A 115343-nucleotide genomic window follows, 5' to 3' on the forward strand; every position below is an offset into this window, starting at 1 on the left:
ACTGACGCCTATTCAAAGAATTGAAAAGATAGGAGGTTTAAGGGAATTTGATAAATTGGCCATGGAAGATTTGTTTACGACCTATGCCAAGCGTGTTCCCATACACAAACGGGTAAGCAAACAGGAGATAGAACTTTTGCTACAACGGGAGTTAAGAGACCGCGGAGTAGATATAAGCTTTGAGTATGGGGTTTACAGTAAAGGATTGCCCACAAAGCTAAAATCGAGAAAGTTCAAGTATTCGGAATCTAATGTCTATAAATCCCCTTTGTTTACCGATTTTGAAGGGATATCAAATTTTGACCTTTTGGTTTCGTTTCCAGAGAAAAAGCGTTTTTTGGTTCGGTCAATATTAGGATTGGCGTTACTGTCACTTTTGTTTACCTTAATTATTGTAATCGCTTATTCCGGAGCTATTTATCAATTAATTAAACAAAAGCAGATATCCGAAATAAAGTCCGATTTTATCAATAATATGACCCATGAGTTTAAAACGCCCATAGCTACCATAAATTTGGCGGTAGAGGCTATTAGAAACCCAAAGGTTATTGGTGATCAAGAAAAAATATCCCGCTATCTACAAATGATAAGGGATGAAAATAAAAGGATGCATGCACAGGTAGAAAATGTACTGAGGATTTCTAAATTGGAAAAAAATCAATTGGATATTAGTAAGGACAGGGTAGATGTGCACGACATAATAGAAGATGCCATTACGCATGTAGAGTTGATCGTGCAGGATAGGGGCGGATATATAGAAACGCATTTAGATGCAAAACGATCAGAGGTTTTGGCCAATGAGATGCATTTTACCAATGTAATCGTGAATATATTGGACAATGCCATTAAATATTCTATAGATCCTCCAAAAATAGATGTATATACAGAGGTAGCCAAGAATAACATAATCATTAAGGTAAAGGATCAAGGTGCCGGAATGAGCAAAGCGGTATTAAAAAGAGTTTTCGAAAAGTTCTATAGAGAGCATACTGGAGATATTCACAACGTAAAAGGCCATGGATTAGGATTGGCATATGTAAAAAAAATAGTAGATGATCATCAGGGAGAAGTATATGCGGAAAGTGAAAAAGGAAAAGGAAGCACTTTTTACATAAAACTACCTTTAATTTAAAAAAATTATGGAAACAGTTAATAAGAAGATACTTTTAGTAGAAGACGACCCAAATTTTGGTATTGTCCTAAAGGATTATTTGTCTATGAACGACTTTGATGTGACATTGGCAAAAAATGGGATGGAAGGGTTTGAAAAATTCAAGAAAGACAACTATGATATTTGCATTCTTGATGTTATGATGCCTTACAAAGATGGATTTACCCTTGCAAAGGAAATAAGGGAGAAGAACGAGAATGTACCTATTGTTTTCTTGACGGCAAAAACAATGAAAGAGGATGTTCTTAAAGGTTATAAAGCCGGTGCCGATGATTATCTGAACAAGCCTTTTGATTCAGAGGTGCTTTTAATGAAGATCAAAGCGATACTTCAAAGAAAAGCCTCTAGTAGCCTTGCAGACAGTAAGAAATTTGAATTTGAGATAGGAGGTTTTCATTTAAACTCTAAACTTAGATTTTTGAAATATAAAGATGAAGAGGCAATTAAATTATCTCCAAAAGAGAATGAATTGTTGCGTTTGTTGGCGTTGCATGAAAACGATTTGATGCCAAGGGAATTGGCATTGACAAAAATATGGAGAGACGATAATTACTTTACGTCTAGAAGTATGGATGTATATATAGCCAAATTGCGTAAATATTTAAAAAGAGATGAAACCGTCGAAATTTTAAATATTCACGGAGAAGGTTTTCGTTTGGTCGTAAAGACGGACGAAGAACAATAGAAGAAGATAGATTTTAATTAAAGATAATAAAGAGGCCTTTATAGGGCCTCTTTTTGTATTTATAGCTGTTGTATGATTTCTTGTATGGTTTCCTCTGGGGTTAAATCTGCGGAAACTATGATTGCATGCTTGGGTTCTTCTAAAGTATCGAATTGGGATTGTAGCAAGTTTGCCGGCATAAAATGATTTTTTCGCTGTTGAAGCCTACGGTTTATCTGTTCCAAATTGCCTTTTAAATAGATAAACCTACAATGATCAAGACCGTTTTTTAAAAGTTCTCTATAGCTTTTTTTAAGCGCCGAGCATACGATTACGGCTCCTTGGGGTTCATTTGATTTTGCAAGTTCGTTCAATGTTAGTAACCAACCTTTTCTATCATCGTCGTTCAAAGGGGTTCCGCCGGCCATTTTTTCAATATTGGCTTTTGGGTGATAGTCGTCACCATCAAAAAATGGGATAGTTAAAGTTTCTGCCAATAATTTTCCTATGGTAGATTTTCCACTGCCCGATACACCCATTACATATAAAATAGGTTTATTCTTCATCGTTTAATTTTAAAAGAGCTTTGTTAACCATTGTAATCATGTCTTCGTTCTGGTAGTCATGAGCGATCCATAACGTATCCGGTTTTTTCTTAAACCAAGTCAATTGTCTTTTTGCAAACCTCCGGGTGTTTTTTTTAACCTCCGATATGGCAAAATCCAAATCCCAAACACCTGATAAATATTCGAACAATTCTTTGTATCCTACTGTTTGTAGGGCATTTAAGTCCTTGAATTTTAAAAGGGCCTTAGCTTCTTCCAAAAGTCCCGATTGCATCATTATATCTACCCTTTGGTTAATTCGATCATAAATAATACTTCGATCAGCAATTAATCCAACTTGTAAAACCTTAAAATTGCGTTGGTCTTTTGGTTTTTCAAGAAAACCAGAATAAGGTTTGCCGGTACCGATACATATTTCGAGGGCCCTAATTAAACGGTGCGGGTTGTTAATATCTACTTTTTTGTAATAGGTTGGGTCTAGTTTTTGCAGTTTGTGCTGCAAACTTTCTATTCCATTTTTATCAAACTCTTGGTTTAGTTCTTTTCGTACAACCTCATCTACTTTCGGAAACTTGTTTAATCCGCTAGTAACCGCATCTACATACAGGCCACTACCACCGACCATGACCACAATATCTTTTTTCTTGAAAATTTCATCGAGTAGATCCAGGGCGTCTTTTTCGAAATCACCCACAGTGTAGGTGTCGTGTATTCTCTTGTGTTGAATAAAATGATGCTTGGCACTCTTTAATTCGGTATCCGATGGCACGGCGGTACCTATGGACATTTCTTTGTAAAACTGTCTGGAATCTGCCGATATGATTTCGGTATTGAAATGGTTTGCCAAGACAATACCCATTCTGGTCTTGCCTATTGCTGTGGGGCCGACAACGGAAATGAGAACTTTATTCATTTAAAATACTTCCGCAGTTATAACAATATAGGGCATCGTCCCTATGGCCTTCTTTGGCGCAATTAGGACAAGCTTGTGTGTTTACATGAACAAAACTTTCTACCGCATTAGAGCCATCTTTATTGGTTCTTTTTCCAAATTCTACGGTCACAATTCCCGTGGGCACGGCAATAATGCCATAACCCAATAACATTATGATCGTTGCGATAAATTGTCCTTGTGGGGTAATAGGGGCAATGTCCCCATAACCGACCGTTGTAAGGGTCACTATGGTCCAATAAATACTTGTGGGTATACTGGTAAAACCTGCTTGGTCACCTTCTATTATGTACATCAACGTACCTAACATTACCGATACGATCAAGACTGCAAAAAGGAAAACCGTAATTTTTGCCCTACTGGCCTTTAAGGCCCTTTTTAGTTGACTGGCCTCTCCTAAGAATCTAACCAGTTTTAGAATTCTAAATACTCTTAACAGTCTAAAGGCCCTTACGGCCAATAATACCTGTGAACCGGCCAAAATATAGGATAAGTATAAGGGGATAGTGGATAAAAAATCTATAATGCCATAAAAACTGAAAATATATTTCGAGGGTTTTTTTATACAGACAATTCGGGCAATATATTCTATGGTGAAAAATATGGTAACGATCCATTCAAGGGTAAGTAAGAGGTAATGATATTCTATATCTATACTTTTAACGCTCTCTAACATGATCAGTAGAACACTAAAAATGATAATAATGATCAAAATAATATCAAACCATTTACCCATTGGGGTATCTGCTTCATAAATGATTTCATGAAGTCTATTTTTCCAATCGGTCTTTGACTTTTTTGTTTTCAATGTTAAATATTGAGTGGAACCGTTTTCAATACCCTTTTTTTTCTTAGAAAGGACTCTATAATAAAATTGGCATTTAGGGTTCCGTTCATTGGGGTAATCAACGTTTCTAATATATGAATATTATTTATTTGATGGTTAAGGTCGTAGTGGCCAATTCCGACCAATGATCCTTTTTTGATTAGAATGGCGCTGTTTTCCCCCAATTCGCGTCCTTTGTCCACCAAAAGCACATTTTTATTTTTAAGGCTGTATTTGTTCAGGGCTTCCATGACCCGTACGTTGTACTCTTCGGGAGCTTCTTTCTCTATACAGGCCCCGTTGCACTTGCTTTCCTCGTAATTGGCGCAATTTTTTCTTGCTTCGCTAACTCCGTTTACTTTATCACATAGGGTAAATTCCCTTGAAATTTTATGCAAGTGGTTTTTGGCGCTGAACTCACCATTGAACAAACCCCATTTATCATCGCATTTGGATATGGGGGCAACCCTTAGTTCTAAATACCCCGACTCGTTCTTTTTTAGGCAAAGAGTATGTGAAAACATTCTCTTTCGGGGAATCGTATTATATTTTGGTCTGTTTTTTAAAAGTTCTTGGTGTTCTTTTAAAAGGGCTATAAGTTCGCTTCCCGTTTTTTCAAAAGTAACCTTTTTAGTGTCTTTGACCAGTTTTCTGGATCGTTCCCCTGTTTTAGTAAATAATTGGTTAACACGCTTTTTGATGTCGGTACTCTTGCTCAAGTAAATAATGTTACCATCTTTTCCGTGCATATAAAAAACACCGGTTTCATTTGGCATACTTTGCACAATGTCCAATTGTTTTTCAGATAACTCACCGTGCGACTCTTTTCTAATAACATCTTGCAGGATCGTTTTTTCTGAATCTTTCGCAAGAAGCAGTTTAAAAAGCTTTACGGTGGCCAAGGCGTCACCGTTTGCCCTGTGCCGATCGCTGACCGGAATACCCAATGACCGGACCAGTTTACCTAAACTATAAGATTCTGCCTCTGGAAGTAGAACTTTGGACAGGTCTACCGTACAAATTGTTTTGCGCTCATAATTGTACCCCAAACGCCTAAACTCCGTTCTTAAAATACGGTAATCAAACTGGGCATTGTGGGCGACCAGCACCGTGTCTTGTGTTATTTCCACAATACGTTTGGCCACTTCATGAAATTTGGGGGCGGTCCTTAGCATTTTGTTATTGATACCGGTAAGGTTTACTACAAAAGGCTGAATTTCTTTCTCGGGATTTATAAGACTTATAAAAGAATCGACTATTTCATGTCCATCAAATTTATGTATCGCAATCTCTGTGATTCCCTCTTCGTTGAATTTTCCTCCCGTGGTCTCAATATCAAGTATGGCGTACATTTGATTTTCTTCTTTTTGTAATCTTTGTTCCCTTGGGTACCTGTTTTAACTATAGTTTCGAGCACCAAAGATACTACTTCCTATACGGACCATAGTGCTACCTTCTTCAATGGCAATTTTATAATCTCCACTCATACCCATAGATAAAACTTCCATATTTGGTAAATCTTGTTTAAGTCTATCAAATAAGTTTTTCAACGATCTAAACTCTCTGCTAATTTGTTTTTCGTCATCTGTAAAAGTTGCCATTCCCATTAAACCTTCAATTTTTACATTTTCCAGTTGAAGAAAATCAGGATCTTTTGTCAATGCAGTAAGTTCGGTTTCGTCAAATCCGAATTTGGTATCTTCTTCTGCTATATGAACCTGTAGCAGACAGGGGATTTGGCGATCGTGTTTTTTTGCCTGCTTATTAATTTCCTTTAACAGTTTTAAACTGTCCACACCATGGATCAAGGAGACAAACTCGGCCATGTACTTTACTTTGTTTCTTTGAACATGCCCGATCATATGCCAGTGTATGTCTTTGGGCATCTTTTCCCATTTCTGGGTCATTTCCTGTATTTTGTTCTCACCGAATATTCTTTGTCCGGCGTCGTAGGCTTCTTGTATATCGGAAATGGGTTTGGTTTTTGAAACAGCTACCAAGGTTACATGATCCGGCAATTCTTGTTTGATCTGAAGAAGTTTTTTTGCTATCGACATGTTATTTTGAAAATTGTTGAGAAACGGTTTCCGCTTTTTTGTTATTGGAGTAATCGTAAAAGCCTTCTCCCGATTTAACGCCTAGTTTACCTGCCATTACCATATTTGCTAAAAGGGGCGAAGCTGCATATTTTGGATTTTTAAAACCTTCGTGCATCACGTTTAATATAGAAAGGCATACATCTAGGCCAATAAAATCAGCTAACTGTAATGGTCCCATGGGGTGCGCCATGCCGAGTCTCATGACCGTATCTATTTCTTTAACTCCGGCAACACCATGGTGAAGGGTTTCTATGGCTTCGTTGATCATGGGCATTAAAATTCTATTGGCTACAAAACCTGGGTAATCGTTTACCTCTGTAGGTATTTTGCCCAATTTGGCCGACAGTTCCATAATTTTTGAGGTGGTCTCGTCAGAAGTGCTATACCCTCTGATTACCTCTACTAGTTTCATTATGGGTACCGGGTTCATAAAATGCATTCCAATAACCTTTGAAGGTCTGTTTGTTACAGCCGCTATTTGTGTAATTGAAATAGATGATGTGTTGGTGGCAAGAATGGTTTCAGGCTTACAAAAAGAATCTAGCTCTTTAAAAATGCTCAATTTCAATTCAACATTTTCGGTAGCCGCCTCTATGGCCAGATCAACATTGGAAACACCTTCTTTTAAAATGGTAAAAGTGGAGATGTTGGCCAAAGCATTGGTTTTGTCCATTTCATTTATTTTTTCCTTGGCGATCATTCTATCCAAGTTCTTTGAAATGGTGGCAAGACCCTTTTCCAATGCTTCTTGTGAAATATCTATTAAGTTTACCTTAAAACCTTTTTGGGCAAAAACGTGGGCAATGCCATTACCCATGGTTCCTGAGCCTATTATAGCAATGTTCTTCATTTTATTAAAAATAATATATACTTATAGTGATATGTAAATTACACTTGTTGAATCTTTTTATCCTCAAAAGAGTCAATGATCTGCAGGGCAACCTTTAGGGCCTGCGTGCCTTGTTTCAAAGAAACAATGGGGGTGGAATTTGTTGTTATTGCTTTCGCAAAAGACTCTAGTTCGTCTAAAATGGCGTTGTTTTCCTTGATGTCGGGGTTTTCGAAATAGATTTGTTTTTTTACTCCCTCCGCATTTTGTAAGATCATATCAAAATCTCCGGGTTGCTCGGGTGCATCTTTCATTTTTACCACTTCCGCCTTTTTCTCTAGAAAATCGACCGATATATAGGCATCTTTTTGAAAGAATCTTGATTTTCGCATGTTCTTTAAAGAGATTCTGCTGGCCGTTAAGTTGGCCACACAACCATTTTCAAATTCCAATCTGGCATTGGCGATATCTGGAGATTGACTAAGCACAGAAACGCCACTTGCATTGATCTGTTTCACTTCAGAATTTACCACACTCAGTATGGCATCTATATCATGTATCATTAAATCCAATACCACAGGAACATCTGTACCTCTAGGGTTAAATTCCGCTAAACGGTGTGCCTCTATGAACATAGGTTGGTTAATCGCGTTTTTCACGGCAGAAAAAGCAGGGTTAAACCGCTCTACATGTCCTACTTGACCTTTTATATTGAATTTTTTTTCAAGATCAAGTAGTTCTTGAGCTTCTTCTAAGGTATTGGTAATCGGTTTTTCTATAAAAATATGCTTCCCCTGTTCTATAGATTTTTTGGCACATTCGTAATGTGAAAGGGTAGGGGTAACGATATCTATGACATCTACAGCTTCTATTAAGCTGTTCATGTTGTCAAAATAACGATATCCGAATTCGGCCTCGACCTTTTTGCCATTAATGATATCCGCATCATAAAAGCCTATTAAATCATATTTTTCAGATTGATTCAATAAACGTAAATGTATTTTTCCTAAATGTCCGGCACCTAAAACGCCAACTTTGAGCATAATTATCTTTTTATCAAAAATAAGCATACTTTATAAGTTTACCCGAATTGTAAATTCCAATTTTATGATTAAGTTTTTTTGAAGTTTCTTTCATTTAAGGAACTTTCATAACTTTGGGAACCAAACCAAATTAACATTGAAAGATACCTTTAAACATAAGGGAATGCGCAATCAGTTAGCGGAAGTACTGATTGAGAAGGGGATAAAGGACCCAAAAGTTTTGGATGCCATTAGAGATGTGCCCAGACACTTGTTCATGGACAGTAGTTTTGAGGGGCATGCATATCAAGACAAGGCATTTCCTATAGCTGCGGATCAAACTATATCTCAACCCTATACCGTTGCTTTTCAAACAGAGTTATTACAGTTGCAACCAAACCATACCGTTTTGGAAATTGGAACCGGAAGCGGGTATCAAACAGCGGTACTTCTAAAGTGTAGGGCGAGGGTATATACTATTGAACGACAATTAGAGCTGTTTAAGAAAACAAATCTGTTTTTTAAGAAAATGGGATACAGGCCTAAAAAGGTCATTTTTGGAGATGGTTATAAAGGTCTGCCCGAAGATGCCCCGTTTGATCGTATAATTGTCACGGCCGGAGCACCTGAGGTGCCCAAGGCGCTACTTGCCCAACTAAAGGTAGGAGGTAGGCTCGTGATACCTGTAGGCTTTGAAGATCAAATAATGACATTATTTGTTAGGACTTCGGAAAAAGAGTTTCAAAAGACAGAATATGGTTCATTTAGGTTTGTTCCCTTATTGGAAGACAAAAACTAAAGAACATTAATTATTAAAACTCTTTTTAATACGGTCAAGGTTTCTCTTGTTGTCCCTGTCTTTTATAGTTTCTCGCTTATCGTACAGTTTTTTACCCTTTGCCAAGGCTATTTGTAGTTTTGCCAAACCACGGTCATTTATAAACAAGGTGAGTGGAACTATGGTGAGACCAGAGGTCTTAACTTCTTTTTGAAGTTTTTTAAGTTCTCTTTTGTTCAGTAATAGTTTTCGCTCCGCCTTTGGCTTGTGATTAAAATGATAAGCATGGGAGTATTCGTCTATTTGCATGTTTATAACGAAAAGTTCTCCATTTTCGTTAAACTCGCAAAAACTTTCGGAAATAGAAGCCTTTCCGTATCTAATGGATTTTATTTCGGTGCCTGCCAAGACAATACCCGCCGTGTATTTGTCCAACAGCTCGTATTCAAAACGGGCTCTTTTGTTTTTTATGTTGATATTCTTCTGCATCACGTACAAAAATAAGGACAATAAAAGAATACCTTCAAAATTTTAAACGAATTAAAGCACTTATTTTTGTAATGAAGGATAAATATTTACGAATAAAGCTAAATAAAACTTGATGTAATGAATAAACTTCTTTTGTTTTTTGTGTTAGTCTCGTTCGTAGGATGTAAAAATGTAGTAAAAACGCCTACGGCCCAAGAAATTGTAGATAAAAGTATAGCTGTTAGTGGAGGGGAGAACTATGTAAAAAGTAATATTTCTTTTGACTTTAGGGATATTCACTATACTTCTGAAGTAGTAGGGGGGAAGAAGATATTAAAACGTAAAATAATTAATGATTCAGCTACTATTATAGATACCAAATACCCGAACAAATTTGAACGATTGGTAAATGGAAATCTTGAGACATTGTCCGACAGTATGGCCAATGTATATGCCAATTCTGTCAACTCGGTACATTATTTTGCTATGTTGCCTTACGGGTTAAATGACAAAGCGGTGAATAAAAAATACTTGGAGACCGTAAAAATAGATACAGCAAGTTATTATAAAATAGAGGTAACTTTCAGTAAAGAAGGTGGGGGCGACGATTTTGACGATGTATACCTGTATTGGTTCAATACAAAAACCTTTGAACCCGACTACCTTTCGTATGAATTTCACACCAATGGTGGTGGGCAACGTTTTAGGGCTGCCTATAACAAAAGAACCGTTGATGGAATTCGGTTTGTAGATTATAAAAACTACAAACCGATACAGAAAAACGGTTCTATATACGCTATAGACAGTTTATATGTAAATAATGGATTAGAGTTATTATCAGAGATTAAACTTGAAAACGTACAGGTTAATCAGGGCAATTACAATTAAAGATAAGTTTACTGGATGTAGCCGTATTACCTACTAATTGTACTATAAACAAGGTGCCGTTTTCGCTGTCGTCTATATACGGATATTTGTCTTCACCTATTAACTGATTCACAAAATCAGGAATAGTATTGCTATGCCCTACGACCAATACATTTTTGTTTAGGTTGTCTTTTTTAAACTGTTCAATATCAATATCCCTAGGTTCGTAATATTGTACATCTATATTTTTTTTCACCGAAGTTGGGGCAGCAGTCATTGAAGTTCTGTTGTAATCGGTAGAATATATGGCGTCTAAATCTACTTCATTCAAGATCTCGGCCCAGTGCATCGCTCTTCCCAATCCTTGTTGGTTTAATTCTGGATCGGCGTCATCTGGGTATGTTCTGTCTTTTTCTGCATGGCGGATCAAATAGAATGTGGTTACATCAGGGTTTTCGTTAATGGTCTGGTCAGGCTTTTCCTCTTTACAAGAAAGAAAAATGGCTAGTAAACAAATAGAAAGAATCTTTATTGTTTTCATTCGGTTTAAAATATTATTACTATAATAGTAAAACTTAATTTAGGATAAAATAGTACGTTAGTAGTCTATTTTTTGTTTTTTTGCATATGAGAAAAATTTGTGGGGCACTTCTTATTTGTTTTGTAGTTGTTGGTTTAAGGGCTCAAGAACCCGAATTACCCAGTGACTATAGGCAACAGAATATAACGGAGTACAATTCCAGTCTGTTGAATCCTGCCTATGCACTGGATAAAAACAATCCTTCCTCTATTGCGTTTTGGTCCAGATGGCAATGGCAATCCATTGATTTAGACCCTTCTACATTGTTTTTAAACTATTCTTTTAAGATTAATGATGAGTCTGCCGCCGGAGTCGGTTTTTTTCAGCATAACACGGGCTTGTTCCTAAATACCGGTGGAGCTCTAAACTATGCTTATAATATAGAGTTGAACGAAAAAGTGTCTGTAGGTCTGGGGATTAATGTTTTTGGGTATATGCAAGAACTGTCCGATAAACGCTTTTTTACACCAAATCCTATTCAGACAGAATTAACGAACGATTTTGTGTTGCAAGTGGCCCCTGGTATAAATGTTAAGATAGACAGGTTTAGCATCGGACTATCATCCGAGAACCTGTTCGATTATAATTTTACTACTAAAGAAAGAAGCACTAGTTCTGAGGGTAGGGTTTTCTTTACCCTTGCCAGTTATGACATACCTATGTCGGTCTTGGCTTCTGATCCAAACTCGTTCTTGCGCCCTTCGGTATATTTTAAATCGGTGCCTGGATATGATTCCCAATTTGGGGTTTCAACCTTGTTATCCACCAACAAGTTTTGGGCACAACTGGGGTATAACAGTTATTACGGTATTTCCGGTGGTGCCGGCGGAAGGTTTTTTAAGCGTCTTTCAATAGGGGCATTGGTTGAATTTGGCACTAGTACCGATTTAAAAGGGACCGATCCTTCATTTGAATTGGTTACTTCATATAAGTTGGGCAGATTAGGGGCTCCAGAAGAAAAACTACAAGAAGAATTGATAGCGGAGGAAGAAAAGAAGGACGTTGTTGAAAACGAACTTACCAGAATGGAAAAAGTAGCCTTAAGAGAGAAAGAAAAAGAGCAGGAAAGATTGGCTAAAATTAATCAGAAACGGGCAAAAGATTCAATTAGAAAGGCAAATAGACAGGCTGAATTGGCCTTAAAGGAGTCAAAAATAGAAGCTGAACGAAAAAAAGATTCACTTAAAAAGGCACAAGAAGCTGCTGCTTTGGCAAAAGCCGAAACACTGGATAGGCAAAAGAAATTAGATTCTATTAATAAGGCAAAAGAGGCGTCACTGGCCCTTGAACTTCAGAAAAAACAAGATTCCATTGTCAATGCTGAAAAAGCCATGGCCGAAGCCGCTACTAAAAAAGAAGAGCTGGAACGTTTGGCGCGTAAAAAGGAAGTGGTAACACCACAGGCGGGTGAAAAGTATGAAGAAGTGACCAAGCAAGGATCTTTAGAACCCGGTTACTATTTAATAGCCAATGTTTTTGGAACCAAACGTTATTTTGATGCCTTTATGGCCGACCTTAAGAAGAAGGGGCTGAACCCGCAATCTTTTTATAGGGAAACGAATAAATACAATTATGTGTACTTAGGCAGGTACGACTCTATAAATGAGGCAAGAAAAGCAAGGGATTCTAAACTTGGAGGAAAGTATACCGAGAAACTATGGATTTTTAGGGTAGTGGGCGAGTAGTTGCCATAGTTGCTGTAATGGTGTTCAGCACTTTTATATCTTATGAAAGATTATTTGGTTTTTACTTGAATTTATAGTTCTCTTTTGACTAAAATTTCCAAGTAGGTAATGGTATTCAACAAATATTTACGGTCTAAGGTAATGGTAGACATGGCAATGGCCCCTTGAATCATCGTAAATAGTTGTTTTGCAAATTGCAAAGGGGTTACGGGGAGTTTTAGCTCGCCATTATTAAGGCCATTCTCCAATACTAGGGCAATTTTACCTTCAATTTCTTTTATGGTTTCCTTTACTGCTGCAGCAAGGAGCTTGTTGTTGTGCTGGGCATCTACACCTACATTTAAAATAGGGCAACCTCCCATTTTAAGCGTAAAAGCATCATATTTTTTATAAAACTCGGTGAGATTAGACAATTTATCCAATGCAGATCCTGGGGCATTCAGTTCTTCGTCCAATGCTTTTAATAAAATATTTCTGTTGTACTCAAAAGCGGAAAGCGCCAAAGCCTCCTTGTTTTCAAAATTACCATATATAGCGCCTTTGGTGAGTCCTGTAGCTTCGGTAAGATCGCTCATGCTTGTGCCAATATAGCCATGTTTGTTAAATAAAGGTGCGACCGTTTCAATGATATAGGCGGTAGTTCTTTCGGCTTTTGTAGACATGTTGGATGCTTTTGTGCGAAGATAAAAAATCTATACTGTTTGGTATATATAGGTAACAAAAAAAAAGCATCCTGAATTTTTTATTCAGGACGCTTTCATTATCAACATTATTTTAGACCACTAGGTCGTTTTGGTTTCTAAATACCAGTTCGTTATTAAAAGCATCTAAAAGTATAATACTATCTGCTTTTATTTTTCCGCTTAGAAGTTCTTTAGACATATTGTTTAGTACTTCTTTTTGAATGGTTCGCTTAACGGGTCTGGCACCAAATTGTGGTTCGTAACCCCGTTCTGCCAAATAATCTATGGCTTCGTCTGTAGCGTCTAGGGTTATATTTTGCTTGTTCAGCATCTTTTTGAGTCCTTCTAACTGAAGTTTCACTATTTCCCTAATATTTTCCATGTTCAAAGGAGTGAACATAATTATATCGTCTATACGGTTTAGGAATTCTGGACGAATCGTTTTGTTCAGAAGTCCTAGTACTTCTACACGGGCCGCTTCCGCTGCACTATGTAGGTCTGTTGCGTTTTCAAACTTTTCTTGAATAATATGGCTTCCCATATTACTGGTCATGATGATAATCGTGTTTTTGAAGTCTGCGACCCTTCCCTTGTTATCGGTCAATCTTCCCTCATCCAAGACTTGTAGTAAGATATTAAAGGTATCTGGATGCGCTTTTTCGATTTCATCGAGTAAAACAACGGAGTAGGGGCGCCTTCTGACCGCTTCGGTCAACTGGCCACCTTCATCATACCCAACATATCCTGGAGGTGCACCTACCAATCTACTAACAGAGTGTCGTTCTTGGTACTCGCTCATATCTATTCTGGTCATGGCGTTCTCGTCATCGAACAGGTATGCGGCCAAGGTTTTTGCCAGCTCGGTCTTACCAACTCCGGTCGTACCTAGAAACAAGAAAGATCCAATTGGTTTTTTCATGTCCTGTAGGCCGGCCCTACTTCTTCTTATCGCATCAGAAACTGCTTGTATTGCTTCATCTTGGCCAACGACTCTTTTATGCAATACATTCTCTAGGTTAAGTAATTTTTCACGTTCGCTCTGTAGCATCTTTGTTACAGGGATACCTGTCCATTTTGCTACCACTTCGGCAATATCTTCACTGGTTACTTCCTCTTTGATCAAGGTGCCGGCTTTCTGTTGTTCGGCCAGCTCTTGTTGTAATTTGGAGAGCTTTTCTTGTGCCTCTTTTATTTTACCGTACCTTATTTCGGCAACCTTGCCATAATCCCCGTTACGTTCGGCTCGCTCGGCTTCAATTTTATAGTTTTCGATATCCAATTTTGTTTTTTGAATATTGTCCACTACCGATTTTTCAGATTCCCATTTGGCAAAAATTTCATTACGCTCTTCTTTTACGTTGGCCAATTCTAAATTTAGAGCCTTAAGTTTCGATTGGTCGTTCTCTCTCTTAATGGCCTCTATTTCAATCTCTAGCTGCATAATCTTTCTGTCCAATACGTCCAATTCTTCGGGTTTGGAGTTGATTTCCATTCTTAATTTAGAGGCAGCTTCATCCATAAGGTCTATTGCCTTATCGGGCAAAAACCTATTGGTAATATATCTCTGGGAGAGTTCTACCGCAGCAATAACGGCTTCATCCTTGATACGTACCTTGTGGTGGGCTTCATATTTTTCTTTGATACCTCTTAAGATAGAGATAGCGCTCTCAGTATCAGGTTGGTCCACGATAACTTTTTGAAACCTACGTTCCAATGCCTTGTCCTTTTCGAAATATTTCTGGTACTCATCTAAGGTAGTGGCACCAATGGCTCTTAACTCTCCTCTGGCAAGGGCTGGTTTCAGAATGTTTGCGGCATCCATGGCGCCTTGTCCGCCACCAGCACCTACAAGTGTGTGTATCTCATCGATAAACAAGATTATGTTTCCGTCAGCACTGGTAACCTCTTTGATTACTGCTTTTAAGCGTTCCTCAAACTCCCCTTTGTATTTTGCACCGGCTATCAAGGCGCCCATATCTAGAGAGTAAATGGTTTTATCTTTGAGGTTTTCGGGAATATCACCTTGCACTATTCTGTGGGCAAGACCTTCGGCTATGGCAGTTTTACCAACACCGGGTTCACCTACCAACATAGGGTTGTTCTTGGTTCTACGAGATAATATCTGAAGTACCCTTCTAATCTCTTCGTCCCTACCTATAACAGGGTCTAGTTTGCCACTGTCTGCCAATTCATTCAGGTTTTTGGCATATTTGTTCAGTGAGTTATAGGTTTCTTCCGCACTTTGTGATGTTACATTAGAGCCTTTTCTTAATTCGGTAATAGCCGCTGTTAAGTTTTTCTCTGTTACTCCTTGGTCTTTTAATATTTGCGAGATTTTACTTTTTGATTTGAATATGGCCAGTAGCAAGTGTTCTATTGAAACATATTCATCTCCCATTTTTTTGGCAATAATACTAGATTCGTTTACCGTTTTGCCCGCTTCTCTTGACAGCATGATATCTCCCCCTTGTACTTTGGGAAAAGATTCCAATTCCTTTTCAAGAATTTGGGTGATCAGGTTAATATTGATCCCTAATTTTTTAATTATAAATGGAACAACGTTTTCTTCGACTTCTGTAATTGCTTTGAAAATATGTTCGTTTTCGATTTGCTGATGCCCTAAAGATTGGGCGATCACTTGCGCCTGTTGGATGGCTTCTTGTGATTTTATGGTGAAATTGTTAAAGTTCATATATTTTAGTTTTAAATTGAATGTTACTTTTGCAGTGAAAAAGACAACAATCCTACCAATTGAACATAACAGACAAAATGTCGCTTAAGAGCCATATTTTAAAAGACAAAATGGCAGTTGTTGAGTTTTTTTATAACGTAGCTTAAAGTTAGTAAAGAATGGGATTATTTAAGGGGTTATTTGGTAAAGAAAACAATGAAAACAAGTGTAGTGGTAACGAAGTGCCTTGGATACCTCTTGTTTCTATAGCTCAATTGAGTGAAATAGAGGCCAATTCCTCTGATCGTCCCCAAGTTATTTTTAAACACTCTACTACATGTGGGGTAAGTAGAATGGTTTTGAACATATTTAAATCGTCCTATAGCCTGCAACCTTCTCAAATGGACTTATATTTTTTGGATTTACATGCGAACAGGGATGTGTCCAATGCAGTTGCCGAGAAATTTGATGTAGTGCACCAATCTCCACAACTTTTGATAATCAAGAACGGGACGGTTGAGCGTCATGCCTCTCATGGCGCGATCTCTGAAATAAATTTAGAAGATTATTTATCCTAGTTGTTAAGGAATCTGGTGAAAAGTACTTTTTGTCTACTTCTGAAAGCATAAAGGGACTTTGGTGGCTATCGATTATTAGTTATTAACTATCGTTTGATAAAATATTTTGTTGAATATTAGTTTTATCGGTTTTATACTGGTTGCTATTTGTATTTTTGCCGGAGATTTTAATTTTTATAAAATGCAAAGGGATACTCGAATTTTTGATTTAATAGAAGCAGAAAAGCAACGTCAGATAAACGGTATAGAATTAATTGCCTCGGAGAATTTTACAAGTCCTCAGGTGATGGAAGCCGCTGGTTCTGTATTGACCAATAAATATGCGGAAGGGTATCCGGGTAAAAGATATTATGGAGGCTGCGAAGTAGTTGATGAAGTAGAACAATTGGCGATAGATAGGGCTAAAGAATTGTTTGGTGCCGCCTATGCAAATGTACAGCCACACTCTGGCTCACAGGCTAATGCCGCCGTTTACCACGCATGTTTAAAACCTGGGGATACCATTTTAGGTTTTGATCTGTCTCATGGGGGACACCTTACCCATGGTTCTCCGGTCAATTTTTCGGGAAGATTGTACAATCCCGTTTTTTATGGTGTAGACGAAGCTACGGGAACTCTTAATTATGATAAAATTCAGGAAATAGCCACCAAAGAGCGTCCTAAACTAATAATTGCCGGGGCATCGGCATACTCAAGAGATATCGATTTTAAAAAATTCAGGGAAATAGCCGATAGTGTAGATGCGCTGTTGTTGGCTGATATATCGCATCCGGCCGGTTTAATAGCTAAAGGACTTCTTAGTGATCCAATTCCACATTGCCATATTGTTACCACCACCACGCACAAAACATTAAGAGGGCCGAGAGGAGGTCTGATTTTAATGGGTGAAGATTTTGATAATCCGTTCGGAATCAAACTTAAAAATGGTAAACTTAGAAAAATGTCCGCTCTTTTGGACCTTGCTGTTTTTCCTGGTAACCAAGGTGGGCCATTAGAACATATTATTGCAGCTAAAGCTGTAGCGTTCGGTGAAGCCTTAACCGATGAGTTTGGCGAATATATGAAACAGGTTAAGAAAAATGCGGATGCAATGGCAAAGGCATTTGTCTCTAGGGATTATCATATAATTTCAGGAGGTACGGATAATCATATGATGTTGATTGACCTAAGGAATAAAGGTATTACCGGAAAAGATGCTGAAAAGGCATTGGTATTGGCAGACATAACCGCTAATAAGAATATGGTTCCTTTTGATGATAAATCTCCTTTTGTAACATCAGGTATTAGATTTGGTACTGCTGCTATTACTACGCGAGGTTTGTTAGAAGATGATATGGAAACCGTAGTTGATTTAATAGATCAAGTAATCACCAATCCTGAAAACGAACAGGTTATTGCAAAAGTAAAAGAAGAGGTGAACAAGATGATGGGTTCTAGGCCCATTTTTAATGCTACAATTACTCAAGCTTAAAAATAAGGGGAAGAGGCTCGCCTTTCATTATAAATTTGTTTTTGTGTGTTGGGGGGATTGTTGATTAATCGTCCAACACACAAAAGTCTAATTTTGCAGGGATGAATTTGTTGTTTTGAACATCAAATATAAGACCATCTAAATCTGACTCTAGGTAAATACCCCAATATTTATAATAGGTAGTCTGTGTTGTTTCAGATTGAAGATTTTGTGGTATCGTAGAAGAGGCAATAGTTTGAATATTGTCTTCAAATACAGGAATGAATATTTCTTCGGGCTTTTCTGTAAGCCCCATTGACAATGAAACATAACGTTTTCCAATTTCACTAATTATAGTGTCAAAGTTCTCGATGATACTATTGGTGTAAACTTTTTTGATGGTTATAGTAGTATCATTTAAGAATAAGGTCAATTCTTGAATATCTATAGGTATTCTATTCGAATTGGAATTTACCAGATTGGTAAAACTTTTTTTTAAGGGGGAAACATCTATATCGTTTGATCCCCATAGCCCTTTGTTGAAGTGGCCTAAAATTTCCAATAGATTAAAAGAGCACTGCATTTCCAATGCGATGGCTATTTCATCTTCCCTTGGGCTCCAGTTTCTTAATGTCACTTTTGAAAAGAAACTAAGCTCCAATGACTTAATAAATTCTTCTATACCTAAAATTCCAGAATTGGTGTTCAGTTTGGTAATCTGAATTTGCGAATAACTGTGTGAGGGTAAAGGCATTAATTCAATCTTTTTATTTAAAGATAGCCTTAAAGTGTATTCGTTGGACTTAGGAAAACCTTAGAATTTCGGAGGATATTATAATATTTTTTCTATTGGAAAAATAAAATATTGATTTTTAGATATTTAAAAAATCATAAAAAACCTCTTTTTTTTGCTTCTTGAATTAAAGCGAGGTCATTTCCGTTTTTTACACCAAAGATCGCTTTTAATTGTCTTTTTCTGGCTTCGACCGTCGTATTTGCGGCGGCGATCAACGGAGCTATGTCTCTAGTATTGGTTCCTAATGATAGGTAGTATAATATTTTTTGGTCTTGCTCATCAATATTAATGGTACTGGCCATTCTTCTTCTAACGGCACTAAGGGCACTTGCCGTGTAGTATGGAGGTCTATTATAGACCGTTTCAACCATCGCTTTCAACGACATTTCGTCAATTTCGGATTTCACCATGTATCCATCTGGGTTTACGGTCTTGAAAATATTGTTTATTCTATAACTATCGCTGAAAGACGACATAAAAACAACTTTGGAATCTGGCACTAATTCTCTTGCCAATTTTCCGAGATCAACTCCGGTTCTTGGGTCTTTTGCTTCCGCAGGAAATAATTGAATGTCCAATAAAATAATATCGAAAGGAAGTGTTTTTGAAGAGAACTCTATTTTTTCCTTCCCTTTATCGTAACTCTTGGCAATTTCTACTTTAACGTTAAAATTCTCGAAATCAGCATCTTCTAGGATGTATTTGTATCCTAAAGTAGTCATCTCATGATCATCTATTGCCAAAATCCTCACCGTTTTCATTCTATCATTATTTAAGGTTATTAATTAAACGTCCTGAAGTTGGTTCTTAGTATTGCTTTCCGTATAAAATAACGGAATTTCTAAAGTGACCTTGGTTCCTTTGTTCGGTGCGGTATCTATAAACCACTTTCCGTTTAGTTTTTCGATTCTAGAACTTAAGTTTCTCATTCCAATGCCCTTGCGTTCTTTATCGAGGATAAAACCTTTTCCATCATCACCCATTTCAACTGAAAATAACTCTTCGGACCGTTCGAAGTTAACAAAGAAATTAGAACAACCCGAATGTTTAATGGCATTTTGTAATGTTTCTTGGATCATTCTATAGACATTGATCTTTATTTCTCCTTTTAAACTATCAAAATCTTCATCCTCGTCGTAATTAAAGGTCGTGTTTATTTCGGTGTTCTCCTTGGCGGAATTAAGAAGCGATTCTATAGAGTTTACAAAGTTGTTTATCTTTTGATATGCCGAATGGCTTAGTTCGTGAGAAATAGCTCTTACCTCTCCTTCTATTGTTTTAAGGGCCTTAATGGCTTCGGCCCGAGCCTCTATAGCCTCTGGGCCCGTTTTTTTGTTAAGGCCGGTAAGTACCATTCTTGCCCCTAGCATTTTACCTAAAATACCGTCGTGTAATTCTTCTGAAATACGTTTTTGTTCCATTCTCTTTACATCGTCTACCTTTTGCTTCTGGGTAAGCATTAGGTTAAAGATTTCTTGGTTATTTGCGTGCTGTTGTTGTAGAAAAAGTAATTTTTGATTTTTTGCTCGTTGTTGTATGATAACGTACACGGCTAACCCCAATAAGAAAAAGCCAATGGCGATACCTGTCCACATTTGTTTTTGTCGGGCCAGAATTGTTTTTTGTTCTTCCAGTAGTTCGTTTTCTGCGATAAATTCGTCCGTTTCAAAACGGATACGTGCAAATTTATTTCTGGCCTGCCTTTCTTCTTTCTGTAGACTATCGTCTAAGGATATGTACTTTTGAAAATATTTAGAAGCGTTTTTATGGTCTACATTGGCCAAAAAGTCATAAGTGTCCAACAACCGCTCGTTGTTAGAGCTTTCGTTTGCCAGCTTCAGGGCGGTTTTTGCATTGACTATTGCTTTTGCGGTATCCTCTTTATAAAGGTAGTATTCGGCTAAAGTGTAATACGAACCTGCTAAACTTCTGGTTTCGTTTAGGCTGTCTTTTAGGTAAATAGATTCTTGAATGGTTTGATAGACGCCAATAGTATCATCTAATTTAAGTCTACTTAAAGCCAGATTCAGTAAAATTTTTGAGTATAAGCCAGGGTTTTTGTTTTTTAAATCATTCGTTTCTATGGTTTGCTTAAAATATTTGCTGGCTTCCGAATAGTTTCCCATATCCAAATAGGCAATCGCTTTATTGTTCAGATAGCTTGTGGTATATATTTCAGGGTTTTCTGTTTTTTGTAAATAGCTAAATGCTTCATCATAATATTTTAAAGCTCTGCCGTATTCTCCAATAGCTACGGATATAATGGCCAAATTGTTGTAGCATCGATAAAGTTCTTTGTTTTTGTTTAAAGGCTTTAACCTTTCAATAGCGGCTATGGTAGATGCCTCGCTTCCGATATAATCTCTTATGTCCGATTGTTCCACGGCCATGTTAAAGAACATTCTGCCAGAATAATAATAATTACCTTTGGCTTCGTAGATTTTCTGGGCCTCTGAAAAACTGTAATAGGCACTATCCTTTACCAAGTTTTCACGGTAATAAGTACCTCTGTCCCAATGAGCCTCCGCTAAAATAGTAGAGTCTTTGGTTTTTGCGGCAAGTTGAATGGTTTCTTTGTTTATTTCTTTGAATAATTTTTTGTTGTTCGTGTCAAAACTGTAATAAGATAGTTTAGAAAGTAATCGCAATTTTAAACTATCCTCTTCCAAGTTTTTAAGAAGTCCATGAGCTTGTGAAAGTGCCTTTATTCTGCTTTCGTGCGAAATAGACTTGCTGTTGCTGACAACAATTAAACTGTCTACTTCAGTCCTGATCTTATTGGACAATGTAGAATTCTGATGGGTCTGTCCTTGACCGAAATGGAAAAATATAATTACAAGTACGGTAAAAAATAATTTAGGCAATGTATGGTATTTTAATTCGATTTTGTAATTCAATACCTACAAGATAAGAAAATGCCCCGAACTTAAAAGTGCAGGGCATTTAAATTGTCATATATGTTAGTGTTTAGACAATTCCAACTTTTGGAGGGTCTCTTCTATCAGATGGGTTGTCACATTGATCGCAGGCCAATGTGGAGTTTTCATTTTTCATGAATTTGAACTCATCGGCAACATTCTCATTTATATTCATTGCGATTCCGCCAAGTTTTGGAGGGTCTCTTCTATCAGATGGGTTGTCGCATTGGTCGCAGGCCAATGTGGAGTTTTCATTTTTCATGAATTTGAACTCGTCGGCCGCATTGTCACTTATGTTCATTGCGATTCCGCCAAGTTTTGGAGGGTCTCTTCTATCAGATGGGTTATCGCATTGATCACAGGCCAATTTAGTGTTTACATTTTTTATGAATTTGAACTCATCGGCAGTATTTTGAACAACATAAGTTGTTAAACCTAATGCCATTAATGCTACAGCTAAAATACTTGTCAATTTTTTCATTTTAAATAGTTTTTAGTTAGGGAACTGATTATTATACTGCCAAAGTAATAAGCTTAAGCAAGGGATAAAATGAAACTAAAGCACACTTAGTGAATGGTTTAAATCTGTGAGTATTTGACCGAGTTTTACGAGAATTCGTTAATTCAATGAAGAAATGCTGTTTTTGGAGAGTGTTTGTTTAAGTTGGTTTACTCTTTCTTTGTAGGATTTTGAAAAGGGTAGCTTTTTGTCAACTTTTTTTAATGAGCAGATAGATTTTCCGAAATTGATCCTAGAAACGTAATTTGTGTTAACGATGTAGCTTTGATGTATTCTCACGAAATTCTTTGGAAGCTGTTTTTCGAAAGTTTTTAATGTTTTATATGCATTGGCTACAGAACCGTCTTTCATAAAAAACTCTGTGGTATTGTTATCTGCCTGTAGGTAAAGTATGTCTTCCGTGTTTAGGTAATGAAAATCGTTATAGGATTTTAAGCAAATAGTTTGCGGTTCTTTTTCTTTTGGAAATTTTCTTTTGAGCTTTAAAAGCGATTTTCTAACATCAAATTCATTAAATGGTTGTAACCAATAATCGAAAAAACCATTTTTAATGGCATCATAGGCGTGGTTTTTTGTCTTAGAAATACCTATGATCAGTGGTAGGTCTGTAATATATTGGTGTAATTCTATTACTTTCTGAAACAGAAGTTGTGCATTGTGGTCTAAATTAACAAAAACAATATCTGGAGAGAATTTGAGTATAAGGTTGAGGCCATCATCAGGTGTTTCAGAAATACCTGAACAATTAAAATCCCCATATTCGGCCAAAAAAGTGCTCAATTGCAAATTTGACACGGCATCGGGGTCGATGATGGTGTATGAATATTCCAAGTTAAATAGTGTTCTATGGCAATTTACTAATAGACGGCTTACGATATAACTAGGAAAACCTTATAAAAACCGAGGTTTTTGTATTATTCTTTATAAGATACTATTTTTTGAAAGAAAATACTTGCATATTTAAAGGTTATTGACTACTAATGTTTTCCATTGCTTGGTAAGCACCAAGATCTGGTCTAAGGGTTCTGTCCGTTTTAAGAATATCTTCGGGGACCTCTTGGGCGAAATCTGGATTTCCTAGATTTACTACATCAGAATCCAATGCTATTCTAAAGTCATTATATAAAGGGGAGAAAAAAGCTGTTTTTCCATTCAATAGAACATCAATGTAGAAATTTTCATTGTCAAAATCATATAATGGGTTGTTCGGAATCGGGTTTCCGATATCATTGAATTTTATGAAACAGCTCTCAAAACTAAAATTAAATAGGTTCGCCCCATTGGTGTTCAAAGAGATTTCCTTTGACCCATTACCGTCTATAATACAATTTTTAAAGCGCGCGCTTACTAGGTCGTTACCCGATTCTGTATTGGAAAAATTATCGATGCGTAGTGCGGCCGAAGTTCTATATCCTCCGTTCCAATAGTTGGCTATAGAGGTATGTGTAAAATTATAGCTTCCGCCAAGATTGCAGTATAAAGAAGATTTTCCCGCCCCTCCCAACACTGTGTTTTGACCGGTGATATTAGCGGATTTTGCCCAGATGTTGTAATTAGAACTATTATATATCTGTGTGTTTTTAATATCCAAAGAGTTCTCTGATAACTGATCGTTGCCTTCTACATATATTCCAATATTCGCATTTTTTATAGTTAAATGGTCTATGGTGTTGTTTGTGCTACCACTTTCTATCCAAATGCCCCCCCATTGTCCAGGAATATTAGAAAACTCCGGTTCTAAGCGATCACCTTCAAAAATCACCTCTCCCTCAAGTAATTCTTGGTCGTTGCTAAATTCTCCATTTATGGATAAAGAGGCTCCGTTCTTTATTAATATGCCCGAATTTTTGTGAAAATGCACCCTTGCCCCAGCATCGACAATGAGTTTTTTGTTGTTGGGCACAAGGGCGTAACCATAGATAACATAAGGTTTTTCGTTGGTGAAGATAAGTTGGTCATCATTAAGCTCAAATCCTTCTGCGGTTATCTCTTCGCCATCATCGTTATAAGTTAAAACAATAGTTTCTTTATTGCCGTTAGATGTAGTTTTTGGAAAAATAAAAATAGCGTCTTTCACCAATGTAACTAGTTCTACTTGCTGAAGGTTGTTCCCAGAGTCAAACTGTATGGCATCGGTATAAAGTAATGTGTTCTCTATGGAAGGTGCAAGGTCTACCGTAGTTTCAATAAAAATAAAGAGACTATCTTGGGCGTATAATGGTATATTTTGAAAGGTTTTGCCGGCAACACCATCTACGTTTATTCTGTAGTAACTATCGGTGCCGTTTCTTAACTGAATGGAAGGGATGATTACATCGTCTCTAGTATTATTATATACTTTAAGTGTATAGGTACTACTGCCAATAGTGCTAAAAACGGTATCAAGAAAAACCGTATCCTTTGAAAAGCTGAGATGACCGTCGCTAGGTGCATATTCAAAATCTTTCCTACATGAACTGGCCCAAATAATAAAAAGGGCAATTATAAAGAACATGGAAAGCTTTATGCGCACAATTTGGATTTTGAGTCGGTTCAAGAAAAAATTTGCATAACCTCTTCTGAGATTCTCATAGGTTTGTGGGTGTTTTTGTTTAATAAGCACCATTCTGTACTTGATCGTACTAATAACTTTTTTGTTATCTCGTTTACCATTTCCACCACTCTTACAGAGATTGCTCCTTTGCTTTTTTCTATGTGCGTGGAAATTAAAATAGGGTCGTTTTCCACTGCCGGTGCCTTATACTCTATATAATGTGTCATTACCACCCAAACGGCTTTTTCTTGAATGTCTTTAGGGGCCTTGTTTTGCCAATGTTCTTTAGAGATATCTTGTATCCACTGCACATAACGTACATTGTTTACGTGATCTAGGTCATCTAAATCATCTTTGGTAACCTTTATTCTCTTCGTATAGGACGACATATTATTTTTTTTCAATTTGAACCTCAAAAAGTTTGTCCCAATCCTTACCGGTTACAAAAAATGTTTTTCTGGTAGGGTGATAGGCAATACCGTTTAAAACATTATCTGTATCGATCCAATTTTCCGTTTTTGTTACTTTATCGCTCAGACCTCCAAAATTAACCACTCCCTCAATAGCACCGCTTTTTGCATCAATGATCATTACCCCAGGTTTTTGATACACGTTCGCATATATTTTTCCATCCACATACTCTAGCTCATTGGTGTCCGCGAAAAGAGATTTGTTAGAGGCAATTTCAATATGGTCTTCTTCCTCCATGGTGTCTGGATTAAGAATCCATATTTTCTCGGTACCGTCACTTTTATAAAGTTTGGTTCCGTCATTGGTAAGTCCCCAACCTTCTCTACTTTCGCCATATTGGAAGTTGTCCAACTTTTTCATGTCTTTTAGGTCGTAAATGAAACCTACACCACTTCGCCAGGTCAGTTGATATATTTTATCATTTAGTATGGTAATTCCTTCCCCAAAATAAGTTTTGTCCAAATCTACTTGTTGATAGACTTTTCCGGTTTTATAATCAAACTTTCTTAAGAACGAACGACCTTTTTTGCCGGTACCTTCATAAAGGGTGTCGTTATGAAACTCTAACCCTTGGGTGTAGGCGCCAGTATCGTGGGGATATTCGTTAAGTATGGTATAGGTATAAATTTCGGGAGCTTTAGAAGCCAATACTTTTAGCTTTTTTGTTACTTCGACCGTAGTACCTTCATAAGTAATATTTGCTTTCAGTACTTTGTTGCCCAGTTTAGGAACCGAAAAATTGATTTTTCCGTCAGATATAGGCAGTTCTTCACCGTCCATCACGTAGGTTACCTTTTCTATGTCCTTATTCTTAATATTTTTAATGGAAACACCGATGGTGGTACCTTGGTTTATCTTATTTGTGTTGCCCTCCAACACAATACTAAAAAGAGATGATGGTTTTTGGTTGCCACTACCGCAAGAAGCTAGAAATAACAACGATAAGCTAAAAAAAGTTAATTTAAAGGAACTCATTTTTTTACTGTTTTCTATGTTTTAAAGGGGTTACCCGTAATTGAGGCAAGTTAGCCCATAAAATTTAGAATGTAAAAAGGATTGTGAAAGTTTTAAAAGATTGTATATTTGCACCCGGCAAGTCCTACACGACCAGCTCCTGTAGAATCCCCCAGGGTGGGAACGCAGCAAGGGTATATGGTTGTAGCGGTGCGATGTAGGTAGCTTGCCTTTTTTTGTACCCCAAAGTCAACGATTTTATAATTTGCAGGATAAGGTCCATGACTTTGTTTTTATCACTCATACAATTATAATTTCATGCAATCTAAAATAGTTCTTATAACTGGAGGTTCATCGGGCATTGGTAAGGCTATGGGCCAATATCTTACGGCTAAAGGATACGTTGTGTACGGTACAACCCGAAACTTAGAGAAATATCCCGATTTTAATGATTTTGTTCTGCTTCAGATGGATGTTACCGTTCCTGGTACCATTGATAGGGCAGTTAAAGAAATAGTGGATAGGGAAGGCAGGTTGGACGTATTGGTAAATAATGCCGGTGTGGGAATAACCGGACCTTTGGAAGAAACACCTAACGATGAAATTTTAAAAGCTTTTAAAACCAACTTTAACGGACCTTTAAATGTTATAAAAGCGGTCTTGCCTCAAATGCGCAGTCAAAAAAATGGATTGATCATCAATATTACCTCGATAGCCGGGTACATGGGATTACCTTTTAGGGGTGTTTATTCAGCTTCAAAAGGTGCTTTGGAATTGGCAATAGAGAGTTTAAGAATGGAGACCAAAGATTTTGGAATTCATCTTACATGTATTGCACCAGGAGATTTTGCTACCAACATTGCTGCCGGTCGGTATCATGCACCGGTATTGGAAGGTTCTCCATATGAAACTTCATATGGTCGAACATTAAAGGCCATCGATGAAGATGTGGATAATGGGGGAGACCCTATTATGGTTGCGAAAAAGGTATATAGCATAATCAACACTAAAAACCCAAAAATACACTATAAAGTAGGGTCTTTTCTTCAAAAATTTTCAATAGTACTTAAAAGAATCTTGCCCGATAAATGGTATGAAAAATTACTTTTGAACTATAGTGATTCTTAAGAGTTTTCGATTATAATATATTGTCGTAAATATTGGAAAATGCATCTACTATCAATGTGTCTTTTGCGATGATACATTTGTTTAACGGATAAAGGACCAAGGTTTCGGTCAGCTTTTTAAAATCGTCGGATCTGAACTGTGTACTGGGTTCCGTATTCATGCTATTTACAATAGCTTCCCAGTCGTCAGCTTCTGTGCGGATATTGATACCTACGAATTCGAAATTCGGTTTTGTCTTTTTTAATTCGGCAACGCGTTTAAAAATATTGTCGTAATGGGTTTTGTTGGCGGCCGACCAAAAATAAAAAACCACGTTCTTGCCCTTTGCAATTTCTGGAAGTGAAATATCCTTTCCTTCCATAGACGTTACTTTTAAGTGAGGTATAGGGTTTTTTGGCTGAATGTTTCTGATGCCTTGGTAAAGGGTTACAATTTCTTGTATGTGCATATTATTGCCAGAGACCTTTTGAAACTCGTCTATGAATATTTTATTACTGTCGGGAGCATTGTGTTCTTTAAGTAAATAGTTGATGGCTACATTTCTAAATAGGTTGTCCCTTAGTTCTTTTTCGACTACCAAGCTGTCTATGATTTTTAATTTGTGCTGGTTAAAATGAAGTTGATTGGCAATTATACCATTGTTTTTGCCACAAGACTCCGAACAGTTTACATATGACAGGTTGCCAAAGTGCGACTTCATAAAATCGTAGTAAGGCCTAAGGTATATTAAGTGTTTGTTGTTATAATCTATATTCTTTCTGTATGCGTAGAAATCTTTTGAAAGATCATGTAATTTATCTTCCCTTAACTTTCTTCTATGTTTAAAAGGGTAAATTTCTTTGTACCTATAATAGGTGTAATCAATACTTGCCTCGGCAATCTCATATGCCCTTTCCGATAGTCCGAACTCTAATTTAATATCATCTAAAGCTCTGAGCTTATTTTTTCTGAGTGCATCTATTTTATGTGAAAAATCATCGGCTTCCAATTCATAATAGTTCGCCAATATTTCTTTTTCCTCATCTTCGTAGGCCAAAAAATTCTCTAAAAGAAAGTTGTTGATCTCTTCGTTGGTACCAGAAAAAACCAACGATTCATCAAAATATAGGGTGTTTAACCTAACCAGTAAACTATCGCCCTTCTCTAGGTAGATATATTGAAATTCCGGCGCATGGTTAAAATGGTAAAGTCCGTCCTCAATAGAATTTAAGTGAAAGGTAAACCTATTGTTCACATCTAATTTGGCAGAGTCAAGTACATCACCACCTTTGTAAAGAACTACATATTCATCGGTTGGATTCACAATTTCCCCAGCAAAGAAAACGCTATCCGTGTTTTTTTTGGGAGTATTGCAACCGACTAACAAGAAAATAAATGCTAGAGGTAAATATTTATCCATACACAAAAGGGGAATGTTTCATATCCAAAAATAATGAACCCTCTCTTCCATTGCTGTTAATAGGTAGTTAAATCTTAATTCATTGGGACTTAAGGGCAATTAAAAAAGATGTAATCTAAGTTTGTTGGTTTTCGCCTTTAAAATTCTGTATTTTTGCACGAATTTTTAAATAGTGATTTATGTTATCTGTATCTAATTTATCGGTCCAATTTGGAAAGAGGGTTTTGTTTGACGAGGTTAATGTTTCCTTTACCGAAGGTAACTGTTATGGTATTATTGGGGCCAATGGTGCGGGTAAATCTACGTTTCTTAAGGTTTTGTCCGGACAGATAGAGCCTACCTCGGGCCATGTTCATTTAGAGCCGGGGAAAAGAATGTCTATCTTGGAACAAAACCACAATTCTTCAGACGAGTTTACCGTATTGGAGACCGTGGTAAAAGGAAACAAGCCATTATATGAGATCAAGAAAGAAATAGATGCCCTTTATGCCGACTATAGTGATGAAAATGCAGATAGGATAGGGGAGTTGCAGGTTCAGTTCGAGGAAATGAACGGTTGGAACGCCGATAGTGATGCTGCGGCCCTGCTTTCTAACTTAGGAATAGGTGAGGAGCTGCACTATACCTTGATGGCGGATGTAGACTCTAAGTTAAAAGTACGTGTGCTTTTGGCACAAGCCCTATTTGGTAATCCAGATGTATTGGTAATGGATGAGCCTACGAACGACTTGGATTATGAGACTATTAGCTGGTTAGAAAACTTTTTGGCCGATTACGAGAATACGGTAATCGTAGTTTCTCACGATAGGCACTTTTTAGATACGGTATGTACGCATATTGGAGATATAGATTTTGGTAAATTAAACCTCTATTCCGGTAATTATACCTTTTGGTACGAAAGTAGCCAGTTAGCGGCTAGACAAAGGGCCCAGCAAAATAAAAAGGCAGAGGAAAAGGCCAAAGAACTACAAGAATTTATTATGCGTTTTAGTGCCAACGTAGCTAAAAGTAAACAGGCGACTTCTAGAAAGAAAATGTTGTCAAAGTTAAAGGTTGATGATATAAAACCTTCCAGTAGAAGATACCCTGCCATTATCTTTGAAAGAGAGCGCGAGGCCGGTGATCAAATATTGAATGTCGAAAGTCTTAGGGCATCTACCGAAGAAGGGGAGTTATTGTTCGATAATGTAAACATTAACTTGGCCAAAGGAGATAAAATTGCGGTTATATCTAGGGATTCTAGAGCTACAACGGCGTTTTATGAAATTATAAACAGTAATAGAAAGCCAGAGAGCGGTACATTTAATTGGGGGGTAACAACCAATCAATCTTATTTGCCCGCCGATAATTCCAATTTTTTTAAAGAGGATATAAATCTTGTTGATTGGCTTAGGCAATGGGCCAAAACAGAAGAAGAGCGCGAAGAGGTTTATTTAAGGGGCTTTCTTGGTAAAATGCTTTTTAGTGGAGAAGAAGCACTTAAAAAATGTACTGTACTTTCCGGAGGGGAAAAGGTAAGGTGTATGTTAAGTAGAATGATGATGATGAGGGCCAACGTGTTAATGTTGGACGAACCTACCAACCACTTGGACCTAGAAAGTATTACGGCTTTTAACAATTCGCTCAAGAACTTTAAAGGAACCGTGCTTTTTACCACCCATGACCATGAATTTGCACAAACAGTGGCCAATAGAATTATAGAATTGACTCCAAAAGGCAACATTGATCGTTATTCTACGTTTGATGAATACATGTCTGACAAGACTTTAAAGGAGCAGCGCAATAAAATGTATGCTGTTTCGGTTTAAGGAAGTTGAACTATAATTTCTAGATCATGAAGACTTACAATTATGTGGTCGGCGCAATGCTGGCTGTTTTCTTGGTTGCATGTAGTAGTGACTCAACCAATGAGCCTATAGAAGAAAATGAGACCCCTATTTTTGTCGAAGCGGATTATACTGTTTTGCTCGAAAAAAACAGTACTTTAAGTACACAAGGGCTTACCGCAGGTTCAGAGAACCTGGAAATTAATGATAACGATAGTTTTTTTCCTGGTTTTCCCAGTTCCGAAATTTTTTATAATTCAGACAATACCATCAGCTTGTACAATACTACTTCGGGCTGTATAGGAGAGGTTTTATATTATAATTTTGAATCGGAAGATGCTATTGAGTTTGATACTTTCGGGGTTTTAGGAGCCTGTAATGTAGAGGTGACCTCTATAGCCCATACAGACGAATATGTTTTTATTTCCTTTATTAAAGATGAAGAAGGTAAAAGTGATACCTTTTATGTTAGAATAATTGATTTGGATACTGACAATAAAGATTTTGTAGATATTCCTGTGTCTCCAAAACCAATGGCTATGGTGCCTACCAACGATAAATTGTTCGTGCTTACGTTTGATGAGGATATTACCGATGAAAATGGAATATCTGTAATCGATATTGAGGATGAGACTATCGTTTACGAAAAGAATATGGGGTATGATGTGGGGCGTATGTTCAAAAATCTAGATGGAAATATCGTATTGGCGTATCCGGAGCTTCACACCATTGTTGATAGTAGTACGATGACAGAAACATATACAAGGTATGATGCCGATACGGCACCCAATTTTTATATGTCTGAGTTTGTTTCGTTCGGTGAAGACGGAAAATTATATTACCAAATGCAAACGGAAGAAGGTACGGCAACGGAAAGTATTCCTGCAACATATGATTTTTCTGCAAATACGGCGGTACTTTATTATTATGAAAATTTTCTGTCAACGGCGCAACTTAGTGTTGAGTTCGAGATTGCATCTACGACTTCGATAGCCTATGATTATGCCAACGATATTATTCTTGTTGGGTATAAAAAAACGGGTAGTGGTAATACAGGAGGAATCTTAAGAATAACATCGTCTCCAGAATTAACCTTTATCGATAATATAGATTTGGATGGTATTCCAAGGTCTATTTATGTCGAGTAGGCTTACTACGCATTGTAGTATTTACTGTTCCAAATAGCGGGATTAAAGTTTTTTCCTAGGGCAAAACCATAAAAAATAACGATGGATCCAATGCTGTTGAACATAAAGAAATAAAGTATTCCGAACTGCGCAGGTGAACTTGATTTTGAGAATAGCCCCATGGGAATCATTAGGGTTACCAAATAACTGAGTATCAATACTAAAATGATAAGGTTTATCATATTTTTAAAGGGCCACATCATTAGTTTTCGCAAAGGGTGTAGGTCATTTCCCCATTGGTGAATCAAGTAAAAATAACCATTGCCTATTGGGGCAAATAACAAGGGGTCATCTTTGTCCTCTAGTTTAAAGAGTTTTGACGGTGCGATTATTTTGAAACCTTGAATCTCTGTATCATGCTCTTTTTCAAGTTCCCTGATCTTTGAAATGGCTTCTTTTGGAATGGTGCCCTTAAAAAATTTAGAATCCAAAAAACGAAGGCGGTAATCAATACAGACTTTTTTGATTTGCTCTATATGGTAAATGTTCTCGCTTTGTAACAATTCATGGTTAAAGGAATTGGATAAAGTGTTTTTTTGGTCTATAATGTTTGTTTCTATACGATTGTAGTCATCACTAACTCGTTTCAGAATTGTTTTTACTTCTGCAAGTAACCTCTCTTCCGACATTTTAACCCGCAATTTTTCCAAATCTAGTTTTTCTCTAAGGTTTGTTTTCTTTAACATCTCAACTTTTTTTTGTAACCTACTCAAAGTTAGGCAATAACGAATAAGTCCAAAAATTGGGGTGCAGGCCTTGTTTGTTAAATAAATGTTAATTAACAGAGGTAAATAAATTTTTGATTGTGTGTTTCTCTTTTCAGATTGTATATTGTCGATGAAAGTTGACCTTTTGTCGATTACCAATATTTTGCCCCAACTATACCTTGAATATGAAAAATTGGACAGCCCCCGTATGTCTTTGTATGATGCTCTTTTCTCTAGTGAGTATGGCACAAGGCCCATCTCCACAACAAAATTTAAATTTATTATCATCGAATTTACAGGTGGTAGATAATTCGATTCTTTTAAATACGGAACAAACAGAGAGTCATAGCACATTATTGGCGGCTTTACGAGCTTCCGATATGGATTGTATATTAGATTATAAAGGACAGTTTACGGTTTTTGCACCCTCCAATGCGGCATTCGAAAAATTATCTAAGGTTACTATAGACGAGCTTCTTGATCCCAAAAACAAAGAGGAGTTAAAGGCGATAATGTCGTATCATATAATCGCCGGAAAGCTTACGGCCTCCAAGATTTTGAAAGCCATGTGCAGAGGCAATGGAAAAGCGTCGTTTACCACTGTATTGGGAGAAAAGATAACGGCCACAATGAGTGGTATCGACATTATACTAATGGATAATTATGGTAACAAGGCCAAAATAGTATCTGCCGATTCCAATCAAAGCAACGGTGTTGTACATGAAATCGACAGTGTCTTTTTACCGTTTGAGATATAACCGAACTATCTTAATTCGGCATTTAACTCTCTTTCATAATTCTTCTGCAACTTAGACATGATCTTGTCTATTTGTTTATCTGTAAGAGTTGCGTTACTATCTTGAAGCGTAAAAGTTATAGCATATGATTTTTTACCTTCAGGTAAGTTCTTTCCTTCATATACATCGAACAAATTGATGTTTTTAAGTAGTTTTTTCTCTGTTTTGAATCCAATTTCATGTAATTCCTTAAAAGTTACATGTTGATCTAGCAGTAAGGCGAAATCTCTTTTAACTTCAGGGTACTTTGATATTTCCTTAAAAACAATATTTGATTTCTTCAATACATCTAAAATGGTATCCCATTTAAAATCGGCGTAAAAAACATTCTGTTTAATATCAAAATGTTTAAGAATCGATTTTTTGACCATTCCGAAAGACACTAGTTCTTTCTGGCCGGATTTTAGGCTTAATCCCTCCGAAAACAGTTCGCTCTCATCTGGGCAACTTGTGGTATTATTTATGCCTAATCTTATTAGTATGGTTTCCACTATTGATTTTAATTGGAAAAAATCACTTGGTTTCGCCGGAACCGTCCAACTGTTCTCACCAGATTCTCCCGTCAATAAAATACTTAGGTACTTATGTTCGGGCCTTTCAATGTTTTCTTGAGTATAGGTTTTACCAAACTCGAACAATTTTAGGTTTTGTCTCTTTCTGTTTATGTTATAGCTCACCGCTTCCAAGGCAGAGAATATAGATGCTTTTCTAAGTACCGATAGGTCTCCGCTTAGAGGGTTTAGAATGCTCACAGAATCTATGTTTTTTATAGGGCCCTCTAAAAACTCATTATATTCAGGGGAGGTAAGGCTATTGGTCATTATCTCATAAAAACCCTTGGAAGCCAATAGATTTCCAATTGTAAACTGAATTTTGTGGTCTTCATAAATAGTGGTGGACGCTATGGAAGCATTTAATTTTTGGCCGAAATCTATATTATTATATCCGTAAACCCTTAGAATTTCTTCGATTACATCTACCTGGCGTTGAACATCTACCCTGTAAGAGGGCACGCTTAGGCCCATACCTGCCTCTGTTACGTTTTTAACTTTTATGTCTAAAGAGACCAGGATAGATTTAATGGTGTCTTTTGGAATTTCTTGACCAATGAGCTTATTTATTTTTTCAAAAGCCAAGAATACTTCAAAATCCTTTTGTTTGTGAGGGTAGAGGTCTACTATGTCAGATGTGATATCCCCGCCTGCAATCTCTTTGATTAAAAGTGCCGCTCTTTTAAGGGCGTATTCTACATTTTCGATATCTATTCCGCGTTCGAACCTAAATGAGGCATCTGTATTTAGGCCGTGTCTTTTTGCCGATTTTCTAATAGATACGGGGTCAAAGTAGGCACTTTCTAAAAAGATGGAAGTAGTGTTTTCGGTAACTCCAGAATTCAATCCACCGAAAACACCTGCAATACACATTGGTTTCTCGCTATCGCAAATCATCAAATCATCTTCGTGAAGCTCTCTTTCAATTCCGTCAAGCGTTGTAAACTTGGTGCCTTTGGGCATTGTTTTAACCCTGATTTTACCTCCCTTTATCTTGTTGGCGTCAAAAGCGTGCAAAGGTTGCCCAAGCTCATGTAGTACATAATTGGTTGCATCTACTACGTTGTTCTTAGGGGTTAACCCTATTGCTTTTAATCTATTTTTTAACCAATTGGGAGAAGGTTGTACAATTAGGTTGTTAATTGTAACGCCACAATATCTGGGAGCAAGGGCACTATCTTCTACATCGACATCGATTTTAAGGGATCGGTTGTCAACATTGAACTGGCTAACAGGCGGGGTAATCAACTCTTTGTTAATTTCCTTCTGTTTTAGACCGGCCTTTAAATCTCTTGCAACCCCAAAATGGCTCATGGCATCGGCACGGTTTGGAGTTAGTCCAATTTCAAAGACCTCATCCCTTTCTATATCGAAAACCTCTGAAGCCAAAGTTCCGGGAGCCAAATTTTCGTCCAAGACCATAATACCGTCATGGCCTTCACCAAGACCAAGTTCGTCTTCGGCACAGATCATACCTCTACTTTCTTCTCCCCGTATTTTACCTTTTTTAATTTTCCAGGCTTCGCCTTCCTTTGTATAAAGGGTGGTACCTACAGTAGCTACAGGAACTTTTTGTCCTTTTGCCACATTCGGTGCCCCACATACTATCTGTATTGGCTCGTCACCCCCTATATCTACCAAGGTCACTTTTAACCTATCTGCATTTTGATGCTTTTCACAACTTAGTACGTGTCCGACCACAATACCTTCTAAACCACCTTTGACAGATTCATAAGTTTCGATACCTTCTACCTCTAAGCCTAGGTCGGTTAAAAGTTCTCCGGTTTTTTTGGAATCCCAATCAATATTGATAAACTGTTTTAGCCAGTTGTAAGAAATTTTCATTCGTCAGTTTTAAAGCGGGTAAAGATAAAACAATGCCGTAAGACATTCAATAAGCAACGGGTCCGTTTTGCCGTAAAATTTTAATTAATGACTATAAGTGACTATTTTAGTTCGTTTTAATACTGTTGTTTATGAAAAAATATTTTTTCCTCGTTTTTGTATGGTGTGTTTTTGGATGTGTTGAAACGCATAAAAAACAGGAATTAAGTGAAGGTGCTTGGCAGGGTAGGCTCAGTGTTATGGATGGAGAGGTATTGCCTTTTAACTTTAAGGTGTACAAGAATACGGAAGAAAATTATATGCTTGATATCTTTAATGCCGAAGAAGTTATTAAGGTAGACGAAGTGATTTTTGAAAATGATTCCCTTGTAATACAAATGCCTGTTTTTGAAGGGTATATTACCGCTCATTTTTCTTCTGTCCAAATGAAAGGGGCATTTATTATTGAGAGTTTGGAAAGGTCTGTTCCTTTTGAGGCTACATATGGCGAATCTAAAAGATTTATTGGGGTAGAAGGTGCTTCTGTGGATGTTTCTGGGGTGTGGCAGACAGAATTTAGTCCTAATACAGAGGACAATTATATGGGGAAGGGCATTTTTACTCAAAAAGATAATCAGGTAATGGGAACCTTTCGGACAACAACAGGCGATTATCGGTTTTTAGAAGGGGTGTTGGACAATGATTCGTTAAAGTTATCTACGTTTGATGGTGCACACGCCTTTTTGTTCAAGGCCAAGGTGACAGATAGTAGTATGAACGGTACTTTTTATTCAGGAAATCATTTTAAAGAACCCTTTATCGCTGTTAGAAATGAAAATTACGAATTGCCAAGCCCCGATTCCTTAACCTTTTTGAAGGACGGATATGATAAATTCGACTTTACCTTTCCTGATTTGAACGGGAATATGGTCTCTTTAAATAGTCAACAATTTAAAGATAAGGTAGTTGTAGTACAGATTATGGGGTCTTGGTGTCCTAATTGTTTGGATGAGACCAAATTTCTGGTAGATTATTTAAGTAAGAAAAATAGGGAGGACCTTGCTGTGGTGGGCTTGGCCTTTGAATATGCCAAAACGGAAGAATTGGCTCATAAAAGTATAAAAAGACTGGTAGATAGAATAGGGGTGGAATATCCTATTTTATTGGCTCAGTATGGTACGGAAAATAAAGAAAAGGCCCAAGAGAAATTACCAATGTTAAATAGGGTGCTCTCGTACCCAACTACAATCTTTATCGATAAAAAAGGTGTGGTCAGAAAAATCCATACAGGGTTTAACGGTCCTGCGACCGGTGATAAATTTGAGGAATTTAAATCGGAATTTGATAGTTTTCTGCAGCAACTGTTATCAGAAGAATAAGCACTAGATTATAGTAGATTTACCTAAATCTATATTCTCATCGTTCATGTTAAAATGGTCGTCAAGCTCCATAATGTTATCAGCTATAAAATCACCGACGTAATCTGTGCCATATTTACTGCTTCCCATAATATCTGGGGTCACGATGTTTTTCGAGAACGATTTTAATACGGCGGCCACTACGGCATCAGATTCCTCATGTAGCTTAAAGTGCTGTAAAAGCATGGCAACACTTAAAATGGCCGCCACGGGGTTAGCCGTGTTTTTGCCTTTGGCATTTGGGTATGAACCGTGTATTGGCTCGAACATCGCATAATCCGTTCCTACCGATGCCGAAGGCAATAAGCCTATAGATCCGGCAATAACACTACCTTGGTCCGATAAAATATCCCCGAACATATTGTCTGTTAGTATTACATCGAACTGGCTGGGGTTAAGAACCATCTGCACAGCGGCATTATCTACAAAAAGAGCTTCCAAAGTTACTTCGGGATAGCTCTTGGCTATATCGTAAACGACCCTTCTCCATAATCGAGACGTTTGTAATACATTGGCCTTGTCTACCAAGGTTACTTTCTGTTTTCTGTTTTTGGCCGCCTTAAAGGCCAAATGTGCAATTCTGCTTATTTCTTCTTCGTTATACGTACAAATATCCGTAGCGGAATTAGAATTTGGATCATGGTCTTTTTCACCGTAATAAATACCTCCCGAAAGTTCTCGGTAAATAACGAGGTCGGTATTTTTTACTATTTTTTTTGATAGTGGCGATTGTTTAATTAAGGCCGGAAAAACCTTTACGGGTCTTATATTGGCAAAAAGATCTAGTTCTTTCCTAAGCCTAAGCAAGCCTTGTTCTGGCCAAATTTCTGAATTGGGATCGTCATCGTATTTTGGGGAGCCTATGGCACCGAACAAAATAGCGTCCGATTCTTTGCAAATCTTTAAAGTTTTTTCCGGTAACGGGTTTCCTTCCTTTTCTATTGCCGTTGCGCCCACCAGGCCCTTGGCGAACGTAAAGCTGTGCCCGAAGGTTTCTTCTACGGACCTAAGGCATTTTAAGGACTGAGCAACTACTTCAGGGCCAATACCATCCCCCTCTAAAACGGCAATATTTAAATGCATGTTTATTAACTGATGCTTTGAAGGTCAAGATTACTTGCCTTTATGATTTCATGTATGTCTTCGTCTAAAATTTCCTTTTTCCTATCGGCAAACTTCAAAAACTCTTCATAGACACTATCCAATTGGGTTTTGGTAAGTTCGTACCCTACTATTTTCGCACGGTATGCCAATGCGGCCCTTCCACTACGCGCTGTAAGCACTATCGACGATTCCGTAACGCCCACATCTGCAGGGTCTATAATTTCATAGGTTTCACGGTTTTTGATGACCCCGTCTTGGTGAATGCCCGAACTATGGGCGAATGCGTTGGCTCCTATGATTGCTTTATTGGGTTGTACGACCATTCCCATTTTGCTAGAGACCATCTTGCTTGTATCATAAAGCAATTGACTGTTGATCGTAGTATCTAGGTTTAAATCTGGATGTTGTCTCATGATCATTACAACTTCTTCCAAAGAAGTGTTTCCGGCGCGTTCGCCTATACCGTTAATGGTGCACTCTATTTGTCTGGCGCCATTTATAACCCCTGCAATGGAGTTTGCCGTCGCTAGACCGAGGTCATTATGGCAATGGCAAGAAAGTGTAGCCTTGTGTATACCGGTAACGTTTTCTTTTAAATATTTTATTTTGGCTCCATATTCCTCAGGAAGACAATATCCTGTGGTATCCGGAATATTTAGAACGGTGGCACCGGCCTTTACGACCGCTTCACATACCCTTGCTAAAAATTCATTGTCCGTTCTACCAGCGTCTTCGGCATAAAATTCAACATCTTCTACAAATGTTTTGGCATAACTCACAGCTTCTACAGCTCTTTCGATTATGGCTTCTCTATTTGAGTTGAACTTGAATTTTATATGTGAGTCAGAAGTACCTATACCTGTATGTATTCGGGGTATTTTGGCATGCTTCAGGGCTTCTGCCGCAACCTCAATGTCTTTCTTTACCGCTCTGGTAAGCCCACAGACCGTGGCATTCTTTACCAATTTGGCAATGCTTTCCACAGATTTAAAGTCTCCAGGACTAGAAATAGGGAAACCTGCTTCTATGATATTTACACCCAGTTCATCCAATCTCTCGGCAATAACCAGCTTTTGTTCCATGTCCAATTTACAGCCAGGAACCTGTTCTCCATCTCTCAGTGTAGTGTCAAATATTTGTACTATATCTTTGCTCATTATATTTACGTAGTTTTAGCAAGTTAAACGAATATATAACGCTAGTAAGGAAATATGCAAATTTAGTTATAACATTTACAACGTTAATATAGTTTTTGGCTTATTTAATAGATTGATATTGAACAATATAAATACTTTTTTTTACGATGACAAATGCGCATAAAGATGCTTTGTTCGTTCTGGTCAAATCACTTTCGAAATCTGAAAAGCGCCAATTTAAGTTATATGTGGGGCGTTTGGGGGTCAATGCGGATGCGAAATTTTTGGCTCTTTTCAATTTATTGGACAAAATAAAGAGGTATGACGAAAAGATAATTCTTGAAAGTGGTATTGTAAAAAAGGCACAACTTTCAAATTTAAAAGCGCATCTCTACAAGCAAATTTTGGTTAGTCTGCGTCTTAATCCGGTCAATCAAAATGTTAGGATCCAGATTAGGGAGCAATTGGACTTTGCTACCATTCTTTATCAAAAAGGATTGTACAAACAGAGCCTAAAGATTTTGGACAAGGCTAAATCTATGGCAATAGACAACGAAGAAAAGAACATTGCCTACGAAATAGTAGAGTTCGAAAAAATCATAGAGACCCAATATATAACCAGAAGTATTCCCGATCGTGCAAACGAGCTTGCCGTACAGGCAAAAGAGCTTTCTGGTCAAAATGTGATGACCAGTAAGTTGTCTAACCTTTCGATGCAACTATATAGTATGATGTTAAAGGTGGGCTATGTTCGTAGTGATGAAGACCTTCAAAAGGTAAGGGTCTATTTTTCAAAACACTTACCAAAGATCGATATAGAGAAACTTGGGTTTAGGGAAAAACTATGGCTTTATAAAGCTCATTTGTGGTATAGCTTTTTAACACAAGATTTTCTTTCGTGCTATAAATATGCAAGTAAATGGGTAGATCTTTTTTATGAGAACAAGGAAATGATCTATCTAAACCCGGTATTCTTTCTAAAAGGAAACCATTATTTGTTAGAATCTTTATTCTATGTAAAATACAGCTCTTTATTTAAAGAAACACTTCAAAAACTTGAAGTGGTCTTGAAAGAAAAGAATTTTCCAAAAAACGATAATATAAATTCGTTGGCCTTTCTTTATCTCAATGCCAATAAACTGAACCTTCATTTTCTGGAAGGAACTTTTGAAAAAGGTCTTTATCTGGTTAAAATAGTGGAGTATGGCATTAACAAGCACAAAGACCGTATTGATGTTCACCATGTAATGGTTTTGTATTACAAAATTGCTTGTTTGTATTTTGGAATCGGTGATAATAAAACCTGTATTGTCTATCTTAAGAAAATTATAGATAATAAGAATCTTAAAATGAGGGAGGATCTAATGTGTTTTGCCAGGGTATTAAGTTTGGTAGCGCATTATGAAGCGGGTATGGATTATCATTTGGAAGTACAATTAAAAAGTACCTATAAGTTCTTGCTTAAAATGAACGATATGCATGCCGTTCAAAAAGAAATGATCAAGTTCTTAAGGAATTTAGGGGGTATTTATCCGAACGAGCTTAGGGCGGAGTTTAAAAAATTACATACCGAGCTCAAAAAGTATGAAGACCATCCATATGAAAAAAGAGCTTTTCTTTACCTGGACATAATTTCTTGGCTGGAAAGCCATTTAGAGAACAAGCCCGTTTCACAGATAATAAGGGAAAAGGCGTTGGAACAGACCAGATAAGCCATGCCACGTTCTCACCTTACAAATCTGTTGGAAATTAATTTGGCGATGCTTTTGATAAGCACGTCGGGGCCATTGGGCAGATATGTTGATCTTCCTGTTCCCGTAACCATAGGTGTAAGGGGTATACTGGCGTTCAGTATTCTATATCTATATTGTAGATGGAGGGGAATATCCTTAAGAATCCATAAAGCCGATATTTTTATTGTTGTTTTAAGCGGTCTTTTAATGGCGGCCCATTGGCTGTTCTATTTTTATGCATTGCAATGGTCCAGTGTAGCCATTGGAATGCTATCTCTTTTTACCTACCCGGTCATTACCGCTTTTTTAGAGCCGATAGTTCTTAAGACCAAATTTCAAAAGATGCATATTGTTTTGGGAGGATTAGTCTTAGCGGGAGTTTATTTTCTTAGTCCTAATTTTGATATGGCGGATTCAAATACCCTGGCAATTTTCATGGGTTTGATTTCTGCACTGGCATATGCATTGAGAAATTTGATATTAAAATCTAAAATAAAAAGATACCAAGGTTCCACCTTAATGGTATATCAAACGGCCATTATCGGAATAATTTTAATTCCAGTTCTTTTTACAGCGGATTTTGAGGACGTAATAGGGCACTGGCCGGGATTGTTGACTTTGGCAGTGGTGACTACAGCTGCCGGACATACCTTGTTTTTAATGACGTTTAAGAACTTTAGCATTACTACCGTAAGTATTCTGAGCAGTGTACAGCCTGTGTACGGTATTTTGATAGGAGTCTTCTTTTTAAAGGAAATACCCGGGTTAGCCACTATTTTTGGTGGTATTTTGATCCTAAGTTCCGTTGTTATAGAAAGCTTTCGCTCCTCTAAAAAAAAGACAAGAAAAACTATAGGCGGCTAATTGGTATTGGAGTCTTGGGTATACTGGTTAATAAACTCGTTACCTAAGTTTTCAAATTGGTTGTTCTTGGCCATGTCCCGTACTTTCACGGGGTCAAAATTTCCATTAAAATAAAGAAAAGAGCCTGTTTGGCCATTATTGTTGTATATCAAAATTTCTTTTACGGTATTTCTTTTTTCCCTAATCGAAACAACATTTCTTTTTAGTTCATTGTTTTTTCTATAGATCTCTATAAACGAGTTGCCGGTAATACCATTCATTTGTTTATTTAGAAAGTCGGTTTTTGCAGGGGTAGGACTAGAAAATTGCATGTACCTTAAATCTTTTGTGGTGCCGACCAACGATTGCATTTCTGGAGAAATACCACTTATCAGCGTTAACATAAATTGGGGGACACGTATGGCCGTAACCTGATCATCGTTTTTATGTGCATTGTAGAAAGTATCTATAGAATTGTAGCTACCGCAGCTACTTATTAAAATAAAGGCGGCAAGAATTCTTGCTTTTTTTAACATGTTAAGGAGTGTTTAGTATTCTAAAAATACGAAATTAAACACAGGCGTTCCAGACGGGGTCTTTAGGTAATGGAGCTGTTATCGTAATAGGTTCTTTTTTAACGGGGTGTACAAACGATAATTTTCTGGCATGCAGGTGAATACTGCCATCTTTATTACTTCGGTCGAACCCGTATTTTAAATCCCCTTTAATGGGGCATCCTATACCGGATAGTTGTGATCTTATTTGATGGTGTCTTCCTGTTTTTAAATTTACTTCCAGTAAGTAATAGGAATCAAGTTTTTTTAAGACCCTATAGTCCAGAATGGCTTTTTTACTGTCGTTCACCTCTTTAACGTGTGCGTACGATTTATTCTGTTTAGGGTTTCTTTTTAACCAATGAATCAAGGTATCCTCGGTTTTTGGAGGCGTTTTTTTTACAATGGCCCAGTAGGTTTTTTTGGCCTCTTTTTCTGCGAATAGCTTATTTAACCTGGGCAAGACCTTAGAGGTCTTGGCAAAGACCACGAGTCCCGATGTTGGGCGGTCTAATCTATGTACCACTCCCAAATATACATTGCCAGGCTTGTTATACTTTATTTTGAGGTATTGTTTTACGATTTCACTTAAGGGGGTATCTCCGGTCTTGTCTCCTTGTACGATGTCGCCAGGTCTTTTATTTACTACGATAATATGGTTGTCTTCATGTAGGACCTGAAGGTTTTTTACGTTGGAGTGTATGGGTTTGCTATGCGCCATCTGTAGCTATATCGATTGTTTTTTTCTACTAATATTCAATAACAAAATCAATATAACCCCAAATGTTACGGCCATATCGGCTACATTGAATATTCCGGTCTTAAATATACCTGCACGTATTTGAAAGAAATCTGTGACAGATCCGAGTATAATGCGGTCAATTAGGTTGCCGAGGCCTCCACCGATAACAAATGCAAAAGCCAGCACCATCCATTTGTTCAAATTCTTTTTAGTCAATGTTCTATGTAATAAAACCAACAGCACCAATAATGGTAGTCCTTGCAGTAAAATTACTTTAGCCATAGGAGGGAAGTTCTCCCCAAATCCTAGCATAGCTCCTTTGTTCTCGATATTTGTTAAAATAAAATGATCTTGGATCAACGGAATATAATCGTGGCTCTCTACATTGTTCCGAACCACTTTTTTAGATATTTGGTCGCAGCCAATATTCAAGAGTATCAAGGTAATGATCAAAACTCTTTTTAGGATAATGGGCCGCTTTAAATCCATCAAAATCTAATATTGTTCATCATCACTCGGAAAATCCATGCTTTTTACATCCTTAACATAGTTTCCGATAGCATTTCCCATTTCTTCGTACAGGTTCATGTACCTTCTAAGAAATCTAGGGTTGAACTCATGGGTCATACCCAATAGGTCGTGAACTACCAATACTTGCCCGTCCGCATATTTTCCGCCTCCGATCCCAATGGTGGGTATGGTAAGGCTTTCAGATACTTTTTTGGTAAGATTTGCCGGTATTTTTTCAAGAACAATTCCGAAACAGCCTAATTTTTCTAGCATTAGGGCATCTTCCATTAATTTGTTCGCCTCTTCTTCTTCTTTGGCCCTAACGGTATAGGTGCCAAATTTATAGATAGACTGTGGTGTAAGCCCCAAGTGCCCCATAACGGGTATACCGGCTGCGAGAATACGTTTAACCGATTCCTTTATTTCCGTTCCGCCTTCTACCTTTACAGCATGCGCTCCACTTTCTTTCATAATTCTAATTGCGGAACGCAAGGCTTCCTTAGGGTCGCTTTGGTAACTTCCAAACGGAAGGTCTACAACCACCAATGCTCTTTTTACCGCCCTAATTACCGATGATGCGTGATAGATCATTTGATCCAGCGTAATGGGTAGTGTAGTTTCGTGACCGGCCATTACATTACTTGCCGAATCTCCAACTAAAATCACATCCACATTGGCTGCATCCACGATTTTGGCCATGGAGTAATCATAAGCGGTAAGCATGGATATTTTTTCTCCATGACTTTTCATTTCCACCAATGATTTAACGGTTACTCTTTTGTACTCTTTTTTTGCGGTAGACATATGTTATAATTTGATCTTAACAAAAGTAATGAGTTTTGTTGATATAGAACATTTTGGGAGCATTGAACCTATTGCGTTTTTTATGTTTACCTTTAATGTATAACCCGATAACAATTTAGATTTGAAGAACACGGTATTACTTATTTCGTTGATGGCAACCATTGGTTTATTTGGGCAGTCAGAAGAAGAGATAAAGGTGCAAAAAACCATTGATTCTTTTTTTGAGTCTTTTCATGCCCAAGATTCGGTTGGAATGAAAAATGTGGTAACCCCAGAGATTATTTTACAGACCATTGGTCAAGATAAAGAAGGTAAAACAATACTTCGAACGGCAAATTTCGAGAATCTGGTAAAGTCGATTGTAAGTATACCCGATTCCATTTCATTTCAAGAGAAATTAAAGGGGTATTCCATACACCAAGATGGCATTATGGCCCATGCATGGACACCCTACGAGTTCTGGCTAAATGGAGAACTAAGCCATTGCGGTGTTAATTCTTTTCAGTTGCTAAAAGAAAACGGAACATGGAAAATCATATACCTCATAGACACTAGAAAACGAAAAGGGTGTACGAATACATCACAAAATGAGTAGACCAAGATTAACCGGACTAGTCTTGCCATTTTCTAGATGATGAGTTGTCTTGGGTAGGAAAATCGGCCGGAATTTTTTGGGTAACGTTTCCGGTAGCTGCCCACTCCGCACCTCTTTGAAAAGTGGTGATAAAACCAACACATTCCAAAGAATAGTCGAAATGGCCCAAGGTGGTATGAAAAACGTGTCCTTTACCGTAATCTATGGCCATTAACATAGGAACATGTTGCCCCAGCCCTTTAACGGAGGGGTCCCAGGGCGGAGCATTTTTTTCTACATCGGCATACGCGGTAGCCAAAATAGTGGCATTTTCAAACGGTCCGCGCATACGTTCATAAAGTTCATCTTGTGTATGTAGCCACTCATTCGGAATCCCGTTCATGATTGGGTGTTCCGGGGCCCTTGTGGTTAGCGTAAATTCATATTCCGGACCATGTGACCCACATACCCCTTCAGAATCATCGTGTATTAACTCGCCTTTATCGTTATAATATACATAAGGGCCGTTACTGCTATCTCTGCCTCCCCATGCTCCCAATCCTATCATTTTGTTGAACTCTTCCCATTCTCCCCATGCATTGTTGGCGGCATGTACAACTACAAAGCCTCCGCCATTGGAAAGGTATTTTTCAAAGTTTTTTCGGGTATCCTCGGGCCATAGGGCAGATTCGGCACCTAAATTAGATACAATAAGATCGTATTGACTAAAGTCTATAGAAAATGTAGATGTTTTTATGGGCTGGCTAGATGTTTTGTATTTGGTACTGTCCAGAGGATATTTTTCAATGAACATGGTATAAGGTTCAGGCCTTGATTCGTTGTATTTAATACCTAACCAGACCGAATCCATTCTGTGGATATCTACTTTAAAAAGGCCTGTTTCCTCTAAATAACTTTTCATCATCATAGTAGCCTTTGGCCATATGTAATGATTGTTTTGCCCGTCAATGATCAGCGCTTTTAGTTGTTTGGGCTCTTTTGTTTCTATTGCCTGTTCTTTTTTAGCTTTTCCGCATCCGATCGCTATAAGGAGTAGTAGGGCAAAACTTAAATTTCTCATAATCATAGGTTTGTTTGATGGTTTTTTGATCGAAGAAATACATATTGAAGAAAAATCGGTGTTTCAAATATTCTTTGAACGAAATTGTACCATCATAAAAATTGGTGATAATATAATGATCATATTGGCGCTGTGCAAAAGACATTATAAATTAGCGAAAAATAATTTTAAAAAATGATGCTATGAAATTGTTAGGAATCGGATCTAGAATAGAACATCCGGAATATGGTAAAGGTGTGGTAACCAATGTTTCATCTCAATATTATTGGGTGACTTTTATGGATGCAGGACTGGAAACCATTGATATAGATGCTGATTTTGAAGTGATAGAGGCGATAGAGTCCGAGGTGGATTCCGTAAGTTTTTTCGATGTAGAAAGTTCATTGGTTAAAATATTGGAAAAATGGAGCGATACGCATGAAAAAGTGGCGATTTCAGATAAATGGAGAGGGGGTAAGCTCATCTTGGAACCTGGGGATGCCATGGCCAATAAAGAAATGCCCATCGATACCTTTTTTCATAAAATAGTGATGGTAAGAGATCGAATACGTGTAATGGAACAGAAAATAAATTCCAGTAAAAATCTGGATGATCAAGAAAAGGTGGACCTCCAGCAATACATTACCCGCATTTATGGAAGCTTAACAAGTTTTAATGTGCTTTTTAAGAATAAGAGCGATCATTTTGTAGGTACCAAAAGCAAATAGAATTTATTGCTTCTCACGTAAATAAACCTAAGATTTGTTTGGAAGTCGTTTTTTAAACGGCTTCTTTCTTTTCGCTTAAGTATTTCCAATACCGTTTTGGTACGTGTTGGGTATGTAGTTTTTTGTTTATTCTTGATTTAATGTTGGTGCTGTTAAAATAATTGTTCCATAAATCCTGATATTGGTATTCTTCATTGGTAAAGGCATTGCTCTTATTAATGCTGTTTACATGCGCATCTGTCAAATCTAATGAGATCAACTCTACCGTATCTAAATTATAATAAAGCCCATAGCTTCGTTTTACATCATAGATTATCCAGGCCTGGTCGGCATAACGGTTTCTAAAATGTTTAGAGATAAGTGGAATTACGTCATAATCGGGTTCAATATTTGCAAAATAAACATCGTCTTTTGTCTTCTGAAAACGTACAAATGCTTCCATTCTATGTTTTTCCCGACCTACCTTGTGGGCCAATTGGTTTATTTTTAATACATAGTCATCGGAGAAATCGGTTCCCTTGTTTTCTATGGAACCCATGAGTTTCTGAATATAATAATAGAGTAGGGGCTCTATACCTTCTTGTCTGCTCAAAAAAGCAAAATAAATGCTTTTAATAGCCGAACTACTTCTTTTTTTTACGCCGTTCCAAACCCTTTTCGCCTTGTTTATATTGGTGAAAATGGTTTCGGTTTGAGAAAACAGCCCGTTCTGTGCCCGTTGGTTGCACTGAATGTCGGCATGGGACAATTTTTGTTCAAAGCCTACAAAAACTGCGGTCAAAAAACCATTGAAACTTCCGTCGTATATAAGCGATTTTGTTGTGTCCATAAGGTACGGTTTTAACTAAATAATGATAGTTGATTGCTATATTGGTTTCTAAATTTTCCGGTAGAATTTTGTAGTATCATTCCTTTTATACGTTCCGAGTCTAGGTCTCTTCTTTCCCAATACCTAGAGTTGCAGACAATAAAATATTTGGCTCGGTTTAGGGCCACACCCATATTTTTAAGGTGTTCCCAGTTCAATTTTCTGTACTTGCGCCCATTCATTATTTTATGCACAGACCTCATTCCAATACCGGGAATGCGTGCCAACATACGTTTGTCGGCAGTATTGATGTCTACGGGAAAGTGGTGCAGGTTCCTTAAGGCCCAACTCAGTTTAGGGTCTACATCAATATCAAGATTGGGGTGGTGGTCGTTCAATATTTCGTTTACCGAAAAACCATAAAAACGAAGCAACCAATCCGTTTGGTACAACCTATTTTCCCTTAGCATAGGAACCTGTGTGCCTATAGAAGGTAAACGGGCATCTTTCATAACCGGTACATAACCCGAATAATACACCCGTTTCATGTTGAATTTTTTATAGAAGTAAGTCGCGGAATACATGACATCTTTGTCCGATTCGCCCGTGGCCCCTACGATCATTTGTGTGCTTTGCCCTGCAGGCGCATATTTAGGAGTGCTCTTGATCAGTTTTTTTTCGTTCTTATGGCGTATGATCTCATTTCTGACCTTAAGCATGGGCTTGGCAAAATCTTCATGTTTTTTATCAGGTGCCAACAGTTTAAGACCGGAAATTGTGGGGATTTCTATGTTGACCGACAAACGGTCCGCATACAGTCCGGCCTCGTACATTAGTTCATCGCTAGCACCGGGTATGGACTTTAAATGAATGTAACCATTGAAATTTTCTTCTTCACGTAACTTTTTGGCAACTGCGATCAACCGCTCCATGGTATAGTCGGGGTTTTTAAAAATCCCCGAACTCAAAAACAATCCCTCTATATAATTTCTTCTGTAAAAGTTAATGGTAAGGTCCACTACTTCTTGAATCTTGAACGCGGCACGTTTTATATCGTTACTTTTTCTGGTTACACAATAGGCGCAATCAAAAATGCAATGGTTGGTCAAAAGAATCTTTAATAATGAAACACACCTGCCATCTTCGGTATAGGTGTGACATATGCCATTGCTGGCATTTCCAAGGCCTTTGTCCTTGTTCTTACGGTTGCTTCCGCTGCTAGAACACGATACATCGTATTTGGCGGCATCGGCAAGAATGTTCAGTTTTTCTTTTATTCGCTCAAAATTCATAGTAGTTGTAATTATTCCAAAAATATGGATATATTCCTAATTATGGAAATAATCCAAATATTATTTTGGATATAATCCATATTTGTTATATTTGAATATGGAAAATGAGCTTACGTTAAAAAGATTTACGGAAATAAGGAGGGAGTTAGGGTATACCCAAGCTGAATTTGCCGCGCTTATAGGGGTTTCGAACACAACGGCGGATATAGAGCGGGGGCGAACCAAGTTGTCCGGTAAGGTGGTTTCCGAACTACTTCGCCAGTTTAAAATAAATCCTCTATGGTTGTTCGGTGAAAGTGAAAACAAGTATTTGGAAACCTCGCAGACCAGTGTAATTCCGAAAGTAGTTACCGTAGATAGTTCTGAAAACGAGAATATGGTGTTGGTAAATGCGAAAGCGGCGGCGGGGTATCCCCAAAATATTTCCGATACCAGTTGGTACCGACAATTGCCCGCTTTTGACTTGCCCATACCCGAATTTAGAAACGCCACGTACAGGGGGTTTCAGGTAGAAGGGGATAGTATGTTGCCAAATTTGCATCCTGGCGAGTGGGTTTTGGCCAGGGCCATTGAGCATATAGATCATGTAAGCCCAAACAAGATGTATGTTGTGGTGTTGCAAGATTCTGTCATGGTGAAAAAGATTGAAAAAAGACCAAATTCAAATAATATAACCTTGGTTTCGTTGAACGAAACCTATCCGCCATACGATATTAAGCCTTTTCTGATTCAAGAAATATGGGAGGTAAGCAGTAAAATAACCTTTAATGTAGACGCCAGTACCGATAGCGGTCTCTTGCGACAATTACAAGAGTCGATGCAAGAACTTAAAAATCAATTGCAACACGTAAAAAAGGTTTGATCGTTCTGTAGAGCTATGGTTACATAAGTTTCTTTACATAAAGACCACTGTTCTTTAGTGTAAAACCTAAGCTTTTATATAGATTGATGGCTGCCGTTCTATGGTGTCCGCTAAATAAAAGAACATCGTTGAGTTTTCTTTTTTTGGCCTGCTCCAATAATTTTTCCATAAGCTGACGTCCAATACCTTTTCCCCGGTGCTTGTCAGATACAACCACATCTTCTATCATTCCCTTGTGCCCGGATACCACCTTGTAATTTGCCATCATGGCAATACCGATCAGTGAACCGCCATCAAAACAAGTAGCGATATCTATATCGTCTGGGCGTTCGAATATCGTGTTTAATGAAAGCTGCTTTATTTCTCCATTTAGCTGAAGGTACAGTTCTGATAATTGCTTTTGTAGATCATCGGTTACTTCTTGTTCGGACAGGAGCTTGATTTCCATACGTATAGTTTTATTAAAATACCCACCAAGTTATTAAAACGAAATGGAGAATTGTAATTCTAGTGATTGTATCCCCTAACGTCTCCCATAGAAAATTCCAGGGGACCCATAATGTGTGATTTGGGTAAAAAAGCACCACTGTCGGTAACCAACCAATCGTCCCAAGAAGCTTCTACACCTCCAATGGGTATAATTTTTACCCATAGCTTAAAACTTTTTGGAAAACCATTGGGCTGTAATATCCATAAGTAAGAATCGCCGGGTGTGGATCCTCCACTTGTATAGGTTACCAGAAGTCCCTCTAAGCCATTTTCTAGGGGAACTACCCGTCTTTCTACTCCTTCGTCAAAAACCTTGTAGGGCGCTATCAGCCAAAAAGAATCATTGTTGAATTTGTCTATGGCGTCGGCTACCAGTTTCTCATTCTCTTTAGTGTCGAGTCTTGTACCGTTTTTGTATCCTATGCTAGAGTCAGGTGCGATCAAATCCAGATCTACCCTATAATCGTCCCATTGTACCTCGACCGTCCTATTTTTTCGGTCCCATTTATAAAGATGGGCACCATCCCTAAACGACCATTCCAGAAAACGGGTGTTTTCAAATTTGCCATAATTCAGGGAATTCAACATTTTTTCGGCCAAGGCGTCCGCTTCCGGGCCCGATCGTCCCTCTGGCATTGGTTCGTTATATACGGCATAGATAACACCAAAGGCGATGATGGCCAAAACAAGTATGACCCCTAGTATTCTAAGTAATTTTTTTATCATTTTATATAATTGATCTGAGTAGGTATTATGGTACAAAAGTATTAAAAACCTACCGCCATATCATCACCGCGTTTATCTGCCCCGCCTTCCAATCGGCCATCTGGCAGTATTCTAATGGCGTCTACCTTACCGATTATCGGGGTGCGGTCTTCGTTTATGATATAGCCTTTAGATTTCATTTCTTCTTTTAAGGTGTCCGGAAAACCATTTGGTTCAAAAATGACCATGTCGGGTAGCCACTGATGGTGAAAGCGGGGAGCATTGACCGCCTCTTGCATACTCATATTGAACTCGTACGCATTTAAAATTGTTTGGGCCACTGCTGTTATTATCGTAGAGCCTCCAGGTGTACCGACCACCAACCATGGCTTACCTTCTTTTTCTACGATGGTGGGTGTCATACTGCTTAACATACGTTTTTCGGGGGCAATACTGTTTGCTTCGGCACCGATCAACCCAAACATGTTGGGTACTCCGGGTTTTGCACTAAAGTCATCCATTTCATTGTTCAAGAAAAACCCTAGTTCGTCCGAATATAATTTTGAACCGTAGGCACCGTTCAAGGTAGTGGTCACCGAAACAGCATTTCCCTCGGCATCTACGATAGAGTAGTGGGTGGTTTCCATACTTTCTATTATTTCAACATTTCCGCGTTCTACTTCCGAAGATTTGGTTGCCTTGTCAAAAGAAAAATTATCCATTCGATCTCGCAGGTAAGAATCACTGAGCAATACATCTAATGGAATGTCGACAAAATCGGGATCTCCCAAATAATAATTTCTGTCCGCATAGGCTCTACGTGCCGCCTCGGTAAACAATTGGACCGTTTTGGCGGAAATGTGGCCATACGAGGCCAGATCGTAGGGCTCTATCATTTTAAAGATCTGATTCATGGTGACGCCTCCGCTGCTAGGGGGGCTCATAGAAATAATTTTCAGGTCCTTGTAATTAAAGATAATGGGCTGTCTCCATACCGCTTGGTATTTTTCAAGGTCTTCCTCGGTAATATACCCGCCTTTCTCTTGTATGAAAGCCGCTAATTTTTGAGCCGTTTCCCCTTTGTAAAATCCGTCTCTTCCGTGTGCTGCAATTCTTCGCATGGTATTTGCCAAGGCCGGGTACTTTATTACATCCCCTTGTTTGTATTCTTTGGCAAATTTTGTGCTGTCGCCATTTACCTCGATAAATTTTTCTCTTTGGCTTGCCAATCTTCTTTCTTGGTTGGCGGTTACTACCACTCCTTTTTCGGCCAAGGCGATAACAGGTTCAAAAATTTCCTTTAAGGGGAGCGAACCAAATTTTTTATGGACTTCTATGATTCCGGCAACGGTTCCCGGTACACCAACAGCGGTGGCCCCCAAAGTACTTTTGTTCGGAATTACGTTTCCTAAAGAATCTAGGTACATGTCTTTGTGGCCGCTTAAAGGGGCTTTTTCCCTATAGTCCAATCCTCCAACATCACCGTCCGCTTTTCTGTAGACCATAAATCCGCCACCGCCTAAATTACCGGCGAAAGGGTAGGCGACTACCAGGGCCATTTCGGTTGCGACCATGGCATCAAAGGCGTTTCCTCCTTTTTTCATGATTTCCACCCCGATCTTTGAGGCCTCTTCGCGGGCAGATACTACCATGGCCTTATCGGTGACCAGGCCTGTTGGTGCCGGAGGTGATTTTTTACAATGTGTAAAAACTAAAAGCAGTAAAAAGAGGGCGGTAATTTTTTTCATAAAACTGGGTAATTGTTAGGTGTGGTCATTAAAATTATAGGGACTTAAATTTTTGCTTTGAAAATATAATCAATTCTTCAAAAAACATAGTAAACTCTTTTTCGAAATCAGCATAATGCTCTTCTAGGTCCAAAATGGCAAAGTTCATTTTAGATTTGTTTTTCGTTCTTCGGTTCATGCCGTTCAATACCTTCGAAATCCCTTCCATATTGGCATAATTGACTAGCCAGTTGTCAGAAATCATATAAGGCATCATTCTTTTTACGCCATCGGGCAAAATAGCATAGTTTTCTTCTAATTGGTCGTAAAAATTGTCCACGAATATTTCTAGGGGGGTGTCGGAGTACTCGGTCCAGTTTTTGGCCAAATAATGATCGTAAAAGATATCTACGATGACACGGCTGTAATGGCTATAGTTTTTATGAAGCCTTTTGCTGCTTATTTTGGGAATCTTGTGTGAATCTGTGTAGGTGTCTATGTGACGATGCAACGTTATTCCCTTTTGGATCCTTTGCGGTAGATGGTCGTATTTATTACCGCGAATACTGTCTGCTATAAAGTTTCCTATGGTGATGTCCTTATCCCCGAAAGAAAGATATATATGGGCAAGAAAGTTCATTAATCCTGTTTTGTTTATTTAAGGTCGAATTTACGAATTGATAAACACTCAAGTTCACTTAGAACTTTATATTTGCAAAAACTTAATTAGATTTATGACACTTATAAAATCAATTTCAGGAATAAGGGGTACCATTGGAGGTAAACCTGGGGACAACCTAACCCCAATCGATGCCGTTAAATTTGCCGCTTCTTACGGCATATGGTTAAAAGACTATTCGAAAAAAGATAAATTAAAAGTTGTTATAGGTCGCGATGCCCGTTTGTCGGGAGAGATGATTCAAAACTTGGTCGTATCTACCTTGGTAGGCTTGGGCATAGATGTAATAGATTTGGATCTGTCCACTACACCAACGGTAGAGATTGCGGTTCCTTTAGAAAAGGCCGATGGCGGTATTATTCTTACGGCCAGCCATAACCCTAAACAATGGAACGCTTTGAAATTGTTGAACGAAAAGGGAGAATTTTTGGATGCCGCACAAGGTGCCAAAATATTGGAGATAGCCGAAAAAGAGGATTTTGATTTCTCTGAGGTAGATGATCTGGGTGAAATTATCAAGAACGATAGTTATATAGATGTACACATAGATGAAGTGTTGGATCTTTCTTTGGTAGATGCGGAGGTCATTAAAAAGGCCGGTTTTAAAGTGGTCGTAGACGGTGTTAATTCTACCGGAGGTATTGCAATACCAAAATTATTGGAAGAACTAGGGGTGGAAGTGGTTAAGTTGTACTGTGATCCTACGGGGCACTTTCCTCATAATCCCGAACCGTTAAAAGAGCATTTGGCGGATATTTGTGAGTTGGTGGTAAAAGAGAAGGCAGATTTTGGAATCGTAGTGGATCCCGATGTTGATAGGTTAGCTTTTATTAGCAATGACGGGGAAATGTTCGGGGAAGAATATACCTTGGTTGCTTGTGCCGACTATGTTCTAAGCAAGACAAAAGGAAATACCGTTTCTAATTTATCTTCATCCAGGGCATTAAGGGATATCACCGAAAAACACGGTGGCACTTATGAGGCGTCTGCTGTTGGTGAGGTAAATGTGGTAACTAAAATGAAGGCCAACAATGCCGTAATCGGAGGAGAAGGTAATGGAGGGATAATTTATCCTGAAAGCCATTATGGCCGTGATTCGTTGGTAGGTACCGCCTTGTTTTTGATGCTTATGGCAGAAAAAGGAGGGACCGTAGCAGAGCTTAGGGCAAGTTACCCAAGTTACTACATGAGCAAAAATAAGATTCAATTGACTCCTGAATTGGATGTCGATGGCATCTTAAAGGCCATGGCAGAAAAATATAAAAACGAGGAAATCTCTACCATAGACGGTGTAAAAATTGATTTCCCTGAAAACTGGGTGCACCTTAGAAAATCTAATACCGAACCTATTATCAGAATATATACCGAAGCTAAGAGCCAGTCGGAAGCGGATGCCTTGGCAGAAAGGATTATTGATGAAATAAAGGAAGTGGCCGGTATTTAAGACAGAAAATAAACGTTGGATTTTTTCCGCATTTTATATTCCCCCGTATTTATAATATGGGGGAATGTTTTTTATAAGGTGTCTATTCTGGAAATATTCAGGTTTTTGCGAAATGGGCAGGTTTCTTGTTGCGGTGTTTCCATCTTCTATGTGTCCACAGGTAATATTCCGGCCTTTCTTTGATTTGTTGTTCCGTTAGGCGTAAAAACGTATCGGTTATTTCGTTCTCTTGGGTTTCTTTTCCGTTTTCTGTAATAGTGGTGAACTCCGCTTGGTAATACCCTCTTTTCACCTTTGATACTTTTAAGAAGACTACGGCAAGTCCCAATTTTCTGGCCATGGTTTCCGCACCGTTAAAAACCGGTACTTTTATTCCCATAAACTCGGCCCAATATTGTGCCTTATGGGCTTGTGGTGATTGGTCGCTGACCATTCCGTAAACGCTTGGAACCTCTTCTCGCAGGTTTCTTACTACCGTCTTTACCGTTTGCTGTTGGGTGATCAGGGTGGTGTTCCAACGGGCCCTTACCTTTTTTATAAAATTGTCAAAATAGTGGTTGCCGATTTTTTGGTAGACACCGTATCCTTTGGCATTTATATAATTGTTGATACTTACGTTCCATTCCCAATTGGCATAGTGGGCGCATACAATTAAAATGCTACGTTTTTTTTCGAGCTCCCTTAACAGCTCAATATTGGTAACATGGTATTTTTTTTTGACATCCTCCTTGCTCAGGTTCATGGTTTTTACCATTTCTAGAAACATATCGCACATATGTTTATAGAATGCTTTTTCGATCCTGTGTATTTCTTTCTCGTCTTTCTGGGGGAAAACCAGTTTTAAATTGTTAACGACCACTTTTCTCCTATACCGAACAATGTGGTAGACAATAAAAAAAATAATGTCTGAAAATCCGTAGAACAATCGATGTGGTAAAATTGAAATAACCCATAAAAATGGATAGACCAATATAAAAACCAATAGCTGCATGCCTTCTGTTATAATGGGCAAATATAGCTATATTTGAACCCAATAGTAAGGGTTTTTATATGTACAATATGGATTTGGCCACGATCGTGGTAATAGGTGCCAATATTTTGGTATCGCTTAAAGGGTTCAATGATTCGTATTTTTTTGACAGGTACAAATTTAGTATCGGGGCCATTAACAGTGGCCAAAAGGAAAGAATGCTTACCTCGGGTTTTTTGCATGTGGACATCGCCCACTTGTTTTTTAATATGTTCACGTTGTATTTTTTTGCAAACGTTGTCATTAACTGGTTTGGGCAGGCCAAATTTCTTATAATCTATTTCATCAGTTTGTTGGCAGGAAGCTTGTTGGCCCTGTTCTTTCATAAAAAAGAACCATACTATAGTGCGGTAGGGGCCAGTGGTGCCGTAACGGGTATACTGTATGCGGCCATTCTCTTGCAACCCGATATGCGTTTGGTTATTATGTTTATACCGATTCCGCTACCGGCCTACGTCTTGGGCATAGGGTATTTGCTCTATTCTATTTATGGTATGAAAAGTAGATTGGGCAATATTGGGCATACGGCCCATTTTGGAGGGGCCATCGGAGGCTATTTGGCCACCTTGATCTTTATGCCAAGTCTTCTGCAGACAGATACCTTAATGGTTATTTTATTGGCATTGCCGATCGTTCTTCTTTTTGTTTTGGAGAAAATGGGTAAAATATAAAAGGACTATAAGAGAATGGGTTTATCTCTTATTGATGTTAAAAATAAAAAAGCCCGAGCAGTTTCTGCTCGGGCTTTTTTATAGTTCGTTTCAATAAATTAATCCAATAATTCGGATACTTTTTGTTCCAACGCAGGACCTCTTAGGTTCTTGGCAACGATGACACCGTTTTCATCCAACAAAAACGCTGCAGGAATAGCATCTACATTATATAACCTGGCGATGGCATCATCAAAATAGGCAATGTTAGAAATATGGTTCCATTCTAGGCCATCGTCGGCAATAGCCTTTTTCCAAGCATCGGCACTTTTGTCCAAAGAGACACCAATAACATTCAACCCTTTTTCATGGTATTTCTTATAAACCGATACAATGTTGGGATTTTCGGCCCTACAAGGTCTGCACCATGCCGCCCAAAAATCTATCAAGGTTACCTTTCCGAGTACATCGTTCAGGGCAATGGTTTCCCCGTCTGGGTTGGGTCCCGAAAAATTTGGGGCCTTCGCACCGATAGCGGTATTTTTTGCCTGCTCTTCAGATTTTTTAAGTTCTTCCAAGCTTTCGATGATACGCTTGCCCGGTTTAGAATCTTTTACCTCAGGGGTAAAAGTATTGTAAAGCTCTTGTATTTCTTCGCTTCCCAATATTTTTGCAGCGGTAGCCCTTTCTAGCAACAAGGCAGAAATTAAAGCGTTCGGGTTGTTTTTGATATAATCGACTTCAAAATTTTGATATTCCTCTTGTAGCTCTTGCATTTCATCTCTAAGCGCTATCATGGTCTCTTGAGAACCCCCAGAGGTAGATGCATGCTGCATATCTTGCTGAATGGATTGTGCACGTTGCGATATTTCCCTAGACTGCTTCATGTAGTCGGAAAATAGCTCGTTTTGTGTCGTACCTTCTATTTTTGCAAAACCTAAACTGTCTATTTGAGCTTCGAAATCAATATCGCCGTTCTCTAGGATAAGGGCGGCGTACGTGTTGGCTTTGTCTACAAATAAGTAATGTAGTTCTGGTTTTTCCGACACTCCTTTAAAGGTAAACTTACCGCCGGTGACCATAGTTGTGTCCACTTCTACAGGTTGGTTGTCCTCACCGATCTTTTTTAAGAAGACTTGGGTGCCATCTTCTATATCTCCCCTTAAGGAACCGTTTATGGTAAACCCATTAGAGGATTCGTTGCAGCTTAGCATGGTTAGGAAACCCAAAGAAAGTAGTACTATTTTTTTCATGTCAATTTTTTTGTGAATCACAAAGGTAATTATATTCTTTAACAGGATAAAAAAAAGACCCTAAGGCAATTAGCTTAAGGTCTTTTTTAATATTTACTTAAGAATTTTCAAAACAAATAACGGATTCCGAATCCTATATCAAAATCAAAGTTATCCGAAAAACCGCTGTAGCCTAAAACGCCTACTTCGGGCCTAAAGTCCAAAGATAGTAGCAAAGGGATGTCAAAACGGTACTCAACACCTATATCTCCTGCAGCGAGTACAAACAGTCCTTCGTCGTCAGGGTCGGTGGCATATGCAAAGTCTACACTACCAAGACCGCCTCCAACGCCATAATACCAGTTAAAACCACCTTCTATGGGTCTTACCCATTGGTACAGACCAACCAGTTTAAAGGCGTCAAAGTTTCTGCTGTCCCTCCAGCCAAGGTCAAACTCGGCCCTGTTATAACGACCAATGGATTTTTGATAGGATATTTCTGCCCCAAAACCATCGCTGTCCCCCAATCGCAGTCCGAGTGCATGGTCCGAGATTTCTTGGCTATTCATTGAAAATGTGATAAATACAGTTAATACGGATAAATAATTTAAAATTTTCATCTGTTCCTTTTTTAGATTTATAACAAAAAGCAGCATTTTGTAACTTGTTGCTCAAACAATAAAACTTAATTTAGCAACCAAAATTGTGCCAAGTTGGATATTAAATTACTCTCCCGATTAGATAAGGATCTACAGGGAAATTTACGAATCGACGAACTGTCAAGAACCTTATATGCAACAGATGCCTCTGTGTATAGAAAAAAGCCGTTGGCCGTTGCTTTTCCGAAGACCATAGAAGATATAAAAAAACTTATTTCCTTTGCCAACGAGCATAAGGTGGGTCTTATTCCGCGTACGGCAGGTACCTCTTTGGCAGGTCAAGTTGTCGGTGATGGCATTGTGGTGGATGTCTCTAGGTATTTTACAAAAATTCTTGACTTCGACGAGAAGAAGAAACAGATTACGGTACAACCTGGTGTAATTAGAGACGAACTCAATCAATATTTGGCACCGTACGGACTCTTTTTTGGTCCCAATACTTCTACGGCAAACCGTTGTATGATAGGGGGAATGGTGGGTAACAACTCTTCGGGTACCACCTCTATACAATACGGCATTACCAGAGAAAAAATTGTATCGTTAAAAACTGTTCTGTCCGACGGCAATGAGGCAGAGTTCAAGGCGTTGACGACTTCCGAATTCGAGGAAAAGACAAAACTGAATACATTAGAAGGAAGCATATATAAAAAACTATACGAAGAGTTATCGCCCAAAGAAGTACAAGAACGTATTTTTTCAGAGTTTCCAAAACCCGAGATCCATAGAAGAAACACGGGGTATGCCATAGACGAACTTTTAAATACCAATGTTTTTGGCGATACCGATGAAAAAATAAACATCTGTAAGCTGCTCAGCGGTAGTGAGGGTACTTTGGCATTTACAACAGAGGTCACTTTGTCTTTGGAGGACCTTCCCCCAAAACTCTCCGCCATGGTGGTTACACATTATAAGACCCTCGAAGATTGCCTTAGTGATGTCGCACCGGTAATGCAGCACAACCTGCATCTATGTGAGATGATGGACAAGGTGATTTTAGATTGTACAAAGAACAATAGAGAGCAGTTAAAGAATCGATTTTTTGTAGAAGGCGATCCGGCAGCTTTGTTGATGTTAGAGGTAAAGGCCCATACCGAAGAGGATTTGGACAGTCAGTTAAAAGAATTGCAAAGTACCATCGAAACCTCAGGTTTGAGTTATGCCAGCCCTGTACTTTATGGCAACGATGTAAACAAGGCCGTAACCCTTAGAAAGGCCGGATTAGGGCTTTTGGGCAATATGGTAGGCGACCGTAAGGCAGTTGCCTGTATAGAGGACACAGCGGTGGCCGTTAGTGATTTAAAGGCTTTTATCGGTGAGTTTTCGCAAATAATGGCAAATTATAAACAGTCCGCTGTTTATTATGCGCACGCCGGCGCGGGTGAATTGCACCTACGTCCGATCCTAAACCTGAAAAAAGGCGATGATGTTGTTATGTTTAGGGATATTACTACCGATGTCGCTAGATTGACGAAAAAATACAAAGGCTCTTTTAGTGGAGAGCATGGCGATGGTATCGTTAGGGCCGAGTTTATACCTATTATGGTAGGCCAAGAAAATTACGAGCTGTTGAGAAGGGTAAAATCTTATTTTGACCCTAATGGTATCCTTAACCCCGGTAAAATTGTCGATGCCTATCCTATGGATGAGAGTCTTAGGTACGAGGTGGATCGAGAAGAACCCGAAATAGAGACGATGCTCGATTTTTCCGACAGTCAAGGTATACTAAGGGCTGCCGAAAAATGTAATGGTGGGGGTGATTGTAGAAAGACGGAGAAAGCCGTTGGTGCCATGTGCCCGAGCTTTCATGCCACAAGGGACGAAAAACATACGACAAGGGGCAGGGCCAATGCCTTACGTGAGTTTTTAACGGTCTCTGATAAAAAGAACAAGTTCGATCAAAAAGAACTAAAAGAAGTTTTTGACCTTTGCTTAAGTTGCAAGGCCTGTGCCAGCGAGTGTCCCAGTAATGTAGATGTCGCTACCTTAAAAGCAGAATTTTTATACCAATACCAAGAGGCGAACGGCTATCCTTTAAGAGGTAAATTGTTTGCTTACAATACAGGTCTAAATCGTTTGGGCAGTAAATTTTCAGGTATTACCAATACCTTGTATAAGTCCAAATCTTTTGGGGGCGTGCTTAAGAAATTTGCCGGAGTGGCACCCGAAAGAACCTTGCCAAGTGTTTATAGTTTTAATTTCGATAAATACCTACAAAAGGCTAAGAATAAGAACAGTGCAAACAAACAAAAAGTTGTTTTGTATATCGATGAATTTACCAAGTATTTGGATATTTCCGTTGGTAAAGATGCCATCGACCTGTTGACCGGGCTGGGTTTTGATGTAACGCTGTACTATGCGGAAAGCGGTAGAACCTTTTTGTCCAAAGGTTTTTTAAAGCAGGCAAAATCGTTGGTGGAAAAAAATGCCGTGGCCCTGTTGGACTATACCGAGAAAAAATGGCCGGTCTTAGGCTTGGAGCCATCGGCAATATTGTCTTTTAGGGATGAGTACAAACGTATGATCCAAGATGCCGAAGTGGCCGAAAAAATAGCGGCTAATTCATTTTTGGTAGAAGAGTTCCTTTCCTTGAAAATAGAGGAAGGCACATTGGATGCTTCGCTCTTTACCGAAGAGGAAAAAGAGATCAAGATCCACAACCATTGTCATCAAAAGGCATTGAGCAATCAAAAAGTAACGTTTGATGTACTGAACCTGCCAAAGAATTATAAGGTTACCATTATACCTTCTGGTTGCTGTGGTATGGCAGGATCTTTTGGTTATGAAAAAGAGCATTACGAAACCAGTATGAAGGTAGGTGGCCTAAAACTTTTTCCCGCTGTTTCCAAAGCCGGCCCAGATACACTTATCGCTGCCAATGGAACGAGTTGTAGGCATCAGATTTTTGATGGCACCAAAAGAATCGCAGAGCATCCCGTTAGTATTTTAAGAAAGGCCTTGTTGCCGTAGTTCTTAAATTAGGCCTTTTTTATTGTCTTCTTTTTCCGCTTTGTTGGAAATAGAGGCGATGAGCTCGTTGATGTTCATCTGTTTTAAGGCTTCGTCCATAAAAAACGGCGATAGCTTGTCATTTTTATATTGATAGAGCTTCCATCTTTTCAACGAATACTCCAAAGCGGTCAAATTTTCTACCCAATCACCCGAGTTTAGGTAGGTGGTGCTTCCTTTGGGTGTTTCTACATTTTTCTTTTTAGGCTGGTGTATATGGCCGCATACAACATAGTCATAGTGGTTTTCTATGGCCACATCTATTACCGTTTCTTCAAAATTGGAGATATATTTCTCGGACCACTCTTCGTTGTCCTTTATTTTATTGGCCAGTGAGTACTTTTCTTTTTTTAGGTTTTTTAAAAACCAATTGTTGAGTTTGTTGCAATTGATCAAGAGCGAGAAGCCAAAGCTTCCCAATTTGGCCATCCATCGTCCGTTTATCCATGGAATATCAAAAACATCCCCGTGAAAGAACCAGGCTTTTTTACCGTGTAGGTCTAGCACCAGCTTCCTGCAGAACTTGATGTTTCCCAAAGAGATGTTCGCAAGGGTTTTTGGGGCATGGTCGTGGTTTCCCATAATATAGTACACCTCGGTTCCCTTAGATGCCATCGACACGATCTTTTTGATGACATTTAGGTGGGAGGCAGGGAAATAACTTTTTTTAAATTGCCAAATATCCACGATATCACCGTTTAAGATCAGTGTTTTTGGTTGTATACTGCATAAGTAGGCCAGTAATTCGTCAGCATAGCAATCGTAGGTGCCAAGATGCACATCTGATATGAGGGCTATATCTAATTTTCTTTTTTTCAAAGTAGAAGTTTGGGCAAAATTAATTGTAATGATTTATTAATGAGTGTGTTATAGCATCAACATTTGGCAAGCTTAGTGTTAAATAATCATTACGTAGGGCAGCGAACTTTAATTTAACTTTAAGTGATGGGTAAATTTTTCTCTAAAGCATATAAAAATTACCTTTGCGATCAACATTTTGTAAAAATATTATGGCGGGCAATTCCTTTGGTAATTTATTTAAGGTAACTACATTCGGAGAATCACACGGTAGGGCTATTGGAGGTGTTTTAGATGGTTGTCCCGCTGGAATAGCATTGGACCTAAGTTTGATCCAAAAAGATTTGGATCGAAGAAAACCGGGACAGTCGGCCATAGTGACGCAGCGAAAAGAGCCGGACGAGGTAGAAATATACTCGGGAGTGTTCGAGGGGAAGACCACTGGAACCCCTATCGGTTTTGCCATTCATAATACCAATCAAAAATCAAAGGATTACGGACATATAAAAGATTCGTATCGGCCTTCACATGCCGATTATGTGTACGATAAAAAATATGGCTTTCGCGATTACCGGGGTGGTGGACGGAGTTCTGCCCGTGAAACTGCCAGTAGGGTAGTGGCGGGTGCCATCGCCAAGCAATTTTTGCAAGATGTGGAGATAGTGGCATATGTTTCTCAGGTTGGGGATCTACAACTGCAGAAAAGCTATTCGGAACTAGATCTATCGGCTGCCGAAAATAATGCTGTTAGGTGTCCGGATGCGGAAATGGCCGCTAAAATGGAATCGTATATCAAAGAAATCAAGAAACAGGGCGATACCATAGGAGGGGTAATCACCTGTGTGGCCAAAAATGTTCCCATCGGTTGGGGCGAGCCGGCCTTTGATAAGTTACATGCCGAACTGGGCAAGGCAATGCTATCCATAAATGCCGTAAAGGGCTTTGAGTACGGTAGCGGTTTTGCAGGGGTTACCATGAAAGGTAGCGAGCACAACGACCCTTTTAATACCGACGGTACCACAAAAACGAATTATAGCGGCGGTATACAAGGGGGTATCAGCAACGGAATGGATATCTATTTTAATGTGGCCTTTAAACCAGTAGCTACTGTGATACAAGGGTATGAAACCATAGACCGTGAGGGAAATATGGTAAAAACACAAGGCAAAGGTAGACACGATCCCTGTGTGGTGCCAAGGGCGGTACCTATTGTCGAAGCCATGACTGCCTTAGTGTTAGCGGATTACAAATTACTATCCAGAACAAATAGAATTTAATTTTTTTTAGGGGTGGCATGTATGCTCTCAATTTGGTATATTGAGCCAAAAGAACAGTAATATGCGCAAACTAGAACTGCATTGGAAAATTCTAATAGGGATGCTTTTGGGCATTCTTTTTGGTTTTTTAATGACCCAAGTGTCTTGGGGTCGAGATTTTGTAGGGGATTGGATCAAGCCCTTGGGAAGTATCTTCGTAAAACTACTGAAACTGATCGCCATACCATTGATACTAGCTTCGCTGATCAAAGGTATTTCAGATTTAAAGGATATATCCAAATTTCGTAATATAGGTTTGCGTACCATTGCCATATACATTGGTACTACGGTCATTGCCATATCCATAGGACTTATTTTGGTAAATATTTTAAAGCCGGGTGAGGGTATATCGGATGATACGATTACCCAGCTGACCGAAGCTTACTCGAATGATAGCGGGGTGACCTCTAAATTGGAAGAGGCCTCACGACAAAAAGATAGCGGACCGCTTCAGTTTTTAGAGGACATGGTGCCCGATAATGCCTTTAGGGCCTTGGGGGATAATAGTCTAATGCTTCAGGTGATTTTCTTTACCATTTTTATGGGGATATCCATGTTGTTGATCGGGGAGGAAAGAGCCCGGCCCTTGAAAAATTTCTTTGATTCGATGAACGATGTGGTGTTGAAAATGGTGGATCTGATCATGCTTACCGCGCCGGTAGCCGTTTTTGCCCTTTTGGCCAATGTGGTGGTTTCTTCGGGTGATTCGGAGCTGTTGATCGCCCTTTTAAAATATGCAGGGGTCGTAACCATTGGCTTGTTGTTAATGATCGTGTTTTATAGCCTTTTTGTTGCCGTATTTGCGCGGTACAATCCGTGGAAATTCTTAAAAGAAATGAGTCCGGCCCAACTTTTGGCTTTTTCTACCAGTTCCAGTGCCGCAACCTTGCCGGTGACGATGGAGCGTGTAGAGGAGCATATAGGGGTAGATAAGGAGGTATCCAGTTTTGTGCTTCCCGTAGGGGCCACTATAAATATGGACGGTACCAGTCTTTATCAGGGGGTGGCAGCGGTGTTTATTGCGCAGGCCCTAAGTTTCGACTTGCCATTTTCTGCCCAGTTGACCATTGTGTTAACGGCGCTGTTGGCCTCTATCGGGTCTGCGGCCGTACCGGGGGCCGGTATGGTGATGCTGGTGATCGTTTTAGAATCTATAGGTTTTCCACAGGATAAACTGGCTATCGGACTCGCCCTTATTTTCGCGGTAGATAGACCATTGGATATGTTGCGTACCGTGGTAAACGTTACCGGTGACGCCTGTGTGTCTATGATCGTGGCCAAGTCGGTCGGAAAGTTGGGAGAACCCAAAGTGCAGAATTGGGACGACCACTACGACGAGGTAAAATAACGGAAATAACGCCACCCTTTCTTTTGGAGTGGTAACTAATCTAAAAATTTGGACTTCAGTTCGGGAGTTGGCACCATACAGGCCTCCTTTTTGCCGTACCATTTGTAGCGGTTACGGGCAACAAAATCGTATACGATATTTCGAAGACCCGTGGGAATCCACTGTAAAATCGACGATAGGGTCTTGTAGCCCTTCAATTGCTTGCCGATTTCGAGGGCGGCATCCGATTTTACGTAGTAAGCCACCCCGGGTTCTATAAGAATGATGGAATCTACCTGCGAGGTATCAATACCACGTTCCGAAGTTAGCCGTTGGCCCACCTCACTTTGCAAGGCCGCATAGCGGAAGGTATCGTTGGCGTCCCGTTTGATGATAAACTGCACGGCCCCGTTGCATAAGTTGCAGACCCCGTCGAACAAAATGATTTGTTTTGAATTTTCCACACTACAAAGATAGTATGATTAAGAATCATGGCCTAGAAGGAGATGAGGGAGGTTTTGACTATAGGTATGACAAATAATGTATGTGGTAATATTATTGTATTTAATTATTTATTTATCATTTTATAAATCCAAAATAGCATTATTATTACAATAGCCAGCAAGGAAATTGATATTATAGTAAAAGAAGTTTTTATAACGTCAAATTCAAAAAAGTCAATATTTGAGGTGGAAATTATATTATAAACCTCAGGAACTGATAAGTACCAAATTAAAAGACAAAATATAGTAGATAATATTGATTTTGCCATCAATAAATTTTTGTCTTTTTTCCAATTTTTAAGTTTTTTGGGTTGAATATTCGAAGGTCTCTCTTGTTTTAAAAATTCATTCACAGTTTTTCCTATGTGGGAAAAGAGCAATCCTTGAAAAACAAGTAAAATACTAAATGCGGTTAGATGGTCAATCATCAGTTATATCAATTTCAAATTGTTCTCTTAAAAAGTCGTAGGTGTCTTCAGGGCACTCATATATTGCTAAATATCCTCTTTTTTTGGTTAGAGGAAATAGCTGTGCATTTCTTTGGGATAAATATGTGTTTATTTCCTCTTTAATAACTCCAGATGTAATTTCCATTTCATATTTTCCACTATCATGATTAAGTAGAGCGGTACGGATGATCGACTTAATTGTATTTCTAATGAAAAGTGATATTTTAGTTCTGAATCTTGAGTTGGTATTTCTTAACAATGTTCTACTTTGGGATTGAGTAATTTGAAAAATACTAGAAATTTCATGTTCATATGGAACTCTGTTCATAAAGTAGTGGTTTAGTAGAAAGAATAAACGTTCTTGTTGTACTTCATCTGCTCTCGTAGGAAGTCCTTTTTCTTTGAACATTTTCACATATTCTATAAATGAAGCTTTTGCTAGTTTCGATAGGTGTTCTTGTAAATTATCTTCTTCCGATAAACGAAGACATTCTCGAATTACTAACTTATCATCTTCTGTTAATTCATTATCGCTGATGTTAATGGTAATATTCATAGTATTATTTTAATGGTGTCCATGTTGCAAAAGGTCTAATTTTTTCTATAAATTTAAATCTATCCACCAAATTTCTAAGTATTTTCTAATACAGTCAATAGTATAACGTGTTGGTTATCAACTATTTTTTAACAGAATATGGCGTAACCTTTGAAAATATTCCCCCATGGGTATTCTGTGGGAGATTATTATTTTATAGGGCTAGGGGAGGGAGAAACCAAAAAGCGACTTGGCCCTATTCGCGGATACGTTTGCCCCTAGATAATTTGTTATTTGTGTAGTGTTCTGTGTGGTGTTACCTATAGTGGTTATTTCAGTCCGTACAAAGCGGACACCTTTTTAAGGTCCGTTGATGTATTGACTTCATAAAAGTAGTCCAGTTGCCATTTTTGGGTACGTTCCGCCTGCTTGTTGCTTACAACATCCCATTTCGGATATACCCGAAACGCTCTTTTTCCTTCTTTCTCTGGGGTGGACATGATGCCTTTTTCGATCAGTACCGATTTCGGGAAAACAAACTGCCCTAGTCTGTTATCTTGCTGTACGTTAACGACATAAAAGTCTATTTCGTCAGCTGCTTCAAAGGGTGCAATGATTCCTCTTTCATTTCTTTTCCAAAAGGTCACAAACTGTCCCGCTTTTTTGGGTGTGGTTTTAGCCTTTCTACCCAAAATGCTGCGTCCGTTCAATTGATAATGGCAGGCCATGTATTCCTTACTTTCCGCTTCGGTTTCAAAATCGGTCATTGTAAGTGCGCATTTGTCGTATACTGCTGTTTTTATGTGATTGAGAGTACTATCCATGGTGAGCATTGATTTTAGGGGCGCGGGTATCAACTATGAAAGGAACAAATCCGTTTTATAGATACATACTACCGTTGACGAAGTTCGGGTATTTTTCTAGGAAGCCAATAAAAGAAAACCTTATTTGTGGGGAGCTGTTTAACAATGCCCACGATAATCTTAATAACATACTAATCGGTATGTTTTTGTTGTTTAATCGCCAATCGTATTGTTCTTGGCAGTATTTAGTGGGTCTGTGCTAGTATCCATTGGGTGATTTCCGCTAATGCAAGAGGAGAAAAGGTTTGTTCTATGGTGCTGTATTCGTTGGGAGAACCCGTTTCGCATTCTTGAAATAAGTGGTTCAGGTTTTCAAATTCTTTTATACTTACGTTTTTATTGCCTCCTCTTGTCAGGGCATTTTTTATGGCCGTCAAATTCTCGTCGGAAGGCACTTGCAAATCTTTTTCTCCGTTCACGGCCAAAACCGGGCACGTTACTTTCTCTAGTGCGCTTGCCGGATCATATTTTAAAAAATATAGCATCCAAGGGCTTGTAATTTGATCTACCTGCATGGCAACATACGCATCTTCCGCCGTTCTGTTTATAGTTTCCGTACTCTTTTCATTTTTAATGGCTTCGGTAATCATATGTGTCAAATCGGTTTTCAATTGTCCAACATCATCGGCCGTGGTGACCATGGTAAAAAGCGTTGTATTGGTTTCCATCGCTTTTTTAATGTCGGGTTCAGAAACCCCGTTGGCCCTTGCTATACGCTCTTGTTGAAGCAATAACAGTTGGTCGCCCGGTATTCCGGTACCTGCCAACAAGACGATAAAGGCCACGTCTTTTGAGGTAGCGGCCACCATAGGGGCAATAATACCGCCCTCGCTATGCCCAACAAGGCCCATATTGTTTTTATCGATTTCCTTTCTTGTTTTTAAATAGGCAAGGGCACTTTCTACATCGGTGGCAAAATCGGCGGAAGTGGCGGTCTTAAAATCACCGGTAGATTTCCCGACCCCTCTGTCATCATACCGTAATACGGCAATTCCGTTTTTGGTCAAATAATCGGAGATGACCAAAAAGGGCTTGTGCCCGAGTAATTCTTCGTTCCTGTTCTGTGGTCCGCTTCCGGAAATTAAGATCACCGCCGGAAAAACACCTTCTTTTTTGGGCAAGGTCAATGTGCCGGCCAAAGAAATACCTGCTTTTGTGTTTTGAAACGTTACCTCTTCCGAGTGGTAGGGATAAGGCTTTGTAGGTTCTTGGGGCCGCTTTACCATTTCTTTCTCCACTGCCTTTCTTGATAGGTTCAAAGGGTATTCTTGTCCCATTTGTTTAAAGGTGCCGACTATCCCATCTTCTTGTATGGTGCCCTGGTATTCCATTTGGATGTTATCGACCGCAAAGGTAAGGGTCGCGTCCTCGAAGGTGGTGCGGGTGACGGGAATGCCTTTGGCTCCCTGATCGGGACTGTCCATTGTTGAAGTATAGCCATTGTCGGTCTTTGTAACATTGAAAACAAGTCTTAATTCTATGCCCTGTACTTTTAAGACACCGTTCCATTGACCGGTAATGTCTTGGGCGGTTAAAGTGAACGTAGTTAAAAATATGAAAAATAGGGCTATATAGAGATTCATATAAAGTTTTAGTTTAAATATTATCACGCCCAATTTTTGTTGGCATGGGCGATTTGTTGTTTTTAAAATTACTACATTTTAAGCGTAGTGCTTGCGAAAATTCTTTTTATCCGCTTATGAATACATAGGATCCCATATGTACGGTGTTGAGTCCGGTAGTCGTAGCTTCTTGCCGATAACGACCACTCTTTTTATAACCCGTTGAGGAATCTGCTTAGGTCGGTCTCCTTGTCTAGTCCCAATTTCTTCTTTAACCGGTATTTCGATTTTAAGATGCTGTCGGGCAATACGTTCATCGTGGCCGCAATCTCTTTGGTGGTCAGGTTCATGCGTAGAAAGGCGGCCAATCGAATCTCTTTTTCGGAGACATCGGCCGATAGGGTCTTTAATTTTTGGTCAAAGTCGTTGTGCACCTCCGAAAAATAGGTCTTAAAGACCTCCCAGTCCTTGTCAGAGGCATTTTCTTTCTTTAAGAGCATTACGATACGGCGAAACTCCATTTTAAACTTCTCGGGCGAGTTTTTGATGTTCTCCAGATTTTCCATCAACTCTTGTATAAAAGTGTTTTTTTGTACCAGATGCAGGGTCTGGCTAGTAAGTTCCTTCTTTTTATAGGCAATTTCCTGTTTGTAGATCTCTTCCTGCTTTTCGCGGGCGATCCGGTTCTTTTTAATGCGTTGCCGATACCCAAACACCGAAAGCCCAAATAAGGCTAGGGCAGAGGCCATTCCCCCAGCATACAACCCCTTTCTCAAGTTGCTGATTTCCACTTCTTGGTTCAAGATTTTGATTTCCTCTTCCTGCAGTGCGATTTCGGCTTCTTTTTTTTCGGTTTGGTATTTTATCTCCAGTTCATTGATCTTGTCTGCATTCTCTTTGCTGTAGATAGAATCATGTATAACCTGATGTTTTACTCTGTAATCATAAGCTTCGTTATACCTTTTTAGGGCAGCATAGGTGTCGGACAGATTTAAATAATGCTGCTGTAAGCTTATTTTGAAATTGTACGTATTGATTAAAGAACCGGCTTTTTTAAAATGAACAAGGGCCATTTCTGGATTTTTTAATTTCAATTCGGTACGTCCCAAGTTATTATAATTAAAAAGAGTGTTGTTAAAGCTCTTGTTTTCAAGATTGAGTTTGAGAGCTTTGTTGAAAATTTCTTTGGCCCTTTGAAGACTGTCCATTTCAAACAAAGTGGTTCCTATATTGTTGTATGCATTTCCAAGCTGATGGGGCAAACCATTTTTAATATAATATTGGATATTTTCATTGAAATATTCCAAAGATTCGGGATACCGATTAAGCCATTGTAAGGCAAGGCCGATATTGGACTTAATTTTCATAAGGTTCACCGAGTCCTTATTTTCAGCAGCAATTTTTTCGGCTTTTTTGTAATAGGAGAGCGATACATCATAATTTTCAAGAGTGGTATGGTACTGACCCAAGGCAACAAAACCGGCCATTAGCTCTTTCTCGGGCGCATTGTTGCGTTCCTTGATCGCAGTAGATTTAAGTGTTAGTTTTTGGGCCTCTTCAATTTTGCCTTCATAAAATAGAATGTATGCTTCATTGTTCAATATTCGCGCATAACCTAGTGAATCGGACGCTTTAAGGTAGAATTTCTTTGCATTGTCATAGGCAATTCTTGCATCCGTATAATTGCCTTTTAAAAATAAAATAATGCCTTTGTCTTTCTGTGAAACAGCGAAGTATTTTGATTTGTTCAAAATGTTCGCAATTTTTTCTTGTTCGCTTATAAGTCCATGTACCAATAAAGAGTCTGCCCGAACAAACTTCATTATTTCACCACTGATCTTGTCGATTTTTAGACTGTCATGTAGGTTTGAGAATTGATTCAAGATACTATCTAAAGTAGCTTGCTCTTGTGCGGTGCAATTTAAAATGGCAAACAAGAAAAGGAAAAGGAGTTTTTTCATAATGTGTTTAAAAATTGGGTTACATCGGTTTCTTTATCCAGTCCCAATTTTTTTTTGATCGGTATTTGGATTTTAGGATACGGTCGGGTAATACGTTCATCGTAGAGATCCATAGGAAGATGAAGTAAATATTTTTCATAAAATGTTGATTGTTAAAGCAATATACCCATTATTTTCTTTTGTACCGAGCTGTTATCCACCCTGCAATTAGGGCTGTCCATATAAAATCTATGTTTTTTTAATGGAAATATGGTTTTTAAAAACCGGTAAGACGTTGTATTTGTTGGGTTTTATCGATTAAAAGCACCTTTTTAAAAAATGTACTGTCCATGTGTTTTTAGGGCGATGTCCATGGTAGCTGTCCATACTTTGTCCATCCCCGAAAATAGGCTCGGAGGGCATAGCAGTCTAATTTAGAGCTTGTTGAACCTTTAAAACCAAACAATTATGAAAGCAACAATGAAAAGAATAGGCATGCTGCCGTTTGTAGCGCTAACACTAATGGGTTTTGTATTTTTTTCCTGTAGTAAAGATGAAAGCGCAGGAGGCCTTGATTCTGCTAATGGAACAGCTGAAGCAGATATAAATGAAGTGGTGGCCAACCTTTCGTACAATCCCGATGAACTTTTGGGTGTAGTGGACACGGGCAGCTCCAATACGGCCCGAACTCCCGGAGAAACCGTTGATTCTCCTCCCGTTGAAGAAAATAATGTAACCACAAATTGCTCTACCACTGATTACAATCTTAAGACCAATTACGAGGAAATTGCCATTTTAAAACCCAATGCAGGGGTTATTTGGCCAGGAGCTTTGGTCAAGATAGATGCGAACTTAAGAAATGGACTTCCGACCCCCGTAGCACCCGATAGGGCTCCTTTGTCCTTTCGAGTAGACCTGCCCGGAATAGGCGAAAACGGGAATTTTACTGTTGATAATCCGGATTTTAACTCGGTGGACGCAGGAATTGATGTTGCCTTGGAATGGTGGAATGCCAATGCCTATCAAGAAGGTTATGTAAATGAAGCAAGTTCTTTTTCGGATTCCAAGACATCGTACAGCTCCAAACAAGTGAGTATGGACCTTGGCGTAAATATAGAGTGGGCATCTACTGATTTTAGTTCACAGCTCAGTTACGAAAGCACTTCGGTGAATAAAGTGGCCAATATGGTTTACAAACAGGTGTTTTATACCGTTTCCATGGGAACGCCATCCAACCCCTCGGCTGTTTTAGGAGATGATGTTTCCGCCTTGGAGATAGAATCCATGTTCAATTCAAGTGCTCCTCCAGGGTACATTAAATCTGTAAGTTATGGCAGAATCATTATGTTCAGGTTGGAAACTTCCTATCAAGCAACTGGAACCGAATTGGAAGCGGCCTTGGATTATGCTGCGGGCGAATCGAATAATATTTCTGTGGATTCAGAAGTTAAGAGCAAAGAGATCTTAGCGAGTTCCAACATTACCACCATTGTAATAGGAGGGAACGCCGAAGTTGCCTCAGAGGCCGTAAGTGCAAGGAATTTTGGTGACCTATCCCCAATTATAAAAGGGGAAAATGCTGTTTATAGTAGGGATAATCCTGGAGCTCCCATTTCGTATACCGTTCGGTTTTTAAAGGATAATACCCTTGCCAAAATGGGGTATACGGAAGATTATCAAGTGGAAGAATGCATCAGTGAAGGTAAAACCCATAGAACCGTTGATTTTATAAATGATACAGGACGCACCTTCAAATTTGCCATCTCTTACAACAATGCATTGCCGGGATCGGATGGTTCCGTAACAAAAGCCGATCTCGATGATAATCCAAGTTTATGGAAAACAAGCAATGTAAGCGGTTCTATCAAGACCATTCAGCCACCAAACGGGGCTTATGATATTACTATTTGGGTACAGGACGAAGATGGCGCCGATGTATATCAATACGATATTGGTAACAGCACCAGTGATAGTAATAGTTGTCATAGGGCAACCACAGGATTTTTAGGGTGCTGTTTAAAGATAGAACAGGTAGACTGTTTATAGGTCTTTTTATTTCAGGCAGTCGGCCGCTCAAGTGGGGTTCAACCATTTGATGCCGGCTGTTATTATCGTATACGATTTTATGTAACTGACTGAAAATAAATAATTTTAGTTAGGACGGGTAGAGGAGAGGGCATTATTTCTTGGCCTGTACCAATTCTAGTTGGTCTAGGCTTACGTTGGTAGTGAACATGCCGTAATTTACGATGGCCTTGCCCTTTTCAATACTGTCTATACTGCCCACCGCCTTGCCATCTTGCATGCGTACCCGGTCGCCCACTTTAAAGACGGGTCGGGGTTTGTTCTTTTCTTTGATGATGGCCTTTTTCTTTTCTATTTTCTTTTTTTCGCGTATGACCTTTACCTCTTTTTGTACTTCTTGGGCTACCTGTGCCTTTTTGGCGCGTTCCGCTTTCGCTTCTTTGGCGGTTTTCTTTTTACGTTTGCTGTTTTCTGTTTCTACAATGCGTAAAAGCTCGGAGATCAATGGGCGTTTCTTGTTGTTCTGAAAATACTTGTCTGCCGCAATGTTCACCTTGTTGCCCAACTGGATCATGCGCTGATCATGGTCGTATAGCTCTTGGTAGTTCTCTAGTTTGGCCTTGATCTTGGCGTTCAATTTTTCTAAACGGGCGGCCTCTTCCCGTGCTTTGGACTCTTCTTCTTGCAATCTAGAGCCTGTTTGTGCCATTTTACTGCGTTCTTTTTGCAATTTGGCAATGGTGGCATCAAAACGCACCTTGCCGCGCTCGATCTTCTTCTTGGCCTTGTTGATAAGGGAGTAGGGGATGCCGTTCTTTTGGGCCACTTCAAAGGTAAAAGAACTTCCTGCCTGTCCCAAGATCAATTGAAAGGTAGGTTCCAACGTTTTGCTGTCAAAGAGCATATTGGCATTGGTGGCATGTGGTAGTTCGTTGGCCAGTGCCTTTAAATTGGCGTAATGGGTGGTAATGACGCCATAGGAGCCCCTTTCGTAAAATACCTCTAAAAAGGCTTCTGCCAAAGCCCCGCCCAGTTCCGGGTCGCTACCCGTACCAAATTCGTCTATCAAAAATAAAGTGCGGTCGTTACAGCGCTTTAAGAATTGGTTCATATTCTTTAACCGGTAACTGTACGTGCTCAGGTGGTTTTCGATGGACTGGTTATCACCGATGTCGGTCAATATCTTATCAAAAAAGCAAACCTCGCTGCGTTCGTGAACGGGAATCAATAGTCCGCTTTGCAGCATTACCTGCAACAGGCCAATGGTCTTTAGCGTGATACTTTTTCCCCCGGCATTGGGTCCCGAGATAACGATAATGCGGTTTTCGTTGTGTAGTTCTATTGTCTGCGGGTATGTTTTCTCTCCCTTTCTTTTGTTGCTTAAAAATAGCAAAGGGTGGTAAGCATCTCGCAGATAAAGGCGCTGTTCTGGGTTTAATTTAGGCTTTAAGGCGTTAATATCTTGTGCGTATCTGGCTTTTGCGGCCGTAACGTCTATTTGGCTTAAATAAGACTGATAATCGCTTAGAAGAGCTCTAAATGGCCTGATTTGATCCGTTAGTTGGTTTAAGATTCGCTGTATTTCCTCTTTCTCTTCAAATTCGAGATTATTCAGCTCCCTACTGTATTTTAACGCGGCTTCCGGTTCTATGTAAACAATACTTCCGGTCTTGGAGGTGCCCATTACCGCTCCCTTTATTTTTTTTCGGTACATGGCCTTTACCGCCAACACCCTTCTGTTTTCCACTACAGACTCCCTAATGTCGTCCAGATAGTCCGAAGATTGGTAGCTGGCCAGTGCCGCACCGAAGCTCTGGCTTATCTTGCCCCGTACCTGGTTCATTTGACGGCGGATGTTGAACAGGCTGTCGGAAGCATTGTCCTTGACCTCCCCAAAACGGTCGATCACATTATTGATCAATACGGGGATTTCCTTGTTCAGTTCCAGCTCCAGCGCAAATTCATGCAGCAAAGGGTAGTATTCCTTGAATTTTTTAAAGAATTTCTGATGGGTGGCCACCGTATCACAAATACTGGCGATGCGTTTAAAGCCTTGAAGCTCTAATGTGGTGTTTTCTATTTTTAACAACTTCAGTTCTCCGCTGATACTGTCGAAAACATGGCCGGGGATTTTATTGTCGCTGATCAACGATGAAAGATATTCCGACGTTTTGCCCAGTGACAGCTCCATTTCTTCTTTATCGGGCAAGGGCATTATTTCCAACGCAGCCTGTTTTCCCAGATCTGTTTTGCATCTATCGGCTACCTGTTGTAAAACGGTAGGGAATTCTAAATCTTGAAGTGTTTTGGAATGTATCTTGGCCACAATATTATTTAATGGGAGGCAAAGGTAGTTATTGGGATCGAAAAGTAAAATTTACGGATGGCCGTAATCCCTTTTTGTTTCTTTGATCATAAAGAACCGGGTGTACTTTACGTGGTAAAATGCATAAGTTTGTCAAAAAATTATAAAAATGCCCGTTGATATTCACCCTAGTTGGAAAGATAGATTACGACCAGAGTTTGAGAAGTCTTATTTTGTTGGACTTACGGAGTTTGTTAAAAATGAATACGCCCAACATACCTGTTATCCAAAAGGGAGCGATATCTTTTCGGCGTTTGACCATTGTCCGTTCGATAACACCAAAGTGGTCATCATTGGCCAAGACCCTTATCACGGTCCTGATCAGGCGAACGGACTCTGTTTTTCGGTAAAGGACGGCATTCCCCATCCGCCATCGTTGATCAATATCTTTAAAGAGATAGAGACCGATATAGGGGTGCCCTACCCAAAGAGCGGCAACTTGGAAAGATGGGCCGATCAAGGGGTATTGTTGTTGAACGCCACGCTTACGGTACGTGCACACCAGGCTGGAAGTCACCAAAAAAAAGGTTGGGAGACCTTTACCGATGCCGTGATAAAAACAATTTCGAACGAAAAGAAAGGGGTTGTATTCTTGTTATGGGGCGGTTTTGCCAAGAAGAAAGCGGCCTTGATAGACAAGAACAAGCACCATATACTAACCTCGGGACACCCATCTCCCTTAAGTGCCAATAGGGGCTATTGGTTCGGTAACAAGCATTTTAGCAAGGCCAACGAAATTTTGGTCCGTAATGGCGAATCTCCCATTAATTGGTGAGATCTATGTCTGCAATAGCATGGGTACTTGCCTTTTGCGGTTTTGGGGGTAATGGTTGTATAAAAGGTTTTACCCGCATATACTCTCGCCATCTATACTGTTCCAGTACTTGCCCCATTTCAGTGGTCTCTTTGCTAGAGAGGTTTTTGAGCAAGGTGTATTTGGCGGCTTCAGAAAGGCTGTCATCTTCTTCAATGGCCTTTTTTTTCACCAAATAGCGCGCAACGGTTTGCCTGAATTCCAACGCTTGGTCGGTACCCATCACCAAATAAGGCTGGTACTCGGCCGTAATATCAATGGCCTTGGAGCGTATTTTGTAATCGATCTTAAGCGCGTACAAGGTCTGTGCGCTGGTAGTGGAAAATATACAGGTAAATATGAGAAATAAAAATACTTTAAAAAATGGTATCTGTTTGAAATTCATGTTTTTAAAATCTTTTTATTAAACAATAAGATTATATGCAAAACATCACTCTAAATTAAAAAATGAAAGCCTTATTTGTCAAGTGTAATTTTCTTAAAAAATCTTAAGAAATTATTTTGGGGCCCACGCAGTTGATGCAATCGACGATTGGTTCGGTCATTTACCGAGACCTGGACAAATTAAATTATAGAGTGTCTAATCTTTTTTTTTAATCACTGTTGGTCTTGCATTCCTGCTTATTTACAGGGGTATGGCTGGGTATGTGTGATTATTTTTCAGGAAGGATAAAAAAAAATGATATGCAGGGCAATAAATGGGTTGGTAGGGTAGTTTTCTAGTTAGTGTTTTCGTTACAATTAGTAAGAAAATACTGAAACTAACAATAAAGTAAAAACTACTAACATGAAAAAATTTGATCACTTAAGCTCTATCTTGTTGATAGACGATGATGAAGCAAGTAACTTTCTTCACTCCATTTTTATTAATAAACTAGGTTTGGACATCGAGATAAACTCGGCTCTTAACGGACAAGAGGGGGTAGATTTTATTCTAGATAAAGGTCTTGAAAAACTGTCGTTGCCCTGTATGGTAATGTTGGATTTGCGTATGCCGGTAAAAGACGGTTGGGAGTTTATGAAAATGTACGAGGAGCAAGTGCCTCAAAAACTAAAAGATCAAATAGTTGTTGTTTTGGTTACCATAAGCGATAACCAAGAAGACAAAGATAAGGCCATTGCCAATCCATATATTGTAGATTTTGCGCAAAAACCACTATCTGACAGCACTTTCAGAAAATTGATCAACAAGCATTTTGCTTTAGAATTGGTTTAAGACCGCATTCATTGGAAAAGAAAAACATCTGGAGCTAGCCTTTTTTCTATAAGGTTCAGTTTTAGAAGCGTTTCCTGTACTTTTTCCAACGTTTCGACCGGAAGCTGTTTTTGGCTCCATGTGGTCAGGCACATCCATTCTTGAATATCCTCGAGTTTTTGTTGGTACCTATTGGCCAACGTTTTATCTATGCTAGGTATGTTCTTGAACTCGGTGGTGTACAAATTAATTACTTCTACAATATGCCGTACAAGGTTTTTATGGGTCTCTAGAAACGTATTGGTGCCCACGAGCATAAAGCATGGCCAAGGGGTAGGGCAATCTCCCAGTCTTCTAAAAACGCCTTTGTCCACTATTGGTTTGGTGGTAAAATGCTCCCACATAAAATAGTCCGCATCACCATTTGTCAATCCTTTTACGGCACCGTCCAAATTATTAATGACCTCAAATTGCAATTCATTGGGGTTCCACCCTTTGTTCTGAGCTTGTACAAAGGCCATTAAGTGACTTCCACTACCATATCGGCTAATAGCCACCTTCTTGTTTTCTAGGTCGTCCAATGTCTTAAAATCGCTATAGGCGGATACATGTACGCCCCATAAGAGGGGAGAGGCAATGTACTCTTGAACTATTTTGGTCGCATTTCCTTCCGTGATGCTCTTTACGATGCCCTCTGTTAGTATAATGGCAAGGTCCGTTTCTTCGTCCTCCAACATTTGGCACATTTTTCCGGTGCCTTCCGGAATATCCGTCCACTGTAGGTCGATACCCCTTTGTTCAAAAGCGCCTTCCTCGATGGCCAAGTGCCAAGGAAGGTTAAAGTGTTCGGGGACACCGATAATTTTTACCGATTTCAATTGGATGTAAGTTTTTGAAGTGTGAATTTAATAAGTTCTTCTACCGGTTCAGAAGGGTTTTCCGAAAACGTGCCTGCCACCCTGTTTGCCAATATACAATTAAGCGATATTGCTTGGTGGCCCAAGAGTTTAGAGAGGGCGTATATGCCCGATGTCTCCATTTCCAAATTGGTTATTTGGTGTTTGTTGTGTTCGAAACTGGACAGTACATTGGTAAAATCGGGGATGGAGGGGGAGAGTCGTAAGCTTCTTCCCTGAGGCCCGTAAAAGCCTGTATTAGTGGCTGTGAATCCTAATCGTATACGATTATCGTCAAACTTTTTTGCCAATTCCTCGTCAAAATCTATGATATAGGGCCTTGCTTTTTTTGAAGACCATTGCGAATGGGCGATAAATGCATCTTCCATTTCTTGGTATTGATCGTAATCGCTTTCGTAGAAATGTAGCAGCCCGTCAAAACCCATGGCATATTTACTTAAAACCCAAGAATTGATAGGAATATCAGCTTGTATGGCTCCAGAGGTTCCTATACGGACAATCTGTAATCGTATACGATTTTTTTTAAGGGTTTTGCTTGCGAAATCGATGTTTACAAGAGCGTCCAGTTCGTTGAGTACAATATCTATATTGTCTGTTCCGATACCTGTAGAGATTACACTGATGCGTTTTCCGTTCAATTGGCCCGTGTGCGTCAAAAATTCACGTTTTCCTTTTTTCAATTCGATGGAATCGAAGTGTTTGGAGACTTCTTTTACGCGCTCGGGATCGCCTACCGTGATCACGGTATGTGCAATGTCTTGTGGTAATAAGTTTAAGTGATAAATGCTTCCGTCGGCATTTGTGACAAGCTCAGAAGGCCTTAACGACATGTTACAGCTTTAAAATTCTGTTAGAATCGGTGTTATATAGGAAATTATATTTTAAGGCTCCTCCCAGGTAAACATCATTATCCTGTATGCAAGAATAATAATTGGTTTGCTGTTCCAATATTTGTTTTCCTTTTTTAGATAACCTTACCGGGTTCATCGATGTGAACAATGGTTTTAATCTTTGGAAGGCCCTTTGGTATTGCGTATCGCCAAAACCAAGATTACCCTGGTTTTTTAGAACGGTATTAAGAAAATCGGTTTTAGATTTGGGCTTTTGGTCCAGGCCAACGCGTAAAATATTGTTTTCCATTTCGTTAAGGCCGTTGGCGATACTTGGAAAACGTTTTAGGTGTGTTTTAATGGCGTCTCCCAAATAATCGAAGTGATAGTTTTCGAAATCCGTCAAGTTCTCAAGTCTGATAGGATTATTGCTGCAATATAATTGCCACACATAATCGGCATATTCAATGTCGTCCTGGTTTAAGACGACCCTGTTCTTGTACATGTTAAGAAGTTGCTCGTCGGAAAGTTCGTTTAGACTGTATAATTTGTCGGTGTCGTCCTCTTTTCCACTGCAGACAAGTGATATCTCTGCATATTTACGATGGGTGAGCAGCCAACTGATCACGGCCAACATATTTATTTGGCAAAACAGGTCGTACTCGAACCATAGTACAATATGGTCTTGTTGTTTATGGTTACAAAGAGATCTGTATTCTTTTAAAGTCTTTTCTATAAACCAAGATTTAGAAACCTTGTAGTTCTTATGAAGGAATTCGAACCTGGTTTTCCAAAAAGATTCACTGCCTACATTGGTCAGTGTTTTTCCTTCGCAGAGCATTTCACGCCAAGTAATGACATCGCCCTTTAGGTCAAGCTTATTCAGACGTTCCGTAAAACTGTCTCCATTTGTAATGTGTAGAAGGGAACTCATTTTCCGGTGTTATTTTTTGGTTGAATTGTTAAAAGTAAGGTTAAAAGTAAAAAAACAAAAGAATTTAACATAAAAAGACGCAACCCTAATAAATAACAGTTACGCAGTCAATATTTTAGCCTCCGACACGCTTTACTTTAAAGCCTTTTTCTTTTAAAATAACCATGATTTTATCTCTGTAATCCCCTTGTATTATTATACGGTCGTCTTTAAAACTGCCGCCTACACTTAGTTTTGTCTTAAGTTCTTTGGCCAACTTTTTAAAATCACTATCCGCTCCGGTATAACCCTCTAGAATGGTAATGGGCTTTCCTTTTCGCTTTTCGTATTTACAGATTATGGGGTCGTCTTGTAACCAGATATCGCTTTTTACCTCGATTTCTTGGGGTTCTTCCGGTTCATGATCAGGAAACAGGTTTTTTAATTGGTCTTTTAAGTCCATAATTATTTTTTAATCAACCCAAGTTCTATCAATCTTTGGTGAAGGAATTCTCCGGCCGTAATATCTTCGAATTGTTTAGGGTGTTCTTCATCTATACAGTGTTCTAGGCAATTCAATGGCATTTCGCTGATAGGGTGCATAAAGAACGGCACAGAATACCTAGAGGTACCCCACAATTCTCTCGGTGGGTTTACCACTTGGTGTATGGTAGATAATAATTTATTGTTGGTAAGCCTCGATAGCATATCACCTACATTGATCATTAATTGATCGGGTTTGGCGATGGCGTCTACCCATTCGCCCTTATGGTTCTGTACCTGTAGGCCTTTTCCGTGAGCTCCCATTAAAAGAGTGATCAGGTTAATATCTCCATGGGCCGCAGCCCTTACCGCATTTTTAGGTTCAGATGTAATAGGGGGGTAGTGGATAGGTCTTAGAATACTATTTCCGTTTTTAATGTACTTATCAAAATAGTTTTCTTCAAGCTCTAAGTGTAACGCCAATGCCCGTAGTACGTACTTTGCCGTTTTCTCTAACATTTTATAGGTTTCCTTACCCACTTCATTGAATTTTGGTAGTTCTTCGACAATGACATTGTCCGGATACTCGGCTTCTAGTTTTGGGTCGTCCTCTACATATTGGCCAAAATGCCAAAACTCCTTTAGGTCCCCTTCTTTTCTTCCTTTTGCATGTTCTTTTCCAAAAGAAGTGTACCCACGTTGTCCGCCAATACCCTCAATTTCATACTTATCCTTTATTTCTTGAGGTAGATCAAAGAATTTTTTAATCTCGGCATATAGGTTGTCGACAAGTTCATCTGATAAAAAATGGCCTCCAAGGGCTACGAAGCCTATTTCCTCAAAAGCGGCTCCTATCTCATTTACAAATTTTTGCTTTCGCTTTGGGTCGCCTGAAATAAAATCATTCAAATCAACACTTGGCACTAAACTCATATCTTACTGTTTTATCAATATGAAGTAAAATTACAAATAATTGTGCAGATCTTATACTGTTATGATAACAACAGTGTGCAGGCTTTTTTGTTACATTTATACCTAAATTCTAAAATAAGGAAGCACTGCAGATGAACTTTGATACGTATCAAGTAGATGACCAAATTAAAAAGAGGCTCTACAAGGCTATGTTAAAGCCAAGACTGATAGAAGAAAAAATGTTGATTCTTCTAAGGCAGGGAAAAATATCCAAGTGGTTTAGTGGTATTGGTCAAGAAGCAATTTCTGTAGGTGTCACCAGCGCCCTGAATGATGACGAATATATTTTGCCTATGCACAGGAACCTGGGCGTTTTTACGACCCGTGAGATTCCTTTGTATAGGTTGTTCTCGCAATGGCAGGGAAAAGAAAATGGATTTACCAATGGACGGGACAGAAGTTTTCATTTTGGTACCCAAGACTATAATATTGTTGGTATGATCTCGCATCTAGGCCCTCAATTAGGGGTTGCGGATGGTATTGCCTTGGCACATCTACTTCGAAAAGAACCAAAAGTGACCGCGGTCTTTACAGGCGAAGGGGGTACTAGCGAGGGCGATTTTCACGAAGCTTTGAACGTAGCTGCCGTTTGGAACCTTCCGGTGCTTTTCTGTATAGAGAACAATGGTTATGGGCTTTCTACGCCCGTAAACGAACAGTTTAAATGTGAACATATTGCCGATAAAGGGGTTGGTTACGGTATGGAATCACATATAATAGATGGTAACAATGTTCTTGAGGTGTATTCTAAGGTAGATGAACTATGTAACGATATCAGGAAAAACCCTAGACCCGTTTTGTTAGAGTTTAAGACCTTTCGCATGCGCGGGCACGAAGAAGCCAGCGGAACCAAATATGTTCCGAAAGAGCTTATGGATGAATGGGGCCGTAAAGACCCATTGGATAATTTTTACAATTATTTACTGGAATCAAAATTGATGAACAAGGAGGAAGAGGCTGGTCTTAGGCAGGAAATAATGCAGGAAATAGAAGATCATCTACAACATGCATCCAATGCGCCCAATATTTCATTTGATCAAAGTAAAGAATTAGGTGATGTTTACAAATCATATGATTTTAAGGAAATTAAAGCCGTTGATGACAAAACGAATATACGATTAGTGGACGCCATTTCGGACGGACTAAAAGCTGCGATGGAGAAGTTTGACAACCTTGTGATCATGGGACAAGATGTAGCCGAGTATGGTGGCGTCTTTAAGGTTACGGATGGTTTTGTAGAACTATTTGGAAAGGAACGGGTGCGTAATACCCCTATTTGTGAATCTGCCATTGTTTCTGCGGCTATGGGGCTGTCCATAAACGGAATGAAAGCGGTAATGGAAATGCAGTTTGCCGATTTTGCCAGTACCGGATTTAATCCGATCGTAAACTATTTGGCAAAAACCCATTACCGATGGGGAGAAAAAGCCGATGTGGTTATACGTATGCCCTGTGGTGGCGGGGTGGCCGCCGGACCTTTTCATTCGCAGACCAATGAGGCCTGGTTTACAAAAACACCGGGTTTAAAAGTAGTATACCCTGCATTTCCATCCGATGCAAAGGGATTATTGGCTACGGCCATTGAAGACCCGAATCCCGTACTCTTTTTTGAGCATAAGGCATTGTATAGAAGTGTTTATGAAGAGGTGCCCGTTAATGCTTATAATATACCTTTTGGTAAGGCGAATTTGCTTAAGGAAGGAAACGATATTACCGTGGTAAGCTATGGCGCAGGCGTGCATTGGGCATTGGAGACCTTGAAAAAGCATAGTAATATAAAAGCAGATTTACTCGATTTACGGACCTTACAACCATTGGATATGGAAAGTATTTATAGGTCGGTACAAAAAACGGGTAAGTTGATCATTCTACAAGAAGATAGTCTTTTTGGGGGTATAGCCAGTGACATTTCTGCCTTGGTGACCGAAAATTGTTTTAAGTTTTTGGATGGTCCCATCAAAAGGATAGCCAGTTTGGAGACTCCCATACCTTTTAATTCGGAACTGGAACGGCATTACCTGCCCAAAGAAAGATTTGAATCCGAATTACTGGATCTGGTCGCTTTTTGACATTACCGTCAATAAATTTTCGAATAGGCCCAACCTAATTTTTTTCTTTTTCAGAACTTTGCACGAAACCTGTAAAAGTTACGTTAGTTAAACACGTCCAAAAATGGAATGTGAACGTATATAGGGAAATTAAAAACAATCATTTTTATGAAAAAAGCAGTAGTATTTTTTGGGGCATTGGCAATTATGTTGTCTTCTTGCTCCATATCAAAAGACGCAAGGTCTAAAAGAAATTTACTTAGCGGTACTTGGAGTTTAAACGATGTGTCTTTTGAAAACAACACCGGTAATTTTAAGGCGGTTTTATTTAATGATGTAGAAGATATATGTCTTGAAGGGAGCGAATGGTTCTTTAGGGACAATAACAGTACCGGTAGGTATACGATAGCCCCGTCAACGTTATGCAACGGAGGCGATAGATACATAAGATGGTCTGTAGTGGAACGTGAGGAAAATTACACCGGCCAGTTGCAGTTTAAGTTTATCGATGAAAAGAACAAGGATATTTCAGGAGGACTTGGTTATCGTTTAAATATTGAATCGTTGACCGAAAATGCCATGACGCTTAAGTCCAACGTGTCTGTGGACGGAGAGCCTGTAACCGTTGTTTATAGTTTTACGAAAAAATAATCACCCCCATAATCATTTAAAAAGTAAAAGATGAAATCAAGAATACTGAAGAATACGAGTTATGTATTGGCTCTTGCCTTGGTAATGAGCTGTAGTACTATTAAAAATGCAAATAAAACACAAAAAGGAGCCGCTATCGGAGCTACCGGTGGAGCCGTTATAGGAGGTATCATTGGTAATAATGTTGGCGATGGAAACAATACCGCCTTGGGTGCTATTCTAGGAGCCGTTGTAGGTGGAGCCGCCGGTGGATATATCGGTAATAGAATGGATAGACAGGCAGAAAAAATCGAAGAAGAGATTCCCGGAGCAGAAGTACAAAGAGTGGGCGAGGGGATCAATGTAACCTTTAACGAGGATGCCGGTGTTTATTTTGACACCAATAAATCGGACGTAAAAGGTACCTCTGCCGCTACTTTGAACAAATTGGCGGATATTTTTAAAGAATATCCAAATTCAAATATTTTGGTAGAAGGCCATACCGATAGCGCTGGATCTGACGAATATAATATGACCCTCTCAAAGCAGCGTGCACAATCCGTAACGGATTATTTAATAGCCCAAGGCATTTCTCCGACTAGATTTACTACCAAATGGTATGGAGAAACACAGCCTGTTGGTGATAATTCCACTGCAGAAGGAAAAGCTCAGAACAGAAGGGTAGAATTGGCGATCGTGGCCAGTGAAGAGCTAAAAGAAGAGGCGATACAGAATACAAAAGGATAATAAACATCCCTTGAATACATAAAGAAATCCCCGCATACAGCGGGGATTTTTTTGTCTAATAACGAGATAACAATATACGGTCGGTATTGCGTATTTGTAGTAAATATAGTGTCTATACCTTTTGTTTCGCTGTTGAGATATGGGGCACACTTAAAAACGAATACTGTTGGCGATACGCTTATAGGCATGCCATGGTACCTATGCATACTTATAAATACCTTTCGGTATATTTTGTTGTTAAGGGGTTCCGACAACGATTGTCTATACCAATGCGAACGTTATAGGTTATTCTTTTTCGGGAATGAACAGCGATGCCAAAATACCGGAAATCAACGATACCGAGATTACGGTCAGCGAAACCCATTCGGGTAGTTCTATATAATGGGAAAACAGCATCTTAAGTCCCACAAAAGCCAGAATAACCACAAGGCTATAGTTTATATACCTAAATTTCTCGAGCATTCTAGAAATTAAGAAGTACATAGACCGTAAACCAAGTATGGCCAAAATATTGGAACTAAAGACCAAAAACGGATCTGCCGTAATTGCCAAGATTGCAGGAATACTGTCCAACGCAAAAAGTATGTCCGTCAGCTCTATTACGATCAAGGCCACAAATAGGGGAGTGGCCGCTTTAACACCCATTTTACGAATAAAGAAATCGTGTCCCTGAATACTGGTGGTCACGGGATATACCTTTTTAAGCTGCCTGAACACAAAAGAATCTTTTGGGTTAAAATCGTCGTCATCGCTTTTTAGCATTTTAAACGACGTATAGAGCAAGAATACACCGAATACATAGATTATCCATTCAAATTTGGTAATCAATGCCACTCCGAAAAGAATCATGAGCGCCCTAAAGACGATGGCTCCCAAAATACCCCAGAATAAAACCCTGTGCTGGTAAATAGGGGGTATTCTAAAAGAAGAGAATATTACCGCGATTACAAAAACGTTGTCTACACTTAAAGACAGTTCTATCAAATAACCGGTAATGTATTTAAGTACCGCATTATTAGGTGTTAATCCTGTAGGGTTTTCAACATAGCCATTAGAAAAAAGCCAGTAAATTACACCGCTGAAGGCGAAGGCGATCGAGACCCAAATGATCGTCCATATTCCGGCTTCCTTCGATTTGATAACATGATCGTTCTTATGAAAAACCCCAAGGTCCAGTGCTAGGAAAATGAGAACACAGGCAACAAAAATTATCCAAACTGTCATAAAACTGCTTTTTTATTAAGCCCTCGAAGGTACTAAATTCCGACGTTTTCTTAAATGATTTTAATCAATCTGAACCTATAAACTTTACGAGGATTCCATTCCATCAAATAAATCCGTAGGTTTTTAATATTCAAGATAGGGGCGTACGGTAATCTATATATAATAGGTGTGGAAAATGTGATAGGCGTGTTGGAATTTTAAGAAGGGGAGGACCTATAAAATAGGATAAAAGACATGGTAATATCGACAGAATGCATAGCGCATATAAAAAATGATGGATTTTTAGAAAATTGACTAGTTTTAGAGTAGAACACTATTTACTTACAAATGAAAAATAATTACCAATGGGCTACTATGGCCCTTATGGTTTTGGCATGCGGTATTTTTCGTATGTCGGGGCAAGAGACGGTCAAAAAAGAGATAACGGTAGAAAAGTATACGTTGATGGATAAGTTTGAACCCACCTACGTATTACCGGTAGACCGAAGGATCAAGCTAAAGAAAAATAGGATAACCCACCAAAGGCAGACCAAAAAGATTCTTGATACCCTGGATATTTCCGATAGAAAAAGAAGAAGGTTGATACGGGAGTTAAAAAGAAGTCCTTTTTCAGAAAAGGTACAAGATATAATCACGGCCGAAACCCAATTCGAGGATTCGGCCGATGAATTGCTAGAAAATTAATAAAATTTAATGTGATTGCATTTTAGCTTTTCGTTTTTGAAGCTGTCTATGCAGGTCGTCCACAGATTCGCTGATAGAAGCCTCAAAGCTATTGTTGCTGGCTTCTGCAAACAATCTGGGACCTGGTGCGCTTAGGCGAATATTACAGATCATTCCAGTGTCTGGAGAAGAAGTGTTTTCTGTCTTAAAAAAAACATCTGCCCGTACGATAAAGTCAAATTTATCCAATAATTTTTCCAGTTTCTTGGCGGCCATAATCTCTAAGCGATTACTGGCCTTCACATCGTCATACTCAAAATTGATATTCATAACTTTTATTTCTTTAAGATTAAATTACATAATTCTTCGTACATATCATTTAAAAAATCAATAAAAATGATTTCCCTGTTTTAAACTTGTGTTAAACATTGAAAACCTGATATTTATCAGTTAAAAATGTCATTTATTTTTCTTAATTTATAGGTTGGAACCTGAAAACTATATAGTTATGGAAATTCATGATACACAGTTGGGCAGAATTGACAAAAAAGCTTGTTTTTTATGGATTGATAGAAGCTATAAAGGATTGCAGGCGATAAAACAAAAATTGGATTCCTATTTGTTTGAGCCCACCACATATTCGCAATATGAGGAAAAGGAACAGATTACCGCAAAAATGGAGGCCATAGAGAAGGGGCATCTAGAATTGTTGAAAATTCTAAAAAGCGGTAAAAATATTTTAGAAAACCATTTGGCCAAGGTGAGGTATCAGCTGAAAGAAGCCAAGACTTTGGAAGAAAGCATTAATAGGTACATAACGATGACGCATTCTAAAGTGTAACATTAATAGTTGATTTATGAAGACACTGTGCGGTATTTGTATGTTTCTTTTTCTTGTAGGCTGTTCAAGCAGCTCAAAAGTGGCATACTCGTCATCTGAACTGGCCGATTTTAAGAACTTGATAGAAAGTAGATTCTATTCTTTTGGGGCCCATAGCGCACATCCTATGGTGAGCACTAGTCTAAACGCCATATCCAATGCAGGTATGTTGCCCATGGGGAGTACGGTAAGTAATATTCAATTGACAAAAAAGGGAAATTATCTGAAGATCGAAGGGGATACGGTAGCCGCACATTTATCGTATTACGGTGAACGGCAATCTGGTGGTAGTTATGGAAAAGATGTCGGAATTGAGTTTAAGGGAGTCCCCGAGGACTACGAGGCCATTTTTGATTCGTCGAACAATGAATATACCGTTAGATTTGAGATTTCTGAGAAATCGGAAAATTATAATGTGGTATTGACGGTCTTTCCAAATCGTAACGCCAGGGTTTATATAAACAGCTCACAACGCAATGCGATCAGTTATACGGGCGATATTGAAGCTATCGACACGAACAATCAGGACTTATAAGGTTATAAAGGAGGAAGATTTAGGTTGTGGACAAACTGATGCCAGTGTAGGTATTTAAAAACTCTATTTTACATAATATAAATTATAGTACAAATATATTGTGTACAGTTTCCGTATAGCTGTGCTATTTTATATAATATCAGATATAACTTCGTGTAAGCGAATTATATCGACAGATATTATGTAAAAGGAAACCAACACGCCATTCCTTCAAAGCCATTTTTATAGGAAAGCTAAATAAAATACCAGCCGCATCGTCTCACCGGTAAATCTTTTAGGTTTGTTCAAAATTCCCGTATTCGAGGAAATGTGCGCAAGATTTTTTTCTACGTGATTCTCGTAAGCTTGCCGGAACAGCTAACGGCAGTATTTTGGAAGGTCTGGTAGACCTTTTAAAATATGAGCGAGTTGGCGTGTTGGCAAAGCGAGATAATTTTTTAGCCCTTGCTTACCTCTCGTCTTGTTTGAAGCTTTTCTTTAGGTGCTATTAACATTATGTAAAATACCTCAGAAATTCTGAAGATTGAGAATCTTTAGAATTTTGAGTGAGATGGCGCGCCGGAATTAAATTCTTCGATGTTTAAGTCCAACGCTACGGCTGGCTCACAAAATAAAATCCTCCTCAGGAGAATTCTATTTTATGCCCTCTTTTTTCTTGATACGATAAAGTATACTTTGAGCGACCCTGAAGAGAATTGTAAAGGTCGAAATTCTTCTTCATTAAATCGTTGGTAGAAATCTCTCCATATGTCCAATAAACAGCGTAAAATTTCACTCTTTCCAGTTCCATTTGCACCTATTATAACTGTAAAATACTGTAAAATATGGCCCAACATCATTATCATTACTATCATAAAACTTAAAGTCATTAGATTTAAGTATGTAATGATTTTTAACTTGAAGATTGATTATCCTAAATCCTTTATTTTTCATAGCACTTTAAATTGTCTTCTATATTTATCTTATCATAAACAACAATTATTGCATCAATATTTAATGAATCACGTATATCTTGGTTTGTTATTTCTTGCAAGTTTATATGTAGTATTTAAATTGCCGCATTTCTGATTGCCATTCAGAAGTTGCAGTAAGAATATTACCAATAAGGTCTGAAAATCTCAATGTAACTGGTAACCCATCTCCGTATACACAGGCGTTATAGTTTAGTTTTGTTAACGCCAAAATATCTTTCAAAACGGTTTCAATTTTTGAATTTCCTCTGTTGATTTCTATGTAAAGTGGATTTGCAGTTTCAAGATGATTTGTAGAATTAGTTCTTGGTATATATCCTCTTGTAAATAGGTAGGCTGATTTTTCGTCTATATGCCAAGCCAGCCCCCTCATAATACCATAGTTATTATCTTGTCCTTCCCTATCTGTATCTTTAAAAATTTTAAGCTTTCTCCTTGCATCCGACCTTGTATCTTTAATCAATATACCATTCAAATTTGTTTCAGCTTTCCTTGCTTCTAAAGCATTATTAAATCCTTTCCATTCTTTGTCTTGAAACTTTACTCTTCCATGAATAAATAATTCTTTTGGAAAATATCCTTTTGATTCTTGAAAATCATCTAACGCCATTCCAAGTAGACTTTCTGCACTTTTCTCGTCTAAATGATAACCTTCTGCTCTTTCACTTTTGAATAAACCAATATTCCCCCTAAATATAGAGCCATCACCATCTTCTAAAAACATTTGTGCAGCACTACAAACGGATTGCTTATTAGACTTGTCAGGTAATTGTTTAAATATCAAACCTAGATAGCACACATCTTTTCTAACATCATTTAACACCCATGGTTTGTTACCTAATTTATAATATATGGCTACAGACGTTGTCCATGCTAAATGGGATTTCATATCATCTGAATACTCCTTATTTCTTAATTTATCTCTAAACCTTAGTGTAGGTTCCACAAAAACTTGAATTGGACTTTCAATTTTATTCTTTAATAAAACAGCCTTTAATAGATTGTGAAAATCTGAAGAATCTTCCTTAAGTTTTTCAAGCTCTTTTAAATCTTCATCATAATCAGGATATAAGCTAAACTGACCTTCATTCAACATTGTGATTTTTTTGTCAAGCTTTTTAGAAAGCTCCTCTCCTTTTGCACCATATCTGCATTTTATATATACATTCCTCGGAACAATGACAAACCAAATATCAACCCTCTTGTCATCTTTTTGTTTTGACTCTATTATTTTTTTAGCATAAAAATCAACTAAACTTCTTGTTCTTTTTTTCTTATTTTTTTCCTCTAGAATAGCATTTATCTGAACCTCTAGAAGTTGTTTAGTTAAAATCGGTTCATCATTCCATTCAATACCGTAAATTGCTTCGAAACCAACAAAACTTGGCCTCTGAGCTTCAATTTGAATCTCATTGCCATACATTTTTTTTGATGAAATAATTGGAGATTGAAGTTTAATTACAAAATCTTTATATAATTGAATTCCTTCAGAAGTACCAACAACCCCTGCTTTAATTGATGTTCGTGAAAACTTCTCATTCGGCCCGAATAACATTAAACCATCTCGCGGGTCTTCAGTAGCTTGATTACTGCCAAATGTCAATTTTGGTTCAGGGTAATATTTAAGTTTCTCTATATCCATAATCTGAATTAAATGACATTGTAGCTAAGTTTATAACAAATTTCTCTGTTCCTGAATTAATTATTATCTCTTGATTTTCAATACTTCCTGAGGCTAATGCCATAAAGGCTAAAATTCTATCAAACCAATGTCTATTAAACCATTCAGAGGGAATAGAACGCCTATACTCTAGCTGTTTATCTATATCAAAAAAACCATTTTCATCAGAAGACAAAATATGATGATTAGCAACAAAATGAGGAAATGGATAGAGCTGAAAAACAAAGCTTAAACCAAAGCTCCAGTTAACGGGCTTACTCCCTTTTAGTTTTCTTCTCCCTTTGCGCCCATTTCGAATAAATGAAACAAAGCCACTACTAGACCTTGTGTGTATTGGATAGACTACGCGTTTTTTGTTAGAAATAGGATAAGCCCTGAAGTCTTCATTATGATAAAAATAATTATAGATTGACTTATTCATTAAGCTCGTAAACTTGGGCTCCGTATCTAAAATTTTATCTCCATTATTCAAAACACAAACATCATCTGCTAAAAATTCTTCAACAAGTATAGTTTCTTTAAACTCGGTTCTTGAATACAGACTTGAATCATCAAAAAAACCTAGATAATAATCCCCATTTCTAATAACCGGAAAAGGTATTTCTGCATAAATGGACTTTGGTTCTCCAGTAAACTTATAAATCGAAATCTTTTCAGGTAAAGATGAAAGGAACCAATTTGAACCGTAAGACTCTTCTTGTTTAAGCACTTTACCCCTAATATTCTGGTAATCATGCCATAATGTTAGTACGTTACTTGCTTTCCGATTTTTTGGTATGTTTTGAATTTCAAACTCTTTTAAAAGTTTTTTTAGTCCAGAACCCCAGTTTTTACTAAAGTCAATAGTATCAAGAGGGAGAATGTTAATAGGGAAATCATCATAACTACAATCATCTACTTTTAAAGGAATTATGTAGTTATCAATCTTTTTTGACAATGATTTTGCCAAAGTAACTTCGCTGAATACGCCGCTATTTCTATTTCTAGATTTCTCTATATACGAATTTGAAACGAGAGCAATAAATCTTATTGATTTATCTCTCATGTTAACTTCAATATCATTCCAGAAAGCACTTCCAGACCTTAAGTCTTCTTTGTCCACCCAAACATTATATCCCATTAAACTTAACTTCGAAGAAAGCCAAACAGCTAAGTAATCATCTTGTGGGACAGCGTGGCTAATAAATATTAAATCTTTCAAATTTCAGATAGTTATTCCATGGATAGTCTAAAACCATCCAAATTATTATGTTCAAATGTCTAAGGGAAATTATTGGGATTATAAATTTAACAATCCATTTCTTATTCTTAGATTTATTATATCTTATTTTTCAATATTTTAATAAACACTTTTCTGACAATGAAGCTATTAGAATTCTTGTTTAAATTAGCTACACACACTACTAATCTATGAAGTATAACGATTCCACTCACTCGGCATAGCCCTCCTATTTTTAGCTTTTAGAATAAAAATCATATGAATTTTAATTTTCTTGTCGCAAAACCTAGTATTTAGATTTGATTTAAAATTTCTTTAGTTATTAATTTGAGCCGATGTTTCAAAAATATAAAAGCTATCATTCTCACTAATTTTGGGACTACTAGTCAACTTAATTTTATTTAGCCAACCTAATTCCTCTGGAGTAGCACTTTCAAATGGATTTATCACTAAACTATTCTTTAATGCCGAACCTAAAGCTTTCCTAGTACCTCCTATTCCTTTCTCTAGTACACCAGGAAAATTTTCAATATCAATCTCACCATCTTTATAATTAGTGCTAATATTAATAGTTGTTTGACTTAAATTATCGTTTGGATTTATACTTATTGTTCCATACCCATGTGCATTTCTAATTCTTTTAGTATCCTGTATCCTAGGAATTCCTTCACCAAACAATATCTTTTTCTTTGGTCTATAAAGGGTTACGCTCCCACCGACATTGAAATTAAAAGTGTTGGTCCCCGAAAAATTAAAACTCTTCAAATGAATGTTATTTACTCTAGCATAAATACCTATAGTGCCTACTTTTAAATCAATTTCACCAACTCTTCCATGATCCTTAACCGCAAATTTTCTCAATTGAGCTTCCAATAGGCTATTTACTAGTACTTTAGGAAGCATTATTTTTAGATTCTCAATTTTAACCTCCTCATTTGCTCCACTTAAACCAATTTTTGAGAATGAAACACTTCCACCCTTTAAATATTTCGATATTATTTTTACTTCCTTTGATGTTGTCAGAGTGTCACCATAAACTTCTCCTTCATAGTCTATAGTATTTCCGTTTTCAAAAATTTCCATGTTAATTAAAGCGTCTTCAAGTGATAATGTAACCGTAGTATCTTTTAATGACCGAACAACAGCACTTTTTATTTTTCCCTTCAAGTTAATGGTATCGAAACTTGGTTTCTCGTTTTTGAAAATTTTAATCTTTTCTAATCCACTTAAATCAAATGACAAACCTTGAGGAAATTCAAATTGCTGCGGCCTTTGACTATAGAGGTTGACAGAAGTATATTCAGTCCCGAATTTAAACTCATCTTCAATTGCTACACTAATAGAGTCTATTCTTTTAAACTCAGTTTTGGGAAGAGTTAGTCCCATCCCTCTACTAAAGAACTCATATTTTCCAAACTCTTGAAAATAAAAATCTCGGAATTTAAGTTCAATTGGTTTTTCAGTAGTGAACGTTCTTACAATGCTATCATTACCATCATCAGAATAGGCAATGGACAGATTTTGCAATTCAAATGGTTCTAGAACATAATAATATTCGGACTCCCTAAAATCATAATTATTTTTAAGTTGTCTAAACCTACCTGTAATATCAATTTTACCCTTAACTTTCGAATTACCGCCGATGGAAGAGTAATCATAACTGGATAAATCAAATTTCAGATTTTCAAAAGAACCTTCAGTTATTGCTTCTCCAAGACCATTTAATGTCCCACCTTTTAAATGTATTACAGAACTACCTCCTTGTTCTTTTATAACCTTATAGCCTTTGTCAATTAATTCAACTTGATAGTTTGACATATCAAAAGACCCATCTTTGAGTTCAAAATCAAAATCTCTTGTATGCAAAATGGAATTCCTCAAATTCAGTTCAATTTCACCCAGATTGATTTTATTTAAATTTTCGGTTATTTCAAAATTTTCTAAGCTAATCTTAAATTCGTTTGGAGATTTTATTGTGTACCCATTTTGTACTAGGTTAAGGCTATCAACGTTAAAATTAAAATTTTCAATAACAAAATCTGGTAATTTGCTAATCCGACTACTATATTTAAAATCTTGATTTTTTGATATTAGATAAACATCGGCAGCTGCCAGAATAATATTTATCAAACTCACTCCTGTAAAGTCCAATTCGATTTGCTCTTTAGAATTTTTCTGTATTGATTTAAGCTTCAAAAGACCTTTTTTATTATGCTTAAAGGCAATAGGCTTAGAAGAATTGAATTCTAACGTTTGGAACTCTGGATAAATACTATCCCCAACAATTTTAGGAATAAAAGATGCATTAAAATTAAAATAGGAGCCTTTTGGAAATACTACAGAAATTATGTCCCCAGTAGTAGCATTCTTCAATTTGATTTTGACCTTCTTTTTTAAAGTGTCAATACTACCCCCATTAATAGAAAGGTTTGAAGAATTTAGAAGTAATTGAGTTCCTATGTCGTTATTAAGAGTGCTACTCAATGGAATTTGTTCCTCTATTTTGGAGCTTTTTAACTTTATAATTATACATGAGCTAATTGACAACATTAACAGTACAAATGCAATGTTTCGAAAATGGTTGGGTTTTTTCATTTTGGCTAGTGTTATTATTAAATTGTTTAGACACAAAAATGTGACAGACTTTTTAAACCATTCAAAAGTTTAAATTAAATTCTAAAACTGGTTAATTTAATAAACCGATACAATACCCATTAAAAGGTATTTTTATGGGGGAAGAACTGTAGGAAGTTAATTTTCTGAGGAATTTAAATATATGAAAAATTAACAAGAAACTAATTACGGGTTTACGTAATATGTTAAAAAATGTAGTAAAATACCATTCCATACACATTGCCACTTCACTCCTATCGTCGTTTCGGCAAAGAGTATTCCATTACCTGTGAGAAGAAAGTTTTTAGAAAGAAAAAAATTAAAGAAGAATAGTAACAACTTTGCCGGCACACCATCTCGCGCAAATAATAAAGATTGAGAATCTCTATTATTGTGCTGTAACCAAAGCTCAAGTTATCCCGAACTAAATTCGGGACAGGCTATAACGCGGAACAATGTTGTATTATGGCGAATTGCTATTGGGCTCTCTTCCGTTGTTTCATTGTAAATCGCCTATTTGTTTTTAGTTGATTTACTTGGTTTTAAAGAAGGTTTATTGCCAGGTGTATTCTTATTGTCTCTTCTTCTTTTGTCAAGTGTACCATCTTTCTTTTTTGGCTTAGGTCCGGGTTTAATAGCTTCGATTTTCATTTGACGTAGATTTTAATTTATTACTATTTCCTTCTAAAAATAATTTAACCTAAGGATATTATTTTACGGGATCCTGTAATTAATGAAAAAGAACTGGTTTATAATCCTACAATCAATAATACAACCTAAAGTCTAACAATTTGCAGACATTATAATGCCTTTGGTGCAGCTCTTCTACAACATCGAACATATTATCATCTTCTTTAAATAAGTTAAAGAAGGCCTTATCGAGATTTGCGCTACTTATTCCATTATAGGCGTTGCCGTAGCCAGAAACGGCTTTTGCGTTGGTAATATCCAAGAAATACTGGGCTTCCTCCTCGTCTAGATCTAGCACTTTTGTATTGGAAAAATGCAGGATCTTAACTTTTAGCCTTCCCTCGAAAATTTCCGCAATTTCTTGTAAACTATAGTAGTAGTCGTTTAAGCAGATGCTATTTGCTTCACCGGTCATTACCAGGTAGATGATTTCATAGTCCTTAAAATTATGATCATCCAAGACCAATGTGTTTAGGCTATCTTCCAGTCCTTCGATAGTATCGCATGTTTTATAGATACTTGCGATGCCATATCCCATGGCCAGTTGTTCCAAATTTGCCTGGGTCTCGGTCATTTGGGGCGTTTCTATGTCAAGAACCCCTTCCAAACAGTAAATGAAATGTTCTTCTTCTGTAAATTGCCCTTGGGGCAGTTGTCGTCTTTTCTCTAGCAAGTCTTTTCAATTAAACATGATAGTACAAAATTAAGCCAACTCTTTTATTCCTATTGGCGTTTTTGTATAAAATAAATGCTCCATCTATTATGAACTCCCCTCCTACCGTCGGCCCATAAACAGTGTGTGTATCGGTGTGATTACCTTTTAGTATCAACTTTTTATTCGCTTTCAAGTAATCCTAAACTATTTTCTATGCCCCAAAAAGAAACGGCAGGCACTATTTGGGTAGTAAACGAGAGTGGGAGGTATTTTGAAAGTATACCAATTGCAGTGAACTTAATAGAACCTAACCGGTGGAAACTAGCCCATCGACCTTAAGAGCATTGGTTCAACGGTCACATCCCCGCACCTTAAAGCCCATTGATTATGGCATAGGCCACCAAACCGCTCGTAGTGCTCATGTTCGCCTTTCGCAAAATATTCTTTCGATGTGTCCGTACGGTCTCTTGACTTATAAAAAGTTCTGCTGCGATTTGCTTGCTATTGAGCCCGCTGATCAGAAGGCGTATGATTTCCTTTTCGCGTAAACTGAACAAGTCTTTTGTTTTGATCAGTTCCGGTCGCTCCGGTCGAATATGGAAGGTTTCATTGGTCTTGCGGTTGCACAGAATAGCCTGGGGAAGCTCGGCCGGAGCAAGAAAGGAAACATCCGTAAAGACATTGACAAAAATATAAGGCACCTCGTTGTCGTCGAATGCTATGGGAATACTTTGATGCTGAATGGTGACGGGGCTGCCGTCCTTTCGTCCGCACCGGTAAAAATAGGTCACATGAACCCATTTTCGTTCATTATGCGGCCTTTCCAATATATATTCCATGGCGAGTTTGATTACCGACATGTTAAACGGTAGGCCTTCGGGAAGCGCGAAGCGGACCATGAACTGGGTGCCAAGTTCGTATATTTCATCGGCGGTATACCCCGTAAGTGTCTCGCAATCCCCTCCTACCCTTTCAACTTTCCAGTCTTCCGTATTGCCGACAAGAACAAAGTATTTGCCAACGCACCATAGCCCTTCTACCAAAGGATGCCCCTTTATCAGGTCTTCGTCCAAACTGCCTTGTTTGCTGTAGTCGTGTTTCCCAAAAGCTTCCTTTAAAAGATCGACCTTTTTAAAATCTAGTGCATTGAACTCCATGTTGAGACGGTTTTTTGACTGTTTCTATGGTAAAATACCGCATTTGCGGTATTTACTCGCCTTAAGGTATCCCATAATTTTAATCCTGAAAAACAAAACCTTACAAATTGTTCCCTCAGTTGTATAACCCTAACAAAATTCAATATGAAACAACATTTTGTGTATCTGTTGGCCTTTACCTTTATTACCTGTCTCATCCTTTCATGCGATAAGGATGATGAAGTCGATAAAGAACCCGTGAACCCCGATACCGAACAAGTTGAACCCAAGGAAGAGGAGGAAGATTCCACTGAAGAGGAAAATGAGGAGGAAAATGAGGAATTGGTGGTTGCAGACCCCAATAGGGCAACCGAAAGTATCATTCTCGACAATATGAAAGTGCACAGTGGCACCCCTCCCCGACCAGGGACCGGTAAAACCGGGGACATGGTCGATATTAAGATGAATAGGGACACCATATTTTGGACAGAGGGAATTACACAGCGCCTAATGATCAAGAGCCCTGAAAACACCGAACTAAAGGGATTTTGGATTTATGTTACCGGCGCCGATTCCTACTTGGAGGCCACGTTCAGGGAAGAGGAATCATCGACAATCCTTGAGGGTGAAGAACCTGAGGACATAGATGTTTTCTACTTTGATTTTGACCCTACGGGATGGGATCTTCCCTTCAACTTTCCCATAGAGTTCATACCCTTTGACCACGACGACAACCCCGTGGATACCAAAGAGGGGCCTGTGGTAGGTGAAGGACCTCATGACCCGTCGCCCAAAACGGGTAGCCTTCCCAAATCTTATTACACAACGGGGGCATGGGATTGGATAGAGAGCAAGGACACAAGCATAGACTTTTATGCCGCTCCGAATTACACTTTTCAAACCGAAGGCACTACTTTCGGGTGTTGCGATGATGGTGTTTCTAGCCAAGACCCCAATTGCAACAACTTCATAGAATTATCTTATACCAACTACTACACGATCAATATGGAATTATTTAATCTGTTCGAAAGTTACACTTTTCAAGGGATTTCGATAGAAACCACACGAAATTTTGACCCGGGTATAAGTGATTTTTGTACGCTTTACGATGGATACAATTATGATGAAAAAAAATCCTATTTCGCAGGAGACTGGGAGGTAAATGCCGATGGCCACTTAGTTCTTACATTTACAAAAAGGGATCCTTTTGTCTATATCGGAAGTCTGTATAAACCCATTAGCGATCATTTTATGGAAGAGGTCAACCTGGGAGGTCCCGATGGCGGTGGCCAACTACGAAGGGTCTATGAAAGACTTACAAACGCTAATTCACCTGAATGGTACGATTGATCTCCGAATATGAATAAATACCAAAACAAGTACAACGGCCAATCGGCAGTTGTTGAATTTGAGTTGAACCTTCCTTATGAACTGGTTGCGGGTGAAGACGACGAACTTTCGATTGCTTCGGAGTTTACCGATAGCAGCCTATATAGCCTGAGCACCAGTAGTGCGGGCCGAATGAGCAATGGAAACACATTGATCGGTGAAGGAACGGCAGTTACCATTTGGGAAGTCATTGAGAGTGGCGAGGTATTGTGGAAGTATACCAATTAAAGTGAACTTTGGAGAACCTATCCGGTGTAAATCGGCTCATCGGCCTTGACCGCATTGGGTTTATAGTTAGGATTATTTTATAAATGTGTAAATGAAAAAATAGCGAGGGTCATGCCCTCGCTATTTTTTTTATCCAAATTTCATCCATTTGTATATGATAGGTGTTCACAGTTTTAACCATTATTAAAAAACCAGTTGTAGTTTACGATCAAGTCATTCATATTTGAGATGGTCACGTTAGAAATTGCTGAGGTTCCAGGATTGTTTAAATAGTTAATGTATCCGTTCATAATAGCATTGGCTACTGTATGGTCATATACCAAATTAATTATTTCATCCAGTTCGGCTTCGTCAAATTGATTGTCCCCAATATTTAAATCAGATATTTTGGTGTTTAATGAAATATCAAGATCGTTAAGATTATTGTTTTTAATATAGAGTCTTTCCAAGTCTGGATTACTGGATAATTCTATTTCTGTCAGATTATTGTTTTCCACATAAAGGTCTCTCAACTTTGTATTGGCCGATACATCAAGGGCTGTTAATTCATTCGTGAACAAATCGACACGGACAAGATTTGTATTTTTTGTTAAGTCTATGTTTTGAAGATTATTCGCACCTATGTTGATCTCGGTTAAGGCAACATTTGAAGAAATATCGATTGCTGATATCAAATTGTTCGACACATCAAAATTTTTCAAATTAGAATTACTTGAAATGTCAATTGTCATTAATGTATTGTTTGCAAAATCGAACTGCTCCAAATTTAAGTTATTCGAAAAATCGATACTGCTTAGGTTGTTATCTCTAGCAAACACCTGTTTTAATCTGGAGTTATTGGTCAGGTCTAGCTCAGATATTTGGTTGCTGGAAACCCAAAGGATTTCTAAGGCATTATTTTGTGAAGTGTTCAGGCTTGTCAGTTTACCATTGTATAATTTACATGTTTTTAGCAATGTCAATTTTTCGAGGTCTATGGTCGTAAGATTACTTTTATAATCATCGTCCAGGCTACCTTCAAAATTTATAAGCTCAATGGCCTCAATGGCTCCACTAACTTTTATGGTAAAGACTTCGTTTTGGGAATAGCTGTGGGAGATTGTATTATCAATACCCGAATTAGATATTGTTGATACATATTCATCTATGGTACCGTCTCCCCAGTCTACCAAATATGTAGACCCGGTAATTGATTTTATATCCAGAACTTTTGTTGTAGCACCTTCTGTCTCATCTACGGTTAAACTAAAGAAATCTGTACTTTCAGAAATTGTTAAACTTAAGCCTGTGTACCCAAAATCAACTGAAGCATAACCTGCTGCATTTATACTTTCGGTAACGGTTTCTGTAGTCTCGTCTGACGTTATTACAAAATCAAAAGGTAATGGTTTTGTAGTAAATTGAGCTAAAGTTGAATTTTCTTTCGGAGCTATTGAAATGACAACATCATTCTCATCGGTCACAATAAATTCTACCACGGTATAAGTGTCGGGCTCTAAGGTGATTTCATTAGTTATATAGCTGTTGTCATCTTTTATCAACGCAACCTTTTCTTTTGTAAGAATAGAGTCTCCACTAGAATTATTTATGCTTAAAAGAACAAATGCAGGTTCTAGACTTTTTTGGATTCCTTCGGATTGGTTTTTTGCTGTAATTTGCATTAAGTCAATTCGAAATATTTGTCCTCCTTCTGATTCAACGATAGGGTCATTTTTTGTTGGGTCGTCCGTTACCGTTGGATCATCACTATCTGAGGAACAGGAAATAGTAAAGAAGGACAGTAAAAGAATGAGCCACATTTTTTTCATAGTATTGGTCGGTTTAGGGTAATTATTGTAAAATTCTAAAGTAAAAAAATAAAAAAAAATTATAATAGTCAACATCGATATCACTCTTATAGTCCCCTTCCCTTTCTTTCCTTTTTAATCATTTCTTATTTTTGATATAGCGGTTTTTATGCATTTAGAAGAAGATAATCTCATCATAGATAACCCATAAAAAAAATAGTGGTTTTACACTTTTACGGAGACTTCTGCACCTTTCGTCCAAATTAATTTCTCCTTTTGAGACAATAGAATAGTTTTAAATCCCCGAAACCAAAAAAATATGAAACTAGACCTCGTTATCGTGGATGACTCTTCGCTTTGGTTGTCCTTGGCAGAAAATCTTGCCAAAACCCATCCTTTAATAGGTAACATTACCTCTTTTCTCGATTCTTACGATGCCTGGGTATACATACAAGTATCCAAACCACAGGTGGTAATGTCCGATATTGAAATGCCAGGTATGAACGGATTTTCCTTTCTTGAGATGTTCTCTAACCGAATGTCCTTTATATCCAGTTCTACCAAACAGGGATTTGAAGTCGTTGCCAGAGAACTTGGGTGCGCAGATTTTATCAGAAAGCCCTATACCAAGAGTCAACTTCACCGATCCATAGATTTGGTTCGCAATCAACTACAAGGAAAACCAGCCTCGTTTATGTGAGAATTAAGATTGATTCCATCACTTCCCCCCTAACAGGTTTGCGAAAACCCTAATCCCCCTTTGCTGATTTCTTTAGCTCCATATTTTTGTTGGGAATTCAATTTTTAGATATATTTGTTAACCAAATGGTTAAACTATATAGTTAAAAATGGCTAGAAAGAAGGATGAAAATACTGAAGCATTAATCTTAGAGGCCGCAAAAACAGTCTTTCAGGCCAAGGGAATGGACGGAGCCCGCATGCAGGAAATAGCGGACAAGGCGGGTATAAACAAGGCAATGCTGCATTACTACTACAGAAATAAGAAACTGCTGTTCGAGGCGGTTTTTAACAATGCCTTTTCCTTGTTGGCCCCGCAATTGAAGGCCATACTAAACGATGATTCCCCTATCGAGGAGAAGGTAAGGAACTTTACCTCCGACTATATTTCCTTTATCATCGATTATCCCTATATCCCCAACTTTATCATCCAGGAACTCAATAGAAATCCGGACTTTATCCTCAAACTTAAGGACAATCCGAGCTTTCCCAACATCGATAAATTTAAAAAACAGGTAGATGAGGAGGTCAAACAAGGTATCCTAAGACCGATCCGTGCCGAACAATTGTTTATCAACATCATGGCATTGAACGTTTTTCCCTTCGTGGCCAAACCCTTGCTCAAGGCATTCACCAATACAGGGGAAGAGGCCTACCACCAACTTCTTGAAGTCCGAAAGACCGAGGTGGCGGACTTTATTATTCATTCCATTAAGACTTAGTAAAATGAAACAATTCCTAATCTTCCTCGCAATTTTAATGGCCATCCCTTCGATGGCCCAGAAGCGCATATCGCTTACGGAATGCTACCGATTGGTAAACGACCACTATCCCTTGGCCAAGCAGAAAGATTTGCTCGAGGCGCAAAACACCTTGGAATCGGAGGCGGTCTCCACTTCCCAATTACCGCAAGTCGCCTTCGATGCCTATGCGACCTACCTGTCGGACGTGATCGAGTTTCCCTTGGCCATGTCGGGTATAGAACCCCTTAACAACGACCAATACCGGGCTACGGTTTCCGTCAATCAATTGATTTACAACGGAGGGGCCACGGGGGCTTCGCTCGACCTGAAATCCGCACAGCTAAAGGCAAAACAGAAGGAAGTGGAGGTTAGCCTGTACCAACTGAAAAAACAAATCAACCAGGTCTACTTTTCCGTTTTATTGGCGCAGGAGTCCGAGGCCTTGTTAAGCGCAAAGGAAAAGCAATTACGGGCCAAACTCAAGGAAGTGCAATCGGGAATCAAATACGGTGTGCTGTTACCGGCATCGGACAAGGTGTTGGAGGCCGAACTTTTAAAGATCGGCCAACAGTTTCAAGAGATCGAGAGTGATAAAAGGGCTTTGGTCGAAACACTTTCGAGTCTCATCGGTAAGCCCTTGACCACGGAAACGGTATTTGAAAGGCCCTTCGTACAAACGGACCTGCAAACAGATGTAAATCGGCCGGAACTCGAATGGTTCGAACTTAAAAAGGAGGAAATCGAAGGCTCGGAACACGTGCTGTCGAAACAAAACGCACCCAAACTATTGGGCTTTGCGACCGGAGGTTACGGAAATCCCGGACTGAACATGCTCGATAATTCCTTTCAGGGCTTTTATACGGTGGGAGTCAAATTGAACTGGAAGGTCTTCGATTGGAATGCCAACAAAAAGCAACGCGAGGCCTTGGCGATCAACAAGGATATCATTACGAACGAGAGCGAGGCCTTTCAACTGAATACCAATATCGAACTGAACCGCCAACAAAGGGAAATAGAAAAAATTGAAGGCTTTATAGTGGCGGACCAAGAGATCATAAGGCTCCGAAAGGAAGTGCTGCAATCGGCCGATTCGCAGCTTAAGAACGGGGTAATCACCGCATCGGCCTACATTACGGAGCTCACCAACCTATACGAAGACGAAAACACCTTGATACGGCATAAGATCCAATTGGAACTGGCAAAGGCCAATTACAACGTAATTAAAGGATAAAACAAACAGAAATGAAAAAATTCAATTATATACTCGGCCTGGGCCTTGTGGCCACTACCCTATTCTCCTGTGGCGATTCCAACGGAAAAGCCGACGGCTATGGAAATTTTGAAGCTACCGAGATCACCATTTCGGCCGAGAACAACGGAAAACTGATGGCCTTTGATATTGATGAGGGCGATGTGCTTCAAAAAGGACAATTGATCGGTTATATCGATACCATTCCACTTGCCTTAAAACGCGAGCAATTGGAAGTGTCCAAGGCCGTGATCGCCTCAAAGTCCAAGGGTGTACTCTCGCAAATAGCGGTTTTGCGTTCCCGATTAAAAACGGCCCAGACCAATAAGGCCAGGGTAGAAAACCTGATCAAGGACAATGCGGGTACACAAAAACAGTTGGACGATGTTACCGGGGAAATCGATGTGATCCAAAACCAGATCAGAAGCATCGAGATCCAGAATGCCCCCGTGGTCAACGAACTGAAGTCCATTGACGTGCAGTTAAAGCAAATCGATGACCAAATACGGAAAAGCAAGATCGTCAACCCCGTAAACGGAACGATCTTGGCCAAATACGCCGAACCCAATGAAATTACGGCATTTGGGAAGCCCCTCTATAAGATTGCCGACCTAAGTACCATGCAATTGCGGGTCTATATCAGCGAGCCCCAATTGCAAAGCGTAAAGCTGGGGCAACAAGTGACCGTTAAAATTGATGCCGATGATACGATGAAGTCCTACGACGGCACCATTGCCTGGATCGCCTCGGAAGCGGAATTTACCCCCAAGATCATTCAGACCAAGGAAGAACGCGTGGCCTTGGTATATGCGGTAAAAGTAGACGTTGCCAATGACGGTAGCCTAAAAATAGGCATGCCGGCCGAAATGTGGATATCCGAGGAACAATGAGCATCACTCTTGCCAACATATCAAAATCGTACAAGAGCCTAAAGGCCTTGGAGGCCATTTCCTTTGAGGTGAAGGCGGGCGAGTTGTTCGGACTCATTGGTCCCGACGGGGCCGGAAAGACGACCTTGTTCCGAATTCTGACAACGCTCTTGCTCGCCGATGAAGGCACGGCAAGGGTTACCGGTTTCGATGTGGTTTCCGATTACAAAAAGATCAGGAACAGTGTCGGCTATATGCCGGGGAGGTTTTCGCTCTACCAAGACCTGACGGTCGAGGAAAACTTGACTTTCTTCGCTACCATCTTCGGAACGACCATAGCGGAGAACTACGATCTGATCAAGGAGATCTACGTGCAAATAGAACCCTTTAAAGACCGTAGGGCCGGAAAGCTGTCCGGGGGAATGAAACAGAAATTGGCCCTGTGCTGCGCGCTGATCCACAAACCCGAGGTGCTGTTCTTGGACGAGCCCACTACGGGGGTCGACCCGGTTTCGAGAAAGGAGTTTTGGGAGATGCTCAAACGCTTGCAGCAAAAAGGCATTACCATTCTGGTATCGACCCCGTATATGGACGAAGCGGCCTTGTGCGACCGGATCGCCCTGATCCAAGGCGGGAAGATTTTACAGATCGACACGCCCCAGGCCATTGTAAGGCACTACCCCAAGCCCATATATAACCTTAGGGCGAACAAGACCTATCAACTGATAAAGGCCTTAAAGGCCTATAAAAACAATTACAGTGTCTACCCTTTCGGGGAGTTTGTGCATTATACGGATCAAAGAACCGATTTTGATCCCTCGGAGTTAAAAGCATACCTCGAATCAGAAGGCCTATCGGATGTGGTCATAGAAAAGACCGAGGCCACTATTGAGGACACCTTTATGGAACTGGCAAAATGAAGCGGGAAAAAGTCATACAAGTAGCGGACTTGACCAAGAGGTTCGGCGATTTTGCCGCGGTAGACGCCATTAGTTTTGACGTGTACAGGGGTGAAATATTCGGTTTTCTAGGGGCGAACGGTGCAGGAAAGACCACGGCCATGAAAATGTTGATCGGTATTTCCAATCCCACATCGGGCCAGGCCCAGGTGGCAGGGTTCGACGTGTTTACCCATGCCGAGGACATCAAGAAGAACATCGGCTATATGAGCCAAAAGTTTGCTTTGTACGACGATTTGACGGTTAGGGAGAACATTCGCTTTTTTGGGGGCATTTACGGCTTGTCGAGAGGGCGGATCAAAGAGAAATCGGATGCCCTGATCGAGGAATTGGGGCTGCAGGGAGCCGCCCATAAGTTGGTGGGTGCCCTGCCCTTGGGATGGAAGCAAAAACTATCCTTTTCGGTGGCCTTGATCCACGACCCCAAAATCGTGTTCTTGGATGAACCCACCGGAGGCGTAGATCCCATTACCCGACGTCAGTTTTGGGAAATGATCTACAAGGCGGCCCATCAGGGAACCACCGTTTTTGTAACCACGCATTATATGGATGAAGCCGAATACTGTGATCGGGTGTCGATTATGGTCAATGGCAAAATAGAGGCCTTGGACAGTCCAAAGCTACTAAAGGAGCAGTTTCAGGCGGCCAATATGAACGATGTGTTCTTAAAACTTGCTCGCGGATGAAACGGTTCATAGGCTTTATAAAAAAGGAATTCTACCATATTTTTAGGGACAGACGCTCCCTGTTCATCCTCTTCGGGATGCCCATTGCCCAGATCTTACTGTTCGGTTTTGCCATTACCAATGAGATCAACAATGTCGATATTGCCATTTTGGACTCTTCCAAAGATGATGTTACGGAAGAGATCATCCATAAAATATCCGCTTCAAAATACTTCAGTATCAAACAGTTTATTGAAAAGGAGTCGGATATTAAAGGCATTTTTAAACAGGGCAAGGTAAAGGCCATCTTGAATTTTGAAAAGGACTTTAGCAAGAACCTGGTCAAAGACCACAAGACCACGATACAGATCATAACCGACGCCACCGACCCCAATACGGCAAATACCATTGCCAATTTTGTAAACGCCATTCTTCAGAAATACCAAAAATCCTTGAACGAGGATCTGGTGGTCGCCTATCAAATCGTACCCGAATCGCGAATGGTCTATAATCCGGAATTAAAAAGCGTCTACATGTTCGTGCCCGGGGTAATGACCATTATTTTGATGCTGGTTTCCGCGATGATGACGTCCATTTCCATCACTAGGGAAAAGGAAATGGGCACTATGGAAATCCTCTTGGTCTCCCCTTTAAAACCCATTCAGGTGATTGTGGGAAAGGTGTTTCCCTATATTTTCCTGTCGATAATCAATGCGGTCGTAATCGTGGTATTGAGCATTTTTATTTTTAAAATGCCGGTACAGGGAAGCCTGTTTTTATTGGCATTGGAGAGTATCTTGTTTATTGTATCGGCCTTGGCCTTGGGAATTTTAATCTCTACGATTTCGGCCACGCAGCAAACGGCCATGATGATTTCCTTAATGGGACTCATGCTTCCGGTAATACTGTTATCGGGCTTTATCTTTCCCATTTCCAGTATGCCCGTACCGCTTCAACTGATCAGCAATATCATTCCCGCCAAATGGTTTATTATCATCATTAAGGGCATTATGCTCAAAGGGGTCGGCCTTGAGTTTATATGGAAGGAAACCTTGATCTTATTGGGTATGACCGTCTTCTTCATTGCCCTGAGCGTAAGGAAATATAAAATCAGGCTAGCGTAATGAAGACCATCCTATACATCATACAAAAAGAGTTCAAGCAAATCTTTAGGAATAAGGGGATGCTTCCCATCATTTTTGTCTTGCCCCTGCTCCAACTCATTATTTTATCGAATGCGGCCACATTTGAAGTCCAACACATCAAATTCGGCTATATCGATGGCGACCATAGTGCTACATCCCGGGCCTTGGTCGAAAAGTTCGATGCCTCGTCCTATTTTGAGGTGTGGACCGATTTTCCTTCTGAGGTCCAGGCCAGTGCGGCCATGTTAAGGGGAGAGGTCGATGTTGTGCTAAACATTCCCCCCTATTTTGAACGCGATCTACAAAAGGACAAACACCAAAGCCTAGGGGTAACCATCAATGCCATCGACGGCGCAGCGGCCGGTGTCGAGAACGTCTACGTTACCCAGATCATCCAAGGTTTCAATCAAGGGCTAAGGGTCGATTTACAACAAATTACGGACCAGCAGGTACAGGCCATGGCCATTGAAACCATTCCCTTGTTCTGGTACAACGAGACCTTGAACTACAAAACCTTTATGGTACCGGGCATATTGGTCTTACTGGTCACCATGATTACGCTCTTTCTCTCGGGAATGAACATTGTTAGGGAAAAGGAAATCGGTACATTGGAGCAAATAAATGTAACCCCGATCAAAAAAAGACAGTTTATCATTGGTAAGCTCTTTCCCTTTTGGGTGATAGGCATGGGCTTGTTGACCATTGGGTTGATCATTGCCAAACTCATTTTTGATGTGCCCATTCTAGGTAGTTTGCCCCTTATGTACCTCTATACCTCCATCTATATTTTGGTGGTGCTGGGAATCGGACTGTTCATTTCAAACTTTACCGATACCCAACAACAGGCCATGTTTATCGCTTGGTTTTTTACGGTGATCTTTATTTTGATGAGCGGATTGTTTACGCCCATTGAAAGCATGCCGAAATGGGCACAGGTGCTTACGGAGTTCAATCCCATCAAATACTTTGTGGAAGTTATGCGAATGGTGATGCTGAAGGGCTCGGGATTTATGGATATTCTTCCCCAATTATCAAAAACCCTGCTCTATGCCTTAATCATGAACGGATTGGCCGTTTGGAGCTATAGGAAAACATCGTGAATGGCTAGGCTACAGTACCGTCTCATCGTTCAGCCAACGTTGCAAAAGGCCTTCGTTATGCGAAATGGCAACCAAGTAAAACGTATCGAATTTTTTAAATACCCGCGATTCTTTAAGGGGCTCCATACAGACCGATACCGGGGCCAAATAATTGGAATGGATCAGGAACAACTCCCCTTCCTGTTTTAAGAGGTAGCCTACATGGCCCTCATCAAAACCTATAAAGTAGAGTCCCTCTTGGGTCAGGCGATCGATCTCTTCATGGGCTTCTTCCGGGGTTTCCTGTACGACCTTGTCGATGGCCGAACCACAACTGATCATTTTGGCTTCGTCTATGGGCGATTTTTGGGCCAGTTTATACCGGTTGAGGTTTAGGCCCATATCGCGCAAGGTGGTCGATATAAAATACCCACAGGCGATCTTCCCTTGCTTGGGTACCGCCGTATGGCCGCCAAAACTCCAAGGAGTCCCGTACCAGTGGGGAATGATCTTATCCACCAATTGGTCGGTAAAGGCCGTTTTTATCGTCTCCAGGGAAACAGTACCCGACCGGAACCCTTCTTTCAAACGCAAACGAAGTTGTCCGGTATATATTTTGGTATTGGTATAGGAAGTGGTAATACTATCCGAAGTTATTTTATTGCGCTTTGTAAAACCCTTTGCATCATGGTCGGACCAGGTTGTTTTGCCCACGGGTGTATAGATAGTACCGTCCTCTGTTATGGGAGGTGCCTCCTTGGTAAGTCCGAATGCGAGTAGCAAAGAAAAGAAGAACATATGTACAGGTGTTTTTTATGATTTGGGTGCTATGAGCGTAACGTTTTTATTGGCAGTAAATTACATCAAAAATGTTAATTTTTAATTTCATCACTTGTATAACATCTATATACTAAGGTTTACGGCCCACCATACATCGTAATCCCTTGGTATTAAAGGTCTGTAGCTTTGAAAACCTTGGTCGGCTATTTTTAGTCCCACAATAGCATTATTGTTGGTATCCCGTACATAGTCGATAAAGATAAAAGAATGGCCGTACGGATCTAATTTTTTTACATCGGTGCCTTTTACTACCTGCTCATAATCTTCTTTATACCGCCATACCTGCATGAGTGCCCCGGGTTTTAACTGTCCGCCCCAGATACCGGTGGAATCTATCAAGGTACCCATACCTGCGTAGGCAATGGCGCCGGCGTTGCCCTTGCCCCGATAGGTTTCGGGAAGGCTTTTCCAATCCCTATCGGTATCCGAGGCCGAAGCATAAAGTAGGTCGAATACCTGTTTGGTACTATGTAATTTTGAGGCCATACGTTCCGGTAGGTCTTGATAGGGCGAATGACCATAAACTTGTTTGTAGGCCTTCTCAAAGCGCCCCTTGCTTACCGCAAGGCAATGCCCTCCGGGTTCCTTGTTCGGACTGGCCAGGTAATTTTCAACTATTTTTTGTGCTACAGGGCTGGCACTAGCCAAAAAGGCCTGCCATGCAGCTTCCTTTAAATTTTCGGTAATGTTGTTCGTTTGTAGTAATGAGTCCGGTATCGATGGTGTCGCGGGTGTTTTAATGCTAATGTATTCATGTACGTGAAACCCAAGGTCCTGTAACACTTGCTTGGTGGAATTTTGTTGTGTAGGTGCCGAAATTTCCGTCATCTCCACCGGAATCGGTTCTGCCGCCTTCGGGCGGGTCGTAGCACAGCTCAAGACCAAAAGGCAGGTAAGTGATAAACACATAGGGTAAACACTGAAATTCTTGACCACGATCTTTCTTCGTACGTTCCCATTTTTCATCATTGTGCTCACTTTTCATATCATTGGACCGTTGCAATCGTACCGTTATGTTACAACGTTGTTTTCAATGGTCCGTCAAGACTACAAAGGTACCAAATTTACAGGGGTATCGGTGTGCATAAGCTTGAAATAACTTGCCGTAGTGAACCAAAGTAGTTCTATTTGTTTTATACTTTATACTAGCAATTGATATGGCACATAGTTTATGTTTCTTTAAAGTTTGTATGTTTTTTCTTATTTATCCATCATAATTTATATTATTATTTATTTTTACCGCTGACTATGAAAAACGGTAAGCATTTTATTGCCTTATTTTATATAACCTTGATGCTTTTTTTCAAGGTGGCGGGCTTGCATGCGTTTTTACATCAAATAGATGATACAGATACTCAGCATTGTGAGGTGTGTCATATCACTACAGCGGTTAATTTTACTCCTGTCATAGAAACCAAGCCACTCGTTTTACCACAAACGGATTTCTATGATTTTGAACAAAAAACAGCGACCAACACTCTAGACTTTGTTTTTAAGAACAGGTTTTTAACCGACAATCGATTTACCCGGCCCCCGCCACAATCCTGATCCTTTCTGTTTTATAGAACCGTAATGAGCTATAGGGATACCTATGCCCTATAACCTGCCGTATGCGCTTTGTGCCCTACATTCTTTGTACACCAAAGCCGAGCGGTATTTTTCAAGGTCTTATAAAACAGTAGGCCCCGCCCCTATTGCAAGGTAGTTTCCCAACAGCAAAATACCCTTGTTTGCCATATCGCTTGCGATAGGAAGCCTGCATATAAAAAAATCATAATCAATTTTAATTCATAGAACACTTATGTTAAAAGCATTGAACATAACCAAGTCTTATAATGGAAAAGTTGCGTTAAAGGATGTTTCCTTCGAAGTTTCCAAAGGAGAAATATTCTGTTTATTAGGTCAAAATGGCGCAGGAAAGACCACGACCATCAATATCTTTTTGGGTTTTATACAAAAAGATGGCGGAAAGGCCTTTGTGGCCGATAAGGAAGTGGGCAAGGACGATACCAATCAACTCACGGCCTATATCCCCGAAACGGTACAGCTCTATGGCAACCTGAGCGGTGTTGAAAACCTTGATTTCTTTAGCCGTTTGGCCGGTTTTCGCTATAGCACCGGTGAATTGGAAGCCTTTTTGTCCAAAACGGGATTGCAAGAGGATGCACAGCACAAAAGGCTGTCTTCCTACTCGAAGGGAATGCGCCAGAAAGTGGGGATAGCCGTTGCCCTCGCCAAGAATGCGGAGGTCATTTTTATGGATGAGCCTACCTCTGGTCTTGATCCCAAGGCCACTGCGGAATTTACAGAAATCTGTAAGGAACTTGCCGAAATGGGCAAAGTCATTTTTATGGCCACCCACGATATCTTCAATGCGGTAGAACTGGGCACCACGATCGGAATTATGAAAGAAGGAGTCCTGGCCCAGCAATTAAAGGCCAGTGAAATCGATGCAAACGAATTAAATCAACTATATCTCGAAACCATTTAGAACAGATGAACAACTATATAAAAATTATACTGGCCTTATTGGTCAGCAACGTAACACTTGCCCAAATAACGGTTAATGGTAGGGTGACCGATACGGGCGGAGCACCCGTTTTTGGGGCCACCGTTTCTTTTTCGAATATCAGCTCCAGCAACAAAGGAGGTACCGTTACCGATATGGACGGCAATTTTAGTTTCGAGACTCCCCTAACGGGCAACTATCGAGTTACGGTAAGTTACATTGGCCTAAAAACGCTTCGTTTTCAAAAATCGTTCGACCAAGTTACCGATTACGATTTGGGCACGATCACCCTACAAGAGAATGTAGAGCAATTGCAATCGGTCGAAGTGATCGGCAGGGCCCGAACGGACTACAACAGTGATTATTCGTTTTCGGCAACAAAAGTGGCCATTGCCAATAAAGAATTGCCTCAGGCCATTACTTCGGTAACCAAGGAGTTAATTGCGGACCGCCTTGCCTTTCAAGTACCGGATGCGGTTAAAACGGTAAGTAATGTTTCGGTTACGGGCTTGTACAACCACTATAATATTCGTGGAATTACACAGGCGGATGACGGACAAGTGTTAAATGGAATGCGTACCCGTCAATATTACTTTCTACAACCCATTACCTCGCACCTAGAACGTGTTGAGGTCATAAAAGGCCCCTCATCGGTTACTTTTTCCAGTGCAGATCCCGGAGGTACCGTGAACATGGTTACTAAAAAACCATTGGCGGAAAAGCGCAGTGAAGTATCCTTGACCACGGGTAGTTTTGCAACCATAAGGGCTACGGCCGATTTTACGGGACCGTTGAACGAATCCAAAACCCTTCTATATCGTTTTAATGCCGCTGTACAAGAGGCGGATTCGTTTAGGGACGTGGTAAACAACAATGCCATTTTATTTTCGCCTTCCCTAAGCTATATCCCCAATGAAACCACTTCCCTTAATGTGGAAATGATATACAGCGATGCCGAAGGAAACTTGGATAGAGGGCAGCCCATTTTTGGCGCTATTAATGGGGAATATAATATTGATAGTACGCCAATTACAATGAATGTTGGGGCTTCAAGCGATCATTACAAAAACAAAGAGCTCATTTTTATGGCCAACTTTAGTAAAAAGCTATCCGATAATTTAGGTTTTAATGCACAGTACATGAAACAAACCTGGGATGAGGATTTAGCTGAACATAGAGTGGATGGTACGGCCGTGGATATTGATGGAAATGTGATTCCTACTTTGGCCAGAATGCGATATGATGAAAGACAACAATTTTGGGAAACCGATAACTTTAGTACGTACTTTACATACGACATCAAAACGGAAAAGATTACCAATAAAATATTGGTCGGCTATGATGCCACGCGTTGGGAAAGAAAAATTGGGGCCGGCTTCCTACGTGCCAGAAGGTACCTAACGGTAGACGGGGGTCAGGCCAATTATGACCCTGGTAATCCTGATAATTTTCAGCAAATGGTGGTAGACGGTGTTACTATGCCAGTGCCCGCAGTACCCCATTTTAATTTGGATGACCCTTTCAACGGTGCAAGAAATACAAATGCCTATGACCTGGCGGAATTAAGTATTCCTGCCAACCTGAATACTTCTAATGGGTTCTATATTCAAAACCAGTTTAAAGTAGGTAAATTTTCTGCTTTGGTGAACTTACGATATGAGCGTTTCACCGATATTTTTGATTATGAAGGCGATGAACAGGAGTTTAAAAACGAGGCCATTGTACCTCGATTCGGTGTAACCTATGAAATAACAAATACCGTTAGTGCATATGCCACGTATTTAGAAGGCTTTCAGCCCCACACCAATACGGTTTCATTATCACCATCTGCCGAAGGTTTCTTCTGGTCCACATCACCAAGTAGGTTTGACCCATTGGAAAGCAGCTTGACGGAATTTGGCGCGAAAGGAGAGTTTTTGAACGGTAAAATTTTTGCCAACCTAGCCGTTTTCAATATTACCCAAAAAAATATCCTGCTAGGAGACACCTATGATTTGGACAACCTCACCACCAGGGGCGAGCAAAGAAGTAGAGGTTTTGAAATGGATGTGTCCGGTTACCTATCACCAAACTTTCAACTTACCCTATCCTATGGTTTTGCGGATGCTGAAATTGTGGAAGATGCCATAGAGGAGTTTATTGGCGAACCCATAGGAGGTGCCCCAAAGCACAATGGTACGATTTGGGGACGCTATGATTTTACAAACGAAACGCTAAAAGGTATCGGAATCGGTTTGGGTGCCCAGTTTATGGATGAGCGGTATACGTGGTATAACCCCACGTACGACACCGACAGGCTGCTATTGCCCTCATATACCGTATTTGATGCGGCGGTGTATTACAGACCAAATAACACAGGGATGCAATTAACCCTAAAGCTCAACAATTTACTCGATGAAACGTATTGGCTAGGGGGGCTAAACCCGTCTCGGTTGGGTCCTGGGGCACCAAGAAACGTATTATTGAATGCAACCTATAAATTTTAACCATGAGGAAAAACGTAATTGTTTTATTGGCACGCCAATTATGGCAAAATGCCTTTAGGTCAAAAGTGATGTTGATAGCGTCCGTTTTAATGGTATTTCTATTGCTTTTTTCCGCTTACAGCGGATGGGAGAATTACCACGACCAAAACTACACCCGCGATATCATGCAGCATGAGGTTCAGGAGAGTTGGGAAAACAACCCCGACAAACACCCGCATCGTATGGCACACTATGGTTCCTTCGCCTTTAGGTTAAAGCATGTACTGAGCGTTTTTGACCTGGGTATGGAGAATTTTGTGGGCAATGCCATTTTTTTGGAGGCCCACAAACAGAACACCGTTAACTTTAGCGAAGCCAGTATGTCTACGGGGTTGTTACGGTTTGGTGAAGTCAGCTTGGCCATGTTGCTAAAAGTGATCGTACCGCTGTTGATTTTCTATTTGGGCTTTCATACCATTGCCCAAGAGCGGGAAAATGGCACGTTGAAATTATTGATCGGTCAGGGCATTACCCGAATGGAAATTGTCTTTGGCAAATGGTTGGGACTTTTTGGCCTGTCCTTGGTTTTTCTTGTGGCCGTCTTTCTGGTACTGCTCTTTTTTGTGGTCCTGGAATCGCACGACGGGCTGCACACCGACAGTCTGTTGAGGTACTTGGTGCTTTTGGTTTCCTACCTCTTGTTTTTTGCCATCCTCAGCGCTATTACCATTTTGGTTTCGGCCTATAGTAAAACGGCGAAGGGAGCGTTGGTAAAACTTTTGGGTATTTGGTTGCTGTTCGTAATCATTGTTCCCAAATCGTTACAGGCCATGGGCTACTACCTCTACCCCACCCCGTCTAAAATAGAAATGGAAACGGCCGTAGAACACGACCTGGTGCAGATAGGCGATAGCCATAATCCGGACGACCCCCATTTTAAGGCCTTAAAGGACTCGGTGCTCTTGGCGCACAATGTAGACGATGTGGCGGATCTTCCGTTTAACTATGGCGGATTTGTTATGGCTACGGGCGAGGCTTTGAGTACCGAGGTGTACCACAAGCACCAAAACCAACTTTATGAAGTGTACGGCAAACAAAACAAGTTGGAACGGTATTCGGCCTTTGTAAACCCCTACACGGCCATAAAGAACCTGTCCATGGCCTTTTCAGGAACCGATTTTAGATCCTTTCTTCATTTTAAGGACCAAGCGGAAACCTATCGGTACAAACTGGCACAGGAGATGAACCGGTTGCAGATGGAGCTTATACCCAATAAGGGCAAAGCCGGGCCAAACGTTATTTCCAGCGATTACTGGAAAAATTTTCCGCCCTTCGAATACGATTTTCTCAGTATTGCCCAGGTATTCAAAAATGAATTGACCTCTTTGTTGGCCCTGCTTTTATGGAGCGTATTGGCCGTTGTCGGACTGTTAAGATCATCGTCTAACCTAAAAGCACTCTAGATGTATAGTTTATTGTTTAAATCATTTTTTAGAACAAAGATATTTCTGGTAAGCCTGGTTTTATTATTGACCGTAGGCTTGATCAGTATCCTGATCGGTAAACAGTACTTGGTCAAACAGGAGAACACCCTTATTGCCGCACAGGAGTTTCAGGAAGAAAGCATAAAGAAAAATGTCATGTACCACAATGACGATCTTGGACTGCTCTTGTATTACCTCCGTTTTACCTTGGCAAAGAAACCTTCGAACATTAATGCCGTTTCCATAGGCCAAAGCGATGTAAACCCGCTTTTGCAAGCGGTCACCATCCGTGGTCTCGAAGGACAGAAATACGACACCGATTTTGAAAATCCATCCTTGTTGATGTCGGGTAACCTAGACTTGGGCTTCGTTGTCATTTACCTGTTTCCCTTGGTGTTGATCGCCA

General features: G+C 39.2%; 109 protein-coding genes and 1 other RNA gene (2 of these 110 cut by a window edge). 47 read left to right on the forward strand and 63 right to left on the reverse strand.

All coding sequences use genetic code 11. The features are described 5' to 3' along the window. Together J8L85_RS10750 and J8L85_RS10755 are read left to right on the forward strand one after the other, a co-directional pair. Window positions 1-1132, forward strand: the 3' portion of a protein-coding gene (locus J8L85_RS10750) for a HAMP domain-containing sensor histidine kinase (protein WP_211017122.1). 449 nt of this gene lie to the left of the window's left edge; the window shows 1132 of its 1581 coding nt (coding positions 450-1581); its start codon lies beyond the left edge, outside the window; its stop codon occupies window positions 1130-1132. Between the two features lie 7 nt (window positions 1133-1139). After that, on the forward strand, window positions 1140-1856 hold the full coding sequence (locus tag J8L85_RS10755) for a response regulator transcription factor (protein ID WP_211017124.1): 717 nt from the start codon (window positions 1140-1142) through the stop codon (window positions 1854-1856). A gap of 59 nt (window positions 1857-1915) precedes the next feature. On the opposite strand, the gene J8L85_RS10760 is transcribed toward J8L85_RS10755, so the two are convergent. Genes J8L85_RS10760 through J8L85_RS10790 form a run of 7 tightly spaced genes read right to left on the reverse strand, consistent with a single transcriptional unit; the run spans window position 1916 to window position 8150 of the window. Continuing rightward, a complete protein-coding gene (locus tag J8L85_RS10760) occupies window positions 1916-2401 on the reverse strand; it encodes a gluconokinase (RefSeq protein WP_211017126.1) in 486 nt (161 codons plus the stop codon). Next, the gene (gene miaA, locus J8L85_RS10765; RefSeq protein ID WP_211017128.1) at window positions 2391-3314 is read right to left on the reverse strand and encodes a tRNA (adenosine(37)-N6)-dimethylallyltransferase MiaA; all 924 of its coding nucleotides are present in this window, start codon (window positions 3312-3314) and stop codon (window positions 2391-2393) included. Before miaA ends, J8L85_RS10760 begins: the two co-directional genes overlap by 11 nt. Next, on the reverse strand, window positions 3307-4161 hold the full coding sequence (locus J8L85_RS10770; protein ID WP_247656634.1) for an ion transporter: 855 nt from the start codon (window positions 4159-4161) through the stop codon (window positions 3307-3309). The genes miaA and J8L85_RS10770 overlap by 8 nt, the downstream gene beginning before the upstream one ends. Before the next feature lie 2 nt (window positions 4162-4163). Continuing rightward, window positions 4164-5531, reverse strand: coding sequence for an exonuclease domain-containing protein (locus tag J8L85_RS10775; protein ID WP_211017130.1), 1368 nt, complete (start codon window positions 5529-5531; stop codon window positions 4164-4166). 45 nt (window positions 5532-5576) lie between these two features. After that, entirely contained in the window at window positions 5577-6236 is a 660-nt protein-coding gene (locus J8L85_RS10780) for a YggS family pyridoxal phosphate-dependent enzyme (protein ID WP_211017132.1), read from the reverse strand. A gap of 1 nt (window position 6237) precedes the next feature. Then, entirely contained in the window at window positions 6238-7128 is an 891-nt protein-coding gene (locus J8L85_RS10785; protein ID WP_211017134.1) for a 3-hydroxybutyryl-CoA dehydrogenase, read from the reverse strand. A gap of 38 nt (window positions 7129-7166) precedes the next feature. Further along, window positions 7167-8150 carry a Gfo/Idh/MocA family oxidoreductase gene (locus tag J8L85_RS10790; protein ID WP_211017136.1) on the reverse strand — a complete coding sequence of 328 codons (984 nt, stop codon included), beginning with the start codon at window positions 8148-8150 and terminating at the stop codon, window positions 7167-7169. 136 nt (window positions 8151-8286) lie between these two features. Between J8L85_RS10790 and J8L85_RS10795 the strand changes: the two genes are divergently transcribed. Further along, a complete protein-coding gene (locus J8L85_RS10795) occupies window positions 8287-8928 on the forward strand; it encodes a protein-L-isoaspartate(D-aspartate) O-methyltransferase (RefSeq protein WP_211017138.1) in 642 nt (213 codons plus the stop codon). Window positions 8929-8934: 6 nt separating this feature from the next. Here J8L85_RS10795 and smpB read toward each other — a convergent pair whose 3' ends face one another. Beyond that, the gene (gene smpB / locus J8L85_RS10800; protein WP_211017140.1) at window positions 8935-9396 is read right to left on the reverse strand and encodes an SsrA-binding protein SmpB; all 462 of its coding nucleotides are present in this window, start codon (window positions 9394-9396) and stop codon (window positions 8935-8937) included. 117 nt (window positions 9397-9513) lie between these two features. Here smpB and J8L85_RS10805 point away from each other — a divergent pair, with 117 nt between their 5' ends. Next, entirely contained in the window at window positions 9514-10263 is a 750-nt protein-coding gene (locus J8L85_RS10805; protein ID WP_211017142.1) for a DUF6503 family protein, read from the forward strand. On the opposite strand, the gene J8L85_RS10810 is transcribed toward J8L85_RS10805, so the two are convergent. Further along, window positions 10241-10783, reverse strand: coding sequence for a phosphoglycerate mutase family protein (locus J8L85_RS10810; protein WP_211017144.1), 543 nt, complete (start codon window positions 10781-10783; stop codon window positions 10241-10243). The genes J8L85_RS10805 and J8L85_RS10810 overlap by 23 nt on opposite strands. 86 nt (window positions 10784-10869) lie before the next feature. Here J8L85_RS10810 and J8L85_RS10815 point away from each other — a divergent pair, with 86 nt between their 5' ends. Continuing rightward, the gene (locus J8L85_RS10815; RefSeq protein ID WP_211017146.1) at window positions 10870-12507 is read left to right on the forward strand and encodes a type IX secretion system membrane protein PorP/SprF; all 1638 of its coding nucleotides are present in this window, start codon (window positions 10870-10872) and stop codon (window positions 12505-12507) included. A gap of 71 nt (window positions 12508-12578) precedes the next feature. On the opposite strand, the gene J8L85_RS10820 is transcribed toward J8L85_RS10815, so the two are convergent. After that, window positions 12579-13169 carry a TetR/AcrR family transcriptional regulator gene (locus J8L85_RS10820; RefSeq protein ID WP_211017148.1) on the reverse strand — a complete coding sequence of 197 codons (591 nt, stop codon included), beginning with the start codon at window positions 13167-13169 and terminating at the stop codon, window positions 12579-12581. Between the two features lie 112 nt (window positions 13170-13281). Beyond that, entirely contained in the window at window positions 13282-15882 is a 2601-nt protein-coding gene (clpB, locus tag J8L85_RS10825; RefSeq protein ID WP_211017150.1) for an ATP-dependent chaperone ClpB, read from the reverse strand. 158 nt (window positions 15883-16040) lie between these two features. Here clpB and ytxJ point away from each other — a divergent pair, with 158 nt between their 5' ends. Together ytxJ and glyA are read left to right on the forward strand one after the other, a co-directional pair. Next, on the forward strand, window positions 16041-16439 hold the full coding sequence (gene ytxJ / locus J8L85_RS10830) for a bacillithiol system redox-active protein YtxJ (RefSeq protein WP_211017153.1): 399 nt from the start codon (window positions 16041-16043) through the stop codon (window positions 16437-16439). 181 nt (window positions 16440-16620) lie between these two features. Further along, window positions 16621-17910 (forward strand): serine hydroxymethyltransferase, encoded by a 1290-nt coding sequence (glyA, locus tag J8L85_RS10835; RefSeq protein ID WP_211017155.1) that lies wholly within the window; start codon window positions 16621-16623, stop codon window positions 17908-17910. A gap of 64 nt (window positions 17911-17974) precedes the next feature. Here the strand turns inward: glyA and J8L85_RS10840 are convergent, their stop codons facing one another. From J8L85_RS10840 to J8L85_RS10875, 8 genes are all read right to left on the reverse strand, one after another. Beyond that, on the reverse strand, window positions 17975-18643 hold the full coding sequence (locus J8L85_RS10840; RefSeq protein WP_211017157.1) for a hypothetical protein: 669 nt from the start codon (window positions 18641-18643) through the stop codon (window positions 17975-17977). A 134-nt stretch (window positions 18644-18777) separates the two neighbouring features. Further along, complete coding sequence (locus tag J8L85_RS10845) at window positions 18778-19446, reverse strand: response regulator transcription factor (protein WP_211017159.1); 669 nt, start codon at window positions 19444-19446, stop codon at window positions 18778-18780. 24 nt (window positions 19447-19470) lie between these two features. After that, window positions 19471-21549 carry a tetratricopeptide repeat-containing sensor histidine kinase gene (locus J8L85_RS10850; RefSeq protein ID WP_211017161.1) on the reverse strand — a complete coding sequence of 693 codons (2079 nt, stop codon included), beginning with the start codon at window positions 21547-21549 and terminating at the stop codon, window positions 19471-19473. A 103-nt stretch (window positions 21550-21652) separates the two neighbouring features. Then, a complete protein-coding gene (locus J8L85_RS10855; RefSeq protein WP_211017163.1) occupies window positions 21653-22084 on the reverse strand; it encodes a hypothetical protein in 432 nt (143 codons plus the stop codon). A gap of 138 nt (window positions 22085-22222) precedes the next feature. Beyond that, window positions 22223-22954 carry a LytTR family DNA-binding domain-containing protein gene (locus J8L85_RS10860; protein ID WP_211017165.1) on the reverse strand — a complete coding sequence of 244 codons (732 nt, stop codon included), beginning with the start codon at window positions 22952-22954 and terminating at the stop codon, window positions 22223-22225. Between the two features lie 136 nt (window positions 22955-23090). Beyond that, window positions 23091-24635: a hypothetical protein gene (locus J8L85_RS10865; protein WP_348771752.1), complete on the reverse strand. Its 1545-nt coding sequence runs from the start codon at window positions 24633-24635 to the stop codon at window positions 23091-23093. A 20-nt stretch (window positions 24636-24655) separates the two neighbouring features. Next, on the reverse strand, window positions 24656-25045 hold the full coding sequence (locus J8L85_RS10870) for an acyl-ACP thioesterase domain-containing protein (protein WP_211017167.1): 390 nt from the start codon (window positions 25043-25045) through the stop codon (window positions 24656-24658). 1 nt (window position 25046) lies between these two features. Then, the gene (locus J8L85_RS10875; protein ID WP_211017169.1) at window positions 25047-26102 is read right to left on the reverse strand and encodes a glutaminyl-peptide cyclotransferase; all 1056 of its coding nucleotides are present in this window, start codon (window positions 26100-26102) and stop codon (window positions 25047-25049) included. Window positions 26103-26217: 115 nt separating this feature from the next. On the opposite strand from J8L85_RS10875, the gene ffs reads away from it, so the two are divergent. Together ffs and J8L85_RS10885 are read left to right on the forward strand one after the other, a co-directional pair. Further along, window positions 26218-26316: signal recognition particle sRNA small type (ffs, locus tag J8L85_RS10880), an RNA gene on the forward strand. Between the two features lie 83 nt (window positions 26317-26399). After that, the gene (locus J8L85_RS10885; RefSeq protein ID WP_211017171.1) at window positions 26400-27209 is read left to right on the forward strand and encodes an SDR family oxidoreductase; all 810 of its coding nucleotides are present in this window, start codon (window positions 26400-26402) and stop codon (window positions 27207-27209) included. 10 nt (window positions 27210-27219) lie between these two features. Here the strand turns inward: J8L85_RS10885 and J8L85_RS10890 are convergent, their stop codons facing one another. Continuing rightward, window positions 27220-28608, reverse strand: a complete 1389-nt coding sequence (locus J8L85_RS10890) for a redoxin domain-containing protein (RefSeq protein ID WP_211017173.1) — start codon at window positions 28606-28608, stop codon at window positions 27220-27222. A 179-nt stretch (window positions 28609-28787) separates the two neighbouring features. Here J8L85_RS10890 and J8L85_RS10895 point away from each other — a divergent pair, with 179 nt between their 5' ends. Further along, window positions 28788-30416 carry an ATP-binding cassette domain-containing protein gene (locus J8L85_RS10895; RefSeq protein WP_211017175.1) on the forward strand — a complete coding sequence of 543 codons (1629 nt, stop codon included), beginning with the start codon at window positions 28788-28790 and terminating at the stop codon, window positions 30414-30416. 26 nt (window positions 30417-30442) lie between these two features. Beyond that, on the forward strand, window positions 30443-31582 hold the full coding sequence (locus J8L85_RS10900) for a hypothetical protein (RefSeq protein WP_211017177.1): 1140 nt from the start codon (window positions 30443-30445) through the stop codon (window positions 31580-31582). 5 nt (window positions 31583-31587) lie between these two features. Here the strand turns inward: J8L85_RS10900 and J8L85_RS10905 are convergent, their stop codons facing one another. Further along, window positions 31588-32307 carry a hypothetical protein gene (locus tag J8L85_RS10905; RefSeq protein WP_211017179.1) on the reverse strand — a complete coding sequence of 240 codons (720 nt, stop codon included), beginning with the start codon at window positions 32305-32307 and terminating at the stop codon, window positions 31588-31590. A 206-nt stretch (window positions 32308-32513) separates the two neighbouring features. Here J8L85_RS10905 and J8L85_RS10910 point away from each other — a divergent pair, with 206 nt between their 5' ends. Continuing rightward, window positions 32514-33086, forward strand: a complete 573-nt coding sequence (locus J8L85_RS10910) for a fasciclin domain-containing protein (RefSeq protein ID WP_211017181.1) — start codon at window positions 32514-32516, stop codon at window positions 33084-33086. Window positions 33087-33091: 5 nt separating this feature from the next. Here the strand turns inward: J8L85_RS10910 and pheT are convergent, their stop codons facing one another. After that, window positions 33092-35521, reverse strand: coding sequence for a phenylalanine--tRNA ligase subunit beta (pheT, locus tag J8L85_RS10915; RefSeq protein ID WP_211017183.1), 2430 nt, complete (start codon window positions 35519-35521; stop codon window positions 33092-33094). A 131-nt stretch (window positions 35522-35652) separates the two neighbouring features. Between pheT and J8L85_RS10920 the strand changes: the two genes are divergently transcribed. Then, the gene (locus J8L85_RS10920; protein WP_211017185.1) at window positions 35653-36879 is read left to right on the forward strand and encodes a TlpA disulfide reductase family protein; all 1227 of its coding nucleotides are present in this window, start codon (window positions 35653-35655) and stop codon (window positions 36877-36879) included. Between the two features lie 3 nt (window positions 36880-36882). On the opposite strand, the gene leuB is transcribed toward J8L85_RS10920, so the two are convergent. After that, window positions 36883-38001 (reverse strand): 3-isopropylmalate dehydrogenase, encoded by a 1119-nt coding sequence (gene leuB, locus J8L85_RS10925; RefSeq protein WP_211017187.1) that lies wholly within the window; start codon window positions 37999-38001, stop codon window positions 36883-36885. Window positions 38002-38006: 5 nt separating this feature from the next. Continuing rightward, window positions 38007-39179 (reverse strand): 2-isopropylmalate synthase, encoded by a 1173-nt coding sequence (locus J8L85_RS10930; protein ID WP_211017189.1) that lies wholly within the window; start codon window positions 39177-39179, stop codon window positions 38007-38009. A gap of 146 nt (window positions 39180-39325) precedes the next feature. Between J8L85_RS10930 and J8L85_RS10935 the strand changes: the two genes are divergently transcribed. Next, window positions 39326-40870 carry a hypothetical protein gene (locus J8L85_RS10935; RefSeq protein WP_211017191.1) on the forward strand — a complete coding sequence of 515 codons (1545 nt, stop codon included), beginning with the start codon at window positions 39326-39328 and terminating at the stop codon, window positions 40868-40870. 3 nt (window positions 40871-40873) lie between these two features. Next, on the forward strand, window positions 40874-41755 hold the full coding sequence (locus J8L85_RS10940; protein ID WP_247656635.1) for a DMT family transporter: 882 nt from the start codon (window positions 40874-40876) through the stop codon (window positions 41753-41755). Here J8L85_RS10940 and J8L85_RS10945 read toward each other — a convergent pair. From J8L85_RS10945 to panB, 4 genes are read right to left on the reverse strand one after another with little or no spacing between them, the layout of a single operon-like run. After that, window positions 41752-42270 carry a DUF4252 domain-containing protein gene (locus tag J8L85_RS10945; RefSeq protein ID WP_211017193.1) on the reverse strand — a complete coding sequence of 173 codons (519 nt, stop codon included), beginning with the start codon at window positions 42268-42270 and terminating at the stop codon, window positions 41752-41754. The genes J8L85_RS10940 and J8L85_RS10945 overlap by 4 nt on opposite strands. 34 nt (window positions 42271-42304) lie before the next feature. After that, window positions 42305-43009: an RNA pseudouridine synthase gene (locus J8L85_RS10950; RefSeq protein WP_211017195.1), complete on the reverse strand. Its 705-nt coding sequence runs from the start codon at window positions 43007-43009 to the stop codon at window positions 42305-42307. 6 nt (window positions 43010-43015) lie between these two features. Continuing rightward, complete coding sequence (gene lspA, locus J8L85_RS10955) at window positions 43016-43519, reverse strand: signal peptidase II (RefSeq protein ID WP_211017197.1); 504 nt, start codon at window positions 43517-43519, stop codon at window positions 43016-43018. A 6-nt stretch (window positions 43520-43525) separates the two neighbouring features. Continuing rightward, a complete protein-coding gene (gene panB, locus J8L85_RS10960) occupies window positions 43526-44344 on the reverse strand; it encodes a 3-methyl-2-oxobutanoate hydroxymethyltransferase (RefSeq protein ID WP_211017199.1) in 819 nt (272 codons plus the stop codon). Window positions 44345-44465: 121 nt separating this feature from the next. On the opposite strand from panB, the gene J8L85_RS10965 reads away from it, so the two are divergent. Next, on the forward strand, window positions 44466-44939 hold the full coding sequence (locus J8L85_RS10965) for a nuclear transport factor 2 family protein (RefSeq protein WP_211017201.1): 474 nt from the start codon (window positions 44466-44468) through the stop codon (window positions 44937-44939). 16 nt (window positions 44940-44955) lie between these two features. Here J8L85_RS10965 and J8L85_RS10970 read toward each other — a convergent pair whose 3' ends face one another. Further along, window positions 44956-45999, reverse strand: coding sequence for a ThuA domain-containing protein (locus J8L85_RS10970; protein WP_211017203.1), 1044 nt, complete (start codon window positions 45997-45999; stop codon window positions 44956-44958). Between the two features lie 182 nt (window positions 46000-46181). Here J8L85_RS10970 and J8L85_RS10975 point away from each other — a divergent pair, with 182 nt between their 5' ends. Further along, window positions 46182-46706, forward strand: a complete 525-nt coding sequence (locus J8L85_RS10975) for a hypothetical protein (protein ID WP_211017205.1) — start codon at window positions 46182-46184, stop codon at window positions 46704-46706. 52 nt (window positions 46707-46758) lie between these two features. On the opposite strand, the gene J8L85_RS10980 is transcribed toward J8L85_RS10975, so the two are convergent. Together J8L85_RS10980 and J8L85_RS10985 are read right to left on the reverse strand one after the other, a co-directional pair. Next, a complete protein-coding gene (locus J8L85_RS10980) occupies window positions 46759-47535 on the reverse strand; it encodes a TIGR03915 family putative DNA repair protein (RefSeq protein WP_211017206.1) in 777 nt (258 codons plus the stop codon). A gap of 11 nt (window positions 47536-47546) precedes the next feature. Then, on the reverse strand, window positions 47547-48806 hold the full coding sequence (locus J8L85_RS10985; RefSeq protein ID WP_211017207.1) for a putative DNA modification/repair radical SAM protein: 1260 nt from the start codon (window positions 48804-48806) through the stop codon (window positions 47547-47549). A 97-nt stretch (window positions 48807-48903) separates the two neighbouring features. Here J8L85_RS10985 and J8L85_RS10990 point away from each other — a divergent pair, with 97 nt between their 5' ends. Beyond that, window positions 48904-49668, forward strand: a complete 765-nt coding sequence (locus tag J8L85_RS10990; protein ID WP_211017208.1) for a LexA family transcriptional regulator — start codon at window positions 48904-48906, stop codon at window positions 49666-49668. 19 nt (window positions 49669-49687) lie between these two features. Here J8L85_RS10990 and J8L85_RS10995 read toward each other — a convergent pair whose 3' ends face one another. Genes J8L85_RS10995 through J8L85_RS11010 form a run of 4 tightly spaced genes read right to left on the reverse strand, consistent with a single transcriptional unit; the run spans window position 49688 to window position 53229 of the window. Then, window positions 49688-50116 carry a GNAT family N-acetyltransferase gene (locus J8L85_RS10995; RefSeq protein ID WP_211017209.1) on the reverse strand — a complete coding sequence of 143 codons (429 nt, stop codon included), beginning with the start codon at window positions 50114-50116 and terminating at the stop codon, window positions 49688-49690. A 59-nt stretch (window positions 50117-50175) separates the two neighbouring features. Beyond that, window positions 50176-50883, reverse strand: coding sequence for a hypothetical protein (locus J8L85_RS11000; RefSeq protein WP_211017210.1), 708 nt, complete (start codon window positions 50881-50883; stop codon window positions 50176-50178). Between the two features lie 41 nt (window positions 50884-50924). Beyond that, window positions 50925-52610 (reverse strand): gamma-glutamyltransferase, encoded by a 1686-nt coding sequence (ggt, locus tag J8L85_RS11005; RefSeq protein ID WP_211017211.1) that lies wholly within the window; start codon window positions 52608-52610, stop codon window positions 50925-50927. Window positions 52611-52644: 34 nt separating this feature from the next. Next, window positions 52645-53229: an acyl carrier protein phosphodiesterase gene (locus J8L85_RS11010; RefSeq protein WP_211017212.1), complete on the reverse strand. Its 585-nt coding sequence runs from the start codon at window positions 53227-53229 to the stop codon at window positions 52645-52647. A gap of 94 nt (window positions 53230-53323) precedes the next feature. Between J8L85_RS11010 and glmM the strand changes: the two genes are divergently transcribed. After that, window positions 53324-54712 carry a phosphoglucosamine mutase gene (gene glmM, locus J8L85_RS11015; RefSeq protein WP_211017214.1) on the forward strand — a complete coding sequence of 463 codons (1389 nt, stop codon included), beginning with the start codon at window positions 53324-53326 and terminating at the stop codon, window positions 54710-54712. Between the two features lie 97 nt (window positions 54713-54809). Here the strand turns inward: glmM and J8L85_RS11020 are convergent, their stop codons facing one another. Then, a complete protein-coding gene (locus J8L85_RS11020) occupies window positions 54810-55724 on the reverse strand; it encodes a lysophospholipid acyltransferase family protein (RefSeq protein ID WP_348771753.1) in 915 nt (304 codons plus the stop codon). A 38-nt stretch (window positions 55725-55762) separates the two neighbouring features. Between J8L85_RS11020 and J8L85_RS11025 the strand changes: the two genes are divergently transcribed. Next, window positions 55763-56413: a rhomboid family intramembrane serine protease gene (locus J8L85_RS11025; protein ID WP_211017216.1), complete on the forward strand. Its 651-nt coding sequence runs from the start codon at window positions 55763-55765 to the stop codon at window positions 56411-56413. A gap of 98 nt (window positions 56414-56511) precedes the next feature. Here the strand turns inward: J8L85_RS11025 and J8L85_RS11030 are convergent, their stop codons facing one another. Continuing rightward, window positions 56512-57645, reverse strand: coding sequence for a TlpA disulfide reductase family protein (locus J8L85_RS11030; RefSeq protein WP_211017218.1), 1134 nt, complete (start codon window positions 57643-57645; stop codon window positions 56512-56514). A 107-nt stretch (window positions 57646-57752) separates the two neighbouring features. Further along, complete coding sequence (locus J8L85_RS11035) at window positions 57753-58244, reverse strand: hypothetical protein (RefSeq protein ID WP_211017220.1); 492 nt, start codon at window positions 58242-58244, stop codon at window positions 57753-57755. A 93-nt stretch (window positions 58245-58337) separates the two neighbouring features. Here J8L85_RS11035 and J8L85_RS11040 point away from each other — a divergent pair, with 93 nt between their 5' ends. Then, window positions 58338-61250 (forward strand): FAD-binding and (Fe-S)-binding domain-containing protein, encoded by a 2913-nt coding sequence (locus J8L85_RS11040; RefSeq protein WP_211017222.1) that lies wholly within the window; start codon window positions 58338-58340, stop codon window positions 61248-61250. A 3-nt stretch (window positions 61251-61253) separates the two neighbouring features. On the opposite strand, the gene J8L85_RS11045 is transcribed toward J8L85_RS11040, so the two are convergent. Further along, window positions 61254-62108: a UDP-2,3-diacylglucosamine diphosphatase gene (locus tag J8L85_RS11045; protein ID WP_211017224.1), complete on the reverse strand. Its 855-nt coding sequence runs from the start codon at window positions 62106-62108 to the stop codon at window positions 61254-61256. A gap of 191 nt (window positions 62109-62299) precedes the next feature. Here J8L85_RS11045 and aroC point away from each other — a divergent pair, with 191 nt between their 5' ends. Together aroC and J8L85_RS11055 are read left to right on the forward strand one after the other, a co-directional pair. Continuing rightward, window positions 62300-63364: a chorismate synthase gene (gene aroC, locus J8L85_RS11050; protein WP_211017226.1), complete on the forward strand. Its 1065-nt coding sequence runs from the start codon at window positions 62300-62302 to the stop codon at window positions 63362-63364. Window positions 63365-63425: 61 nt separating this feature from the next. Beyond that, entirely contained in the window at window positions 63426-64751 is a 1326-nt protein-coding gene (locus tag J8L85_RS11055) for a dicarboxylate/amino acid:cation symporter (RefSeq protein WP_211017227.1), read from the forward strand. 35 nt (window positions 64752-64786) lie between these two features. Here the strand turns inward: J8L85_RS11055 and J8L85_RS11060 are convergent, their stop codons facing one another. From J8L85_RS11060 to J8L85_RS11085, 6 genes are all read right to left on the reverse strand, one after another. Beyond that, window positions 64787-65194, reverse strand: coding sequence for a thiol-disulfide oxidoreductase DCC family protein (locus tag J8L85_RS11060; protein ID WP_211017228.1), 408 nt, complete (start codon window positions 65192-65194; stop codon window positions 64787-64789). Between the two features lie 104 nt (window positions 65195-65298). After that, complete coding sequence (locus J8L85_RS11065) at window positions 65299-65661, reverse strand: hypothetical protein (RefSeq protein WP_211017229.1); 363 nt, start codon at window positions 65659-65661, stop codon at window positions 65299-65301. Continuing rightward, window positions 65654-66238 carry a hypothetical protein gene (locus J8L85_RS11070; RefSeq protein WP_211017230.1) on the reverse strand — a complete coding sequence of 195 codons (585 nt, stop codon included), beginning with the start codon at window positions 66236-66238 and terminating at the stop codon, window positions 65654-65656. Before J8L85_RS11070 ends, J8L85_RS11065 begins: the two co-directional genes overlap by 8 nt. 308 nt (window positions 66239-66546) lie before the next feature. Continuing rightward, the gene (locus J8L85_RS11075) at window positions 66547-67041 is read right to left on the reverse strand and encodes a MepB family protein (RefSeq protein ID WP_211017231.1); all 495 of its coding nucleotides are present in this window, start codon (window positions 67039-67041) and stop codon (window positions 66547-66549) included. 224 nt (window positions 67042-67265) lie between these two features. Further along, on the reverse strand, window positions 67266-68663 hold the full coding sequence (locus tag J8L85_RS11080; protein WP_211017232.1) for an alpha/beta hydrolase: 1398 nt from the start codon (window positions 68661-68663) through the stop codon (window positions 67266-67268). Between the two features lie 191 nt (window positions 68664-68854). Next, window positions 68855-70603, reverse strand: coding sequence for a tetratricopeptide repeat protein (locus tag J8L85_RS11085; protein WP_211017234.1), 1749 nt, complete (start codon window positions 70601-70603; stop codon window positions 68855-68857). Window positions 70604-71050: 447 nt separating this feature from the next. Here J8L85_RS11085 and J8L85_RS11090 point away from each other — a divergent pair, with 447 nt between their 5' ends. After that, a complete protein-coding gene (locus J8L85_RS11090) occupies window positions 71051-72628 on the forward strand; it encodes a thiol-activated cytolysin family protein (RefSeq protein WP_211017235.1) in 1578 nt (525 codons plus the stop codon). Between the two features lie 133 nt (window positions 72629-72761). On the opposite strand, the gene J8L85_RS11095 is transcribed toward J8L85_RS11090, so the two are convergent. Continuing rightward, window positions 72762-74933, reverse strand: a complete 2172-nt coding sequence (locus tag J8L85_RS11095) for a DNA mismatch repair protein MutS (protein ID WP_211017237.1) — start codon at window positions 74931-74933, stop codon at window positions 72762-72764. A 148-nt stretch (window positions 74934-75081) separates the two neighbouring features. Between J8L85_RS11095 and J8L85_RS11100 the strand changes: the two genes are divergently transcribed. After that, a complete protein-coding gene (locus J8L85_RS11100) occupies window positions 75082-75747 on the forward strand; it encodes a uracil-DNA glycosylase (protein ID WP_211017240.1) in 666 nt (221 codons plus the stop codon). On the opposite strand, the gene J8L85_RS11105 is transcribed toward J8L85_RS11100, so the two are convergent. Continuing rightward, window positions 75737-76171, reverse strand: coding sequence for a hypothetical protein (locus J8L85_RS11105; RefSeq protein WP_211017241.1), 435 nt, complete (start codon window positions 76169-76171; stop codon window positions 75737-75739). The genes J8L85_RS11100 and J8L85_RS11105 overlap by 11 nt on opposite strands. Window positions 76172-76573: 402 nt before the next feature. On the opposite strand from J8L85_RS11105, the gene J8L85_RS11110 reads away from it, so the two are divergent. Then, window positions 76574-77002, forward strand: coding sequence for a response regulator (locus J8L85_RS11110; RefSeq protein WP_211017244.1), 429 nt, complete (start codon window positions 76574-76576; stop codon window positions 77000-77002). Window positions 77003-77010: 8 nt separating this feature from the next. Here J8L85_RS11110 and J8L85_RS11115 read toward each other — a convergent pair whose 3' ends face one another. From J8L85_RS11115 to J8L85_RS11135, 5 genes are all read right to left on the reverse strand, one after another. Beyond that, window positions 77011-77859 carry a substrate-binding domain-containing protein gene (locus J8L85_RS11115; RefSeq protein WP_211017246.1) on the reverse strand — a complete coding sequence of 283 codons (849 nt, stop codon included), beginning with the start codon at window positions 77857-77859 and terminating at the stop codon, window positions 77011-77013. After that, window positions 77856-78728 carry a nucleoside phosphorylase gene (locus tag J8L85_RS11120; protein WP_211017248.1) on the reverse strand — a complete coding sequence of 291 codons (873 nt, stop codon included), beginning with the start codon at window positions 78726-78728 and terminating at the stop codon, window positions 77856-77858. Before J8L85_RS11120 ends, J8L85_RS11115 begins: the two co-directional genes overlap by 4 nt. A gap of 1 nt (window position 78729) precedes the next feature. After that, window positions 78730-79662 (reverse strand): DUF1835 domain-containing protein, encoded by a 933-nt coding sequence (locus tag J8L85_RS11125; RefSeq protein ID WP_211017250.1) that lies wholly within the window; start codon window positions 79660-79662, stop codon window positions 78730-78732. A gap of 115 nt (window positions 79663-79777) precedes the next feature. Continuing rightward, window positions 79778-80104 (reverse strand): translation initiation factor, encoded by a 327-nt coding sequence (locus J8L85_RS11130; RefSeq protein ID WP_211017251.1) that lies wholly within the window; start codon window positions 80102-80104, stop codon window positions 79778-79780. Between the two features lie 2 nt (window positions 80105-80106). Continuing rightward, window positions 80107-81057: an isopenicillin N synthase family oxygenase gene (locus tag J8L85_RS11135; RefSeq protein WP_211017253.1), complete on the reverse strand. Its 951-nt coding sequence runs from the start codon at window positions 81055-81057 to the stop codon at window positions 80107-80109. A gap of 131 nt (window positions 81058-81188) precedes the next feature. Here J8L85_RS11135 and J8L85_RS11140 point away from each other — a divergent pair, with 131 nt between their 5' ends. The 3 genes from J8L85_RS11140 to J8L85_RS11150 all read left to right on the forward strand — a co-directional run bounded on the left by J8L85_RS11140 (window position 81189) and on the right by J8L85_RS11150 (window position 84521). Next, window positions 81189-83165, forward strand: coding sequence for a dehydrogenase E1 component subunit alpha/beta (locus J8L85_RS11140; protein ID WP_211017255.1), 1977 nt, complete (start codon window positions 81189-81191; stop codon window positions 83163-83165). Window positions 83166-83312: 147 nt separating this feature from the next. Then, window positions 83313-83795 (forward strand): lipocalin family protein, encoded by a 483-nt coding sequence (locus tag J8L85_RS11145; protein WP_211017257.1) that lies wholly within the window; start codon window positions 83313-83315, stop codon window positions 83793-83795. Between the two features lie 30 nt (window positions 83796-83825). Then, window positions 83826-84521 carry an OmpA family protein gene (locus J8L85_RS11150; RefSeq protein ID WP_211017258.1) on the forward strand — a complete coding sequence of 232 codons (696 nt, stop codon included), beginning with the start codon at window positions 83826-83828 and terminating at the stop codon, window positions 84519-84521. Window positions 84522-84806: 285 nt separating this feature from the next. Here J8L85_RS11150 and J8L85_RS11155 read toward each other — a convergent pair whose 3' ends face one another. Continuing rightward, on the reverse strand, window positions 84807-85745 hold the full coding sequence (locus J8L85_RS11155; protein WP_211017259.1) for a TerC family protein: 939 nt from the start codon (window positions 85743-85745) through the stop codon (window positions 84807-84809). Between the two features lie 327 nt (window positions 85746-86072). Here J8L85_RS11155 and J8L85_RS11160 point away from each other — a divergent pair, with 327 nt between their 5' ends. Next, window positions 86073-86429 carry a hypothetical protein gene (locus J8L85_RS11160; protein ID WP_211017260.1) on the forward strand — a complete coding sequence of 119 codons (357 nt, stop codon included), beginning with the start codon at window positions 86073-86075 and terminating at the stop codon, window positions 86427-86429. Window positions 86430-86435: 6 nt separating this feature from the next. On the opposite strand, the gene raiA is transcribed toward J8L85_RS11160, so the two are convergent. Next, window positions 86436-86738 carry a ribosome-associated translation inhibitor RaiA gene (raiA, locus tag J8L85_RS11165; protein WP_211017261.1) on the reverse strand — a complete coding sequence of 101 codons (303 nt, stop codon included), beginning with the start codon at window positions 86736-86738 and terminating at the stop codon, window positions 86436-86438. Between the two features lie 178 nt (window positions 86739-86916). Between raiA and J8L85_RS11170 the strand changes: the two genes are divergently transcribed. Further along, window positions 86917-87249 carry a hypothetical protein gene (locus J8L85_RS11170; RefSeq protein ID WP_211017262.1) on the forward strand — a complete coding sequence of 111 codons (333 nt, stop codon included), beginning with the start codon at window positions 86917-86919 and terminating at the stop codon, window positions 87247-87249. 16 nt (window positions 87250-87265) lie between these two features. Beyond that, entirely contained in the window at window positions 87266-87823 is a 558-nt protein-coding gene (locus J8L85_RS11175) for a DUF4251 domain-containing protein (protein WP_211017263.1), read from the forward strand. A gap of 1035 nt (window positions 87824-88858) precedes the next feature. Here the strand turns inward: J8L85_RS11175 and J8L85_RS11180 are convergent. The 6 genes from J8L85_RS11180 to J8L85_RS11205 all read right to left on the reverse strand — a co-directional run bounded on the left by J8L85_RS11180 (window position 88859) and on the right by J8L85_RS11205 (window position 96809). Beyond that, complete coding sequence (locus J8L85_RS11180) at window positions 88859-90436, reverse strand: hypothetical protein (protein WP_211017264.1); 1578 nt, start codon at window positions 90434-90436, stop codon at window positions 88859-88861. Next, window positions 90417-91676 (reverse strand): toll/interleukin-1 receptor domain-containing protein, encoded by a 1260-nt coding sequence (locus tag J8L85_RS11185; protein ID WP_211017265.1) that lies wholly within the window; start codon window positions 91674-91676, stop codon window positions 90417-90419. Before J8L85_RS11185 ends, J8L85_RS11180 begins: the two co-directional genes overlap by 20 nt. A 333-nt stretch (window positions 91677-92009) precedes the next feature. Next, window positions 92010-94289, reverse strand: coding sequence for a hypothetical protein (locus tag J8L85_RS11190; protein WP_211017266.1), 2280 nt, complete (start codon window positions 94287-94289; stop codon window positions 92010-92012). 531 nt (window positions 94290-94820) lie between these two features. Then, window positions 94821-94958: a hypothetical protein gene (locus tag J8L85_RS11195; RefSeq protein WP_211017267.1), complete on the reverse strand. Its 138-nt coding sequence runs from the start codon at window positions 94956-94958 to the stop codon at window positions 94821-94823. A 112-nt stretch (window positions 94959-95070) separates the two neighbouring features. After that, a complete protein-coding gene (locus J8L85_RS11200) occupies window positions 95071-95670 on the reverse strand; it encodes a DUF6642 family protein (RefSeq protein WP_211017268.1) in 600 nt (199 codons plus the stop codon). Between the two features lie 353 nt (window positions 95671-96023). Continuing rightward, window positions 96024-96809, reverse strand: a complete 786-nt coding sequence (locus J8L85_RS11205) for a LuxR family transcriptional regulator (RefSeq protein WP_211017269.1) — start codon at window positions 96807-96809, stop codon at window positions 96024-96026. A 144-nt stretch (window positions 96810-96953) separates the two neighbouring features. Between J8L85_RS11205 and J8L85_RS11210 the strand changes: the two genes are divergently transcribed. Together J8L85_RS11210 and J8L85_RS11215 are read left to right on the forward strand one after the other, a co-directional pair. Continuing rightward, window positions 96954-98138 carry a hypothetical protein gene (locus J8L85_RS11210; protein WP_211017270.1) on the forward strand — a complete coding sequence of 395 codons (1185 nt, stop codon included), beginning with the start codon at window positions 96954-96956 and terminating at the stop codon, window positions 98136-98138. Between the two features lie 9 nt (window positions 98139-98147). After that, on the forward strand, window positions 98148-98405 hold the full coding sequence (locus tag J8L85_RS11215; RefSeq protein ID WP_211017271.1) for a hypothetical protein: 258 nt from the start codon (window positions 98148-98150) through the stop codon (window positions 98403-98405). A 173-nt stretch (window positions 98406-98578) separates the two neighbouring features. Here J8L85_RS11215 and J8L85_RS11220 read toward each other — a convergent pair whose 3' ends face one another. Then, the gene (locus J8L85_RS11220; RefSeq protein WP_211017273.1) at window positions 98579-100213 is read right to left on the reverse strand and encodes a hypothetical protein; all 1635 of its coding nucleotides are present in this window, start codon (window positions 100211-100213) and stop codon (window positions 98579-98581) included. A 298-nt stretch (window positions 100214-100511) separates the two neighbouring features. Between J8L85_RS11220 and J8L85_RS11225 the strand changes: the two genes are divergently transcribed. The 8 genes from J8L85_RS11225 to J8L85_RS11260 all read left to right on the forward strand — a co-directional run bounded on the left by J8L85_RS11225 (window position 100512) and on the right by J8L85_RS11260 (window position 107660). Next, complete coding sequence (locus J8L85_RS11225) at window positions 100512-100892, forward strand: response regulator (protein ID WP_211017275.1); 381 nt, start codon at window positions 100512-100514, stop codon at window positions 100890-100892. A 148-nt stretch (window positions 100893-101040) separates the two neighbouring features. Then, window positions 101041-101652 (forward strand): TetR/AcrR family transcriptional regulator, encoded by a 612-nt coding sequence (locus J8L85_RS11230; RefSeq protein WP_211017276.1) that lies wholly within the window; start codon window positions 101041-101043, stop codon window positions 101650-101652. A 4-nt stretch (window positions 101653-101656) separates the two neighbouring features. Next, a complete protein-coding gene (locus tag J8L85_RS11235) occupies window positions 101657-102904 on the forward strand; it encodes a TolC family protein (protein ID WP_211017279.1) in 1248 nt (415 codons plus the stop codon). Between the two features lie 11 nt (window positions 102905-102915). Further along, a complete protein-coding gene (locus J8L85_RS11240; RefSeq protein ID WP_211017280.1) occupies window positions 102916-103812 on the forward strand; it encodes an HlyD family efflux transporter periplasmic adaptor subunit in 897 nt (298 codons plus the stop codon). After that, window positions 103809-104711, forward strand: coding sequence for an ABC transporter ATP-binding protein (locus J8L85_RS11245; RefSeq protein WP_211017282.1), 903 nt, complete (start codon window positions 103809-103811; stop codon window positions 104709-104711). Before J8L85_RS11240 ends, J8L85_RS11245 begins: the two co-directional genes overlap by 4 nt. Beyond that, a complete protein-coding gene (locus J8L85_RS11250; protein ID WP_211017284.1) occupies window positions 104708-105436 on the forward strand; it encodes an ABC transporter ATP-binding protein in 729 nt (242 codons plus the stop codon). Before J8L85_RS11245 ends, J8L85_RS11250 begins: the two co-directional genes overlap by 4 nt. Continuing rightward, the gene (locus J8L85_RS11255) at window positions 105433-106539 is read left to right on the forward strand and encodes an ABC transporter permease (RefSeq protein ID WP_211017286.1); all 1107 of its coding nucleotides are present in this window, start codon (window positions 105433-105435) and stop codon (window positions 106537-106539) included. Before J8L85_RS11250 ends, J8L85_RS11255 begins: the two co-directional genes overlap by 4 nt. Further along, window positions 106539-107660, forward strand: a complete 1122-nt coding sequence (locus tag J8L85_RS11260; protein ID WP_211017288.1) for an ABC transporter permease — start codon at window positions 106539-106541, stop codon at window positions 107658-107660. Before J8L85_RS11255 ends, J8L85_RS11260 begins: the two co-directional genes overlap by 1 nt. 9 nt (window positions 107661-107669) lie before the next feature. Here J8L85_RS11260 and J8L85_RS11265 read toward each other — a convergent pair whose 3' ends face one another. Next, window positions 107670-108437, reverse strand: coding sequence for a hypothetical protein (locus J8L85_RS11265; protein ID WP_211017290.1), 768 nt, complete (start codon window positions 108435-108437; stop codon window positions 107670-107672). Window positions 108438-108542: 105 nt separating this feature from the next. After that, on the reverse strand, window positions 108543-109448 hold the full coding sequence (locus J8L85_RS11270) for a hypothetical protein (RefSeq protein WP_211017292.1): 906 nt from the start codon (window positions 109446-109448) through the stop codon (window positions 108543-108545). Window positions 109449-109727: 279 nt separating this feature from the next. On the opposite strand from J8L85_RS11270, the gene J8L85_RS11275 reads away from it, so the two are divergent. From J8L85_RS11275 to J8L85_RS11295, 5 genes are all read left to right on the forward strand, one after another. Continuing rightward, window positions 109728-110027 (forward strand): hypothetical protein, encoded by a 300-nt coding sequence (locus J8L85_RS11275; RefSeq protein ID WP_211017294.1) that lies wholly within the window; start codon window positions 109728-109730, stop codon window positions 110025-110027. A 253-nt stretch (window positions 110028-110280) separates the two neighbouring features. After that, window positions 110281-110970, forward strand: coding sequence for an ABC transporter ATP-binding protein (locus tag J8L85_RS11280; protein WP_211017296.1), 690 nt, complete (start codon window positions 110281-110283; stop codon window positions 110968-110970). A 5-nt stretch (window positions 110971-110975) separates the two neighbouring features. Next, window positions 110976-113474: a TonB-dependent receptor gene (locus J8L85_RS11285; protein ID WP_211017298.1), complete on the forward strand. Its 2499-nt coding sequence runs from the start codon at window positions 110976-110978 to the stop codon at window positions 113472-113474. A gap of 2 nt (window positions 113475-113476) precedes the next feature. Continuing rightward, a complete protein-coding gene (locus J8L85_RS11290) occupies window positions 113477-114916 on the forward strand; it encodes a DUF3526 domain-containing protein (RefSeq protein ID WP_211017300.1) in 1440 nt (479 codons plus the stop codon). Beyond that, window positions 114917-115343 carry the 5' portion of a DUF3526 domain-containing protein gene (locus tag J8L85_RS11295; RefSeq protein ID WP_211017303.1) on the forward strand. The gene runs 914 nt beyond the window's last position, so the window shows 427 of its 1341 coding nt (coding positions 1-427); its start codon is at window positions 114917-114919; its stop codon lies off the right edge, out of view.

Source organism: Maribacter sp. MMG018 (genome assembly GCF_018100785.1).
Lineage (GTDB): Bacteria > Bacteroidota > Bacteroidia > Flavobacteriales > Flavobacteriaceae > Maribacter.

What these genes read in the sequence shown, in the direction of transcription:
- J8L85_RS11220 (WP_211017273.1), bottom strand. Translation starts at nt 100,213, where the DNA reads ATGAAAAAAATGTGGCTCATTCTTTTACTGTCCTTCTTTACTATTTCC.
- J8L85_RS10890 (WP_211017173.1), bottom strand. Translation starts at nt 28,608, where the DNA reads ATGGATAAATATTTACCTCTAGCATTTATTTTCTTGTTAGTCGGTTGC.
- J8L85_RS11180 (WP_211017264.1), bottom strand. Translation starts at nt 90,436, where the DNA reads ATGGATATAGAGAAACTTAAATATTACCCTGAACCAAAATTGACATTT.
- J8L85_RS11285 (WP_211017298.1), top strand. Translation starts at nt 110,976, where the DNA reads ATGAACAACTATATAAAAATTATACTGGCCTTATTGGTCAGCAACGTA.
- J8L85_RS10875 (WP_211017169.1), bottom strand. Translation starts at nt 26,102, where the DNA reads ATGAGTTCCTTTAAATTAACTTTTTTTAGCTTATCGTTGTTATTTCTA.
- J8L85_RS11230 (WP_211017276.1), top strand. Translation starts at nt 101,041, where the DNA reads ATGGCTAGAAAGAAGGATGAAAATACTGAAGCATTAATCTTAGAGGCC.
- J8L85_RS10990 (WP_211017208.1), top strand. Translation starts at nt 48,904, where the DNA reads ATGGAAAATGAGCTTACGTTAAAAAGATTTACGGAAATAAGGAGGGAG.
- J8L85_RS11010 (WP_211017212.1), bottom strand. Translation starts at nt 53,229, where the DNA reads ATGAACTTTCTTGCCCATATATATCTTTCTTTCGGGGATAAGGACATC.
- J8L85_RS10995 (WP_211017209.1), bottom strand. Translation starts at nt 50,116, where the DNA reads ATGGAAATCAAGCTCCTGTCCGAACAAGAAGTAACCGATGATCTACAA.
- panB (WP_211017199.1), bottom strand. Translation starts at nt 44,344, where the DNA reads ATGTCTACCGCAAAAAAAGAGTACAAAAGAGTAACCGTTAAATCATTG.
- lspA (WP_211017197.1), bottom strand. Translation starts at nt 43,519, where the DNA reads ATGGATTTAAAGCGGCCCATTATCCTAAAAAGAGTTTTGATCATTACC.
- J8L85_RS11150 (WP_211017258.1), top strand. Translation starts at nt 83,826, where the DNA reads ATGAAATCAAGAATACTGAAGAATACGAGTTATGTATTGGCTCTTGCC.
- aroC (WP_211017226.1), top strand. Translation starts at nt 62,300, where the DNA reads ATGGCGGGCAATTCCTTTGGTAATTTATTTAAGGTAACTACATTCGGA.
- J8L85_RS11145 (WP_211017257.1), top strand. Translation starts at nt 83,313, where the DNA reads ATGAAAAAAGCAGTAGTATTTTTTGGGGCATTGGCAATTATGTTGTCT.
- J8L85_RS11195 (WP_211017267.1), bottom strand. Translation starts at nt 94,958, where the DNA reads ATGAAAATCGAAGCTATTAAACCCGGACCTAAGCCAAAAAAGAAAGAT.
- J8L85_RS11085 (WP_211017234.1), bottom strand. Translation starts at nt 70,603, where the DNA reads ATGAAAAAACTCCTTTTCCTTTTCTTGTTTGCCATTTTAAATTGCACC.
- J8L85_RS10815 (WP_211017146.1), top strand. Translation starts at nt 10,870, where the DNA reads ATGAGAAAAATTTGTGGGGCACTTCTTATTTGTTTTGTAGTTGTTGGT.
- J8L85_RS10845 (WP_211017159.1), bottom strand. Translation starts at nt 19,446, where the DNA reads ATGAAAACGGTGAGGATTTTGGCAATAGATGATCATGAGATGACTACT.
- J8L85_RS11035 (WP_211017220.1), bottom strand. Translation starts at nt 58,244, where the DNA reads ATGAAAATTTTAAATTATTTATCCGTATTAACTGTATTTATCACATTT.
- J8L85_RS11235 (WP_211017279.1), top strand. Translation starts at nt 101,657, where the DNA reads ATGAAACAATTCCTAATCTTCCTCGCAATTTTAATGGCCATCCCTTCG.
- J8L85_RS10755 (WP_211017124.1), top strand. Translation starts at nt 1,140, where the DNA reads ATGGAAACAGTTAATAAGAAGATACTTTTAGTAGAAGACGACCCAAAT.
- J8L85_RS11090 (WP_211017235.1), top strand. Translation starts at nt 71,051, where the DNA reads ATGAAAGCAACAATGAAAAGAATAGGCATGCTGCCGTTTGTAGCGCTA.
- J8L85_RS11080 (WP_211017232.1), bottom strand. Translation starts at nt 68,663, where the DNA reads ATGAATCTCTATATAGCCCTATTTTTCATATTTTTAACTACGTTCACT.
- J8L85_RS11025 (WP_211017216.1), top strand. Translation starts at nt 55,763, where the DNA reads ATGTACAATATGGATTTGGCCACGATCGTGGTAATAGGTGCCAATATT.
- J8L85_RS10870 (WP_211017167.1), bottom strand. Translation starts at nt 25,045, where the DNA reads ATGTCGTCCTATACGAAGAGAATAAAGGTTACCAAAGATGATTTAGAT.
- J8L85_RS10900 (WP_211017177.1), top strand. Translation starts at nt 30,443, where the DNA reads ATGAAGACTTACAATTATGTGGTCGGCGCAATGCTGGCTGTTTTCTTG.
- J8L85_RS10760 (WP_211017126.1), bottom strand. Translation starts at nt 2,401, where the DNA reads ATGAAGAATAAACCTATTTTATATGTAATGGGTGTATCGGGCAGTGGA.
- J8L85_RS10885 (WP_211017171.1), top strand. Translation starts at nt 26,400, where the DNA reads ATGCAATCTAAAATAGTTCTTATAACTGGAGGTTCATCGGGCATTGGT.
- clpB (WP_211017150.1), bottom strand. Translation starts at nt 15,882, where the DNA reads ATGAACTTTAACAATTTCACCATAAAATCACAAGAAGCCATCCAACAG.
- J8L85_RS10905 (WP_211017179.1), bottom strand. Translation starts at nt 32,307, where the DNA reads ATGTTAAAGAAAACAAACCTTAGAGAAAAACTAGATTTGGAAAAATTG.
- J8L85_RS11275 (WP_211017294.1), top strand. Translation starts at nt 109,728, where the DNA reads ATGAAAAACGGTAAGCATTTTATTGCCTTATTTTATATAACCTTGATG.
- J8L85_RS11135 (WP_211017253.1), bottom strand. Translation starts at nt 81,057, where the DNA reads ATGAGTTTAGTGCCAAGTGTTGATTTGAATGATTTTATTTCAGGCGAC.
- J8L85_RS10805 (WP_211017142.1), top strand. Translation starts at nt 9,514, where the DNA reads ATGAATAAACTTCTTTTGTTTTTTGTGTTAGTCTCGTTCGTAGGATGT.
- J8L85_RS11290 (WP_211017300.1), top strand. Translation starts at nt 113,477, where the DNA reads ATGAGGAAAAACGTAATTGTTTTATTGGCACGCCAATTATGGCAAAAT.
- J8L85_RS11245 (WP_211017282.1), top strand. Translation starts at nt 103,809, where the DNA reads ATGAGCATCACTCTTGCCAACATATCAAAATCGTACAAGAGCCTAAAG.
- ggt (WP_211017211.1), bottom strand. Translation starts at nt 52,610, where the DNA reads ATGAAAAAAATTACCGCCCTCTTTTTACTGCTTTTAGTTTTTACACAT.
- J8L85_RS11280 (WP_211017296.1), top strand. Translation starts at nt 110,281, where the DNA reads ATGTTAAAAGCATTGAACATAACCAAGTCTTATAATGGAAAAGTTGCG.
- J8L85_RS11100 (WP_211017240.1), top strand. Translation starts at nt 75,082, where the DNA reads ATGCCCGTTGATATTCACCCTAGTTGGAAAGATAGATTACGACCAGAG.
- J8L85_RS11240 (WP_211017280.1), top strand. Translation starts at nt 102,916, where the DNA reads ATGAAAAAATTCAATTATATACTCGGCCTGGGCCTTGTGGCCACTACC.
- J8L85_RS11175 (WP_211017263.1), top strand. Translation starts at nt 87,266, where the DNA reads ATGAAGACACTGTGCGGTATTTGTATGTTTCTTTTTCTTGTAGGCTGT.
- J8L85_RS11140 (WP_211017255.1), top strand. Translation starts at nt 81,189, where the DNA reads ATGAACTTTGATACGTATCAAGTAGATGACCAAATTAAAAAGAGGCTC.
- J8L85_RS11110 (WP_211017244.1), top strand. Translation starts at nt 76,574, where the DNA reads ATGAAAAAATTTGATCACTTAAGCTCTATCTTGTTGATAGACGATGAT.
- J8L85_RS10780 (WP_211017132.1), bottom strand. Translation starts at nt 6,236, where the DNA reads ATGTCGATAGCAAAAAAACTTCTTCAGATCAAACAAGAATTGCCGGAT.
- miaA (WP_211017128.1), bottom strand. Translation starts at nt 3,314, where the DNA reads ATGAATAAAGTTCTCATTTCCGTTGTCGGCCCCACAGCAATAGGCAAG.
- J8L85_RS11075 (WP_211017231.1), bottom strand. Translation starts at nt 67,041, where the DNA reads ATGGATAGTACTCTCAATCACATAAAAACAGCAGTATACGACAAATGC.
- J8L85_RS10790 (WP_211017136.1), bottom strand. Translation starts at nt 8,150, where the DNA reads ATGCTCAAAGTTGGCGTTTTAGGTGCCGGACATTTAGGAAAAATACAT.
- J8L85_RS11125 (WP_211017250.1), bottom strand. Translation starts at nt 79,662, where the DNA reads ATGAGTTCCCTTCTACACATTACAAATGGAGACAGTTTTACGGAACGT.
- J8L85_RS10840 (WP_211017157.1), bottom strand. Translation starts at nt 18,643, where the DNA reads ATGCCTTTACCCTCACACAGTTATTCGCAAATTCAGATTACCAAACTG.
- J8L85_RS10930 (WP_211017189.1), bottom strand. Translation starts at nt 39,179, where the DNA reads ATGAGCAAAGATATAGTACAAATATTTGACACTACACTGAGAGATGGA.
- J8L85_RS10975 (WP_211017205.1), top strand. Translation starts at nt 46,182, where the DNA reads ATGAAATTGTTAGGAATCGGATCTAGAATAGAACATCCGGAATATGGT.
- glmM (WP_211017214.1), top strand. Translation starts at nt 53,324, where the DNA reads ATGACACTTATAAAATCAATTTCAGGAATAAGGGGTACCATTGGAGGT.
- pheT (WP_211017183.1), bottom strand. Translation starts at nt 35,521, where the DNA reads ATGAAAATTTCTTACAACTGGCTAAAACAGTTTATCAATATTGATTGG.
- J8L85_RS10895 (WP_211017175.1), top strand. Translation starts at nt 28,788, where the DNA reads ATGTTATCTGTATCTAATTTATCGGTCCAATTTGGAAAGAGGGTTTTG.
- J8L85_RS11215 (WP_211017271.1), top strand. Translation starts at nt 98,148, where the DNA reads ATGAATAAATACCAAAACAAGTACAACGGCCAATCGGCAGTTGTTGAA.
- smpB (WP_211017140.1), bottom strand. Translation starts at nt 9,396, where the DNA reads ATGCAGAAGAATATCAACATAAAAAACAAAAGAGCCCGTTTTGAATAC.
- glyA (WP_211017155.1), top strand. Translation starts at nt 16,621, where the DNA reads ATGCAAAGGGATACTCGAATTTTTGATTTAATAGAAGCAGAAAAGCAA.
- J8L85_RS11210 (WP_211017270.1), top strand. Translation starts at nt 96,954, where the DNA reads ATGAAACAACATTTTGTGTATCTGTTGGCCTTTACCTTTATTACCTGT.
- J8L85_RS10785 (WP_211017134.1), bottom strand. Translation starts at nt 7,128, where the DNA reads ATGAAGAACATTGCTATAATAGGCTCAGGAACCATGGGTAATGGCATT.
- J8L85_RS11130 (WP_211017251.1), bottom strand. Translation starts at nt 80,104, where the DNA reads ATGGACTTAAAAGACCAATTAAAAAACCTGTTTCCTGATCATGAACCG.
- J8L85_RS11070 (WP_211017230.1), bottom strand. Translation starts at nt 66,238, where the DNA reads ATGAATATTACCATTAACATCAGCGATAATGAATTAACAGAAGATGAT.
- J8L85_RS11160 (WP_211017260.1), top strand. Translation starts at nt 86,073, where the DNA reads ATGAAAAATAATTACCAATGGGCTACTATGGCCCTTATGGTTTTGGCA.
- J8L85_RS11170 (WP_211017262.1), top strand. Translation starts at nt 86,917, where the DNA reads ATGGAAATTCATGATACACAGTTGGGCAGAATTGACAAAAAAGCTTGT.
- J8L85_RS11190 (WP_211017266.1), bottom strand. Translation starts at nt 94,289, where the DNA reads ATGAAAAAACCCAACCATTTTCGAAACATTGCATTTGTACTGTTAATG.
- J8L85_RS10970 (WP_211017203.1), bottom strand. Translation starts at nt 45,999, where the DNA reads ATGAGAAATTTAAGTTTTGCCCTACTACTCCTTATAGCGATCGGATGC.
- J8L85_RS11265 (WP_211017290.1), bottom strand. Translation starts at nt 108,437, where the DNA reads ATGTTCTTCTTTTCTTTGCTACTCGCATTCGGACTTACCAAGGAGGCA.
- J8L85_RS10940 (WP_247656635.1), top strand. Translation starts at nt 40,874, where the DNA reads ATGCCACGTTCTCACCTTACAAATCTGTTGGAAATTAATTTGGCGATG.
- raiA (WP_211017261.1), bottom strand. Translation starts at nt 86,738, where the DNA reads ATGAATATCAATTTTGAGTATGACGATGTGAAGGCCAGTAATCGCTTA.
- J8L85_RS10980 (WP_211017206.1), bottom strand. Translation starts at nt 47,535, where the DNA reads ATGGACACAACAAAATCGCTTATATACGACGGAAGTTTCAATGGTTTT.
- J8L85_RS10985 (WP_211017207.1), bottom strand. Translation starts at nt 48,806, where the DNA reads ATGAATTTTGAGCGAATAAAAGAAAAACTGAACATTCTTGCCGATGCC.
- J8L85_RS11030 (WP_211017218.1), bottom strand. Translation starts at nt 57,645, where the DNA reads ATGAAAAAAATAGTACTACTTTCTTTGGGTTTCCTAACCATGCTAAGC.
- J8L85_RS10945 (WP_211017193.1), bottom strand. Translation starts at nt 42,270, where the DNA reads ATGTTAAAAAAAGCAAGAATTCTTGCCGCCTTTATTTTAATAAGTAGC.
- J8L85_RS10935 (WP_211017191.1), top strand. Translation starts at nt 39,326, where the DNA reads ATGACAAATGCGCATAAAGATGCTTTGTTCGTTCTGGTCAAATCACTT.
- leuB (WP_211017187.1), bottom strand. Translation starts at nt 38,001, where the DNA reads ATGCATTTAAATATTGCCGTTTTAGAGGGGGATGGTATTGGCCCTGAA.
- J8L85_RS10910 (WP_211017181.1), top strand. Translation starts at nt 32,514, where the DNA reads ATGAAAAATTGGACAGCCCCCGTATGTCTTTGTATGATGCTCTTTTCT.
- J8L85_RS11250 (WP_211017284.1), top strand. Translation starts at nt 104,708, where the DNA reads ATGAAGCGGGAAAAAGTCATACAAGTAGCGGACTTGACCAAGAGGTTC.
- J8L85_RS11065 (WP_211017229.1), bottom strand. Translation starts at nt 65,661, where the DNA reads ATGATTGACCATCTAACCGCATTTAGTATTTTACTTGTTTTTCAAGGA.
- J8L85_RS11155 (WP_211017259.1), bottom strand. Translation starts at nt 85,745, where the DNA reads ATGACAGTTTGGATAATTTTTGTTGCCTGTGTTCTCATTTTCCTAGCA.
- J8L85_RS10810 (WP_211017144.1), bottom strand. Translation starts at nt 10,783, where the DNA reads ATGAAAACAATAAAGATTCTTTCTATTTGTTTACTAGCCATTTTTCTT.
- J8L85_RS10950 (WP_211017195.1), bottom strand. Translation starts at nt 43,009, where the DNA reads ATGGCGCATAGCAAACCCATACACTCCAACGTAAAAAACCTTCAGGTC.
- J8L85_RS11120 (WP_211017248.1), bottom strand. Translation starts at nt 78,728, where the DNA reads ATGTCGTTAAGGCCTTCTGAGCTTGTCACAAATGCCGACGGAAGCATT.
- ytxJ (WP_211017153.1), top strand. Translation starts at nt 16,041, where the DNA reads ATGGGATTATTTAAGGGGTTATTTGGTAAAGAAAACAATGAAAACAAG.
- J8L85_RS10820 (WP_211017148.1), bottom strand. Translation starts at nt 13,169, where the DNA reads ATGTCTACAAAAGCCGAAAGAACTACCGCCTATATCATTGAAACGGTC.
- J8L85_RS11000 (WP_211017210.1), bottom strand. Translation starts at nt 50,883, where the DNA reads ATGATAAAAAAATTACTTAGAATACTAGGGGTCATACTTGTTTTGGCC.
- J8L85_RS11270 (WP_211017292.1), bottom strand. Translation starts at nt 109,448, where the DNA reads ATGATGAAAAATGGGAACGTACGAAGAAAGATCGTGGTCAAGAATTTC.
- J8L85_RS11260 (WP_211017288.1), top strand. Translation starts at nt 106,539, where the DNA reads ATGAAGACCATCCTATACATCATACAAAAAGAGTTCAAGCAAATCTTT.
- J8L85_RS11225 (WP_211017275.1), top strand. Translation starts at nt 100,512, where the DNA reads ATGAAACTAGACCTCGTTATCGTGGATGACTCTTCGCTTTGGTTGTCC.
- J8L85_RS11205 (WP_211017269.1), bottom strand. Translation starts at nt 96,809, where the DNA reads ATGGAGTTCAATGCACTAGATTTTAAAAAGGTCGATCTTTTAAAGGAA.
- J8L85_RS10855 (WP_211017163.1), bottom strand. Translation starts at nt 22,084, where the DNA reads ATGAAAAAATTGACAAGTATTTTAGCTGTAGCATTAATGGCATTAGGT.
- J8L85_RS11255 (WP_211017286.1), top strand. Translation starts at nt 105,433, where the DNA reads ATGAAACGGTTCATAGGCTTTATAAAAAAGGAATTCTACCATATTTTT.
- J8L85_RS11105 (WP_211017241.1), bottom strand. Translation starts at nt 76,171, where the DNA reads ATGAATTTCAAACAGATACCATTTTTTAAAGTATTTTTATTTCTCATA.
- J8L85_RS10775 (WP_211017130.1), bottom strand. Translation starts at nt 5,531, where the DNA reads ATGTACGCCATACTTGATATTGAGACCACGGGAGGAAAATTCAACGAA.
- J8L85_RS10920 (WP_211017185.1), top strand. Translation starts at nt 35,653, where the DNA reads ATGAAAAAATATTTTTTCCTCGTTTTTGTATGGTGTGTTTTTGGATGT.
- J8L85_RS11055 (WP_211017227.1), top strand. Translation starts at nt 63,426, where the DNA reads ATGCGCAAACTAGAACTGCATTGGAAAATTCTAATAGGGATGCTTTTG.